At 40.8% G+C, this 115,343-nt stretch carries 113 protein-coding genes and 4 pseudogenes (2 of these 117 running past the window's edge); 59 read left to right on the top strand and 58 right to left on the bottom strand.

The window, feature by feature from the left end; translation table 11 throughout:
• From G7074_RS09665 to G7074_RS09680, 4 genes are all read left to right on the top strand, one after another.
• A protein-coding gene (locus G7074_RS09665; RefSeq protein ID WP_124558924.1) for a TolC family protein crosses the window boundary here: on the top strand, window positions 1–798 show its 3' portion. Its footprint begins 522 nt before the window's first position; only the last 798 of its 1,320 coding nucleotides appear in the window; its start codon lies off the left edge, out of view; the stop codon is at window positions 796–798.
• An 8-nt stretch (window positions 799–806) separates the two neighbouring features.
• Complete coding sequence (locus tag G7074_RS09670; RefSeq protein ID WP_124558923.1) at window positions 807–1,886, top strand: HlyD family secretion protein; 1,080 nt, start codon at window positions 807–809, stop codon at window positions 1,884–1,886.
• 8 nt (window positions 1,887–1,894) lie between these two features.
• Window positions 1,895–3,442 (top strand): DHA2 family efflux MFS transporter permease subunit, encoded by a 1,548-nt coding sequence (locus G7074_RS09675; RefSeq protein WP_124558922.1) that lies wholly within the window; start codon window positions 1,895–1,897, stop codon window positions 3,440–3,442.
• Window positions 3,443–3,704: 262 nt separating this feature from the next.
• On the top strand, window positions 3,705–6,290 hold the full coding sequence (locus G7074_RS09680) for a phosphoenolpyruvate carboxylase (protein WP_124558921.1): 2,586 nt from the start codon (window positions 3,705–3,707) through the stop codon (window positions 6,288–6,290).
• Window positions 6,291–7,034: 744 nt separating this feature from the next.
• On the opposite strand, the gene G7074_RS09685 is transcribed toward G7074_RS09680, so the two are convergent.
• The 5 genes from G7074_RS09685 to G7074_RS09705 all read right to left on the bottom strand — a co-directional run bounded on the left by G7074_RS09685 (window position 7,035) and on the right by G7074_RS09705 (window position 12,229).
• Window positions 7,035–7,283: a hypothetical protein gene (locus G7074_RS09685; RefSeq protein WP_010599336.1), complete on the bottom strand. Its 249-nt coding sequence runs from the start codon at window positions 7,281–7,283 to the stop codon at window positions 7,035–7,037.
• On the bottom strand, window positions 7,283–7,591 hold the full coding sequence (locus tag G7074_RS09690; protein WP_124558919.1) for a co-chaperone YbbN: 309 nt from the start codon (window positions 7,589–7,591) through the stop codon (window positions 7,283–7,285). The genes G7074_RS09685 and G7074_RS09690 overlap by 1 nt, the downstream gene beginning before the upstream one ends.
• A 14-nt stretch (window positions 7,592–7,605) precedes the next feature.
• A complete protein-coding gene (locus G7074_RS09695) occupies window positions 7,606–8,238 on the bottom strand; it encodes a peroxiredoxin (RefSeq protein WP_025141704.1) in 633 nt (210 codons plus the stop codon).
• A 257-nt stretch (window positions 8,239–8,495) separates the two neighbouring features.
• Window positions 8,496–10,880 carry a prolyl oligopeptidase family serine peptidase gene (locus G7074_RS09700; protein WP_166208157.1) on the bottom strand — a complete coding sequence of 795 codons (2,385 nt, stop codon included), beginning with the start codon at window positions 10,878–10,880 and terminating at the stop codon, window positions 8,496–8,498.
• Between the two features lie 173 nt (window positions 10,881–11,053).
• Complete coding sequence (locus G7074_RS09705; RefSeq protein WP_124558918.1) at window positions 11,054–12,229, bottom strand: hypothetical protein; 1,176 nt, start codon at window positions 12,227–12,229, stop codon at window positions 11,054–11,056.
• A gap of 115 nt (window positions 12,230–12,344) precedes the next feature.
• Here G7074_RS09705 and G7074_RS09710 point away from each other — a divergent pair, with 115 nt between their 5' ends.
• From G7074_RS09710 to G7074_RS09720, 3 genes are all read left to right on the top strand, one after another.
• On the top strand, window positions 12,345–13,742 hold the full coding sequence (locus G7074_RS09710) for an aldehyde dehydrogenase family protein (RefSeq protein WP_124558917.1): 1,398 nt from the start codon (window positions 12,345–12,347) through the stop codon (window positions 13,740–13,742).
• 123 nt (window positions 13,743–13,865) lie between these two features.
• Complete coding sequence (locus G7074_RS09715; protein ID WP_124558916.1) at window positions 13,866–14,390, top strand: YfiT family bacillithiol transferase; 525 nt, start codon at window positions 13,866–13,868, stop codon at window positions 14,388–14,390.
• Window positions 14,387–14,863 (top strand): DUF6265 family protein, encoded by a 477-nt coding sequence (locus G7074_RS09720; RefSeq protein ID WP_124558915.1) that lies wholly within the window; start codon window positions 14,387–14,389, stop codon window positions 14,861–14,863. The genes G7074_RS09715 and G7074_RS09720 overlap by 4 nt, the downstream gene beginning before the upstream one ends.
• Here the strand turns inward: G7074_RS09720 and G7074_RS09725 are convergent, their stop codons facing one another.
• From G7074_RS09725 to G7074_RS09760, 8 genes are all read right to left on the bottom strand, one after another.
• A complete protein-coding gene (locus G7074_RS09725; RefSeq protein ID WP_124558914.1) occupies window positions 14,864–15,583 on the bottom strand; it encodes a heavy-metal-associated domain-containing protein in 720 nt (239 codons plus the stop codon).
• A 176-nt stretch (window positions 15,584–15,759) separates the two neighbouring features.
• Entirely contained in the window at window positions 15,760–16,584 is an 825-nt protein-coding gene (gene ygiD, locus G7074_RS09730) for a 4,5-DOPA dioxygenase extradiol (protein WP_124558913.1), read from the bottom strand.
• Between the two features lie 105 nt (window positions 16,585–16,689).
• Window positions 16,690–17,262, bottom strand: coding sequence for a YceI family protein (locus G7074_RS09735; RefSeq protein WP_124558912.1), 573 nt, complete (start codon window positions 17,260–17,262; stop codon window positions 16,690–16,692).
• Window positions 17,263–17,336: 74 nt separating this feature from the next.
• Window positions 17,337–17,897, bottom strand: coding sequence for an AraC family transcriptional regulator (locus G7074_RS09740; protein ID WP_124558911.1), 561 nt, complete (start codon window positions 17,895–17,897; stop codon window positions 17,337–17,339).
• Entirely contained in the window at window positions 17,897–18,400 is a 504-nt protein-coding gene (locus tag G7074_RS09745; protein WP_124558910.1) for a DUF3347 domain-containing protein, read from the bottom strand. The genes G7074_RS09740 and G7074_RS09745 overlap by 1 nt, the downstream gene beginning before the upstream one ends.
• An 8-nt stretch (window positions 18,401–18,408) precedes the next feature.
• A complete protein-coding gene (locus G7074_RS09750) occupies window positions 18,409–19,221 on the bottom strand; it encodes a transporter (RefSeq protein ID WP_166208160.1) in 813 nt (270 codons plus the stop codon).
• 3 nt (window positions 19,222–19,224) lie between these two features.
• Window positions 19,225–19,761: a heavy-metal-associated domain-containing protein gene (locus tag G7074_RS09755; protein WP_124558908.1), complete on the bottom strand. Its 537-nt coding sequence runs from the start codon at window positions 19,759–19,761 to the stop codon at window positions 19,225–19,227.
• A 119-nt stretch (window positions 19,762–19,880) separates the two neighbouring features.
• The gene (locus tag G7074_RS09760) at window positions 19,881–20,282 is read right to left on the bottom strand and encodes a hypothetical protein (RefSeq protein WP_124558907.1); all 402 of its coding nucleotides are present in this window, start codon (window positions 20,280–20,282) and stop codon (window positions 19,881–19,883) included.
• A 94-nt stretch (window positions 20,283–20,376) separates the two neighbouring features.
• Here G7074_RS09760 and G7074_RS09765 point away from each other — a divergent pair, with 94 nt between their 5' ends.
• From G7074_RS09765 to G7074_RS09780, 4 genes are all read left to right on the top strand, one after another.
• Entirely contained in the window at window positions 20,377–21,099 is a 723-nt protein-coding gene (locus tag G7074_RS09765; protein WP_166208163.1) for a peptidylprolyl isomerase, read from the top strand.
• 168 nt (window positions 21,100–21,267) lie between these two features.
• A complete protein-coding gene (locus G7074_RS09770; protein WP_124558905.1) occupies window positions 21,268–22,035 on the top strand; it encodes an exodeoxyribonuclease III in 768 nt (255 codons plus the stop codon).
• Window positions 22,036–22,129: 94 nt separating this feature from the next.
• Window positions 22,130–23,377, top strand: coding sequence for an imidazolonepropionase (hutI, locus tag G7074_RS09775; protein WP_166208166.1), 1,248 nt, complete (start codon window positions 22,130–22,132; stop codon window positions 23,375–23,377).
• Window positions 23,364–24,341: a formimidoylglutamase gene (locus G7074_RS09780; RefSeq protein WP_166208169.1), complete on the top strand. Its 978-nt coding sequence runs from the start codon at window positions 23,364–23,366 to the stop codon at window positions 24,339–24,341. Before hutI ends, G7074_RS09780 begins: the two co-directional genes overlap by 14 nt.
• Before the next feature lie 45 nt (window positions 24,342–24,386).
• Here G7074_RS09780 and G7074_RS09785 read toward each other — a convergent pair whose 3' ends face one another.
• The 10 genes and pseudogenes from G7074_RS09785 to G7074_RS09830 form a co-directional block, all read right to left on the bottom strand.
• Window positions 24,387–24,545 carry a hypothetical protein gene (locus G7074_RS09785; protein WP_156131537.1) on the bottom strand — a complete coding sequence of 53 codons (159 nt, stop codon included), beginning with the start codon at window positions 24,543–24,545 and terminating at the stop codon, window positions 24,387–24,389.
• 6 nt (window positions 24,546–24,551) lie between these two features.
• On the bottom strand, window positions 24,552–25,112 hold the full coding sequence (locus tag G7074_RS09790) for a 5-formyltetrahydrofolate cyclo-ligase (RefSeq protein ID WP_166208172.1): 561 nt from the start codon (window positions 25,110–25,112) through the stop codon (window positions 24,552–24,554).
• A 118-nt stretch (window positions 25,113–25,230) separates the two neighbouring features.
• Window positions 25,231–25,791, bottom strand: coding sequence for an elongation factor P (gene efp, locus G7074_RS09795; RefSeq protein WP_124558901.1), 561 nt, complete (start codon window positions 25,789–25,791; stop codon window positions 25,231–25,233).
• Window positions 25,792–25,923: 132 nt separating this feature from the next.
• Entirely contained in the window at window positions 25,924–26,484 is a 561-nt protein-coding gene (gene efp / locus G7074_RS09800; RefSeq protein ID WP_124558900.1) for an elongation factor P, read from the bottom strand.
• A 434-nt stretch (window positions 26,485–26,918) separates the two neighbouring features.
• The gene (locus G7074_RS09805) at window positions 26,919–27,533 is read right to left on the bottom strand and encodes an ABC transporter ATP-binding protein (RefSeq protein ID WP_124558899.1); all 615 of its coding nucleotides are present in this window, start codon (window positions 27,531–27,533) and stop codon (window positions 26,919–26,921) included.
• Entirely contained in the window at window positions 27,530–28,030 is a 501-nt protein-coding gene (locus G7074_RS09810) for a GNAT family N-acetyltransferase (protein WP_166208175.1), read from the bottom strand. Before G7074_RS09810 ends, G7074_RS09805 begins: the two co-directional genes overlap by 4 nt.
• Window positions 28,031–28,098: 68 nt before the next feature.
• On the bottom strand, window positions 28,099–28,884 hold the full coding sequence (gene lpxA, locus G7074_RS09815) for an acyl-ACP--UDP-N-acetylglucosamine O-acyltransferase (RefSeq protein ID WP_124558897.1): 786 nt from the start codon (window positions 28,882–28,884) through the stop codon (window positions 28,099–28,101).
• Window positions 28,884–30,295: pseudogene (locus G7074_RS09820) on the bottom strand (bifunctional UDP-3-O-[3-hydroxymyristoyl] N-acetylglucosamine deacetylase/3-hydroxyacyl-ACP dehydratase). The gene lpxA and the pseudogene G7074_RS09820 overlap by 1 nt, the downstream one beginning before the upstream one ends.
• Window positions 30,285–31,361, bottom strand: coding sequence for a UDP-3-O-(3-hydroxymyristoyl)glucosamine N-acyltransferase (gene lpxD / locus G7074_RS09825; RefSeq protein ID WP_124558895.1), 1,077 nt, complete (start codon window positions 31,359–31,361; stop codon window positions 30,285–30,287). The pseudogene G7074_RS09820 and the gene lpxD overlap by 11 nt, the downstream one beginning before the upstream one ends.
• A 122-nt stretch (window positions 31,362–31,483) precedes the next feature.
• Window positions 31,484–32,707: an HD domain-containing protein gene (locus G7074_RS09830; RefSeq protein WP_166208178.1), complete on the bottom strand. Its 1,224-nt coding sequence runs from the start codon at window positions 32,705–32,707 to the stop codon at window positions 31,484–31,486.
• A 111-nt stretch (window positions 32,708–32,818) separates the two neighbouring features.
• Here G7074_RS09830 and G7074_RS09835 point away from each other — a divergent pair.
• The 4 genes and pseudogenes from G7074_RS09835 to G7074_RS09850 all read left to right on the top strand — a co-directional run bounded on the left by G7074_RS09835 (window position 32,819) and on the right by G7074_RS09850 (window position 37,294).
• Window positions 32,819–34,371: pseudogene (locus G7074_RS09835) on the top strand (PglZ domain-containing protein).
• 348 nt (window positions 34,372–34,719) lie between these two features.
• Window positions 34,720–35,136 carry a tRNA (adenosine(37)-N6)-threonylcarbamoyltransferase complex ATPase subunit type 1 TsaE gene (gene tsaE / locus G7074_RS09840; RefSeq protein WP_166208181.1) on the top strand — a complete coding sequence of 139 codons (417 nt, stop codon included), beginning with the start codon at window positions 34,720–34,722 and terminating at the stop codon, window positions 35,134–35,136.
• Between the two features lie 74 nt (window positions 35,137–35,210).
• Entirely contained in the window at window positions 35,211–36,437 is a 1,227-nt protein-coding gene (locus G7074_RS09845; protein WP_124558892.1) for an alanine dehydrogenase, read from the top strand.
• 173 nt (window positions 36,438–36,610) lie between these two features.
• Window positions 36,611–37,294 carry a M15 family metallopeptidase gene (locus tag G7074_RS09850; protein WP_166208184.1) on the top strand — a complete coding sequence of 228 codons (684 nt, stop codon included), beginning with the start codon at window positions 36,611–36,613 and terminating at the stop codon, window positions 37,292–37,294.
• Window positions 37,295–37,399: 105 nt separating this feature from the next.
• Here G7074_RS09850 and G7074_RS09855 read toward each other — a convergent pair whose 3' ends face one another.
• The 4 genes from G7074_RS09855 to G7074_RS09865 are packed head-to-tail and all read right to left on the bottom strand — an operon-like array spanning window position 37,400 to window position 40,311.
• Window positions 37,400–37,900: a histidine phosphatase family protein gene (locus G7074_RS09855; protein WP_124558890.1), complete on the bottom strand. Its 501-nt coding sequence runs from the start codon at window positions 37,898–37,900 to the stop codon at window positions 37,400–37,402.
• A gap of 30 nt (window positions 37,901–37,930) precedes the next feature.
• The gene (locus G7074_RS09860; RefSeq protein WP_166208187.1) at window positions 37,931–38,974 is read right to left on the bottom strand and encodes an aminotransferase class I/II-fold pyridoxal phosphate-dependent enzyme; all 1,044 of its coding nucleotides are present in this window, start codon (window positions 38,972–38,974) and stop codon (window positions 37,931–37,933) included.
• A 9-nt stretch (window positions 38,975–38,983) separates the two neighbouring features.
• Entirely contained in the window at window positions 38,984–39,223 is a 240-nt protein-coding gene (locus G7074_RS27570; RefSeq protein WP_255456794.1) for a D-alanyl-D-alanine carboxypeptidase, read from the bottom strand.
• A gap of 23 nt (window positions 39,224–39,246) precedes the next feature.
• Window positions 39,247–40,311, bottom strand: a complete 1,065-nt coding sequence (locus G7074_RS09865) for a D-alanyl-D-alanine carboxypeptidase (RefSeq protein WP_255456795.1) — start codon at window positions 40,309–40,311, stop codon at window positions 39,247–39,249.
• Between the two features lie 52 nt (window positions 40,312–40,363).
• On the opposite strand from G7074_RS09865, the gene G7074_RS09870 reads away from it, so the two are divergent.
• From G7074_RS09870 to G7074_RS09895, 6 genes and pseudogenes are all read left to right on the top strand, one after another.
• Complete coding sequence (locus G7074_RS09870; RefSeq protein ID WP_166208190.1) at window positions 40,364–41,611, top strand: aspartyl protease family protein; 1,248 nt, start codon at window positions 40,364–40,366, stop codon at window positions 41,609–41,611.
• Between the two features lie 94 nt (window positions 41,612–41,705).
• Complete coding sequence (locus G7074_RS09875; RefSeq protein WP_124558886.1) at window positions 41,706–44,222, top strand: zinc-dependent metalloprotease; 2,517 nt, start codon at window positions 41,706–41,708, stop codon at window positions 44,220–44,222.
• 187 nt (window positions 44,223–44,409) lie between these two features.
• The gene (locus G7074_RS09880) at window positions 44,410–45,282 is read left to right on the top strand and encodes a phosphodiester glycosidase family protein (RefSeq protein WP_166208193.1); all 873 of its coding nucleotides are present in this window, start codon (window positions 44,410–44,412) and stop codon (window positions 45,280–45,282) included.
• A gap of 48 nt (window positions 45,283–45,330) precedes the next feature.
• Entirely contained in the window at window positions 45,331–46,257 is a 927-nt protein-coding gene (locus tag G7074_RS09885; protein WP_124558885.1) for a hypothetical protein, read from the top strand.
• A gap of 105 nt (window positions 46,258–46,362) precedes the next feature.
• Window positions 46,363–46,554, top strand: a complete 192-nt coding sequence (locus G7074_RS09890) for a cold-shock protein (protein ID WP_010599196.1) — start codon at window positions 46,363–46,365, stop codon at window positions 46,552–46,554.
• A gap of 87 nt (window positions 46,555–46,641) precedes the next feature.
• A pseudogene (locus G7074_RS09895) lies at window positions 46,642–47,165 on the top strand (RBBP9/YdeN family alpha/beta hydrolase).
• A 141-nt stretch (window positions 47,166–47,306) separates the two neighbouring features.
• Here the strand turns inward: G7074_RS09895 and G7074_RS09905 are convergent.
• The 5 genes from G7074_RS09905 to G7074_RS09925 form a co-directional block, all read right to left on the bottom strand.
• Window positions 47,307–47,786: an anti-sigma factor gene (locus tag G7074_RS09905; protein ID WP_166208199.1), complete on the bottom strand. Its 480-nt coding sequence runs from the start codon at window positions 47,784–47,786 to the stop codon at window positions 47,307–47,309.
• Window positions 47,783–48,364: an RNA polymerase sigma factor gene (locus G7074_RS09910; protein WP_124558882.1), complete on the bottom strand. Its 582-nt coding sequence runs from the start codon at window positions 48,362–48,364 to the stop codon at window positions 47,783–47,785. Before G7074_RS09910 ends, G7074_RS09905 begins: the two co-directional genes overlap by 4 nt.
• A 131-nt stretch (window positions 48,365–48,495) precedes the next feature.
• A complete protein-coding gene (locus G7074_RS09915; protein ID WP_124558881.1) occupies window positions 48,496–48,816 on the bottom strand; it encodes a multidrug efflux SMR transporter in 321 nt (106 codons plus the stop codon).
• Window positions 48,817–48,885: 69 nt separating this feature from the next.
• Window positions 48,886–49,122, bottom strand: coding sequence for a hypothetical protein (locus G7074_RS09920; protein ID WP_166208201.1), 237 nt, complete (start codon window positions 49,120–49,122; stop codon window positions 48,886–48,888).
• A gap of 41 nt (window positions 49,123–49,163) precedes the next feature.
• Window positions 49,164–49,451 carry a cyclic nucleotide-binding domain-containing protein gene (locus G7074_RS09925; RefSeq protein WP_166208204.1) on the bottom strand — a complete coding sequence of 96 codons (288 nt, stop codon included), beginning with the start codon at window positions 49,449–49,451 and terminating at the stop codon, window positions 49,164–49,166.
• Between the two features lie 171 nt (window positions 49,452–49,622).
• Here G7074_RS09925 and G7074_RS09930 point away from each other — a divergent pair, with 171 nt between their 5' ends.
• Both G7074_RS09930 and G7074_RS09935 read left to right on the top strand, forming a co-directional pair.
• Window positions 49,623–49,985 carry a DUF6249 domain-containing protein gene (locus G7074_RS09930; RefSeq protein WP_124558879.1) on the top strand — a complete coding sequence of 121 codons (363 nt, stop codon included), beginning with the start codon at window positions 49,623–49,625 and terminating at the stop codon, window positions 49,983–49,985.
• A 12-nt stretch (window positions 49,986–49,997) separates the two neighbouring features.
• A complete protein-coding gene (locus G7074_RS09935; protein ID WP_233603815.1) occupies window positions 49,998–51,098 on the top strand; it encodes a beta-lactamase family protein in 1,101 nt (366 codons plus the stop codon).
• A gap of 11 nt (window positions 51,099–51,109) precedes the next feature.
• Here G7074_RS09935 and G7074_RS09940 read toward each other — a convergent pair.
• The 3 genes and pseudogenes from G7074_RS09940 to G7074_RS09950 all read right to left on the bottom strand — a co-directional run bounded on the left by G7074_RS09940 (window position 51,110) and on the right by G7074_RS09950 (window position 53,219).
• A pseudogene (locus G7074_RS09940) lies at window positions 51,110–51,531 on the bottom strand (hotdog fold thioesterase).
• Window positions 51,521–52,030: a DinB family protein gene (locus G7074_RS09945; protein WP_124558877.1), complete on the bottom strand. Its 510-nt coding sequence runs from the start codon at window positions 52,028–52,030 to the stop codon at window positions 51,521–51,523. The pseudogene G7074_RS09940 and the gene G7074_RS09945 overlap by 11 nt, the downstream one beginning before the upstream one ends.
• Window positions 52,011–53,219: a HAMP domain-containing sensor histidine kinase gene (locus tag G7074_RS09950; protein ID WP_124558876.1), complete on the bottom strand. Its 1,209-nt coding sequence runs from the start codon at window positions 53,217–53,219 to the stop codon at window positions 52,011–52,013. Before G7074_RS09950 ends, G7074_RS09945 begins: the two co-directional genes overlap by 20 nt.
• 225 nt (window positions 53,220–53,444) lie before the next feature.
• Between G7074_RS09950 and gltX the strand changes: the two genes are divergently transcribed.
• From gltX to G7074_RS09990, 8 genes are all read left to right on the top strand, one after another.
• On the top strand, window positions 53,445–54,953 hold the full coding sequence (gltX, locus tag G7074_RS09955) for a glutamate--tRNA ligase (RefSeq protein ID WP_124558875.1): 1,509 nt from the start codon (window positions 53,445–53,447) through the stop codon (window positions 54,951–54,953).
• A 173-nt stretch (window positions 54,954–55,126) separates the two neighbouring features.
• On the top strand, window positions 55,127–55,969 hold the full coding sequence (locus tag G7074_RS09960; protein ID WP_124558874.1) for a neutral zinc metallopeptidase: 843 nt from the start codon (window positions 55,127–55,129) through the stop codon (window positions 55,967–55,969).
• Window positions 55,970–56,074: 105 nt separating this feature from the next.
• Window positions 56,075–57,208 carry a hybrid sensor histidine kinase/response regulator gene (locus G7074_RS09965; RefSeq protein ID WP_124558873.1) on the top strand — a complete coding sequence of 378 codons (1,134 nt, stop codon included), beginning with the start codon at window positions 56,075–56,077 and terminating at the stop codon, window positions 57,206–57,208.
• Window positions 57,209–57,226: 18 nt separating this feature from the next.
• On the top strand, window positions 57,227–60,814 hold the full coding sequence (locus G7074_RS09970; RefSeq protein ID WP_166208207.1) for a response regulator: 3,588 nt from the start codon (window positions 57,227–57,229) through the stop codon (window positions 60,812–60,814).
• Window positions 60,815–60,830: 16 nt separating this feature from the next.
• On the top strand, window positions 60,831–61,202 hold the full coding sequence (locus G7074_RS09975; protein ID WP_124558871.1) for a two-component system response regulator: 372 nt from the start codon (window positions 60,831–60,833) through the stop codon (window positions 61,200–61,202).
• A 2-nt stretch (window positions 61,203–61,204) separates the two neighbouring features.
• Window positions 61,205–62,023 (top strand): protein-glutamate O-methyltransferase CheR, encoded by an 819-nt coding sequence (locus G7074_RS09980; RefSeq protein WP_124558870.1) that lies wholly within the window; start codon window positions 61,205–61,207, stop codon window positions 62,021–62,023.
• Window positions 62,008–62,592 (top strand): chemotaxis protein CheB, encoded by a 585-nt coding sequence (locus G7074_RS09985; RefSeq protein WP_124558869.1) that lies wholly within the window; start codon window positions 62,008–62,010, stop codon window positions 62,590–62,592. Before G7074_RS09980 ends, G7074_RS09985 begins: the two co-directional genes overlap by 16 nt.
• Before the next feature lie 24 nt (window positions 62,593–62,616).
• Window positions 62,617–62,982: a response regulator gene (locus G7074_RS09990; protein WP_124558868.1), complete on the top strand. Its 366-nt coding sequence runs from the start codon at window positions 62,617–62,619 to the stop codon at window positions 62,980–62,982.
• Between the two features lie 295 nt (window positions 62,983–63,277).
• Here G7074_RS09990 and G7074_RS09995 read toward each other — a convergent pair whose 3' ends face one another.
• From G7074_RS09995 to G7074_RS10010, 4 genes are all read right to left on the bottom strand, one after another.
• Window positions 63,278–64,234 carry a DUF3137 domain-containing protein gene (locus G7074_RS09995; RefSeq protein WP_124558867.1) on the bottom strand — a complete coding sequence of 319 codons (957 nt, stop codon included), beginning with the start codon at window positions 64,232–64,234 and terminating at the stop codon, window positions 63,278–63,280.
• The gene (locus G7074_RS10000) at window positions 64,234–64,791 is read right to left on the bottom strand and encodes a LemA family protein (RefSeq protein ID WP_124558866.1); all 558 of its coding nucleotides are present in this window, start codon (window positions 64,789–64,791) and stop codon (window positions 64,234–64,236) included. The genes G7074_RS09995 and G7074_RS10000 overlap by 1 nt, the downstream gene beginning before the upstream one ends.
• A gap of 47 nt (window positions 64,792–64,838) precedes the next feature.
• Window positions 64,839–66,656 (bottom strand): DUF748 domain-containing protein, encoded by a 1,818-nt coding sequence (locus G7074_RS10005; RefSeq protein WP_166208210.1) that lies wholly within the window; start codon window positions 66,654–66,656, stop codon window positions 64,839–64,841.
• A 65-nt stretch (window positions 66,657–66,721) separates the two neighbouring features.
• On the bottom strand, window positions 66,722–68,509 hold the full coding sequence (locus G7074_RS10010) for a DUF748 domain-containing protein (RefSeq protein WP_166208212.1): 1,788 nt from the start codon (window positions 68,507–68,509) through the stop codon (window positions 66,722–66,724).
• A gap of 246 nt (window positions 68,510–68,755) precedes the next feature.
• On the opposite strand from G7074_RS10010, the gene miaB reads away from it, so the two are divergent.
• From miaB to G7074_RS10050, 8 genes are all read left to right on the top strand, one after another.
• Entirely contained in the window at window positions 68,756–70,174 is a 1,419-nt protein-coding gene (gene miaB, locus G7074_RS10015; protein ID WP_166208215.1) for a tRNA (N6-isopentenyl adenosine(37)-C2)-methylthiotransferase MiaB, read from the top strand.
• A 90-nt stretch (window positions 70,175–70,264) separates the two neighbouring features.
• Window positions 70,265–71,512 (top strand): sigma 54-interacting transcriptional regulator, encoded by a 1,248-nt coding sequence (locus G7074_RS10020; protein WP_124558862.1) that lies wholly within the window; start codon window positions 70,265–70,267, stop codon window positions 71,510–71,512.
• Window positions 71,513–71,567: 55 nt separating this feature from the next.
• The gene (locus G7074_RS10025; RefSeq protein WP_317125518.1) at window positions 71,568–72,080 is read left to right on the top strand and encodes an LptE family protein; all 513 of its coding nucleotides are present in this window, start codon (window positions 71,568–71,570) and stop codon (window positions 72,078–72,080) included.
• 74 nt (window positions 72,081–72,154) lie between these two features.
• Window positions 72,155–73,177 (top strand): hypothetical protein, encoded by a 1,023-nt coding sequence (locus tag G7074_RS10030; protein ID WP_124558861.1) that lies wholly within the window; start codon window positions 72,155–72,157, stop codon window positions 73,175–73,177.
• A gap of 13 nt (window positions 73,178–73,190) precedes the next feature.
• Complete coding sequence (secG, locus tag G7074_RS10035; RefSeq protein WP_166208218.1) at window positions 73,191–73,556, top strand: preprotein translocase subunit SecG; 366 nt, start codon at window positions 73,191–73,193, stop codon at window positions 73,554–73,556.
• A 141-nt stretch (window positions 73,557–73,697) separates the two neighbouring features.
• Complete coding sequence (locus tag G7074_RS10040; RefSeq protein ID WP_124558860.1) at window positions 73,698–74,723, top strand: cell wall metabolism sensor histidine kinase WalK; 1,026 nt, start codon at window positions 73,698–73,700, stop codon at window positions 74,721–74,723.
• Between the two features lie 191 nt (window positions 74,724–74,914).
• Entirely contained in the window at window positions 74,915–75,556 is a 642-nt protein-coding gene (locus G7074_RS10045; RefSeq protein WP_199748290.1) for a DUF47 domain-containing protein, read from the top strand.
• 12 nt (window positions 75,557–75,568) lie between these two features.
• Window positions 75,569–76,579 (top strand): inorganic phosphate transporter, encoded by a 1,011-nt coding sequence (locus G7074_RS10050; protein ID WP_124558858.1) that lies wholly within the window; start codon window positions 75,569–75,571, stop codon window positions 76,577–76,579.
• 392 nt (window positions 76,580–76,971) lie between these two features.
• On the opposite strand, the gene G7074_RS10055 is transcribed toward G7074_RS10050, so the two are convergent.
• Both G7074_RS10055 and G7074_RS10060 read right to left on the bottom strand, forming a co-directional pair.
• A complete protein-coding gene (locus tag G7074_RS10055) occupies window positions 76,972–78,270 on the bottom strand; it encodes a carboxypeptidase-like regulatory domain-containing protein (protein ID WP_166208221.1) in 1,299 nt (432 codons plus the stop codon).
• Window positions 78,263–78,841, bottom strand: coding sequence for an RNA polymerase sigma factor (locus G7074_RS10060; RefSeq protein ID WP_124558856.1), 579 nt, complete (start codon window positions 78,839–78,841; stop codon window positions 78,263–78,265). Before G7074_RS10060 ends, G7074_RS10055 begins: the two co-directional genes overlap by 8 nt.
• A gap of 234 nt (window positions 78,842–79,075) precedes the next feature.
• Here G7074_RS10060 and G7074_RS10065 point away from each other — a divergent pair, with 234 nt between their 5' ends.
• The 12 genes from G7074_RS10065 (at window position 79,076) to G7074_RS10120 (ending at window position 88,013) form a co-directional block, all read left to right on the top strand.
• Entirely contained in the window at window positions 79,076–79,837 is a 762-nt protein-coding gene (locus tag G7074_RS10065; protein WP_124558855.1) for a DUF4197 domain-containing protein, read from the top strand.
• Window positions 79,838–79,923: 86 nt separating this feature from the next.
• Window positions 79,924–80,856, top strand: coding sequence for a PD40 domain-containing protein (locus G7074_RS10070; protein WP_166208224.1), 933 nt, complete (start codon window positions 79,924–79,926; stop codon window positions 80,854–80,856).
• A gap of 4 nt (window positions 80,857–80,860) precedes the next feature.
• Complete coding sequence (locus G7074_RS10075; RefSeq protein WP_166208227.1) at window positions 80,861–81,787, top strand: ketopantoate reductase family protein; 927 nt, start codon at window positions 80,861–80,863, stop codon at window positions 81,785–81,787.
• A 164-nt stretch (window positions 81,788–81,951) separates the two neighbouring features.
• Window positions 81,952–82,503: an RNA polymerase sigma factor gene (locus G7074_RS10080; RefSeq protein WP_124558852.1), complete on the top strand. Its 552-nt coding sequence runs from the start codon at window positions 81,952–81,954 to the stop codon at window positions 82,501–82,503.
• 11 nt (window positions 82,504–82,514) lie between these two features.
• Complete coding sequence (locus G7074_RS10085; RefSeq protein WP_199748289.1) at window positions 82,515–82,856, top strand: hypothetical protein; 342 nt, start codon at window positions 82,515–82,517, stop codon at window positions 82,854–82,856.
• 437 nt (window positions 82,857–83,293) lie between these two features.
• On the top strand, window positions 83,294–83,560 hold the full coding sequence (locus G7074_RS10090; protein ID WP_124558851.1) for a hypothetical protein: 267 nt from the start codon (window positions 83,294–83,296) through the stop codon (window positions 83,558–83,560).
• A 7-nt stretch (window positions 83,561–83,567) separates the two neighbouring features.
• Window positions 83,568–83,807, top strand: coding sequence for a hypothetical protein (locus tag G7074_RS10095; RefSeq protein WP_124558850.1), 240 nt, complete (start codon window positions 83,568–83,570; stop codon window positions 83,805–83,807).
• Window positions 83,808–83,813: 6 nt separating this feature from the next.
• Complete coding sequence (locus tag G7074_RS10100; RefSeq protein ID WP_124558849.1) at window positions 83,814–84,194, top strand: hypothetical protein; 381 nt, start codon at window positions 83,814–83,816, stop codon at window positions 84,192–84,194.
• Between the two features lie 56 nt (window positions 84,195–84,250).
• On the top strand, window positions 84,251–84,697 hold the full coding sequence (locus G7074_RS10105) for an Hsp20/alpha crystallin family protein (RefSeq protein WP_124558848.1): 447 nt from the start codon (window positions 84,251–84,253) through the stop codon (window positions 84,695–84,697).
• 349 nt (window positions 84,698–85,046) lie between these two features.
• Window positions 85,047–86,276, top strand: coding sequence for a DEAD/DEAH box helicase (locus G7074_RS10110; RefSeq protein WP_124558847.1), 1,230 nt, complete (start codon window positions 85,047–85,049; stop codon window positions 86,274–86,276).
• Between the two features lie 271 nt (window positions 86,277–86,547).
• Complete coding sequence (locus tag G7074_RS10115) at window positions 86,548–87,021, top strand: Dps family protein (RefSeq protein WP_124558846.1); 474 nt, start codon at window positions 86,548–86,550, stop codon at window positions 87,019–87,021.
• Window positions 87,022–87,101: 80 nt separating this feature from the next.
• Complete coding sequence (locus G7074_RS10120; RefSeq protein ID WP_124558845.1) at window positions 87,102–88,013, top strand: AEC family transporter; 912 nt, start codon at window positions 87,102–87,104, stop codon at window positions 88,011–88,013.
• A gap of 264 nt (window positions 88,014–88,277) precedes the next feature.
• On the opposite strand, the gene G7074_RS10125 is transcribed toward G7074_RS10120, so the two are convergent.
• Complete coding sequence (locus tag G7074_RS10125) at window positions 88,278–89,471, bottom strand: aminopeptidase C (RefSeq protein ID WP_166208230.1); 1,194 nt, start codon at window positions 89,469–89,471, stop codon at window positions 88,278–88,280.
• Between the two features lie 113 nt (window positions 89,472–89,584).
• A complete protein-coding gene (locus tag G7074_RS10130) occupies window positions 89,585–91,012 on the bottom strand; it encodes an L-serine ammonia-lyase (protein ID WP_166208233.1) in 1,428 nt (475 codons plus the stop codon).
• Window positions 91,013–91,123: 111 nt separating this feature from the next.
• On the opposite strand from G7074_RS10130, the gene G7074_RS10135 reads away from it, so the two are divergent.
• Window positions 91,124–91,618, top strand: coding sequence for an RDD family protein (locus tag G7074_RS10135; protein WP_166208236.1), 495 nt, complete (start codon window positions 91,124–91,126; stop codon window positions 91,616–91,618).
• Here G7074_RS10135 and G7074_RS10140 read toward each other — a convergent pair.
• The 13 genes from G7074_RS10140 to G7074_RS10200 all read right to left on the bottom strand — a co-directional run bounded on the left by G7074_RS10140 (window position 91,599) and on the right by G7074_RS10200 (window position 107,715).
• Window positions 91,599–92,258 carry an MgtC/SapB family protein gene (locus G7074_RS10140; protein ID WP_124558841.1) on the bottom strand — a complete coding sequence of 220 codons (660 nt, stop codon included), beginning with the start codon at window positions 92,256–92,258 and terminating at the stop codon, window positions 91,599–91,601. The genes G7074_RS10135 and G7074_RS10140 overlap by 20 nt on opposite strands.
• A gap of 23 nt (window positions 92,259–92,281) precedes the next feature.
• Window positions 92,282–93,301, bottom strand: coding sequence for a PorP/SprF family type IX secretion system membrane protein (locus tag G7074_RS10145; RefSeq protein WP_240916517.1), 1,020 nt, complete (start codon window positions 93,299–93,301; stop codon window positions 92,282–92,284).
• A 3-nt stretch (window positions 93,302–93,304) separates the two neighbouring features.
• Window positions 93,305–94,486, bottom strand: coding sequence for a PKD domain-containing protein (locus G7074_RS10150; RefSeq protein WP_166208242.1), 1,182 nt, complete (start codon window positions 94,484–94,486; stop codon window positions 93,305–93,307).
• A 20-nt stretch (window positions 94,487–94,506) separates the two neighbouring features.
• A complete protein-coding gene (locus tag G7074_RS10155) occupies window positions 94,507–99,264 on the bottom strand; it encodes a PKD-like domain-containing protein (RefSeq protein WP_166208245.1) in 4,758 nt (1,585 codons plus the stop codon).
• 293 nt (window positions 99,265–99,557) lie between these two features.
• Window positions 99,558–101,192 (bottom strand): chaperonin GroEL, encoded by a 1,635-nt coding sequence (groL, locus tag G7074_RS10160; protein WP_124558838.1) that lies wholly within the window; start codon window positions 101,190–101,192, stop codon window positions 99,558–99,560.
• Between the two features lie 102 nt (window positions 101,193–101,294).
• A complete protein-coding gene (gene groES, locus G7074_RS10165) occupies window positions 101,295–101,585 on the bottom strand; it encodes a co-chaperone GroES (protein WP_010599229.1) in 291 nt (96 codons plus the stop codon).
• 208 nt (window positions 101,586–101,793) lie between these two features.
• The gene (locus G7074_RS10170; protein ID WP_166208248.1) at window positions 101,794–102,558 is read right to left on the bottom strand and encodes a TIGR03915 family putative DNA repair protein; all 765 of its coding nucleotides are present in this window, start codon (window positions 102,556–102,558) and stop codon (window positions 101,794–101,796) included.
• A gap of 161 nt (window positions 102,559–102,719) precedes the next feature.
• Window positions 102,720–103,976: a putative DNA modification/repair radical SAM protein gene (locus G7074_RS10175; RefSeq protein ID WP_166208251.1), complete on the bottom strand. Its 1,257-nt coding sequence runs from the start codon at window positions 103,974–103,976 to the stop codon at window positions 102,720–102,722.
• Window positions 103,977–104,067: 91 nt separating this feature from the next.
• A complete protein-coding gene (locus G7074_RS10180) occupies window positions 104,068–104,595 on the bottom strand; it encodes a hypothetical protein (RefSeq protein WP_166208254.1) in 528 nt (175 codons plus the stop codon).
• A gap of 74 nt (window positions 104,596–104,669) precedes the next feature.
• Window positions 104,670–105,317 carry an HD domain-containing protein gene (locus G7074_RS10185; RefSeq protein ID WP_124558834.1) on the bottom strand — a complete coding sequence of 216 codons (648 nt, stop codon included), beginning with the start codon at window positions 105,315–105,317 and terminating at the stop codon, window positions 104,670–104,672.
• Window positions 105,318–105,389: 72 nt separating this feature from the next.
• Window positions 105,390–105,671, bottom strand: a complete 282-nt coding sequence (locus G7074_RS10190; RefSeq protein WP_124558833.1) for a helix-turn-helix domain-containing protein — start codon at window positions 105,669–105,671, stop codon at window positions 105,390–105,392.
• A 303-nt stretch (window positions 105,672–105,974) separates the two neighbouring features.
• Complete coding sequence (locus G7074_RS10195) at window positions 105,975–106,469, bottom strand: hypothetical protein (RefSeq protein ID WP_124558832.1); 495 nt, start codon at window positions 106,467–106,469, stop codon at window positions 105,975–105,977.
• A 67-nt stretch (window positions 106,470–106,536) separates the two neighbouring features.
• Window positions 106,537–107,715 carry a class I SAM-dependent RNA methyltransferase gene (locus tag G7074_RS10200; RefSeq protein WP_124559015.1) on the bottom strand — a complete coding sequence of 393 codons (1,179 nt, stop codon included), beginning with the start codon at window positions 107,713–107,715 and terminating at the stop codon, window positions 106,537–106,539.
• Window positions 107,716–107,786: 71 nt separating this feature from the next.
• Between G7074_RS10200 and G7074_RS10205 the strand changes: the two genes are divergently transcribed.
• The 3 genes from G7074_RS10205 to G7074_RS10215 all read left to right on the top strand — a co-directional run bounded on the left by G7074_RS10205 (window position 107,787) and on the right by G7074_RS10215 (window position 111,098).
• A complete protein-coding gene (locus G7074_RS10205; protein WP_124558831.1) occupies window positions 107,787–108,155 on the top strand; it encodes a DUF3127 domain-containing protein in 369 nt (122 codons plus the stop codon).
• Between the two features lie 249 nt (window positions 108,156–108,404).
• The gene (locus tag G7074_RS10210; protein WP_124558830.1) at window positions 108,405–110,225 is read left to right on the top strand and encodes a sensor histidine kinase KdpD; all 1,821 of its coding nucleotides are present in this window, start codon (window positions 108,405–108,407) and stop codon (window positions 110,223–110,225) included.
• A 177-nt stretch (window positions 110,226–110,402) separates the two neighbouring features.
• Window positions 110,403–111,098, top strand: coding sequence for a response regulator transcription factor (locus G7074_RS10215; protein ID WP_199748288.1), 696 nt, complete (start codon window positions 110,403–110,405; stop codon window positions 111,096–111,098).
• A 46-nt stretch (window positions 111,099–111,144) separates the two neighbouring features.
• Here the strand turns inward: G7074_RS10215 and G7074_RS10220 are convergent, their stop codons facing one another.
• Complete coding sequence (locus tag G7074_RS10220; protein WP_166208257.1) at window positions 111,145–111,993, bottom strand: menaquinone biosynthesis family protein; 849 nt, start codon at window positions 111,991–111,993, stop codon at window positions 111,145–111,147.
• A 40-nt stretch (window positions 111,994–112,033) separates the two neighbouring features.
• Window positions 112,034–112,657, bottom strand: coding sequence for a futalosine hydrolase (gene mqnB / locus G7074_RS10225; protein WP_124558828.1), 624 nt, complete (start codon window positions 112,655–112,657; stop codon window positions 112,034–112,036).
• Between the two features lie 101 nt (window positions 112,658–112,758).
• Between mqnB and G7074_RS10230 the strand changes: the two genes are divergently transcribed.
• The 4 genes from G7074_RS10230 to G7074_RS10245 form a co-directional block, all read left to right on the top strand.
• Window positions 112,759–113,169 carry a 6-carboxytetrahydropterin synthase gene (locus tag G7074_RS10230; protein WP_039477758.1) on the top strand — a complete coding sequence of 137 codons (411 nt, stop codon included), beginning with the start codon at window positions 112,759–112,761 and terminating at the stop codon, window positions 113,167–113,169.
• Window positions 113,170–113,181: 12 nt separating this feature from the next.
• On the top strand, window positions 113,182–113,817 hold the full coding sequence (gene folE / locus G7074_RS10235) for a GTP cyclohydrolase I FolE (protein WP_124558827.1): 636 nt from the start codon (window positions 113,182–113,184) through the stop codon (window positions 113,815–113,817).
• 80 nt (window positions 113,818–113,897) lie between these two features.
• Complete coding sequence (gene fabD, locus G7074_RS10240) at window positions 113,898–114,779, top strand: ACP S-malonyltransferase (RefSeq protein ID WP_124558826.1); 882 nt, start codon at window positions 113,898–113,900, stop codon at window positions 114,777–114,779.
• A gap of 88 nt (window positions 114,780–114,867) precedes the next feature.
• Window positions 114,868–115,343: the start of a HAMP domain-containing sensor histidine kinase gene (locus G7074_RS10245; RefSeq protein ID WP_166208260.1), read on the top strand. The gene runs 3,256 nt beyond the window's last position; only the first 476 of its 3,732 coding nucleotides appear in the window; the start codon lies at window positions 114,868–114,870; its stop codon lies beyond the right edge, outside the window.

Below are 115,343 nucleotides of genomic sequence, written 5' to 3' on the forward strand. Positions count from 1 at the left end.
ATTAAGCAGGCACAACGTTTCTTCGAGCAAGGCATTGTAACCAAAAATGATGTATTGCGTTTTCAGTTGCAGCAGGCCAATGTTACGCTTACGCAAATGGATATCGAAAGCAACCGCAAGGTAATTAATTACAACTTAGATATTCTTTTGGGTTTACCGGAAGATACGGAAGTTAAGATTACCGATCCGAGTGCTGGTTTAAAAGCAGCAGGTTCGCTTAACGAGTATATCGGTTTAGCCATGGCCAACCGCCAGGAGTTAAAACAACTCGATGTACAAAACAAAGTTGCCGGTTTTAATATCAAAACCATTAGGGCCAATACTTTACCTACCGTAGGTGTAGGCGCAAACCTTTACTATATTAACCCTAGTGGTAATTTTATTCCACCAACAAACCAGTATTTAATGCCAATTACTTTAGGTGCTACCGTTTCGTGGAACATTGGTAACCTATGGACGAACAAAAACAAAGTAAGTGAGGCTAAAATCCAGCAAAATGCCATTAGCATTCAGAAAGATATTTTATCAGATCAGGTAAAAACCGATATCAATAAAAATTTCCAAAGCTATCAGGTTGCTGTAAATAAAATTCAGGTCTTAGAAACCTCAATTTCACAGGCAACAGAAAACGACAAATTACTGGCCTCGAAGTATAAAAACAATGTCGCATCAGTTACCGATCGTATCGATGCTGAAACCTTATTATATCAGGCAAAAATAAACTTGGAGATAGCAAAAGCGGACGCAGGTTTGGCTTACTATACCTTATTAAAATCAACAGGAAAAATAACGCAATAAATACAGCAATGACAACTGAAAAGAAAAAAAAGAGCTTAGTAGTACCTATAATTTTAGGCGTTTTACTAGTAATAGGTATAATTTTCGGTATTACCGAATGGAATTATTATAGCAAGCACGTAGATACCGACGATGCACAGATTGATGGCGACATCAGTCCGGTTGTTGCCCGTGTTGGTGGTTATGTTAAGGACATTAATTTCGAAGAAAATACACACGTAACCGAAGGTCAGGTTTTGGTTAAACTTGATGATAACGATTATAAAGTTAAATTGGAACAAGCGCAATCGGGCCAGAAAGGCGCAAGTGCAGGTGTTGGTGTAGCACAATCTCAAATTGTCGCTACACAAGCCAATACAAGCACTGCTAAAGCAAATGTAGAAACAGCTAAAGCAAATGTTCAGGCGGCAATTGTTAAATTAAATTTAGCTCAGAAAGATTTTGCACGTTACGCAAACCTGGTAAAAGATGGTTCGATCACTCAACAGGCTTTCGATCAGTCAAAAGCATCTAAGGAAGCAGCTGAAGCTGCAAAACAAGCGGCACAAGCAGCATATCAAGGCGCACAAGACCAATACAACGCAGCGGTTAAACAAGTTGGCACAACACAATCGCAATTAGCTGTAAGCAGCAATGTTATCAGTCAGCGCCAAAGCGATATCGATTTTGCTACCTTACAACTTTCATATACCGATATCAAAGCACCGGCTTCGGGTATTGTTTCTAAAAAGAATGTACAAAAAGGACAGTTGGTACAAGCTGGTCAGTCGTTATTCTCGGTAGTAAACGACGGAAGCATTTACGTTACCGCCAATTTTAAAGAAACCCAGTTAGAGAAAATCAAATCGGGCTCGAAAGTAGAAATAGAGGTTGATGCTTATCCTGACGAAAAAATTGAAGGTGAAGTTTACAATTTCTCTCCAATTACAGGTGCTAAAGGCTCTTTATTGCCTCCTGACAATGCTACTGGTAACTTCGTTAAAGTTGTACAACGTGTTCCGGTAAAAATCAAAATCCATCCATCAAAAGAATTACTGGCTAAACTACGTCCGGGTATGAGCGTTAAAGCTTCAGTTTCTGTTAATTAATATTTAAAATGGCCGAAGTAGGTTTAAAAAAGTGGATTATTACCTTTACGGTGATCACAGCTTCGTTATTGGAGCTGATTGATACGACCATCGTAAACGTAGCTATTCCACAAATACAGGGAAACCTGGGCGCCACCCTGGAGGATGTGGCCTGGCTTTCCACTGGCTATGCGGTAGCAAACGTTATCGTATTGCCAATGTCGGGCTGGTTGGGTAACCGGTTTGGCAGGAAAAATTATTTTCTAACCTCCATTATTGTTTTTACACTGGTTTCGTTTCTCTGCGGAAACGCAACATCACTAAATGAACTTATTTTATTCAGGATTATACAAGGTTTGGCCGGTGGTGGTTTAATATCAACTGCACAAGCCATCTTAATCGAAACCTGGCCACGTGAAGATGTGGGTATTGCAACCGCCCTTTTTGGTTTGGGAGCAGTAGTTGGACCAACTGTTGGGCCAACCATTGGTGGTTATATTCTGGATATCAGTTCGTGGCCGTGGATTTTTTATGTAAACATTCCCGTCGGGATACTGGCTGCCTACTGTACCTATACCTTTGTACGCGCCACCCCTAAAGAAGGGCAGGGTCAACCTGTCGATTGGTGGGGTATTGCTTTATTGGCTATTGCAGTAGGTAGTTTACAAACCGTTTTAGAAAAAGGAGAGAGCGAAGACTGGTTTGCCACACCATATATTACGGCTTTGGCAGCAGCATCGGTATTTGGTTTGTTGCTTTTTATCTGGCGCGAAATGAGTACAGACCACCCCATTGTGAACTTTAAAATTATGCGTCACCGTAGTTTTGCGGTGGGTATGTTTACCTCATTCATTCTGGGCTTTGGATTATACGGATCGGTGTTTATTTTTCCGGTATTCTGTCAGAATCTGTTAGGTTTCTCGGCTTTACAAACAGGCGAATTGCTGTTTCCGGGTGGTTTATGTACCATAGTAATGATGCCATTTATAGGTATTATGCTTAAAAAAGGCATACCAGCCCAGTTTATGGCTACTTTTGGTATGTTGGCTTTCTTTATTTTCTGTTGGATGTTGAGTAAATCGACATTGCAATCGGGTACAGGCGATTTCTTCCTGCCATTGGTAATCCGTGGTGTAGGTATGGCACTTTTATTCGTACCGTTGACTACATTGGCTATTCAGGATTTAAAAGGCCCTGAAATTGGTCAGGGATCAGGTTTAAATAACATGATGCGCCAGTTAGGTGGTTCGTTTGGTATCGCCGCTTTGACTACGTTGATCCACATTCGCTCAGGTTTTCACAGAAGTAATTTGTTAACCAATCTGAACGATTATAACCCTGCATTTGTAGAGCGTTTTAATGGTTTAATCAGAGGGTTTATGGCAAAAGGACAAAGTTTGTTCGATGCTAAAATTATGGCTGCAAAAGCGATGGAAGGAATCGTTACCAGACAAACAATGTTACTTACTTATGATGATGCATATTGGGTTGCCGGATTAATTATGTTGTTCTCAATTCCTTTACTTTATCTTCAAAAGTTTAAGAAAAATGCAAATATTCCGACGGATGTGCACTAAAATTCGCAAAGAAATAGCCTAAATATTGGCAAAAAACAAAAACAGCCGGTGTATTTTATTACATCGGCTGTTTTAACCCAAAAAATTAACAATCAATGCAATGCCCTTAAACATTGCAAATGTTCTTACTCAACCACATGGTGGCCAAATAAGATTCTAAAATTAAAATTTATTCTACAATTTTCCAAATTGTAAGCCTTAGAATTTTAATACCTTACGCATTTTTTGTAGTATTACGGGATACAAAACTATTGCATAAGCTATGCCTAAACTTCGTTTAACTACGCAACGAGAATCTATTTTTAATAATGAGGTAATCTCAAAATTCGAACTCTTTAACAGTTTATTTCTCACCTTGCCTTTTTACAAAATTAAAGATACCGGAACCTTGCTTCCGCTGTTTTTTAAGAGCTGTGAAGAAGGCATTGCAAACGGAGAAAAACCTGCACAGATTATTGAAGAGTTTTTTGCCAAATACACCAGCTATACCGACCGAAAGGATATCGTTGATTTGCTTTTCAGGTTCATTCAATACATCGAGCGTCAGGTAGTACTTTTTGATGCCGTAGAAGACGCTTCTTTTACCAAACTAAATACTACTGATGAGCAGAGTACTCTTGCATTTATTTTAAAGAAGAATGCTGATAACAAGCCTGTATTGGCTAAAATAGAGAAACTGATAGACGAACTTTCGCTACGTTTGGTTTTAACCGCACACCCGACACAATTTTATCCGGGCACCGTACTGGCTATTATTACCGATTTAACACAAGCCATCCGCGATAACGACCTTACCTCAATGAACTCGCTATTGCAGCAGTTGGGTAAAACGCCGTTTTTCAATAAAAAATCGCCTACACCTGTTGATGAGGCATTAAACCTGGCCTGGTTCTTAGAAAACACCTTTTATTTCGCTGCGGCGAACATTCAGGAAGAAATAGACCAGAACCTGGATGAATATAACCTCGAAACCAAAAAGATTTTAGAACTCGGTTTCTGGCCGGGAGGAGATAGGGACGGAAACCCGAATATCCATGCCGATACCACTTTAGAGGTTTCGAAGATGCTTCGTCAGATTTTGTTCCGCTGCTATTACCGCGATTTCAGGGTAATTAAACGCCGCATTACTTTCAGAGGCGTTGAAGAGAACATTGTTAAACTGCACGATGTATTGTATAAAAATGCTTTCGATCAAACTTGCGAGCTTCAGGATATTTCAAGTGAACTGAAAGAGAACCTGAATAAAATTAAGGACACGCTTTTAGAAGAGCATGATGGACTGTTTGTTGATCTGGTTAATGATCTGATCCGCAAAGTCGATTTGTATGGTAATTATTTTGCTTCGTTAGATATTCGTCAGGATAGCCGCGTATTGCGCAATGTACATGCATACTGCCGCGCAAATAAGCCGATTTCATCATTATATCCTGCCGATTACGATAAACTTTCGGAAACAGAGAAACTGGATCTGATTTCGTTTAAAGAAGCAACCATTGCTTATGCAAGTGAGCCTGATGCTTTAACCAAAGATACGATTGAGGTAATTAAAGAAATTAAAGGCATTCAACAACGCAACGGCGAAAAGGCTTGTCACCGCTTTATCATCAGTAACTGCCAGCAGGCGAGCGACATTCTTCAGTTGATAGAACTTTTCCTTTGGAATGGCTGGAGCAAAGATTCCTTAACAATCGATTTTGTGCCACTTTTCGAAACGGTAAACGATTTAAAAGGTGCTGCGGCAATTATGGATACTTTGTACAGCAACCCGTTCTACAAAGCACACCTGGCTAAGCGCGGCTATAAACAGCACATTATGCTGGGGTATTCCGATAGTACTAAAGATGGGGGGTATTTAATGGCCAATTGGTCTATTTTTAACGGAAAAACATCATTATCGGCCGTTTCGGCAAAACACAATATCCAATTGGCCTTTTTTGATGGTCGTGGCGGTCCGCCGGCACGTGGCGGAGGTAAAACACACCGTTTCTATGCTTCAATGGGTAAAGAAATTGCCAACAAAAACATGCAGTTAACCGTGCAGGGCCAAACCATCAGTTCGCAATACGGATCGGTAGAAAGCGCTGAGTTTAATATCGAGCAATTAATCAATGCAGGCTTAACCTCTGGCTTAAAAGAAAAACACAATGTTCTTCTCGATCCGGAAAACAAGGCCTTACTTGATGAAATGGCTGAGGATGCTTATACCACATTTGTCGATTTGCGTGAACACAAGCTGTTTGTGAGTTACCTGGAGAAACTTTCACCATTAAAACTATTATCGCAGGCCAATATCAGCAGTCGTCCGGTAAAAAGAAATGGTGGTGGTGAAATGAAACTGGAAGATTTAAGGGCAATCAGTTTTGTTACTGCCTGGAGTATGTTAAAGCAAAACGTTCCGGGTTTTTACGGAATGGGAACCGCACTTAAAAATCAGGAAAAAGCTGGTAACTGGGATAAAGTAGTTAAGGTTTATGAAGAGTCTGATTATTTGAAAACAATTGTAGATAACTGTATGATGAGCATGAGTAAATCAGACTTCACCATTACAGCGCATATGGCTGCAGATAAAGAGTTCGGTGCTTTTTGGACTCAATTACACAACGAATTTGAATTAGCGAAGGAGATGCTTTTAAAACTATCAGGACAGGCAACTTTGATGGCTAATTATCCTATCGATAAAAAATCAATCGCTACGCGCGAGAAAATTATTTTGCCTTTGGTATTGATTCAGCATTTTGCTTTAGAGAAATTGCAGCATGACCAAAATGAGAAAGATCAGCAGGCTTTAGAAAAGCTGGCGGTTAGAACTGTATTTGGTATTGTAAATGCCGGAAGGAATTTGGCTTAAAACTATTCCAAACCTCACTTTTAAAACCTGTGAGGTTTAAAAGTATAACTAAAGGCCTGTGTAATCACAGGCCTTTTTTGATTTTCTTATTTAAGCTCACGCGCGTTTCCAAATGCGCGTGGAATTAACACAAGAACGATGAAATCGTTAAGCTTTGCGTACTCGTTAAAAACGAGCGCGAGCTTAAAACAGATGTACTTTTTTAGTGCCCCGCGTTTGTTTAACATTGCCTTTACCCGGTTTCGATTTTACAACAGTGTTTTACCCTGCTTGCTAAACGATAAATTTCGAATAGAACCACGGAGGTTCTTTCTGTCTAAAATGGCCATACTTATAAGTAATATTAATGAACTGTTCTTAATGGCTACCTGCTGCGTATCTCCTTCAATACTACTATACTACAAATCCGTATCAAATCCACAGTAAGTCCGCATTAATGCTATAAAACGCGGATTATATGCGGATTTACCCTTAAGTTGGTATAAATCAGATATGCAGATGAGTCGACTTTAGCTCCCTTATCCGTTAGTCGGGATTTGCAACCCGTCTTTAATTTATTCATTTTTTAGACAGATGACACCAGTAAGATTTCAAATACTCCTTATTGCAAATCCCGACCAACATTTAGTTCGCAATGGAAGCTTAGTTTTATAATGACGAATTACGCTTAAACAAAAATCCCTTGCAAATTTTCATCTGCAAGGGGTTTATATTTCGAAAAAGCCCGATTAAAGTTTAAGACGATTATCTGTCAATCGAACCCATTACTTTTTGGCCGAAAGCATTTAATGCATCTTTTTCGGCAGCGCCTTCACTTACCATCTGGTGCACTTCAAGCGCGCCGCAAATATTGGTAATCATTTCGCCTGCTACATCCACTTCATGCTCACTAACGCCTCTAAATTCGCAAAAAGCCTCTAACACCTCTAAAGTAGTCTCCAGCTGTGCTGGAGTGGTGTTTTGAAATAATTGTCTTATAACTGGAATCTTCATTACTTTATCTTGTTAAATAGTTCAATCAAGCCTTCTGCTTTGTTGGTTTGTACCTGATCTACCAAATTGCCGCCTTCAAAAGCTGCAAAAGTTGGTAAATTATCAACGTTTGCAAATTTGCGTGAGTTTGGAAGTTTTTCGGCATCAACAATCAAGAAAGCTACATCTTCATTTTCTGAAGCCAGTTTTTTAAACTTGGGTTTCATGATCCGGCAGTTACCGCACCACGATGCAGCATACTGAACCATCACCTTTGAGTTCTCGGCCAGATATTGTTGAAGATTATCTTCTGTTAATTCTAAAAACATAACCTTTTGTTTAATTAGTTAGCAGCTAAGTATTCAGCAACGCCAGTTCTGTTTGCGTTCATTGCTTCTTTACCTTCTTCCCAGTTTGCAGGACAAACTTCGCCATGTTTCTGAACGTGTGCGTAAGCATCGATTAAACGTAAATATTCTTTAACGTTTCTACCAAGTGGCATATCGTTTACACTTTCGTGGAAAACTTTACCAGTCTCATCGATTAAATAAGTAGCTCTGAAAGAAACATTTGAACCAGAGAAAGATTCGTTTCCTTCCTCATCGTAATTAACTTCCTGATCTAAAATATCTAAGATACCAGATAATTGTCTGTGTGTATCAGCTAAGATTGGGTAAGTAACACCTTCAATACCGCCGTTATCTTTTGGTGTGTTTAACCATGCGAAGTGAACTTCGTTGGTATCGCATGATGCACCGATTACGATTGTATTTCTTTTTTCAAACTCAGGTAAAGCAGCCTGGAAAGCGTGTAATTCTGTAGGACAAACAAAAGTAAAATCTTTTGGATACCAGAATAATAACACTTTACTATTTTTGTTTACAGCCTCTTCAAATACATTGATTTTCAAGTCATCACCCATGTCTGACATTGCATCAATACTAACACTCGGGAATTTTTTGCCTACTATTGCCATAATTTTTTATCTTTTATTTTTGTGCCACAAAGGTACGGCTAAAAGCGTAGTCAATCAACCCCGATCTACTAATTGTTAATTGTATTTATTGATGGCGGTATAGATGAAAACTATAATGTTTTGTTAAAGTATAGCGGAATCCTATTTTTTGTAAACTGGCCGTCATCTCGACTGAAACGCAGTGGAATGGAGAGATCCATTTTGATAGATTTCTCGACTGCGCTGCACTTCGCTCGAAATGACGACCGTAGGGGCAGTTATTTCTTTAACGTATTCTCATACAGTTTAAAAATCCGTTTGTATTCATCTGTCCAGCTGCTGGGTTCAACAAAGCCGTGGTCTTCTACCGGGTAAACGGCAAGCTCCCAGTTGTTTTTGCCCAGCTCGATAAATCGTTGTGTAATGCGTACAATATCCTGGAAATGAACATTCACATCAACCATACCGTGGGCCATTAGTAGATTGCCTTTTAATTTATCGGCAAAGTAAATTGGCGAACTTCTTTTGTAGGCAATCGGATCGTTAAAAGGCTCGTTAAGGATATTTGAAGTATAACCATGGTTGTAATGTGCCCAGTCGGTAACCGAACGTAAAGCGGCACCACTGGTAAAAACATCCGATTCGTTAAACATAGCCATTAACGTAATAAAGCCTCCATAAGAGCCTCCGTATAAACCAACATGTTTTGGGTTTACGCCATATTTCTCAACCAAAAATTTAACGCCATCTACCTGGTCAGTCAGGTCTTTTCCACCCATGTGGCGGTAAATGCCGGTGCGGTAATCGCGGCCATAACCCGAACTTGCGGTATAATCGATGTCGATAACCGTATAGCCATTATCGGCCAGTAAATTATTGAACATAAACTCGCGGAAATAGGTACTCCAGCCGAAATGCACGTTTTGTAAATAGCCTGCTCCGTGCACAAAAACTACTGCCGGATGGTTCGGGTGTGGGTTGTCTGATTTGTAAACCCTGGCATAAACATCTGCACCGTATCGGTTTTTAAAGCTAACCATATCTGGCTCGCGCCATTTATACGAATCGAATTCAACCGAAGTAGACTGGGTGATTTTTACGGCTTTAGCGCCAGCTTTATTGGTTTGCAGGTATAATTCGCCGGGTTTATTGAGGTAAGAGTAATTTATAGCCAGGTATTTCTCATCTGGCGAAAGTGTGATATCGCTCAAACCTTTCATGTTGGTAAGCTGCACAAGCTCGCCACCATTTGCTGCAATTTTAAAGAAATTGGTAATGCCGGGGTGCTCTTTATTGGCCTTAATGTAAAAGGTACTTCTATCTTTCGATAATTGTAGCGTTTGTACTTCCCATTTACCTGAGGTTAATTGTTTTTTATCTCCCGTGGCCACATTTACCATGTACAAATGTGAGTAACCTGTTGCCTCGCTTTGGTAGTAAAAGTGGTTATTATCAATCCATCCGGTATTACCCTGGTAATAGCTGCTAATCCCCGGACCACCTATCCAGGCTTCATCACGCTGGCGATCGAGCAAAGTAAGTTTGCCTGTTGCGGCGTCCAGTTTTAAAATCCAGCGGTCTTTGTTGTCGGTAGAAGTTGCAACCACGATGCCCATACTTCCGTTATCATTCCAAAGCGGGCCAAAAAGATTAACAGGCCGGTCGGCGTTTTTCTTTTTTAGCGTATCCAGTTCTTTCGGATAATCTTTTAGGTAATCAGGAAGGTCTTTTATCCCGGGTATGGTTGAAGTAAGTATGCTGTATATCGTATCGCGCTGAGTATCGTAAATAAAAGCCTGCGAGACATTCTCATTTTCGCCCACTTTTGCCCTGCCTGGAATATCTTCGGTATAACCAGAAGCGGTAACATAATTTGGAACCACAGTATTGTGGTTATTCTGTGCTGGAGTAGTGAGTTTGTAGGTAACAAAACGCCCGTCAGGACTAATTACTACATTATTTAAAAAACGGTCGTCGGTATAAAGTTCTTTTAATGGTTTGTTCTCGGTACCGGTAGCCCCAGAGCGACCTCTTCCGCCACGGTTGGCATTGCGCGATTCGGCGTTACGTTTCTTAATAATATCGAATAACTCCGTTTGCTGTGCTTTTAACCATTTGTCTTGCTCTGTTGCCTGTTTCGCTTCCGATCTTCCTGGTTTTTTACCTTTAATAAAATTGGTGATCTGGCTGGTTTCGGCCGATTTTAAATTTACTTCAAACAAATTATCACCCGCTTGGTAAACGATGTTCCCGTTGTTTAAAAAAACAGGGCTGTTTTCTCTTTCAAGGGTATTTGTGAGACGGATTTCTTTACCTGTTTTAAAGTTCTGGAGATAAATATCGCCACTCTTTTCTACAAGTCCCTGCGAACGATCGGCATTGTAAGTATAATTTAAGCTTAGTAATTTTTCATCTTCCTTTTCAGTCGCTTTAACAGGTTTGCTTCCTGTGGCCGAAATTTTAAAAAGCTCTTCTTTTGGTTTATTTTCAGGGTTCCAGTTAAAGTAGAGTGTTTTGCTATCGGCCGTCCAACGGAAATTGCCTGGTGCAACGCCCATCCATTTAGGGTCGCGCATTATTTTTTCTACGGTTAAGGGGGCAATTTGTTGCGCAAAAGTGTATTCTCCGGTGCAGAGCAAAAGAAAGAGTAAATATTTCTTCATGAATTTTAGGTTTGGTGCAATTTAGATAATGACAAGATTAAATCAAGAAGGAAATGGAAATGTTACACCACCTCATTTTGTAAATAAACCACAGATAAAAAGGATGAACACAGATAATCTTTTGTAATTATGTCAAAAATCTGTGTTTATCTGTGCAAATCTGTGGTGCATAACTAACGGATCACCCTTCCGGTTTTATCTACATTCACCTCATCAAAGGGTTTCAGGTAGTCGTTAATGATAACTGCAAATTCCCTTCGCGTTAAAACTTTTTTAAGATCGTATGTTGACGAAAATTTATAACTCTTGTTCCATTTTTTCTGTAACTCTGTTTTAGTTGCATCGGCCGATTTATTACCTACATAACTTACCATGGCTACGGTGTTTTCTAAATTGACAGGCGCATTTTGATGATCGTCGAACCAGATTTGAGCTTTGTAATAATAGTCTTTAATGGGTTGTTTAATTTCATCGTAGCTAACCTCTTTTTCGGGGTTAAAAAAGGCTTTCCCTTGTTTTAGCTCTGCTTTTATAATACCAGTTATCCCAACTTTTTGGATAGCAAGCCAATTTGAATCAACTGTTTTTACATCCTCAAAAGGCATAAGTGCATGTTTGTAGCTTAATAACTCACCCTGAATCCTTTTTAAATTAGCTAAACTGGTTTTGGTATCGAAAAATGCAGCATAAGCTGCCGTTGCTCCGGCTGAAGGCCCGGTTTCGAATGAATCAGCAGCAATATATATCAGGTTTTCCTGGTCAGGGATGAGCAGGCTGTACAGGGATAAAAAGTTTGCTCCCTTTGCCACAATACTTGCTACGCTGGTTCTGTATAGATTTTCATCATAATTTAACGGGCTTAATGAGGCTGGATTTAATGTACTAACCTTTAATGCAGCGATTAATTTTTCAGGGGTATCGGCCATGATCAGCACTTTTGCTCTGATGCTGAGGTCTTTGTTAAGTTTCAATTCCCAGCCGCTTGCTGATCTTTTAATTTCATTGTAAGGACTGTTGTTAATTACACTTAAAAGCAAGGTGCTATCAACAGCTATCTTCGCCGGATTTTTTTTATCTCTTTTAGGCTTCGGGAGATTCTGGTTTTGTGTGTTTTCAGTTTCTCTTTTAAAAAAACTCTGATAAAAAGAAAGTAGTCTTTGTGGTTTGTTAGCTACCGTTAATTGCTCCTTTTGTGTAAGCAGGATAGTTTTAACACCCGATTTGAAGGATTGGAATGCAGCAGAATAGGCGGCGTCGCCATTTCCAATTACCAGTACATCTGTTTTTAGGGTTTGGGCGCGCATAACCATGGGAATTAAGCATGCGAAAACAAAAAACAATCTTTTCATCTTTAGAATTAAAATTTGCTGCAATATGCTTTAAATGAATGAATTTTTAATGAAATGAGTTGATTTTAACTAAATTTAACCAGCATACCGGCCAAACCGCCATCGAACTTTAATTATGAAAGAAGAGATAAAATCAGTTTTCGACTTACAGCAGCAGCACAAATTGGAATTGCGGAAAAGCGACGCAAAAATGCGGATTGTAAAGCTGAAAAGGCTTAAACAGGCACTAACAGATTCGGAAGCGGAGATTTTTGCTGCACTTAAAGAAGATCTGCGCAAAAACCCTTTCGAAAGTGCTGTTACCGAACTGTATTTTACTTATGCCGAAATAGACCACGCCATAAAAAAACTTAGGAGCTGGATGAGGCCTAAAGCGGCCGGCAAAACTTTGAGCAATTTTTTTGCCCGCAATAAAATTTATTACGAACCCAAAGGTGTTTGCCTTATTATAGCCCCCTGGAATTATCCTTTGCAACTGATGATGAGTCCGCTGGTTTCGGCAATAGCGGCCGGTAACTGCGCCATCCTTAAGCCTTCTGAAATAAGCGCAGCAACGGCCGGGCTTATCAGTAAACTTATTGCTGATACTTTTGACCCACAAGAAATAGCTTGTTTTGAAGGTGATGCAGCTGTTTCTACAATATTGCTGGAATTGCCCTTTGATCATATTTTCTTTACCGGAAGTACTGCTATTGGCAAAGTAGTGATGGAGGCTGCGGCGAAGAACCTGACTTCTGTTACCCTTGAGCTAGGCGGAAAATCGCCTGCTGTTGTAGATGGCACCTGCGATTTAAAGAAAGCGGCAGAAAAAATTGCCTGGGGTAAGCTGGTAAATGCCGGGCAAACTTGTATTGCGCCTGATTATGTATTGATTGACGAAAGTCTGGAAGCTGATTTTGTAAAGCATTACCAGACTGCGGTAGACAAAATGTTTTTTGAGCATTCGGAAATTAATAAAAACGATTACGCTAAAATTGTGAATCCAAAACAGTTTAATCGTTTAAATAAACTTGTTTACGCTGCTGTGGCAGAAGGCGCAATTGTAGCTTTTGGGGGTAAGTTTGATGAAAAGGATTTAACCATAACACCAACGCTTTTAACCGCTGTAACCGAAAATAGTGAGATTATGCAAGATGAAATTTTTGGCCCGGTGTTGCCGGTTGTTGGATATAAACATTTGCAGGAAGCAATCGATTTAATAAACAGGAAGCAAAAGCCCTTAGCCCTTTATGTTTTTTCCGGTAGAACAGCTAACCAAAATAAAATCATTACCGAAACCAGTGCAGGCGGAACCTGTGTAAACGATGTGCTGGTGCACATTGGTAATCCTAATTTACCTTTTGGAGGCCTTAACAATAGTGGTATAGGAAGTTGCCATGGTATATTTGGTTTCAAAACCTTCTCGCACGAAAGGGCCGTGGTTTTTCAATCGAAATTGGGGGTAACTAAAATGATTTACCCTCCGTATGCACCAAAAATGGGATTGTTAAAGTGGTTGAAGAAGTTGATGTAATTTTGTGTTTTAATGTTGGAAGGTTTAAAGGTTAAGTTCGCGCTTTTCAACGTTCCAACTTTTTAACATTTAACCTTCCAGCTTATTTCGATAATTCTCCCTTAAAAAGCTTATTTTAGGTTCATGGATCTAGAGCAACTTAAATATCCCATCGGTCAATTTTCTATGCCGGCTATTTTCGATCAAAAGCAAATCGATGAATGGATTGCTGAAATTAAGGCCTTGCCCGGACAACTTAGAAAAGCTACTGAAAGCTTAACCAATGAAGATTTAAGCCAAGCCTATCGGCCTGGGGGCTGGACTTTACGTCAGGTTGTTCACCACATTCCCGATAGTCACATTAATGCCTATATCCGTTTTAAGCAAGCCATTACCGAAGATGTGCCCGTAATAAGGCCGTATTACGAAGAGCGCTGGGCCGAAACAGGAGAGGCGAAGAACGGTGATATCGAACTTTCTCTTGCTTTAATCGCAGCGCTGCATCAACGCTGGGTTACCTTTTTAAAAACACTGCAGCCTGCCGATTACCAGCGTAAATATATCCATCCCGAGCATGGTAAAGAACTTACTTTAGCTAATATGCTGGGCATGTATGCCTGGCACGGCAAACACCATTTGGCACACATTACCAATACCATAATAAAATGAAAAATGCCCGTTTAAATTTACTGATCTTATTGCTTATTGGTTTTTCGACCTTAGCGAATGCCCAAAAAGCTCCATCCAAAACCTTTGCTTTTGTTTTAGGCTCCTGGGAAATGCAAACGCCGAAAGGGAAACTTGTAGAGCAATGGGTGCAAAATCCGGATAAGACACTGAGCGGTAAAAGTTACCGCATTAATGCGAAAGGGGATAGTACACTTACAGAAACCCTTCAAATTAAAAACATTGGAAAGGATACTTTTTATTGCTCAACCGTAAATGGACAAAATGAAGGTAAAGAAGTATCTTTTAAACTGATTTCTACCACAGATCAGACTTACGTTTTCGAAAATAAAACGCACGATTTCCCGCAAAGAATTGTTTACCAGAATAAGGGCAAAAAAGAAATGCTCGCCTGGATTGAAGGCGAGCTTAATGGTAAAAGCCGAAAATCGGAGTTTAAGTACATAAGGAAATAACTACATCAGTACCAGCATCGCTGCACTCATGGCAATCATAATGGCGTCCTCAACAATGGTAACGGTGCTCATGGGTAGGTTGAAAACGGCACCCAAACAGGCGCACTGAATTTTTTTCTTGTTCAGCACACTTTCTAAAACACCCAAAATACTAACTGTCATTACAATTAACGTAGCCCAGTTTACCACAATAGGAGATAGGTTTAAAGCGAACGACAAGCCTAATCCCAATTCGATAAATGCGTAGATATAACCCCAGGCACTAAATTTTTTTGCAACGATATCGTACATGGCATAGCTTTCGGCAAATGCTTTTAAATTGAGCATTTTGAAGAAAGAGAAGGTAAGGAAAAAACCGGCCATGAAAATGCGCATGAAAACCATAAAATCTACAGTGCCGTTTTGCAAAGAAACAATTAATGAAACCGCAGTAACATAGCCAAAAATGAGTAAGATCGGTTTATAGGTTGCGGCCCACGATTTGGTTTCTTCTACCATTTCGTTGTGTGCAATTGGTGAGATCTGGTATTTACTGTCTTTACCGCCCAAAGCATCTTGCAGGGTGGCTAAGCCAATGTGCTTATCCATGCTAATGGTGGCCGAGTTGGTGTCTTTCGAAACATCAACCGAGGTGATGTCAGGTAAAACCAAAAGGTTACTTTTTACTTTATTTTCGCAACCGCCACAAGTCATGCCGGTAAGTTGATAGGTGTGTGTCATGTTATAAATTTTAAACAAATTTACCTCATCCGGTAACCTGATCTGTTACAGAATAACCATAAAGTTTTATAGAATTTTGGATTCTGTCATTCTGAACGTAGTGAAGAATCTTTTACTGTTTAGAGAGGAGGTATTCTTCATTTGCAGATGCTTCGTGCCTCAGCATGACAACCGTATTACCCCACTAAAACCGATGTCATGGTTAGCGAACCGCCAACGGCTTTATCGTTAAAGAAAGTAATATCTTCCTGCTCGTTTTTCAGGCCAAGGGTATAAATTAAGGGTAAATAATGTTCTGGCGTTGGGATGGCAAGCATGGCGTCAGGGCCTAAATTCCGGTAATTCATTAAAGGCTTATGGTCGCCGTTTGCAATCAGGTTTTTGAATTTATCATTCATTTCGTTAGCCCAATCGTAACCGCCACCATTAATCATTTCCCAGCTTAACATGCGCAGGTTATGCACCATATTGCCACTGCCAATTACCAGAATACCTTTTTTACGCAAGGCATAAATTTCTTTGGCAATTTCGTAGTGCTCCTCGGGTGCTTTGGTGTAATCGATGCTCAATTGAAGCACGGGGATATTGGCCTTGGGATACATGTGCCTTACAATGGTCCAGGTACCGTGGTCTAAACCCCAATCGTGATCTAAGCCAACTGGTGTGCTATGAATTAGCGATGGGATTTCTGCAGCAAGTTTAGCATCACCCGGGACAGGATATTGCACGTCGAATAAGGCCTGTGGAAAGCCACCAAAATCGTGGATGGTAGATGGAAAGTCCATTGCAGTAACAAAGGTGCCACGGGTGTACCAATGCGCCGAAACCACGAGGACTGCTTTAGGAACCGGAATATGCTTCGCCAAATCGGCCCAGCTCTGGCTAAACTCATTGTGCTCAATACCGTTCATGGGCGAGCCATGGCCAATAAATAAAGTTGGCATTAAATCCGTTTGAGGCAAACGCTGAGTAAAGTTTTTGAATTGAGATAATGATGACATAATATCGTGTTTGTCTAATCGAAATTTAAAGACCGTTCTCCTGAACTTGTTTCAGGATCTGATGAAAGAGATTCCGGGGCAAGCCCGGAATGATGATAAGGTATATTATTTTGCCTGAACAAACTCCAGGTTTAATTTAATGGCAACATCTTTAGCTACACCTGCACCAGTTGGGTCGTATTTAATGTTATAATCTAAACGGTTAATGGTTGTGGTGGCGCCAAAGCCCGCCTTTGTATTGCCTTGCTGGTCTTTAGCGGTTCCACCGTAAACTACCGCAAATTTTACATCTTTGGTTACATCGCGGATCGTTAATTTACCACTTAGTTCGTAATTGTTGCCACTTAATTTTTTAAAACCAGTGCTTTCGAATTTCATGGCTGGAAATTTCTCTGCATTGAAAAAATCATCCGTTTTCAAGTGATTGTCTCTCATGTCAACGCCTGTTGTAATGCTGTTCACATCAACCGTGAAGTTGATTTTTGCATCCGTTAAATCAGGCTTAGCTGCAGTAACTGTCCCGTCAAATTTTTTAAACGAACCATCAACAAAAGAAATGCCCATGTGCTTAACCGAAAAGTTAACAAATGAGTGCATTGGATCGATTTTCCAGGTTGTTTGTGCGAAAGAAGCCACGCTTATTGAGGTAGCTATCAGGAATAAAAATAATTTTTTCATGTCTTGTTCTTTTTTAACAAAAGTACGTTGACATTCAGAAAGATAGTCTTGATGTATGTTAAGAAAACAAGGGGTTAAATTTCATCGAGCGTTTTGCGCTTATTCGCCGTTTTGGCTTTATAGGCTGATGGGGTAAGATCCGTAACTTTCTTAAACTGCGCAGAAAGATGGGCAACGCTGCTGTAGTTGAGTTGATAAGCAATTTCGCTCAGTGTGAGCTCGCCATAGGTTAACATTTCTTTTGCCTTCTCTATTTTCTGCGCAATGAAGTACTTTTCGATGGTTTGCTTTTCTACCTCCGAGAAAACAAGGCTTAGCTGTGGATACTCGAGCTTAAGTTGCTCGCTTAAATAGGCAGAGAGATTAATTTTTAAAGGTTCTTTTGAATAATGTACCAGGTTGATGATGGAAGTTTTGATCTGCTCGGCAATTTGAGTCTTCCGATCCTCCAAAAGTTCGAACCCAAAAGAATGTAAAGCCTCACTGATTTTGAGTTTATCATCAGCTGTTAAACTTCCGGGGAGGATAACTTCGCCCAGTTCAACCGAAACAGGATTAAAGCCGAGCTTCTCCAGCTCGGCTTTAACCACCATTTTACAGCGGTTGCATACCATATTTTTGATATGCAGGTGCATTATTTCGATTTAATAGTTTCTGAAACGTCACCACAATCAAACATCATGCTGCCGTAGTACGGGTTTTCGATGTTTTCTTTTTCGTTTAACCAGCTGGCCTTAGCCATAGGGCAGTGTTGCACATATACGGTGGCATTATTGAATTTAACGCTTTTAACGGTTTTAATCATCGCATAAGAAATACCCTCGAACGACTTACGTTGCGCCTTGATATCTTTTGCAGCGGCGAGCTCGGCAGCTTTGGCTTTGATTATTTTAGCCTGTTCCATCCAGGGCATGTGCTGCGTTGCAGGTAAGTCTTTGTGCGGAATAGCATCAACTTTAGCCGATAAAGCCTTTGCCTTTTCAGCTGCAAGATCTTTTTTGTCGGTAGCCAAAGCATTTTTAACATCGTAATAAGCAGTTAGGAGCTGATTAAAAGCTGCATCTGTTTTACTTTGTGCGAAAGTTAGTTTTGTAGTTGCGATGGCAATTATTGCCACCATGATCATTATTTTTTTCATGAGATCTTTTATTTTAATACGTTAAAAAAATTAAATTCTGCCCTTAAAAGGTACATGTTTTTGGTATATCGGTTGGTCATGTTTCCAGCTGCCTGAAAACGGTAACCCAAATCAATCCGTGTGGTGCTGTTCAAAATAACCTGGAGTGCAGGCGCTAAATCCAGGTAAGATTGGCCTGTACCAGGATCTGTTTTACCCAGCATTTCAAAATAAACATTAAAGTTCGGCTCCTTATAGTTTTTATATACAATTGGTAAAACCAGATAACCTGATGATAAACTGTAAGAAAACATGTTGTTTGGCCTCGGCATCCCGGCAATTTGCCTGTCATTATTCTCGAAGGCATGCGCATAGCCCAATGTTGCCGATAAGGCCAATTTATGCAAAAGCTGCGTAAATATTAAACCACCCTGAACACCACTATTGTCGCCTTCTAAATTGATATCGCGGGTAAATGTTGGCCGCCTACTCGTACTTATCCGGCCAAAAGCTGCTGCCCTGAGGTGACTATGCGTCTCGTCTATCGATAGGAAGCGGTATTTTGCATATAAGCTTCCGCCTTCCAAACGGTATTTACCGTCCATGTCTGAAAGAAAAGCCTGTGCATGGGCCATCAGGTTTTTATTGAATCCGATCATCACCTCTGGGATGGTACGGCTCACAAAACCGGGATTGTTGAATATGCCCTCGTTGGTAATGCGTACCCCAATTGATTTTGTAGGCATATTGCTTGCCGGTTCGGTAAAAACGTATAGTTCCTGACCAAAAGTATGATTAAAAGCACCAGCCAGAACCAGTGCTAAAACTAATATCCTTTTCATGGCTTAAGAAAGCACTAAATGGTAAACCCGGGTTTTTTTACCGTTAACAACACCCGTGCCGCTTGCATAGGCATCAGAATTAACCGAAGTAGCCTGCTTTTTAAATGCTGCGCCCGAAATGAAATTTTTATCGATAACCGATGCTTTTACAGTACCGTTAAGGGTTTTGTTTTTGGCGTTTATAAAACGGTAAACATTTCCATTCACAATTGCCTGACCTTTATCGTCAACCTTAACCTGATCGAAAGTGAAGTCGGCGGTTAAACCACCTACCGAGAAACCGGCATCCTGAACTTTTTTACGTACCAGATCGAGGTTAATGTCGGCACCTTTTTTAAAGGTAAGCACAAAGATGTTTTTGTTTAGATCTGGTTTTACCGAGTTAATGAAACCTAATGTTTCCAAAGATTTCTGCGTAGCATTAGAGCACATCGAGCAGGTTAATCCGGTAACCTGTAAATCGGCAGTTGATATTTGTTGCGCCGAAGCATTAACGGCGAAGAAAAGCATAATAATGCTGAATAATTTTATCGTTTTCATGATTTTATTGAATTGGAATTAAACAATCCGCCTATCCGACGGAGTTTTTTAATCAGATTTCTAATTCCCGTCACTTCATCCGATAGCTATCAGATCGAAATGATGGGCGCGATAAAATCCTAATTCCTAAAAATACAATTGAAAAGATGCAGGGCAACCCGCGCAGAAAGCGGAGGGGCCTTGTTTGAGATTTTACTGAAAAAATCGGGACTGATGTTCGAGATAAACTCCAGCACCGGTGGGTGGATAAACAGCTGAATAGAAAAAAGCTTTGGCATTTGTATTTGTGCCTCTGCCTGATGACTATCCTTAACTTTTACCGTTACCTGTGTATTTTTGCAGCAGCCGTCATCTTTCTTTTCAGCAGGAATTTCTTTGCAGAATTTGCAGGAAACTTCATTGCTGAAGATTTTTACGTTTGCCAGCTTCCCACCGCAAAAGTGTAAACTTAAAGCCAAACCCATCACACTAACTGCATAGAATACAGCCAAAGAAAGTGCTATTTTTTGTTTGAGCTTCATGATTACAAAGGTAAAGCAAAAAATATCGATTTATAAGGGCATTTATTTATTGAATTTCATTTTTTAGCTTAATTTAGCCTCAAACACCTTTTTGATGAAGAAAATTTTACTATTCCTCTGCACTTTTTCGATGCTTACCGCTTTTGCTGCGAAACCTAAAAATCAATATGTGCGCATTAAAACCGAATATGGCGAATGCATTTTAAAGCTATATAATCAAACACCTTTGCATCGCGATAATTTTCTTAAACTGGTAAAAGAGGGCTACTACAATGGTGTGCTCTTCCACAGGGTGATTAAAGATTTTATGATCCAGGGCGGAGACCCCGATTCGAGAAATGCCAAACCAGATTCTTTATTGGGAGAAGGTGGACCAAAATATACCATCCCGGCCGAGTTTAACGATAGTTTGTTCCATAAAAAGGGTGTTTTGGCTGCGGCCAGAGAAGGGGATGACGTTAATCCACAAAAAGCATCGAGCGGCAGTCAGTTTTACCTGGTACAAGGAAAGGTTTTTACCGATGAGCAATTGAATAATGTAGAGCAAAAGCGCTTGAAGTTTAAATTACCGGAGTGGCAAAGGCAGGTGTATAAAACCATTGGCGGTACACCTCATCTTGACCGCAATTATACGGTTTATGGTGAAATTATTTCCGGATTAGAAATGGTTGATAAAATTGCAGTACTACCCACAGATAAAAATAACCGCCCAAAACAGGATGTGAAAATGGAAATTACCGTTTTGAAGAAAAGGGAAGCGAAAAAAATCGAGAAACAATTGTTACAAGCCTCTTTAAAAGATAAGGTTATCATGTAGGGCAGAACAGAACCACGAATCGGATTATATGTTTCGCAGCGGTATGGCCAGGATTGGCGACCCGTTCAAACTAAATTTCTACTTAGATATCATTAATTGAATCCAATTACCCGGCATTTATTCAATTAATTTCTAAATTTACCGCCCACAACAATTGAAACTTAACTGATGAAAATCATCTCCTATAACGTAAATGGGATTAGGGCTGCCAGTACCAAAAACTTTTTTGGCTGGTTACAGGCTACCAATGCCGATATGGTCTGTTTGCAGGAAGTAAAAGCTTTACCGGCACAGATCCCCGAAATTATTGCACTTGTTGAGCAGCTGGGCTACCATCATTACTGGTTCCCTGCCGAAAAAAAGGGATATAGTGGCGTGGCGATTTTGTCGAAAATTAAGCCTAACCATGTAGAGTATGGTTGTGGTGAAGAATGGATAGATCGTGAAGGCCGTATTTTACGGGCCGATTTTGACGGTTTCTCTTTAATGAGCCTTTACATGCCTTCCGGATCAAGCGGTGATGAACGGCAGGTTAAAAAGTATGAATTTATGCGCTTTTTTGATGTCTATATCGGAAAGCTTCGCAATCAGATCCCGAATTTAATTGTAAGTGGCGATTATAACATCTGCCATACCGCGATTGATATCCACAATCCAAAATCGAATGCCAATTCATCGGGATTTTTGCCTGAGGAACGCGAGTGGATGCAGTTATTTTTAGATAATGGCTTTATCGATACTTTCCGTCATTTTAACAAAGATCCGCATCATTACACTTGGTGGAGTTACAGGGCCGGTTCGAGGGGCAAGAACCTGGGCTGGCGTATTGATTACCATTTAGCTACCCGGCCAATGGAAAACCGGTTAAAGAACGTAAGGATTTTACCAGATGCCGTACACTCTGACCATTGCCCTGTGCTGTTGGAGCTAGATTAAGTATTTGGTTAACTGGTTAATTGTTTGAACCGGTTAACTGTAACTAACATTCGATTAACCAATTATATAGTTTCAACAATTAACGATCTGGCAAATGCTAATCACCAATATAAAAGGCCTTGTTGGCTTACATCCAAAAAGCAAACTGATGCTCCGCGGCAGCGAACTGAACGATTTACATGTTTTGGAGAACGCGTGGCTCTTAATTGAAAACGATTTGATTAAAGATTTTGGCGAAATGGATTCAATCCCCGACCATATCTCTAATGACCCATCTCAAATCTCTGCCAATGGCAGGTATGTTTTTCCTTCCTGGTGCGATAGTCACACCCATATTGTTTTTGCGGCTACACGCGAAGAAGAGTTTGCTATGAAAATACAAGGCAAAACCTACGAAGAAATTGCTGCTGCCGGTGGCGGAATTTTAAACTCTGCCAATAAGCTGCAAAAGGCCACTGAAGATGAGCTGTTCGAAAGCGCCTCGGTAAGGCTTAAGCAAATGATTCTGCAGGGCACAGGAGCTGTAGAGATTAAAAGTGGCTATGGCTTAACGGTTGAAAGCGAAATTAAAATGCTTCGTGTTATTAAACGCCTGAAAGCGAGTTTTCCGGTTCCGATAAAGGCTACCTTTCTGGCTGCTCACGCTTTTCCGGCATTGTATAAAGATGATCATGAAGGTTATATTAATCTCATCATCAACGAAATGCTGCCGCAAATTGCAGCAGAACAATTGGCTGATTACATTGATGTTTTTTGCGAGAAGGGATTTTTCTCGGTAGCCGAAACCGATCGAATTTTAAAAGCAGGTGGTGTGTATGGCTTAAAACCAAAAGTTCACGCCAATCAACTTTCTGTATCAGGTGCTGTTGAGGTTGCGGTATTAAACCAGGCCATTTCAGTCGACCATTTGGAGGAAAGCGACGAAGCAACCATTACGGCCTTACAAAATTCCAGTACCATAGCAACATTACTACCTTCCTGCTCGTTTTATTTAGGTATTCCGTTTGCGGATGCTAAAAGCTTTATCAAGGCCAATTTACCTGTGACTTTAGCAACCGACTATAACCCGGGGTCTACGCCATCCGGAAATATGAATTTTGTAGTTGCTTTAGCTTGTATTAAGCTCAAGATGTTTCCGGAGCAGGCCATTAATGCAGCCACGCTAAATGGTGCGGCCGCAATGGAAATTGGCGAAAATTACGGAAGTATCGCCATTGGTAAAAAGGCCAATTTGTTTATCACCAAACCTATGCCATCAATCGCCTATTTACCTTATAGTTTTGGCGAATCACAGGTAGATCGAGTTATTTTAAACGGAGAAATTTATAATGGACAGCTTTAAAATATACAGTCAGCAAGATATCGACCAACTGGTTATTAACCGGGATGGTGAAACCAAACTTGGCGAAAGGGTAGTGTCATATCCTTTCAATGATGGTGCTGTTTTGACGGCTGTTTTAGCCAATAGCGAAGCTAAGTTTGTGCTATTAGGCATTCCTGAGGATATTGGTGTACGGGCCAATTTTGGCATCGCAGGTGCGGCATCCGCCTGGCGTACAAGTTTGGTTACCTTTTTGAATATTCAAAGCAACCGGTTTTTAAAGGGGGATGAAATTTTGGTCCTTGGTCATTTTGAAATTAAGGAACCGGCAGATTCGTCGGTTGCCGGACTGAGGAAAAAGGTTGAAGAAATCGATAACCTGGTTTATCCGGTAATTGAAAAAATTGTTGCGGCAGGGAAAATCCCAATTGTAATTGGTGGAGGGCATAACAATGCTTTTCCTTTGATTAAGGGGGTTGCTTCGGCCAAAAAGGCACCAATTAATGTGCTGAATATCGATGCCCATGCAGATTTAAGATCGCTTGAAGGAAGGCATAGCGGAAACGGATTTTCTTACGCTTTAAAAGAAAATTACCTGAACCATTATTTGATGTATGGTTTGCATCAGAATTACAATAATGAGGCTATTTTGGATCAGATTGAAACCAATCTGAAGCTTGATGCGGTATTTTTCGAAGATATTTTAACCGGAGGAGTTGATTTTAACGGATTTTTAAGCAAAGTTGAAGGTGCGCCAGGCTTGGAAATTGATGTAGATTGTATTCAGCATGTGCTATCAAGCGCTGAAACACCATCTGGTTTTGCTGCAAACGAGATTCGGAAACTGATTTTGAGCAGTAACAGGCAGTTTGCTTATTTGCATATCTGCGAAGGGGCTACCCGTATGCTAGATGGGCGGGTGAGCAGGTTAACGGCGAAGCTGATTGCGTATTTGGTGAGCGACTTTGTGAAAGCGCAAAAGTAAGTTTAATGTAACTTCATTTTCTGGTGGGGAGATGCTGAAATATCGTTATAGATGTTCAGCTTCGTATTTCTCGCCAGCTTTTAACATGAGTTCAATCTGCTTTAAATCATCGGCAGTCAGCTCTTCCTTCTCTTGCAATTCGAACACGGCAATCATATTGTCTTCGTACTGCTTTTCGGTTTTAATAACGATCTCCTGTGCCATTTTAATTTAAAATTTTATTATTGCTGTTGGTGTTATGCAAAAATCCAAACGGATATCGTGTTCGTTCACATCATCTATTTTTTCAATTGCAGGGTACAAAGATAAGCCTATTTTCTGAGCATTTATATTTTGCAGAAAGCGATCGTAAAAACCCTTGCCATAACCCGCGCGGTAGCCTTGTAAATCGAATGCCAGAAGCGGAACAATAACCAGGTCAATCTCATCCTGATGCAGTTTCCCATTTTGCGGTTCGAGAATCTGATAGGTGTTTTTCTTTAAATCCTCTAAGCCAATATACTCATGATGGGTCATCAGTGCCGTTTCGAAATCGGCTTTGGGTACAATAATCTTAATTTCAGGATGGTTTGTCGTCAGCCAGTCGATCAGCAGGAAGGTATCGGGCTCTTTCTTTTCAGTAATTGACAAGAAGATGTGAATGCTTTTAATTTTGCTAAAATCGAGCGTTTTAAACTGATTTAAGAGCGCTTTGTTAAGCTCTTGATAAGTGGCGTCATCTAATCGCAATCTATCTTTTAACGCTTGTTTTCTGATGTCGGCTTTTAGCATAATCGTAAAGGTAAATATTTTACAGGCCTGTAAGGTTTTTAATTGCAGGTCTAAAAAACGGAAATAAAAAAGCCTCTAAAGATTAAACTTCAGAGGCTTTGGAATACTATTGGTTAAATTACTTTACACGCTCAACGTAGTCGCCGGTGCGGGTATCGATTTTAATTTTATCTCCCTGATTTACGAACATCGGAACTTTAACTTCAACACCGTTTTCAAGCGTAGCTGCTTTTAAGGCGTTTGTCGAAGTGTCGCCTTTAACTGCAGGCTCCGAATAAGTAATTTCAAATTCAGCAAAGTTTGGTAATTGTGCCATAATTGCTTCGTCGCTTTCCATCGAAACAATGATGTTCATACCTTCTTTTAAAAATTTAATTGCCGAACCGAATAAAGTTTTCTCAACGTTAAATTGCTCGTAAGAGTTGTTGTCCATAACTACCAGGTAGTTACCATCTTCATAAAGGTATTGGTAGTCGTTGGTTTCTACACGACAGATTTCTACAGCCTCGTCGGTATTCATACGGGCTTCTACAATTCTACCTGTTTTAATGTTGCGGAATTTACCAGTGTAAAATGCACCACCTTTACCAGGTGTGCGGTGATTCCATTCGTCAACAGTAACCAGTTCGTTGTTTACACGAAGAATGTTACCTGTTTTAATTTCTGATGCTTTAGCCATATGTTGTTATCCTGAATTGGATTTAATATTTCTGTTTTTTGCGTTGGCAAAGGTAAAATTATTTTAATAAAAACCTATAAAGGTTTAAGGCATAAGGCTTAGGGTTTAGTCCGTTGTAAGCCTTTGCTTTTACTATTTTACCCTTTCCATATAATCGCCGGTTTTGGTATCAACTTTAACCTTATCCCCCTGATTAATAAATAAAGGCACCCTTATTTCTGCACCAGTTTCAACAGTTGCATATTTTTGGGCACTGGTAGAAGTATCGCCTTTAACTGCAGGTTCGGTGTAAGTAATTTCAAGCTCAACACTGTTGGGTAACTGGGCTACAATCGGTTCGTCGCTTTCAAATGCGATGGTCACATTCATGCCTTCTTTTAAAAATTTGATTGCATTGCCGAAAAGAAGCTTCGGGATATTGTGCTGATCGAAAGTGTTGTTGTCCATCACCACAAGATAATCGCCATCCTCATACAGATATTGGTAATCGTTGGTTTCTACACGGCAAATAGTAACCTCTTCATCGGTACGGAAACGGTACTCTACAATTTTACCTGTTTTTACGTTCCGCATACGTGACTGATAGAAAGCCCTTAAATTTCCCGGGGTGCGGTGGATGTATTCTTCAACACTTACCAACTCTCCGTTAAAACGAAGTACGTTTCCGCTTTTTACTTCTGATGCCTTTGCCATTTGATAATAAAATATTGTTTTGTCAATTTTTGAATGCCAAAGTTAAAAAAAAGGAATGTAATCCTTAAAGCCGATCGCTCAAAACCTCACAAGTTAGAGCATGTGTAAAAAATATAAGCTGTGAGGTTTGGTGTTTGAAGAAAAATACCTGTATAAAAGAAATGCCTTTGGGAACCACTCCAAAGGCATAATCAACCTAAACCTCAAACTAAACTATGAAAAACTCTTTGCCTTTGCAGGCGTATATTTTGGATTCTGCCAAAGCAGAAATTTAATCTTTTCCTTGAAGAGATAAATTTAATATTTGTTTCTCTTTTTGGTGGTGCAAAGGTAAGAACTATTTTTCAATTACAAAATATTTTTTGAAAAAATTATTTATAATACAAATGTATGACAAAACAGGCATTTTGTATGCTGGGTTTTAGGTATTTAATTTACTTGTAATCAGCAATTTGAATTTGATGATTGCAGAATTCGTATTCCTGAATTTGGTTCGATCCAATTATGGTTAAACGGTCTTTCGCAAAATTTTCAATCAGTTCACGGTACCAATTCATTCCCTGGACGTCTAAATTGCTGGTTGGTTCGTCTAAAAATAAAATTGGTGTATCGGTACAACAGGCCAAAGCTAGTTTGGTTCTTTGTTTCATTCCAGAAGAAAAGTACTTAATTTCTTTGTTTGCTGCTTTTTCAAGTCCAAGGATACTAATCAGGCTTTTGGCATCAACGCCTGACGCAAAGTTTTTAAACTTGAAATGAAAATCAATGATCTCCTTTAAGCTGAAAGTTTCTACCAGTTCTAGGTAGGGGGCAGCTAAACTGATGTGCCTGTAAATGTTTTCTATTGGTATATCGGTACCTTGAGAAAATGAAATCTCTCCTTCAGAAGGGGATAAGCTACCAGTTAATATGCTCAGCAAAGTAGATTTACCAGATCCGTTTGGGCCAAGTATAGCATAACTGTTACCTGCACTAAATTCGGTATTCAGGTTCCTGAAAATCCATTCTTTGTTAAACCTCCGGCCAACGTTGTTTAAGCTTATTTTCATTTATTTGGTATCAAGTGTCGAGTATCAAGTATTGTAGGAGTATTGAGTTGCTTTAACATACAAACACTATTATCAACACCAATATATTGCCCGTAGTTTGAGATAATCTGGTAGCCAGCCTTTTGATACAGGGCTATGGCTTCGGGTTGTTTTTTACCGGTTTCTAAAACGCAGGCGCTAAAACCAATTTCGGTAGCCCAGGTTTCAAGTTCGTTTAAAACGCTGGCTGCAATACCCTGCTTTCTGCTGTCGGGATGAACAAACATCCGTTTTACTTCGGCCTGGCTGGTGGAAAATGGCTTGATTGCGCCACAGCCTATGGGATTATTGTTCTGGTAAGCTACAATCACTTCTTTAATGGCGTCAACTTTGTTGAACTGGGCATAGAAAGCATGTTCATCGCCATCTCTAACGGCTAAATCGCGATCCAACAGGCTAACCAATTTTCTGAAATCGGCATTATCTGAACTGGTTCTGATTAGCGTTAAATCACTCATGAATGTTTATTTTGAGTTTAAGGCAAGGTTTTGCCCTCTGCCTTAAACCTTTCAGCCTTTTACCTTTATTAGCTTCCCATGCCGAAACCCTTCATCACCCCACGGTTAGAGTTGCGGATAAAATCTACAATCTCGTCGCGGATTTCAGTAGGCTTAAATTCGGCTTCGATCATATCCAAAGCTTTGGTTACGTTATTGTGTTTAACGAAAAGTACACGGTAAATTTCCTGTATTTCGTCAATCTGCTCGTTAGTAAAACCTCTTCTTCTTAAGCCAACAGAGTTAATACCTGCGTAAGAAAGCGGCTCGCGTGCAGCTTTAACATAAGGCGGAACATCTTTACGTACTAAGGAACCACCGGTTACGAAAGCGTAAGAACCTACTTTAACAAACTGGTGAATAGCCACCAGGCCTGCAAGTACCACATTATTACCAATGGTAATGTGGCCTGCTAAAGTGGTGCTGTTAGAGAAAATACAGTTGTTTCCTACTTCGCAATCGTGCGCAATGTGCGAATAAGCCTGAATTAGGCAGTTGCTGCCGATCACGGTTTTCCATTTATCTTTAGTGCCGCGGTTAATGGTAACACACTCACGAATGGTAGTGTTGTCGCCAATTTCTGCAGTGGTAATTTCTCCTGCAAATTTTAAGTCCTGTGGTTCGCCGGAAATAACGGCACCTGGAAAAATGCGGCAGTTTTTACCAATACGTGCACCATCCATAATGGTCACGTTCGATCCAATCCAGGTTCCTTCTCCAATTACAACGTCTTTATGTATCACTACAAAAGGTTCGATTACCACGTTTTCGGCAATTTTTGCCTGAGGATGTATATATGCTAAAGGTTGTATCATTATTGAGCGGGTTCTGCTTGTTTAACTTTTGAAATTTGGGCCATCATTTCGGCTTCGACAACGATTTTTTCGCCAACCATACCCACACCTTTCATCTGGGCAATACCCCTTCTGATTGGTTCGAGCAAATCGCAACGGAAAACAATAGTATCGCCTGGAAGCACCTGTGCCCTGAAACGTACGTTATCTATTTTTAAGAAATAGGTTAAATAGTTTCTTGGGTCTGGAACGGTACTTAAAACCAAAATACCGCCAACCTGAGCCATAGCTTCAATCTGGATTACTCCAGGAAAAACCGGCGCACCAGGGAAATGCCCTTTAAAAAACTCTTCGTTCATGGTTACGTTTTTAACGCCCACTACGTGGTTTTTTGATAATTCTAATATCTTATCTACAAATAAAAATGGTTGACGGTGTGGCAAAATGTCCATAATCTGAACCACATCATATAATGGTTTTGCACTTGGATCGTAAACCTTTTGTACTTTTTTGTTTTTCTCTTTTTTAATGGCTGCCTTAATTTTTTTTGCAAAGGCAACATTGGCTGCGTGGCCGGGGCGTGCTGCCATAATATGGCCTTTTAAGTGCATGCCAACCAAAGCTAAATCGCCAATCATATCCAGTAGTTTATGACGGGCAGGCTCGTTCTGGTAGCGTAGCTCCATATTGTTTAATATTCCCTGCGGGGCAACATCTATATCTTTGCGGTTGAAAAGCTTAGCCAAATGACTCAATTCGTCTTTGGTAACTTCTTTATCAACAATTACAATCGCGTTATTTAAATCGCCTCCTTTAATCAGGTTGTGCGATAACTGGTATTCTAATTCGTGCAAGAAACAGAAAGTACGGCACGAAGCGATTTCTTTTTTGAACTCGGCAATGGTGTTAATGCCGGCATGCTGACTGCCTAAAACAGGCGAGTTATAATCAATCATACAGGTAAAACGGTAGTCGTCAAGCGGCATAGCCACAATCTCTACTTTCCTGTCTTCTTCTGTATAGGTAATGTTATGAGGGATGGTGAAGTATTCGCGATCGGCATTTTGCTCTACAGTACCTACTTCTTCCAATAAATCGACAAACTGGATTGAGCTGCCATCCATAATCGGGGTTTCAGGCCCGTCTAATTTGATTAGCACATTATCGAGGTCCATTCCGATCAATGAAGCCATTACGTGCTCAACAGTGCTTACGCTGGCGCCGTTTTGGGTAATGGTAGTTCCGCGCGAAGTATCGGTTACATTATCAGCATCCGCTTCGATAATCGGGTGCCCATCTAAATCGATGCGTTGAAATTTAAAACCATGATTTTCGGGGCAGGGCAAAATGTTAAAGTAACATTAGCGCCTGTGTGTAAACCAACACCAGATGCTGATATTTCTTGCTTAATCGTTTTTTGTCTAACGTTCATTGTGTAATGTATTCTTTTCCAGTTCAGCTGTAAGCTTTTTCAATTCCTCTTCGAGTGCGTTAATTCTTTTTTCTACATCGGGGAGGTGTTTGAAAATTACCGATGCGCGCATCCAGTTGCGCAATGGTTGGGCAGGACTGCCGTGCCATTGTTTATTTTCTTCTGTAATGTTAAAGTTAATGCCTGCCTGCGCCCCAATTTGGGTGCCTTTGGCTAAGGTTAAATGGCCTGCAATGCCAACCTGGCCACCCACAACACTGTTAGGGCCAATTTTTGTGCTTCCCGAAATGCCTGATTGTGCCGCTAGAACGGTGTTTTCGCCAATTTCTACATTATGGGCAATCTGAATCAGGTTATCGATTTTTGCGCCTTTTTTTACAATGGTCGATCCCATGGTTGCACGGTCTACAGTAGTATTGGCGCCAATTTCTACATCATCTTCAATTACCACATTCCCAATTTGAGGGATTTTATTGTATGTGCCGTCTTTTTGAGGGGCAAAACCAAAACCATCGCTTCCAATAACCGTATTGGCGTGAATTATTACGCGGCTACCAATTACCGAATTGTGGTAAACTTTTACACCCGGGTAAAAAGTAGTGTTTTCGCCAATTTTAGAATGTGCACCAATAAAAACCTGCGTATTTATTTTACAGCCATCGGCAATTACAGCGTGCTCAGCCACATAGGCGAAAGCATCAATAAACACATTCTCCCCAATTTTTGCAGTTGGGTGCACGAAAGCCATTTTATCAATACCCGTTTGTGTGTTTTGTGCATTTACTGCTTCGTTGTATTTATCCAGCAGGATAGTAAAAGCGCTATATGGATTTTCTACACGCACCAAAGTGCTGGTGTAGGGCTGGGTTGGGGCAAAATCTTTAGATACGATTACAACTGATGCCTGAGTAGAATACAAAAAGTTTTCGTACTTAGGATTGGAAAGAAAAGACAAAGAGCCTTCCTTTCCGTCTTCTATTTTAGAGAGTTCGGTAACGGCTACGTCGGGGTTACCATCTATGGAACCGTTCAGAAACTGACTTATCTGCTTGGCAGTAAATTGCATCGTACAAAGGTAAATGTTAAATTGATATGAACAAAAAAACCTGCAACGGTTAAGCTGTGTATATTTTACACAATAATAAGACTTAAAACGGCAGTAAAAGTTAAATATTTTGTTAAATAAGCTTAAATGCCCCTGGGGTAACAGAGTATATATTTTTCTACTGTTTTTTGCAATGATTCGAGATTTGATAAATCCGAAGCTTTTGCGATATCAACAATGGTGTTATTTTTCATTAAAATCTTAATATTGCCAACGCCGGCATTGTATGCGCGGTTTTGTATCGTATCGGTAAAAACAAAATAACGGGCTTCTTCGGGCTTAATTCCGAGCAGGTTAACCGCTGCATCCTGTAAAAATGCCAACCGATCGGCCTTTTCCATTTCATTGCCCATTTCTACTTTGTACAGGTTACGCGAGGTAAGCATATTACAAAGGGTTGATAAAATTTTATCGGGATGCTTTACCCAAACTTTAACAGCCGCATAAATGTCCTGATCATCAAGGTTGGTAAAATGTTCGAGGTTTTCATGCTGTTCAAAAAAGTTGCCCTCGTTAATGTTATGCTTTAAAAAATGATTTAACGATGGTGAAGCAAATAAATCTTCGCCTCTGCCCGATAGCTCTTTGGCCCGTTCAAGCAATTTCACTAAAATCATCTCGCCTGCAATAACGGTTTTATGAAGGTAAACCTGCCAGTACATCAGCCGGCGCGCAATCAGAAATTTCTCGATAGAGTAAATCCCTTTTTCTTCGATAACGAGATCATCATCATGAACGTTAAACATTTTAATGATGCGGTCGAAACTGATTACCCCCTCACTTACACCCGTAAAAAAGCTATCGCGGTTTAAATAATCCATCCGGTCTAAATCGAGCTGGCCCGAAATTAACTGGTGTAGAAACCGTTTGGGGTAGGTACCGTTAAAAATTTCAATGGCATGTGTTAAACGGCCCTCAAAATGGATGTTGAGGTCGTTCATCAGCTTTACCGAAATATCTTCGTGCTTAATACCGGTAACCAGCGAATGCTCGAGTGCATGCGAAAAAGGACCATGACCAATGTCATGCAGTAAAATGGCCAAAATGGCCGCTTCTTCTTCTCTTTCGGTAATGACATGTCCTTTGCTTCTTAGCAAACCAATAGCCAAACACATTAAATGCATGGCACCCAGGGCATGATGAAAACGGGTGTGCAATGCGCCCGGATAAACCAAATGGGTCATGCCCAGTTGTTTAATGTAGCGCAGCCGCTGGAAATAGGGGTGCGATATTACATCGTAAACTAAGGCCGATGGTATGCTTATGAAACCGTAAACCGGATCATTTATGATTTTCTTCTTGTTCAATCGTTAAAAATAGTTAAATAGACAGATACGGTACAAAAATTGCTATTTTTATTTAGAGTTTGATTTACCTGCCAAAATAAAAAGGCAATACATACCTATTTTTACATAAACATGCAAGAAACTAAGATATTATGGGCCGACGATGAAATCGACCTGTTAAAACCACATATATTATTGTTAAATGATAAAGGTTATAATGTAACCACATTTACCAATGGGAACGATGCGCTTGAAGCATTCGGAAAATCACATTTCGACCTTGTGTTTTTAGACGAAAACATGCCGGGGATGAGTGGGATTGAAACGCTTGGGGCCATTAAAAACCTGAATCCGGACGTGCCGGTGGTACTCATTACCAAAAGTGAGGAAGAAAACCTGATGGAAGATGCCATTGGGAGTAAAATTGATGATTATCTGATTAAGCCGGTTAACCCGAAACAGGTGCTGCTTACCATTAAAAAGCTGATTGATAACAAGCGTTTGGTAAGCGAGAAAACATCAATGGCCTACCAGCAGGATTTCCGCCGTTTGGGCATGACCCTTGGCGATAAGCTGAGCTACGATGAGTGGGTAGACGTTTACAAAAAGATTGTTTTCTGGGAACTGGAGCTGGAAAAGCTGGATGACCCGCAAATGCATGAAATTTTAACCATGCAGAAACAGGAAGCCAATACCCAGTTTTCGAAATTTGTTGAAGAGCATTATTTAGGCTGGATTAAGGAAAAAGATAAAGCCCCGTTGTTTTCGAACGAGCTGTTAAAGAAGAAGGCTTTCCCGCACATTAACGAAACTACCCTGTGTTTTTTATCTTGATCGATAATTTACGTTACGACCAGTGGAAAATCATTAACCCCTTAATTTCGGAGTACTTCCGTATTGATGAGGAGGATATGTACAGCAGTATTTTGCCAACGGCAACACAGTATGCCAGAAATGCTATCTTTTCTGGCTTAATGCCTTTGGATATGGAAAAACGTTTTCCTCAGCTTTGGCAAAATGATGATGATGAAGGCGGAAAGAACATGCATGAAGAAGCCTTTCTGGCCGATAACATTAAACGCACTTTACGCAGGGACTGCAAATTCAGCTACAATAAAATTTTAACTTTTGAACAGGGTAAGGATTTGGTAGACCAAACCAACAACCTGTTGCAAAATGATTTTAATGCCATTGTTTTCAACTTTGTTGATATGCTGAGCCATGCGCGTACCGATATGCAGATGATACGCGAGCTGGCCAACGATGACGCTGCCTATCGCTCGTTAACCTTATCGTGGTTTGAGCATTCGCCGCTTTGGGATTTATTGAAAAAGATATCGCAGAAAAAGGTTAAAGTAATCATCACCACCGATCATGGTACCATTCGTGTTAAAAAGCCCGTTAAAGTTATTGGCGATAGAAGCACCAATACCAATTTGAGGTATAAACAGGGCAGAAACCTGAACTTTAATGCTAAAGATGTTTTCCTGATTAAAAATCCGCATGATGCTATGCTACCAAAAATCAACATCAGCAGCAGTTATATTTTTGCCCGCGAAGACAGTTATTTCGTATATCCCAACAATTACAACCAATTTGTAAATTACTATAACGAAACCTTTCAGCACGGGGGGATTTCACTCGAAGAGATGATCATTCCGGTGGTAACTTATTCGCCGAGATAAAACGCCTGTTACCAGAAAAAGCCCAATCTACAAGTTGGGCTTTTTTTTTGCCCTGCCCTGCAATTATTCATATGGCTCAGATACCGCCCCGTTGTTGCTACCAAATGGGTATCAGCAAGACCTTAACAAGGCTTGCTCCCGACCTAAATGTTGGCTTAAATTCGCTTTTTAGGTAAACAGGAGGTAACGCCAGGGTAACCATGGGGTTAACATGGTACCAATAAAGGGTAAACAACAGGTAAAGGAAGGGTAAACAGATATTAACTTTTTTTTGGCTTTTAGCGCTGATATTAAGAAATCAGTAAAAGCAATTTATTTATGTATTACTTTTGCCTTTATTTTTTTAGCATGGAAATTACAGTAAATGGTTTATCAGATTTACCTCAGGTAGCCGAACAGCTTTTAGCCTTCGCCGGTAAAGAAAAGATTTTCATTTTTGAAGGTGAGATGGGCGCAGGAAAAACGACCTTTATTAAGCACTTTTGTGCCCACTTAGGCATCGAAGACGTAGTTTCCAGTCCAACCTATTCTATCGTAAATGAATACGTAAGTCCTAACGGATCGGTTTACCATTTCGATTTCTACCGGATTAAAGATATTCGCGAAGCTTACGATCTTGGCTACGAAGAATATTTTTACGGAGGGGGCATTTGCCTGATTGAATGGCCGGAGCGGGTAGCCGAGTTATTGCCCGAAAATTATATCAAAGTTGAAATTAGTGTGGTAGACGAAAATGAACGATTGTTTAGTCTTTGTAAGGTATAACAATTAGTTATCAATTAATTAACAGATTTTCCTTACCTTGAACAACCTAAAAACTACCAAAATATTAATTCAACATGGCTACAGGATTACGCGAAGGAATGGCCGATATAGCTCGTCAGGGTTTATTGCAAACACAAGAGGCAAAACTCGAAACCAGAAATAAAAAGAACAATCTATATATCGGAATACCCAAAGAAATTTCTTTCCAGGAAAATAGAATTGCTTTAACCCCGCTTTCTGTTGCCTTGCTGGTAAATAATGGCCACCGTGTAGTCCTTGAAAGTGGTGCCGGTATCGGAGCCAATTTTACCGACTCTGAATATGCAGAACAAGGTGCTAAAATAACCTACAACAAAAAAGAGGTTTTCGAAGCCGATATTCTGGTAAAAATTGCGCCGCCAACATTGGAAGAAATTGACATGATGCACAAGGGGCAAACACTGCTTTCTTCTTTACAGACCGGTACCTTAAAGCAGGATTACCTGAAAGCATTGATGCATAAAAAAATTAATGCCCTGTGTTTCGAAAACCTGCGCGATGAAGGTAATGTGTTGAGTGTAGTGCGGGCCATGAGCGAAATTGTAGGTTCGACATCGATTTTAATTGCTGCAGAGTACCTGAGTAATGTTACCGGAGGCAAAGGTTTAATGTTAGGAGGCTTTACCGGAGTTCCACCAACCGAAATTGTAATTTTAGGTGCTGGTACGGTGGGCGAGTATGCTGCAAGAACCGCTTTAGCCCTGGGGGCAGAAGTAAAGGTTTTTGATAGCTCTATTTACCGTTTACGCCGTTTACAAAATAACCTGGGCAGCCGGGTTTTTACCTCGGTAATGCAGCCTATTGTGCTTAATAAAGCCATTGTAACCTGCGATGTGGTAATTGGTGCCATCAGGGCAACCCACGGCCGCAGTCCCTGCATTGTAATGGAAGAAACCGTTGCCCGCATGAAACCCCATTCGGTGGTTATTGATGTAAGTATTGATCAGGGAGGCTGTTTCGAAACTTCCGAAGTAACCAACCATACCAATCCGGTTTTCCGCAAATATGATGTAATTCATTATTGTGTACCTAATATTGCTTCCAGGGTGCCTAGAACAGCATCTTATGCGCTAACCAATATTTTTGCGCCAATTTTATTGGATATAGGTGAATTGGGTGGATTGGTGAACATGGCCTGGAACAATCCGGGTATCCGCGAAGCGCTATACATTTATCAGGGCAATTGTACCAATAAAGACCTTTCGGATATGTTTAACCTGCCTTTTAAAGATCTGGAATTACTGGTTGTTTCGAATCAGTAGGTCATAATCCGTCATTTCGAGCGGAGTGTAACGCAGCCGAGAAATCTACCTTCATAGATCTCTCCCCGCCTGTACGGGCAGGCATTCGCTTCGCTTCAGTCGAGATGACGATCCTTTTATTGGAGTTTGTTCGATGTTAGAAAAACGATGAAGCAATCTAAATATAACCGTTTATGAAGTTCAATGTATTGATATTTTTTCTCCTTATCGCTGTTTCGGCCTCCTCCCAAAACAAACCTATCGCAACGAAGAAACTAGTCGTGGTTAGCGCCTATACCCAATATCAGGCCTCAGTAAAATCGAATCCGAACAACGAACTGGTAGAGATTAAAAAAGTGATCCCCAATATTGCGCTCGATATCCGTTATGCTACTAAAAATAACTTTATGCAGCAAGTAATGTATAAACAGGCAAGGGCCTTTGCAAGGAAGCCTGTGGTAGAGGCATTAAAGAAAATTCAGCAGGAGTTGAACAAAAAAGGCCTTGGTTTAAAAATATTTGATGGTTACCGCCCTTATGCCATTACGGTTGAGTTTTATAAAAAAGCGAGCGATAAGAACTTTGTGGCTAATCCGTCCAAAGGCTCCAAACATAACAGGGGCTGCGCTGTAGATTTAACCCTTATTAACTTAAAAACAGGCAAAGAGATACCTATGCCTACTCCGTATGATAGCTTTTCGGCGGCTGCGGCTGCTAACTATGAAAAGGTATCGCCTCAACAAAAAAAGAACCGCGATTTACTAATCGGCACTATGGCCAAACACGGGCTTAAGGTTTTAGAAAATGAATGGTGGCACTACGATTTCGTGGGTTGGAAAAACTACAACCTGATGGATATTCCCTTTGAAAAGCTTTAAAGGTTCAGTAGTTCATTGGTCATTTGTTGATTGGGCTAGATGCCAAATGTAGATCTGAGTCAGCTGGGAACATCCGACTCGACTCTAAAAACTGTTAACTCCCAACTACAAGTGGTGTGGCCTACCGTACTGGTCTTTCTTTACACGCGCTTTGTCGTCTTTTACCGTTAAGTGAAAAATGTAGTCGTAATCATCGTCGGTGAGCATTTCCATTGGCCTTTTACCGCCAAAAGCCTCAATAATTTCTAATACCGTATTAGAGTGGGCTGCCACAATAACCGTTTTTCCACTGTAATTTTTCTTAACCGAATCCACCAGTGATTTAGCGTCCTTATAATCTACAACTTTTTGAACGATTAAAGAATCTAAGGTTTGGTGGGTTCTTTTAAAAGGAGTACTGAAAGCTACATCGAACTTTACTTTCTTTAGATAGGTGGCGAGGTCGCCGGCCCTGATTCTGCCTTCATCTGACAGGCTCGGGTTCGTATCTTGTGGGTTCGATTTATCTTTTTCTGCATGCCTCACAATCCAAACATCGGTAGTTTGCGCCAAAACAGAAGTGGAGAGGATAAATAGCAGGGGCAGGAAAAGGAATAGTCGTTTCATTTTATAAAGATTAAAAAATATTGCGAGACCCTATGCATTAATACTGCTAATTAATTTTTCGATATCGGCTTTTTCGTGCCAGCTGCTTAATACAATCCGGTTAATGGGAGCACTGGTTGGGTTAGGGTACGGAAAGGATGAAATCAGAATCTGCTGCTTGAAAAAGTGCTGCTCAATTTGTTGGTCGTAAGTTAAGAAAGCAGGGAACCCGGGCTCGTATTTCCACGTGGAACTTAAGCTACCAGCCAGTAAATCAATATTCTGCTGGAGCTTTTGCCAGGCAGCCTGATAAATTTCTCCGGCCTTGGTGAAGGCGTAGAGACCTGCGGCAGCCGGGGGAGAAGCCCCAACAAAAACAGGGCTTTTTTTAAGCTGGCCGATTATTTTCTGCGAGCCTAAAACAATACCGGCATCTATACCCAGTGCTTTAGCCATCGAGGCCACCACAACATATTCAGTATTGGGCCGTTCGGGTAGACCAGAGTACGCACTTAACCCGCCATTGTTTACACCTATGCCGTGCGAATCATCTACAATTACCACCAGTTTTTTACTGGCATCGATATCGTTCAGGAAAGTAAAATCGTAAATCTCGGGTACAAGGTTGTTCATCGAATTGCTGATGAGCACCCAGTTTTGTTCGGTCGAAGCATTAATCCTTTCAACAGTTTCTGCTTTCCAGGCTGTAAAAGAATCAGAAGAGGAGGGTTGCGCATTTAGCCAAAGCGAAGGGTGGGCTGCCGGGGCATAACTTACCTGGCCCAGGTTGGCTAAGGCCCTAACTGTAAGCTGTGCGGCTAAATATCCGCTCGAGGTAATCAGCGCTGCTGCTGCACCATAACGCGCTGCTGCTACTTTTTCGGCCTCATCATAAATGCCAAGCTGAATATTATTGGTGCGGCTTGTACCATTATTTAAGCCAAATTTGTTAATCCCTTCAATATATAACTTAATAAAATCGGTGTTTTTTGGAATGCCCAGATATGCGGTGCCGCCAAAATACAGGTAACTTTTTCCATCAACAGCTATTTTGTTGCTTAGGGGCTGATTTATCGCTTTAAATGCCGTGTTCATGCGCTAAACCTAAAAATTGTCGTGTATATAAGTAATTATCCTAACCATTTCTGCCCGTACCTCGGCTGTTGGCTTAACAAAGCCATTGTTCATAAAAGCATAAATGTAGGTTTTACCTTTTTTGGTTAAAACATAACCACTTTGGTTATGTACACCACCCAGCGAACCTGTTTTGCCAAATACAAAGGGCTTATCGGTTTTAGGGTAGGCATTTTTCAAAGTGCCACTCTTTCCACCTGCAGGTAACATATTAAAAAGTTTTTCGGGGTTATTTACCAAACTGTAAATCGAATCGAGCAGGTACACGTTATCCCTCGGGTAAATAAATTTTGGCGCGACAGGCCTGAACCATCCACCCATTTTACCTTATCGGGTAAAAATGAAAGGTAGTTTTTGGTTATGTGCTGAATGGCTTTAACTGTGCTTAAAGTATCGCCAATCTGGTTGGCACATACCAGCAATAAATGTTCGGCTATAAAATTATCGCTCGGTAACATCATGTGTTTTAAAACCGAATCGCGTTTTGCACCAGGTAAAGTTTTAGCATTAGCTGGTATTTTAAGGTTAACCAGACCAACTGATTTGTGCAAGGTATCTGATAGTATTTCTACAGTAAGCTGCGGACTGGTTTTATACGGGTTTTGCTGGTTGTAGCCCGGCTTTGCTGCTACCGCAGGATAATGAAAAGTGTTGGTCAGGAAATCGCGGCTTACCTGGAAATTGCCAGAGGTTTTAGTAGAGTCGATTTCGAAGCAGGAGCTAAAAACCCGGGGTTCGATGTTGATTTTATTTGGGCCAGCATAGGTGGAGGTAACCATATTGTCCATAATGGGCAGCTCGGTAATTTCGGGCTGGTAGTAAAAATCGTAATCATCCCACGACCACCCGTCGCCAAAAAAACTACCCGAATAACGACCGGGGGCAAAGAACAGCTTTTTGTTTGATGCCAGGAGGAAATTATAGGCCGATTTATCTTTTATGGCAAACTGCAAAAATGAAGGATCTCCGGTTCCCCAAAAAATCAGTGAGTCATTCCGCTCTACATATTTTAAGGCAGGCATCACATCGGGCAACATTTTTAAACTCGCAAAAAAGGTATAGAGTTTGGTATTCGAGGCAGGGGTAAAATATTTATCTGCATCCCGCTGAAAAACCATCTTTTTATTGGTCGGATTGTAAAGTGCAAAACCAACCTGGTACTGTTTAATTGCTTCCGACTTTTTAAAGGTTCTGGCTACTTTTTTAGCTATCATTTTATCGGTAGAACAGCCGCTAAACAGGCTTATACATATTGCAATGGCAAGAAAAAAAGTATATGTTTTTTTTAAAGGGAACATGTTCTAAATTTAGGGAAGCACAATTATCAACTAATTTATTAAATTTAGTTAAATGTTAGCCAAGTATAGCCCTGTTGTAATAATCTGTTTACGCAAGTTGATTATTTGCCTGGGCCTGGTTTTGACTATTTTTCAGGCAACTGCCCAGGAGTTTGCTTTCAGGCGGAACCAGCAGAAGCAATCTATTACCTTTAAATGCATTAAAAATCTGATTGTTGTTCCGCTCTATGTAAATGGAAAAGGACCTTACGATTTTGTTTTAGATACTGGCGTGGGGCCTATGATTGTTACCGACCCTTCAATTATCGATTCGCTGAATTTTAACATGCTCCGCAAAATTAAAGTCTCGGGTTTGGGTATCGAAACGGTCGAAGCTTTTGTTTCGCAAAATATTACCGCCCGCTTGGGGAATGCGGTGATGGATCATGTGCCTACGGCCATTTTAAAAGAAGATCTTTTTAATTTATCCGGGCATTTGGGGATTAAGATTTATGGCTTAATCGGCTATAATTTTTTTAACAGCTTTGTGGTTGAGATCAGGTATAACGAAAACAGGATTATTGTGCACAATTATGGCACAAAGATCAAATATCGTGGAGAAAAAATACCCATTGTAGTCGAAAACCAAAAACCTTACCTGATGGCTACTATCGAAATTCCGGATGGCGGAACCATTAACGCCAGGTTTCTGATTGATACAGGAGCCAGTCATGCCTTATCGCTCGAAACCCTCGGTGGAGAAGCATTTCCACTGCCGGCCAAAACCATTAGTGCCAATTTAGGGATGAGCCTTAGCGGTCAAATTAAAGGCTATGTGGGTAGAGTGCGCAAGTTTAAATTAGGCGATTATACTTTTAAAGATGTTGTGGCCGGTTTTCCCGATTTTAAAACCATTTCAGATAAAATTGATCTCTCCAAACGGAATGGAAATCTGGGTGCCGACCTGCTCCGTAAATTTAACCTTCAAATTAATTACGAACAGGGCTTTATCTACATTAAACCAAACAGTTTTAGCAAGCAACCCTTCGAGCACGATATGGTTGGTATGGTGATTTATTTAGACCAGAAAGAATACAAAAGATTACTGATTGGCGAAATAGACCCCAATAGCCCGGCAGAACGGGCAGGCCTTTGCCAGGACGACGAAATTATAGGTGTAAACTTTAAAAGCGTTGAGGCTTATTCTTTGAACGATCTTACCGAGCTGTTTAAATCGAAGGCCGAGCGGAATATCATTTTTGAAGTATATCGTGATAAACAAGTGTTCTTTAAAGTGGTAAAATTGGAGAAACGAATTTAATTGAACGTAATTTTCCGGTTACATAGTGCTTGGCTTGTAACAAGCCTTTAACTTTAACCTCTTAATTGCCAAGCAAACTAACTTTTAATTGCACATGAAGAAAAACTTTAAAATACTTGCTTTAGCAGGTATTGTAGCACTTGGTGTAGCCGCAACGGACTCGGTATACGCCCAGAAGACTCCTAAAAAAGGTAAAGGCGCAACGCCTGCCACACCACCAGCCGCTGCTGCTGCAGCCCCTAAAAAAGAGGGCATAAAACCATTCTCAGAAATCATTACTGCAAAAGCAAGAACCACCAATGGCTTGTTTAAAACCCATAAAGTTGATGATAAATGGTATTTCGAAATTCCTGATTCGATGATCAACCGAGAAATGCTTGTAGTTACCCGTTTGGCTAAAGTACCGGCAGGCGTTAAAGTTGGCAACCAGCAATATGGTGGCGAGCAGCTTAACGAGCAGGTTTGGAAATGGGAGCGCAGAGGTAAACAGGTTTTCATCCGTGTACCAAGCTACTCAACCAAAGCTGATCCAAATAGCGACATGTACGAATCAGTTCAAAACTCTAATCTTGCGCAGATTTTGGCCAGTTTTGAAATTAAAGCTTATAATAAAGACACTACAGGTGTAGTAATCGATGTAACTGATTTTTACAATGGCGATGTAATGGCCATCGGTGCTACCGATCAGATCCGTAAAGCCTATAAAGTTACCATGTACGATGCTGGTCGCTCGTATATCGATACTGTTAAAACCTTCCCGATCAATGTGGAGGTAAAAACAGCTAAAACTTACCGTGCAGCCGAATCGCCAACTGATAGCAGCAACGGAGCGGTTACTTTCGAGTTTAATACCTCGATGCTGTTATTGCCAAAAATACCTGTTAAAGCCAGAATTATGGATAACAGGGTAGGTTTCTTTGGCCAGTCGCAGATTGATTACGGTAGCAATGCACAAAAGGCAGAGCGTACCGCTTATATTCACCGCTGGAACCTGGTACCTAAAGACACCAACGCGTACAAACGTGGCGAATTGGTAGAGCCGGTTAAACCTATCGTAATTTATATCGATCCGGCAACGCCTAAAAAATGGGTGCCATTCTTAATTCAGGGTATTAACGATTGGCAGGTAGCTTTCGAAGCCGCTGGTTTTAAAAATGCCATTATGGGTAAAGAAGCTCCAACTGCACAGCAAGATCCTCAGTTTAGCGTAGAAGATTCGAGATATTCAGTAGTACGTTATTTCGCTTCAGATATTGCAAATGCTTACGGTCCGCACATTAGCGACCCACGTACCGGACAGATTTTGGAAACACACATTGGCTGGTACCACAACGTAATGAACTTATTGCGCAACTGGTATTTTGTACAAACTGCTGCCATTAACCCTGAAGTACGTAAAGCTAAATTTACAGATGAGCAAATGGGTGAGTTAATCCGTTTTGTTTCTTCGCACGAGATTGGCCACACTTTAGGTTTGCCGCACAACTTTGGTTCGAGCTATGCTTACCCTGTTGATTCGTTACGTTCAAAAGCATTTACTGATAAACATGGTACAGCCCCATCTATTATGGACTATGCTCGTTTTAACTACATTGCCCAGCCAGGTGATGGTGTAACCAAACTGCACCCGCAAATTGGCGAGTACGATAAATGGGTTGTGAAATGGGGATATTCATGGATTCCGGGGAATAAAACTGCTGAGCAGGAAAAGGAGATCCTGGATCAATGGACTTTAAAAAATGCAGGTAATCCATTGTACTTCTACGGCCGTCAAGGTACTTCATTAGATCCACGTTTACAAAGCGAAGATTTAGGAGACAATGCCATGAAAGCCAGTACTTATGGTATTGCTAACTTAAAACGCATTTTACCAAATGTAGAAAAATGGACTTACCAGAAAGGTAAAGACTATAGCGATTTAAAAGAGATTTACACAGAGATTGTTGGTCAGTTTAACCGTTATATGGGCCATGTATCTACTAATGTGGGTGGTTTAAGCGAAAACTTTAAAACTTACGAACAAAAAGGAGCAGTTTATGCTTACTTACCAAAAGCAAAACAAAAAGAAGCTGTTACTTTCTTTAATCAGCAGTTATTTACTACACCACTTTGGTTAATCAGCAACGACCAGTTGAGCAAGTTCGATAATGGTGTGTTGTTAAACCGTATTAAAAGTGTTCAAACCAATACCCTTGCTAACCTGTTATCACCTTCGCGTATTGCACGTTTGTTAGACAACGAAACTAAAAACGGTGCGGCTAAAGCTTATACTTTACCAGAACTGTTTACTGATTTAAGATCATCGGTTTTTGTTGCAGGCAGAGCAGATGCGTTTAAACGTAACTTGCAACGCGCATACGTAGATCGTTTACAGGATTTAATGACTAAAGAAAACGAGCTTCCTATGGGCTTCCCGGCTGATTACGCAGCAAGTTATGGTTTAACACCAATCAACGTTGGCTTATCAGATATCAGACCATTGGTTAGGGTAGAGCTTAAAACATTATTGGCTACTACAAAAGCAAGAGCTGCAGCGGGTGATGCCATTACCAAAGCACACTACGAAGATTTAAGCATCAGGATTAAAGATATTTTAGATCCGAAAAAATAATAATAGTAGGAGTGAATTAAAAAATGATTGAATTGCAATTTGCCATTCAATCATTCAAAAATCTCTCAATCAGAAATAAAAAAAGGAGCGATCATTAAGTTGATCGCTCCTTTTTTGGTTTTGTATAATTCTTGATGCTTTAAGTTAAACACACATCTGTTTTTTATTTTTAGCGCAAAACGGAGTTATGCTTAAAAAACTATTGTTTGCATTTACTTTATTTACAACCAGCTTATCAGCTTTCGGCCAAAACGCGGATTCGTTAACTGTTGTAAAAACCAAATGGCAAAGAACCAGAGTGGCCAGGCAAGTTAAATTATTTCAGCATCATTTTAACGGGCAAAACCTCTTTGGAGCCAATCAGCACATTTCTTTTTTAGAAATTAAAAATACCGGACGGAAAGCTATTTTTGCAATTGGAGCAGAAGAAAAGCAACTGATTACCACCAGCGACTTCGGATTACGCGATACCGCGCTGGCAGCCATAAACGGAAATTTCTTTGATGTTAAAAATGGTGGATCGGTTGATTTCGTTCGCGTGAAGGGAAAAACCATTAATACCAACCATTTAGCCGTAAATGGCAATAGGGCAAGGCACCAGCAGGCCGGAGTGGTAATCGAGAAAGGTAAATTAAGCATGGTAAAATGGGATGGGAGCACAGACTGGGAAAGCCAGCTTACAGCTGCTGATGTTTTATTGAACGGTCCGCTCTTAACGTTCAATGACATTGATGAAGGATTGGATACCGCTGCTTTTAACCGTTTGCGCCATCCGCGTACCTGTTTGGGCATAAAACCTAATGGCCATGTTATTCTGCTAACCATTGATGGTCGCAATGCCGAATCGGCAGGCGTTAGCCTGTTCGAGCTTACCCGGCTCATGCGCTGGCTGGGTTGTACCAGTGCTATTAATTTTGACGGAGGAGGCTCCACTACGTTATGGGTAAATGGCATGGGCACTAATGGTGTAATTAATTACCCTACCGACAATAAAAAGTGGGATCACGAGGGACAGCGTAAGGTAGCCAATGTAATATTAGTGAAGAAAAATAAAACTTAAAGGGCTTCTTGGATAATTACTTATTTTAGGGGCATATTTTTTATTGCAATGTTTAAAAACACTTTATACTTTTTCTTTTTTGTGCTGTGGCTTTCGTCGTGTAAGTTTGGCTCTAAAACCAGCGACCCAACCTTACGCGATTTTACTTTCGAGCCCGTTAAAGGAATCCGTTATGAAGAAGTAAAGCGGAGGTTTAAAGATGGACTTTCTTTTAATACTGAAGGGTTTATGCAGAAACCTTCGTGGATAATCGAGGTGGTTAAAGAAGACACCATGTCGGCATGGAGCCCGCAGAAGCAGAGAATGCAAAATTTTTACCTGCAATACGATCACGGGAATGTGTACAATTTCGCTGCCGAGTTCTTCAAGGTGAAACACATCAGTAAGGATAGTTTGGTTTTTCAACGCGTTCAGGTTGATGGAAAAGTGATTGCTGCTGATGTACGTTCGGATGTAAACATGACCTTTTATGCCCAGGATTACATCAAAAACAAACTGAAAACAACGGCTAAAGAATTACAAAAGCCTACTAAAGCCGATACTACTTTTATCGAAAAACGCGCAGCCCAGGTAAATGCGAATAGCGACACTGCATTTGCGGCTACCGATCCGGTTCAGTTTATATCCAAAAGCAAAATTGCACGGGTTGAGAAAATCAGCACCGTAGATCGGGCGAACAACAGAACCGAGGCTTACGATTACATGTTTCCGCAATATATTATCAGAATAGACCGTGCATATAAAGATTTCGCCTATCAAGTTGCTGCCGTTGTAGATTTTCAAGGCGGTATACATGTTAAGACAATTTATAACGTACTTCCTGAAAATGCCGTGGCCAAGAAGAAGGTGGCTCAGGGGATTGCGGATATCTATGTTCGAAACCTTTTTGATGTGGCTCCCGGAACAACTTTAGGCGTGCCGCATAACAGCGAAATTACTTTAACAATAATTGGTAAGGCAATTAAAAAGCCTTAATAATCTGGTATTTACAAAATTTTAACGTTAAAAAAATGTTAAAATTTTATTTTGATTTTAAAAATTAAAACTTACCTTGCATTCTTAATTTTAATACTTAATACAATGCAAGAAGGCACAGTAAAATTCTTCAATGTAACTAAAGGTTTTGGCTTTATCATCCCTGCGAATGGCGATAGCGAAATTTTTGTTCATTCAACAGGTCTTATCGACGAAATCCGTGAAAACGACAAAGTACAGTACGAAGTTGCTAACGGTAAAAAAGGCTTAAATGCCGTTAATGTGAAAGTAATTTAATTTATTTATCATATTTTCAGATGGGCTGCTCTCTTGTGATGGCAGCCTTTTTTATTTTTGCTCGTATTTAGCTTCCGTTTTATTTTTATGGTCCACTACTTTATTATTCCCGGTTTGGGTAATTCAGGCCCCAACCATTGGCAAACGCATTTCGAAAAACTTGGCGATCATTTTACGCGCATTAACCAGCAGGAGTGGGATGCTCCCAGCAGCCTGGATTGGATCGAAACTATTGACAAGGCCCTTGAAGATTATGATTTATCGACCGTAGTTTTAATCGGGCATAGTTTGGGCTGTACGGCCATCGCTAACTGGGCAAAGCGTTACCAAAAACACGTTAAAGGTGCTTTACTGGTTGCCCCAGCGATCTTGATGCACCGAAATATACTTTCCCAACAGTTGGTTTTGACCATGTTCCACTCGATAAAATTAACTTTAAAACGATAGTAGTAACCAGTGCCAACGATGAGTGGGTAACTTTAGAAAGAGCCACGTTTTTTGCACAGCATTGGGGCAGCGAACTGATTAATATCGGCAATGCAGGCCACATTAATGCCGACTCTGGCTTTGGCGTATGGCCGGAGGGGCTGGAGATTTTGAAAGCTTTGTAAAGTACAACCGTTATTTACGCGCAGGGGAGCGTCATCTCGACTGAAGCAAAGCGAAACGGAGAGATCTATGCTAGATTTAGCTCCGCTAAGCACCAACGTGGTTCGCTATTGGGGCCGCTCGAAAAGGCGATTGCAGCCTGGTTATTTATGCACCTTCTTCCTCAAAAACTGATCAAGAAGGATTAAGCCAATAACCAAATCAACAAATAAGAAAGTATATAGTGTGGTTGGTGTAATGTATCGGTTCAGATTAATGTTGAACTTATCGGGTAGGGTAAAGCTAGCAAAACTAGCTTTGGCCTCATAAAATACATAGCCTAAAATGCCCAAAAGCGAAAGCACAAAGAAACCGCTTATCGCATAAATAATTCCAGAGTTTACCTTTGTTTTTAAGGCAACGGGTGCAGGTTCGGCCGCAATGATTTCCATTACATTCCGCGTGAAAGACATAGAGGGTTCATCCAGATCAAGCGAGCCTAAAACTGAGTTAAGTTTTAAGAGATCTTCGTATTGTGCGTTAATTTCCGGATCAGATGCAATTTTTTCTTCAATAGCCTTATTGGCCGATTCGTCTAAAGTGCCATCAATATACTCCCAAAGCTGCTGTTCTATTGTATTCATAGTAACTCCTTTACTTCATCTTTTAACAAATATTGTAATTTTTCTTTAAGCCTTTGCCTTGCACGGTGCAGTTTTACCTTTATGGTGTTGGACTCCATGTGCAGCGTTTCGCCAATTTCTTCCAAGCTTTGCTCGCCTTTATAAAACAGGGTGATAATGGTAGCATCGTCGGGCATTAACTGGCTAATGGCCTGGTTTAAAAAAGTGTGACTATCTTGTTTTTCATAGTCGTTGGCGTTAAAGTTCGATATATGGTTTTCGAGCTGTAAAAATGTTTCTTCGTTGTGAATGGAGTCGGTATCTAACCGCTTTTTTCTTAAAAAAGTCATGGCTGTGGTATAGGTAATGGTGTACAGCCAGGTACTAAATTTCGAAGTCTGTTTAAAAGCTCCCAGTGCTTTATAAGCTTTAACAAAGCAATCCTGAGCTATTTCTTCGGCATCTTCCCGGTTTTTCGAAAATCTTAAAGCAAGCGTAAATACAAAGCGCTGATAGCGTTTCACCAACAAAGCATACTGCGCGGTTTCTCCAGCCAATATATTTTGGATCAGCTCTAAATCTGTAAGTTTTTGCTCCATCTTTAGCTGTAAGACTACATTAAAGATACGCAGGTTACACGTGAAACATTAATCTTTTTGTTTTCACCGATGGCTAACAACTATTCAATAAACCTGTGAGGTTTTTAAAACCTCACAGGTTTGCCAGAGCACTAGTGAGAAGCAAAAAACTTTAATCCCGCAATAGAACCAATCAGTGTACAGATAAAGAATATCCGCCAGAAAGTAGCTGGTTCCTGAAAATATACAATGCCGATAATTACGGTGCCAACAGCGCCAATACCCGTCCACACTGCGTAAGCAGTACCCATAGGCAATGTTTGTGTGGCTTTATTTAATAAGGTGAAGCTGAGTGTAATGCAGATGAAGAATGCTGCACTCCATTTCAGGTTCGAGAAATTGTTCGATAATTTTAAGCAAGTAGTAAAGCCAACTTCAAAAAGGCCTGCTACTATTAGGATAATCCAGTTCATAATAAATGTGTTTCGGCAAAGGTAACACACCTAATTGGGGCAACATTTTACAAATGTTAAAAAATGAACCTATTTATGAGCTGCCCTGATTCGGCTTAAGGTGACCTGGGTTACGCCAAGATAGGAGGCAATATGTTTTAAGGCTACCTTTTTAATCAGCTCGGCCGATTGCTCAGCAAATTCGCGATAACGTTCTGCTGCTCCTTTAAAGGCACGATCTATCAATCTTCTTTCAGTAGCAATTAATTCCTGTTCGGCTATCTTTCTACCCCAGTTGGCAATTTCGAGGTTTTGTTGGTACAGCAAAAACAAATCGGTCAGTTTAATTCTGATTAAAGCGCTGTTTGCTAAAAGCTCAATGTTTTCGTAACCGGGGCGGTTGTTAATGTAACTGTTAAAAGAAAAAAGCACATCGCCACTTTGGCCAAACCAAAAGGTGATTTGCTGGTTCTCGCCATCGCAATAGGCGCGGCTATACCGCTTTGAAGTACATAAAAATAGGGCTCTACCTTGTCCGCATGAATAATTGTGGCACCTTTTGGATGTTTAACATATTGGATATAGTTGGCAAGCTCAAGCAATGAATCATCACTTAATGCGCTAAAAACGGCTATATTTCTGAGTTGTTCAATCAAAATTTAAGGCTATACAACAAAAATAGGAATGTTTTCCGGCTATAACCCGGTGATTGATTATTGCTTATTGAATATTTTTTAAATACGGGTGTAACCTGTTTAAAAAGCATGTTGTCATAATGCACAGAACACGGTTCAATAAACAAAATATTTACATTAAAAATTATAATCATGGAAGGTATATTAGTTCCCATTTCACTTTTTTTAGGCGCATTTGCCATGGTATTTGGTATCCGTTATTTATCAAACAAAGAAAAAATGGCAATGATTGAGCGTGGCATCAATCCAGGTGTGGGCAGATCGGCTCCAAAACCCTATTTAAGTTTAAAATTTGGTTTACTGTTGGTGGGTCTGGGTATTGGCCTGCTTGTGGCGCTTGCAACGGTAAGAAACATGTTTGGCGGCGAAATGACGCATGAAGAAACATCGCAGGCCGTTGCAGTATATTTTGGTTGCCTGGGTATTTTTGGCGGTTTAGGTTTAATCGTTTCTTTCCTCATCGAAAAGAAAGCGATTGAGAAAGATAAAATCTAGTCTATTTTAACAGTGCAAACCAAACAAACCAACATCATCCGGGGCTTTCTTGTAATACTGATCTGCAACCTGTTTATGGTTGAAACGGTACAGGCTCAAAAGTTAAATAATCAGATTGATAGTTTGATTTCAGCTGCAATATCCGATCAGCAAGGTCCTGGAGGTGTATTTATGGTTGCCCGAAAAGGGCAGGTGCTTTATCAGAAGGCTTTTGGCAAAGCCAACCTCGAACTGGATGTTAACCTTACAACCGAAAGTGTTTTCCAACTGGGTTCTATGACCAAGCAGTTTACGGCTGTAGCAGTAATGCTTTTAGTGCAGCAGGGTAAATTAAAGGTAACCGATCCTGTTCGCAGATATATACCAGATTACCCCGGTGGGGATAAAATAACCATACACCATTTGCTTACCCATACTTCGGGCATTAAAGATTTTACCAAAATGAAGGCATTGGCAGGTATAGCCCTAAAAGAGATGACGCCTAAAATGGTGGTCGATTTTTTTAAGGATGAACCAGTTGATTTTGCTCCGGGCGAGCGTTTTGAGTACAATAACTCAGGTTATGTGCTGCTGGGTTACCTGATCGAATTGGTTTCGGGCGAGCCTTATGCCACTTTTATACAGCAACACATTTTTAATCAGCTTGGCATGGCCCATTCTTATTATGCAAGCGACAGGCAGGTGATCTATAACCGGGCTTATGGCTACCAGAAAAAAGAAAGTGGCTACGTAAATAAAACGGCTGTTAATTTTAGTGTTCCTTTTGCTTCGGGTGCGTTAATGTCTACCCTGGCCGATTTGCTGAAATGGCAAAATGCTTTAAACCAAAATAAACTGCTAAATGCTGTAGTAACCCAACAGGCATTTTCCAGCTATAAATTAAATAATGGCGAAGTGTTTAATTACGGTTATGGCTGGCACATTAAAGAGATTGGCGGTTTGCCTGCCAGGGCACATGGCGGTAGCATATTCGGGTTTAAAAGCATGGGTGTTTACGTACCCGGCGAAGATATTTATGTAGTGGGGCTCACCAACTGTGATTGTAACTCGCCAACAGTACTTACCGAAAATATTGCGAAGCTGGTTATAGCCCAAACGATAAAGAGCAAATAAACCAGCCTTTATTACTGCGGTTTAACAATGATGGCTACCGTTAGCCTGCTAATGCAGTTCATTTTGCCGCGCTCATTGTAAATTTTAATTTCCCAAACCTGCGTTTTGGCACCAATATGCAGTGGTTTGCAAATTCCTTTCACCAAACCGCTTTTTACCGGCCTGAGGTGGTTGGCATTTACTTCTAAACCTACAGCCAGATATTTCTCGGGATCGATACACATGTAAGAAGCAATACTGCCAGCGTTTCGGCCAATACAACCGATGCTCCACCGTGCAATATACCTGCCGGCTGGTGTGTACGCTCATCAACAGGCATGGTACCGCTAATAAAGTCGGCTCCGATTTCGGTAAATTGAATATCAAGCAGCGCCCCAATATGGTTTTTGGGGCGGTTGTTTAGTTCATCAACAGTAAAATCTTTAAACCACATGGTAACGTTCTTTTAAAACCCCAACATGGTGGATTACATGGCCACCAACAATAAACAAAATAGATTTTACATTAATTTCCCGTCCAGAGGCAATCCCCTTTCTATTCAGTTCTTCTTCGTTTAGCGATTTAAAAAGATACAAATTGGCTTTACGCAGGGCTGCAAACTCTTCAATCAAATCTTCCAGCTCACGTTCGGCAAAGCGGGCATTCAATACATAATCGTCTTCTTCAAAGCCCGGCAAGGGTTGTTGCTCTTTGCGGGCAAAGCAGGTAATGCGGAAAGCAAAAACACGCTCAGTGTCGATCATGTGGCCCAGCATTTCTTTAAGTGTCCATTTTCCTTCAGCATAGGCATAATCGGCCTTATCGGCATTGGCCCTGAACAAAACAGGAATACTTTCTACCTGATCGTTTAAAATTTCGAAAATATCGCGGTCAACCTTGCTGATGTAGGTTTCGCCCCAAATCGGATATTCGTTAGGCTGTGGTCGGTTCATATCTTAAACTGCTCTTTAATATAATTCTGAAAGTGGTGCCTTTGCCCAGTTCTGAGTCTTTTACAAAGATTTCGCCACTATGGTAATTTTCAACAATCCGTTTGGTAAGCGATAAACCGAGCCCCCAGCCGCGCTTACGGGTGGTATAGCCCGGCTGAAAAACAGCATCGAACTTCGATCTTGGAATACCTTTACCGGTATCGCTAACATCAATAAAAACCTGTTCTTTGGCCAGGTTCTCAATAATATTAATCGATATAGAGCCTTCGTTTTCAATCGCGTTGGCGGCATTCTTTAGCAGGTTTTCAATTACCCAGTCAAACAAGGGCACGTTAAGCATGGCCCTAACCTGTTCATCGCCCGTAATGCTAAATTTAACCTTATCGGAGGTACGTACTTTAAAATATCGGATAAAATCGCTGATGACAATGTATACCGTATGGTCTTCGAGCATGGGTTTAGACCCGATTTTAGAAAAACGGTCGGTAATAATCTCCAGGCGCTTAATGTCGTTTTCCATTTCAGCAATCAAGGGATCGTCTTCCGCATCAAATTTAGATTTCATCAGCTCTGTCCAAGCCATTAAAGAGGAAATGGGCGTGCCCAGCTGGTGTGCGGTTTCCTTGGCCAAACCTACCCATACATGATCCTGCTCATCGCGCCTTGCCGAACTAAATGCGGTATAAGCCGTTAAAAGAAAAAGGAAAATTACACCCATCTGGATGTAGGGGAAATACCTCAGCTGTGTTAAAATAAACGAATCGCGGTAGTAAGCCCTAAACTTCTTACCAAAAATGTTCATCTCATCGGGGCGGTGCTGTGCTTTCATTTGTTTCAGCTGGCGGACAAAATATAAACTATCGTAAGTAAGCTTCGGATCGCTGATCGGATAATTTGTTTTAGTGCTATCTAAGCCATTAAAAGAAGTAATTACTCCAGCCGAATCGGTCATGATTACAGGCGTTTTGGTGTTTTTTCTTACGGTTTCCACCACATCGCGGTAATCATCATTGTCGTACAGAAACATGGCGCGCTCCTGAATCCTAACCCAAAGGTGAAATTGGTCTGCCTCTTCGCGTTCCATCTTCTTTACAAAAGAATCGGTGTAAAATACTGAAGCAATGCCGATTAAGATGGCAAAAATTAGGAGGAAAAACTTCCAGCGGCGTTTCTTTTGATAAGGGTTCATGCTTGAGCTAGCCAAATTACAATAACAAAACGAAAAAAACATAAAACGATTATGCTTTTTCAAAAAGCTTAATTAATGGTTTTGAAAGCATAATCGCTTCATCACACATGAAAACAGTATAAAACGGATGAAAAACATATCTTTGTAACGAGCATAGTGCGTGGCGCAAAGAGCATGGATTGCACCATGGCTCTAAGCTTCTAACTCCCTGCTCTTTGCTTAATCATGGATAAAAAAGTTAGAGTAAGATTTGCCCCAAGCCCAACCGGAGGTTTGCATTTAGGCGGTGTGCGTACTGCCTTGTTCAATTATTTGTTCGCTAAAAAGAATAACGGAACTTTTGTACTTCGCGTAGAAGATACCGATCAGAACCGCTTTGTAGAAGGTGCCGAAGAATATATCGTAAATTGTTTAAACTGGTGTGGCATTACACCTGATGAAAGTCCGGAACAGCCGGGTAGCTATGGCCCATACCGCCAAAGTGAGCGTAAACCGAGCTACAGGAAATTTGCTGAACAGTTAATTAGCGATGGCTATGCCTATTATGCTTTCGATACTCCTGAGGAACTGGATGCTAAACGTAAAGATATTCCTAACTTTCAGTACGGCCAGGCTACGCGGATGCAAATGCGTAACTCCTTAACACTTACCGTTAGCGAAGTAGAAGATTTACTAGCGGCCAAAGTACCCCACGTAATCCGTATTAAGGTGCCTGCCGATGAGGTAGTGTATTTTAATGATTTAATCCGTGGCGATGTAAGCTTCGAAACCTCGTTGGTTGATGATAAAGTTTTATTAAAAGCAGATGGTATGCCTACTTATCATTTGGCTGTTGTGGTTGATGATAAAGCGATGGAAATTAGTCACGCTTTTAGAGGCGAAGAGTGGTTGCCATCGGCGCCGGTTCATATTTTGCTTTGGAAATATTTAGGCTGGGAGGCTGAAATGCCTGCCTGGGCGCATTTGCCTTTAATTTTAAAGCCCGACGGACATGGAAAGCTGAGCAAACGCGATGGCGATCGGTTGGGTTTTCCGGTGTATGCCATGAACTGGAGCGATCCTAAAACAGGCGATGTAACCAAAGGCTTTAAAGAAATGGGTTTTATGCCCGAAGCTTTTATCAATATGCTGGCTCTTTTAGGCTGGAACGATGGTACCGACCAGGAAATATTTACGTTGAAAGAACTGGAAGAAAAATTCTCGGTAGAAAGAATTAGTAAAGCAGGTGCTAAATTCGATTTCGAGAAAGCAAAATGGTATAACCACGAGTGGATTAAAGCGCAAAGTGCTGAGCGTTTAGCGGCTGGCGTTAAAGAAGAACTTGAAAAAGCAGGTATTGCCGTTAACGACGATGCTTTCTTAAACACCGTTATCGATTTGATTAAAGACCGTTGTACTTTATTGCCTGATTTCGTGGCGCAAAGCAGTTACTTCTTTGCTTCGCCGGCTGAGTACGATGTAAATTCGGTAAAACCAAAATGGACAGCTGAAAAGGCTGAATTTTTTAATGCCTTTGCCGAAGGATTAACTTTGACTGATGCTGCAACTGCAGAAACAGCTTTTAAGGCTTTAGCAGAGGAAAAAGGATTTAAACCCGGCGAACTGATGTTGCCTTTCCGCATTATGCTGGTAGGCGGTAAATTTGGCCCTGGGGTTTTCGATATTGCACTATTGTTGGGCGTAGCCGAAACCAAAGCAAGAATAGCAAAAGCCATAGCTGTATTTAATAGCTAGTAGCTAAATCATTGAATTTTGGATGAAAGCATGTTTCGATGCAAATCGCATCTAATCATCCAAAATTCAATAACCCATTCATCTTTTGCTGCTTACTTCACCAAAAAATATTTCTACATTAGTATAACAATTTTCGATAGATAAGGTTATTCATTAAAATAAAAATATAAACTATGCAGTGGTTTGGTAAAGGCAGTAATAATGTTGAAGATGGCAGAAGCGGCGGCGGTGGCAAAACCGCACTGGGTGGCGGAATAGGGATTATCATTGTGGTGCTCGGCTTAATATTCGGGAAAGATTTGACTGGTGTAGTTAGCCAGTTACCGGCCACTACGGGTACAGAAGAAGTGAAGCAGGGCGTACCGGCAAACGATGCACAGGCACAATTTGTTTCCGGCGTACTGGAATCGACCGAGCAGGTTTGGGATGCAGAATTTAAAGCCATGGGTAAACAGTACGAATACCCGAAACTGAGGCTTTTTAGAGATGGCGTACAAACGGCCTGTGGTTATGCTCAATCGAACGTGGGGCCATTTTATTGCCCCGGTGATCATAAAGTATATATCGATTTATCTTTTTACGATGAACTGAAAAACCGTTTCGGCGCAGCTGGCGATTTTGCACAGGCTTATGTAATTGCCCACGAAGTTGGTCACCATGTGCAGAATTTGCTGGGCATTTCGGCTAAATTAGACGAGGCCCGCGGACAGGTGAGTAAAACAGAATATAACCGCCTATCGGTTAAATTAGAATTGCAGGCCGATTTCTTTGCCGGCCTGTGGGCGCACAATGCCCAAAACCTGAAAGATTTTAAACTAGATGCAGGCGACATTGAGGAAGCCCTGACTGCAGCCAACGCCATAGGCGACGATAAGTTGCAGAAACAGGCAACCGGCGAGGTACAGCCCGATTCTTTTACTCATGGTACATCTGCCCAACGCATGTACTGGTTTAAAAAAGGTTTCGAAACCGGCGATATCAAACAGGGCGATACCTTTAATTCCAATAATTTTTAAATAATTAAAACTTTTTAAAAACGCTGTTGTTTGTTTACAGTTAAGGAGACTCGTTTCTCCTAACCAAACATAATTATCCCGGCTTCTTATTTGTTTTAATAAAGAATGATCCTTATAGTTGATGACAGGCCTGAAAACCTGATCTCGTTACAGAAAGTACTGCAGGCACACAATTTTGAGGTTGATACCGCATCATCAGGTGAAGAAGCACTAAAAAAAGTTTTAAAGCATAATTACGTCCTGATTATTCTCGATGTACAAATGCCCGACATGGACGGCTTTGAAGTGGCAGAGGCCATTTCGGGCTTTAGTAAGGCAAAAGATACCGCCATTATTTTTCTCTCGGCCGTTAATACCGAACTCAAGTTTATTACAAAAGGATACCTTAGCGGAGGATTGGATTACATTACCAAACCTGTTGATATTAATGTACTCCTGTTAAAAATCAAAACCTTTTACCGCATTTACGAGCAAAACAGAAAGCTAAACGAGGTGCAGGAAAAGCTTTTGGAAGAAATAGAATTCCGCAAGCAGGCCGAACATAAAAAAGATGAGTTTATCAGTATTGCCAGTCACGAGTTAAAAACACCTTTAACCAGTGTAAAAGGCTATATTCAGTTGTTGCAGAGAAGCTTAAACCGCGATGATAAAACCATGGCGCAAAATCATCTCGAAAAAGCAAGCATACAGCTCGAAAAACTGAATGACCTCATTGTAGATCTGCTTGATATATCTAAAATCGAAAGCGGTAAGATGAAGTTTAACCTGAAAAGCTTTTGCGCCGATAACATGGTAAACAATGCCATCGAGATGCTGCAGCAATCTAACCCCGATTTTAAAATTACCAAGTTGGGCCAAACCCACGAAATGATTTTTGGCGACGAAATCAGGTTGGAGCAGGTGGTAATCAATTTCATTACCAATGCCATCAAATATGCACCTGGCACCAATCAGGTTAATGTTACCATCAATATAAAAGACGGCAAACTGTATCTGGCCGTTAAAGATTTTGGCATTGGCATTTCAAAAGAACAGCAGGAGAAAATATTCGATAAGTTTTACCGTGTTGAAGAAAACAGCAATCGTTTTAATGGCCTGGGCATTGGTTTGTATATCTGTTCAGAAATTATAAACCGGCATGGCGGTAAAATAGGGGTAAATAGTGTTCCTGATGAGGGCTCTGAATTTTATTTTATTATCCCAATTACCGAAGAAGAAATCATAAAGAACCAGATCTAATTAGCTTTAATTCCTATAATGAAAACAACCCTTAAAAATAACCTGCGTTTGGGCCTTGGCCTTTCGTTGATTATTCTGTTTATCAGTTCGCTGGCATCGTACACCAGTATTAGTAACCTGATTAAAAGTACCGATCTGGTAAAACACAGCGATGAGGTGATTTTAAGCGCCGAAGGTGTAATCTCGACCTTAAAAGATGCCGAAACCGGTCAGCGGGGTTATCTTTTAACAGGGAACAAGATCTTTTTGCAGCCCTATTACGGTTCTACCGATACGGCCATGAACGCCCTGAACAAAATGCAGGTACTAACCAAAGATAACCCTCTGCAACAGAAAAATATTAAAGCACTAAGGGATATTATGGGCCGCAGGCTAAATATTATTACCTCTACCATCGAAATTAAATCGCTGGGCGGACAAATTGACCCTACCGTGCTTTTACAGGGCAAAACCTATATGGACCAGGCAAGGGCAGTTGTAGCCGGGATGGTTAGCGAGGAAAGAAGATTATTAGAGAGCCGTACCATCGAACTCAATAAACTGACTGCTTATACGCCAGTTTTAATATTGGTGGCTGCTTTACTGGCGGTGCTCATTACCCTGTTTTTTTATAGAAAAGTTTCTATCGATTTTGATGAACGCGTTAAGCTTCAGAATGAAATTGAGGATAAAAAGTACGAAATGGAAAAGCGTATTCTGGCAATTAAAGAAATTGCACATCAGATTTCTATTGGTAACTATGGCGTAAAGCTCGATAGCCAGACCCGCGATGATATTGGAGAACTTTCCGATTCGTTAAATACCATGTCAGCCTCATTAAAAAAATCGTTCGATACACTTGAAGAAAATGAATGGCTGCAAACAGGCGTGGCCAATCTGAACGTTAAAATGGTTGGCGAAAAAGATGTTTTTCATCTGGCCGAAGATATTATTGCCTTTCTTGCCACTTACACCAAAAGCCAGATTGGTGCTTTATATCTTTTTAAAGACGACGGATACTTGCATTTGAAAGGGCAATATGCCTTGCAGGGACAAAATTTAACACAAACTTTAGAAATCGGACAGGGATTAATTGGCCAGGCCGTAAAATCGGGCAAATCAATCTTGCTGGATGATGTGCCTCAAAATGAGCTTACCATTAGCCATGCCACAGGCAACATAAGGCCTGCACAGTTAATTGTACTGCCTATTATTAGAAATGAAATTTCTATTGGTGGTTTGGAACTGGGTACCATTGGCAAATACACCGATTTACAGCTGCACTTTTTAAACCTGGTATCAACCGATGTAGGTACCGCGTTGCTGGGGGCGCAGAATCGTCAGAAATTGCAGCAGCTGCTGGAAGAAACCCAGGCACAATCTGAAGAGCTGCAGGTGCAACACAATGAACTGGAGGGTTTAAATGCCGAGCTTGAGGCGCAGGCGCAGAAACTTCAGGCAAGCGAAGAAGAGCTCCGGGTACAACAGGAAGAATTGTTGCAAAGCAACCAGGAGCTGGAAGAAAGAAGCAGCTTACTGGAAGAGAAAAACGAACTGATTGAAGAGCGCAATGTCGAAATTCAGCAAAAAGCCGAGGCTTTAGAATTAAGTACCAGATACAAATCTGAGTTTCTAGCCAACATGTCGCACGAGCTAAGAACGCCACTCAATTCGATTCTGCTTTTATCGAGGTTGATGGCCGAAAATGAAGCAATGGACCGCGAACACCAGGAGTATGCCGAAGTGATTCAAAGCTCGGGACAAGGCTTGTTGAGCTTAATTGATGAGATTTTGGATTTATCCAAAATAGAAGCGGGTAAAATGGAACTCGATCGTACCAACATTAAAGTGGACGATATTGTGCTTAATATGCGTGCACTCTTTAACCCGATGGCCAGGGATAAAAACTTAACATTCGAAATTGAAAAATCGGCAGCGGTGCCCGAGTTTTTTCATACTGATAAAATGCGCTTAGAGCAGATTATTAAAAATCTACTGTCGAATGCCATTAAGTTTACCACTGTAGGTACTGTAACCTTAGCCATCGAAAAAAATGATAAACTGGCTGCCTTGGTATTTAAAGTTACTGATACCGGTGTGGGTATTGCACCCGAAAAGCAGGGCATGGTTTTCGAGGCCTTTCAGCAGGCCGATGGTTCTACCCGCCGTAAATTTGGTGGTACCGGCTTAGGCTTGTCCATCAGTCGTGAGCTGGCTAAACTGTTGGGTGGTTACATCGAATTAAAAAGTAAGGAAAACGAAGGCAGTGTTTTCACCTTGACCTTGCCTATCGATAAAAATAAGGGCTTTGATGGTGTAATTGCAAATTTAGACCAACCAACAACCACAATTACGGAGCATACAGCTAAAAAAATAAATCCCTTAACCGTAGCTAATATTCCTCAGGAAATAGAAGACGACAGGGAGAATATCCAGCCGGATGATAAAGTGATTTTGATTGTGGAGGATGATACCCCTTTTGCCAAAACATTGCTGGATTTTACCCGGAAAAGAAATTACAAAGGATTAGTGGCTGTGCGTGGCGATATGGGTATTGAAATGGCCAAAACCTATAAACCGCTGGCTATACTGCTCGATATTCAGCTGCCGGTTAAAGATGGCTGGCAGGTAATGGAAGAATTGAAATCAGATCCTTCAACCCGGCCGATTCCGGTGCACATTATGTCGTCGTTACAGGTAAAGAAAGAAAGTTTGTTAAAAGGAGCGGTTGATTTTATCAATAAGCCGTTTGCTTTTGAGCACATGCAGGAAATCTTTGCCAAACTGGAACATGCTTTAAGTCGCCACCCTAAAAAGGTACTTATTGTCGAAGAAAATGAACAGCATGCCAAGGCTTTAAGCTACTTTTTAAGCAATTTTAACATCCAGACAGAAATTGTAAATCAGGTAAACGAAAGTGTTTCGGCTTTGCACAAACCAGAGGTGAATTGTGTAATCCTGGATATGGGCATTCCCGATAAACATGCTTACGAAACGCTGGAGGTGGTGAAAAAAACTCCCGGCTTGGAAAACCTGCCCATTATCATTTTTACAGGCAAAAACCTCTCAAAAGGCGAAGAGAACCGGATAAAACAATATGCCGATTCTATAGTGGTAAAAACCGCACATTCGTATCAGCGCATTTTAGATGAAGCGGGGCTGTTTTTGCACCTGGTAGAGGAAAAAAGCAAAGAGAAAACCAAAACCACCAAAAAGTTCTCGGAGTTGCAGGATGTGTTAAAAGGGAAAACCGTTTTGGTGGCTGATGATGATGTGCGTAACATTTTTTCATTAACGAAGATGCTGGAGCAACACCAGATGAAAGTTTTGGCCGCTACAGATGGAAAAGAAGCACTAAAACTTTTGAACGAAAACGCCGATGTAGATGTGGTGCTGATGGATATGATGATGCCCGAGCTGGATGGTTACGAAACAACAACGGCCATCAGGCAGGATCTTAAATACCGTAACCTGCCAATATTGGCTGTAACGGCAAAGGCCATGATGGGCGACCGCGAAAAGTGCATCGCAGCAGGTGCTTCAGACTATATCAGCAAACCGGTAGATATGGATCAGTTAATCTCTTTATTGCGGGTTTGGCTGTACGAAAATCATCATAAATCATAAAACATTTTAATCTGTTATGCCTCAAAAGTTAATTCTCATTATTGATGATGACAATCGAAACATTTTTGCCCTGAAGGCTGTTTTAAAGGCCAAAGGATTCAATTGTTTGTCAGCTATAAGCGCTCATGATGGTTTTTCTATTATAGAAGAACACGATAATGTTGCCATTGTGTTAATGGATATGATGATGCCGGATATGGATGGTTATCAGGCCATTGCCGCGATGAAAAAATCGGCCAAAATGCGAAATATACCTGTTTTGGCAGTAACTGCCCAGGCCATGGTTGGCGATAAAGAACGTTGCCTCAGTGCAGGTGCATCGGGCTATGTTTCAAAGCCGATAAACGTTGATGAATTGTTAATGCAGATAGAAAAATTTACCAACTAGCAGTGATAAGTGAAGTGATAGATAATGAGCAGGTTGAACTGTTGCTGAACGATGTTTTAGAAACTCATGGCTATGATTTTCTCGAATATTCGCATGCTTCGATAAAAAGGAGGATTACGCGGCTCTATGCGCTCGATAGTTTTGTAAGCTTTGCTGAGTTTCGTTATACTGTAAGAACCGATAAGCAATATTTTAAACGTTTTCTGGAAGAAATTACGGTTAATGTTACCGAAATGTTCCGCGATCCGTCTTTTTATAAGGCCCTGCGTAATGATGTACTTCCGGTTTTGGGTACCTATCCTTTCATACGCATTTGGGTTGCAGGCTGCTCTACCGGCGAGGAGGCCTATTCGCTGGCTATTTTGTTAAAAGAATTAAACCTGTTAAACAAATCGCTTATTTATGCCACAGATATTAATCCATCTGTTTTAGAAAAGGCAAAAAAAGGCATGTTTCCTTTAAATTACCTCAAACAGTATTCTGAAAATTACCAGCAAGCGGGCGGTACCAAAGATTTTTCTACCTATTACACGGCAAACTATTCGCTGGCTAAATTTGATGAGTGTTTGAGTAGTAAAATGATTTTTTCTACCCACAACCTGGTTTCTGACCATTCTTTTAACGAGTTTCAGCTTATTCTGTGCCGGAATGTATTAATTTACTTTGATAAAGACCTGCAGCATAAGGTTTTTAACCTGTTCGATAATAGTATCGAAAATTTGGGTTATTTGGCCTTAGGTAGCAAAGAAAGTTTGGAGTTTTGGCCTAAAGCCAAAGCATATAGAAGGATTAAACTGGAGAAAATATGGAGAAAACTGTAAATACAGCCTCCTGTAGCGCATTAATTATAGGGGGCTCTGCCGGTAGTTTAGATGTATTGCTCGAAATTTTTCCTCAGCTAAGCCAGGACCTCAAGTTCCCCATTATACTGGTGGTACACCGCAAAGCCAGCAACGAATCGCTGCTTACCGATTTGATTAGAAACCGCACTTCGCTGTTGGTTAGCGAGGCTGAAGAAAAGGAATTGTTAACAGCAGGAAAGGTATTTATTGCACCAGCCGATTATCATTTGCTGATAGAAGAAGACCACAGTATTTCGCTCGATTATTCAGAAAAAATAAATTATTCGCGCCCTTCAATCGATGTTACCTTTCAGTCTGCTGCAGAGGTTTTTAAGGTAGGCCTGGTGTGCATTTTGCTCTCAGGATCTAATGCCGATGGGGTAGAGGGGTTAAAAAGTGTAAACAATTTTGGGGGTAAAGTGGTTATACAAAATCCAAATACGGCCATAATGCCGTATATGCCCCAGCAAGCGGTACTGCAGGTACAGCCGCATGTGGTTTTGGATGGTCATGATATGGCCGCGTATATAAATAAATTGAATAATTAATTTACTTTTTCGGAGGTTAAATATATGGCAGGTGTAAAGAAAGTATTTGTTTTTGATGATAACAGGGATATCCTTGATCTATGTACATTTATTTTAGAGGATGCAGGTTACGAAATCAAAACATCTGAAAATGCAAACGATATAGAAAAACAGGTGGCCGAGTACATGCCCGATTTAATTTTTATGGATAACTGGCTACCCGATTTGGGAGGCATACAGGCTACAAAAGCTTTAAAAAGTCACCCCGATTTAAAACACATACCCGTAATTTATTTTTCGGCTAATAACGATATTTCTTCGCTTGCCGATGAGGCTGGTGCCGATAGCTATTTATCAAAACCTTTTGATATTGCCGCCTTGGAGGATATTGTGAGAAAGCATTTAAGTTAGGACTGTAACGATATTATTTAACCGCAAAGCGCGCAAAGACCAAACGCAAAGAACGCTAAGCAATGGAGTATAGTATCAAAATTGTAAGCCCCTTTGCGTACTCTGCGAAACACTTCGCGACTTTTGCGGTTAAACGAAAGATAATTTCAGCCACGGATTCACGGAAAGCATGGATATTTGGTGCAATTTGAATGTCTCATTTCCTCTGTGCAATACTTCGTACCCTTTGTGGTAAAAAATACTAATGTTATTTATCTACGTAACAATTCGCGACTTTTGCGGTTAAACTTATTAGTTATGCCTTCCCCCAGATGCGCGTATTCAAATCCAGTTCCTGTACAATATCATACATAAATTTAACAGCTGTAATATCATCGTTCAGGGTTTCGGCATTAATTAAAGATTTAAACACCGGTGGTTCGAAATAATTCCGGTTTAGCGGGAAAGCGATATACATCCTTGATTCGATAAATGATAAGGTAATCTCGTACTTGGATTCGCGGTTAAGCGTTAAAATCCGATCCATCATAGCCGGAGTTAAAATATAACGCGCTTCCACCTGATCAGAGCCATAAGTTACAAAGGTTTTGTCAAAATCAGGGTTTTCGAGCTTTACTACATCACTATCACCAAAGGAGAAGATGTTTTTCGAAAACCAGGCGCCCAGTGCATTTGCAAAGCCCTTCGGACGCACAATGGTTATTCCGTTAAAGTTTTTGTTAAAATCAGCTGCAAAAATAATCCCTCTAAAAATGTCGTGCCATTCGGTGCGTGTACCATTTTTAGTTTGCGTTACTGTTTTGTATTCGGCATGTACCTCGGCAAAGTAAAACCTGGTTTTCCCGGCACTTCCGGTTACTAAGTCTTCCGTATTGTAACGATCAGGTTTTTGGGTGAAAAGCTGTGTATAAACAAATTCAGAAGCATCAATACCAGCGCCCGGCTGTAGCGCTAAGCTTTCGTCTAAAAATTTAAGTGCAGCACCAATTACATCGCGTTTATAAGCATTTTTATAAGCCCTTAAATCGTCGCCGATTTTATAATGCAGCACCGCACCATAAATAAAAGGGATTAACCCGCCAATAACTGCGGGGATGGGAAAGCCCAATATAAAGCAGATAACAGCTATGGCTATACCCAGCAAAATAAAAATATAGCCTTTGATTTGGGTTGAGGCAATTTTTTTGCGCTCAAGATCCATCGTAGCCAACACCTGCTGCAAGGCTACATTTCCTTCAATACCGAATTGCATTAGTTATTGAAAAGATCTTTTGCGCTAATGTTTTTGCGTTCTTCGGCTGCAGTTTCTAGAACCGGTGTAGGCTGAAAGTTAAGCATGCCGGCAAATAAACTTCCCGGAAACATCATAATGGCGTTGTTGTAATCGGTAACACTGGCATTATAGGTTCTTCTGGCTGCGGCAATCTGCTCTTCACTTTCGGTCCAGGTGGTTTGCAGGTTTATAAAATTGGTGTTGGCCTTTAAATCAGGGTAGTTTTCAATGTTTACCATTAAACCCTTCATGCTGCTGCTCAGCTCACTGTCTAGTTGCGCTTTTTCGGAAGGTGTAATGTTTCCCGAGGTTGCTTTGGCCCTGAGTTCAACAATTTTGGTTAAGGTTCCCTGTTCGTAAGTAGTATATTGTTTTACCACTTCAACAAGGTTTGGAATTAAATCGAAACGTTTTTTAAGCATTACATCAATGGCCGAAAAGGCATTGGTAACCTGGTTTTTCTTTCCGATAAGGGAGTTGTAAAAGAAAATTCCGAAAAGGAATATAACACCGATAATAATGAGGGCAATAATCATAATTGTAGTTTAAGGTTTAGAGTATAAATATATACAAACGTTACAAATTAACGCTTTTCGCGTTTTTCTAATCGTTCGCGGTTTTGGCGGCGCTCCAGTCTTTTCTGTTTTCGCTGCAGGTGACTTTCTCTCATGGCCTTAAATTTGGCAATATGCGCCTTCACTTCGTTCTGTTTTTCTTCGGTAATGCCAATGCTGTATTTTATGCCTGTAAAAAGGCTGCGCCATATCATGCTAAAAAATGAAGTATTGGCCGGGCGACTATAGTTTACGCTTAAAGGAATAAGTTTTCCGTCGGGACCCGGGTTTTCTGATTTGATGATTAGTGCATTGGCTAAGAATGATAGCAGGCCTCTTGTAACCAGGTGATCCTTTTCGGGGTCGTTCCTCATCAATGCAACCGAAAGGTCGTAGTACGAGAAGGCAACCGTGCCTTTAGCGCCCGAATCGTTAGCCTTGAAATTGAATTTAAGCTGATCTACATTGCCTCGGTTAATGCGTACAAGCCCCAACGGCTTGGTAATCTGGTTCAATACACGTGCATTAAAGCTATGGAGAGTTCCGTTATATGAAAAGGCACCATCATTAGCGGTAAGGTCGAATACAAAATTTACATCCAGTTTGCCCTGGCCGCAGAGGTAGGTAGTAAGATTGGCTTCCATAACTGGATTTATGGCCTTAATTTTTTGAAGGTTGGTGGCGTTTTTAATAAAGCCCGAAGTATGCTGAAAAGTAATTTGTCCTTTCTGGTTACTTTCGTTATTGTAAACTGCATAGTTAATGCCTACATCTTTCACTTGTATTTTTTGCACCAAAATAGGCATGTTAACACGTTGCAGCAGCTGGTGTGGAAACCTGCCAATTTTATTCTCTACCGGTTTTTGTTTAAGCCCTTTTTGGCTAAATACCGAAACAAAGCCATTTGCTATAGCCATCTCTTTTGCCCAAAGCTCTTGTTTGCTAATGTAAAGGGGCATGTCGATCCCGTTAAACATGATGTCGTTCATGCTGATATTAAAACGCTCGCGGGCATATCCGGCAACTTTTCCAAAGGCCATTTCATCATGCAGGGGTACAAGGGCAAAATGGTTAACCCGCAACTTACCGGTGCTGGCCCTGAAATCGAGCTTTTCCAGCTTAATATCGTACATCTTATTGGGCGTGCGGTAAGCATAATCGTTCAGGTTGATGACAATATCTTTAAGCAGATAAAAACGGGTTGGGTCTTCTGCCGAGGTAGAATCAACCAGTAAATCGGTGAGGGTAATATTCAGATCATCAATAGCAAAAGGTACCTCTTTTTTAAGGTTGTTGTTTACGTATTTAAAGCTTACATCCCTAAACCGAATCGATTTGATGCTAAACTCCTTAAGGTTTTTGGAAATAAAAGCATAAGGCGATTTAATTGGGCGTGGTGCCCGGCCCTCGTTAAAGGCAAACTGCCGGTTTACCATGCTAACCTCGGGCTTATCAAATAAAACCTCTTCCAGCTGCAGTTTTCTTTCGCGGTAAAGTGTTAAGGGGTGGAAACGTTTAACCACCAGCTTTTTTAATGAAACGGTATACAGGTTATTGGGTGCACGTTTCAGGGCTATCAACTGCTTATACCGGTTCTGATCGGGAGTGATTTTTACATTTTGGAGCGTAGCATTACCCGTAAAAATATTGGTGCTTACCTTGGTAAAGCTGATGGTGTACAAGCTATCGGTAGAAGTATAAAGCAGGGTTTTGATCCTGCTGGTAAGCATAGGGCGCGATTTTACGTTTAAAAACCAGGCAATGCCAGCCAATACCAGAAAAATACCGAGCAAGCTGCCCGTAATCCATTTTAAAACTTTATAACGATATCTTTTAGTAGCTGGCATTAAAAACGGGGACAATTTTTTAACAGCAATATACAGTTATAAAGATAATTGTAAGGCATTTAGACTTAGTTATTTTCTCTTTTTGCCTTCCTGGCAGCTTTTCTATCTGCCCGTTTTTGCTCCCTGATCTTTTTGGCAATTACCTTCTGCTGTTTTACCGGATTTTTTTCAGGCACTACGCTCACACCTACAATATCTTTAATGCCCACAAAAACCGTTTTCCACATCAGGTTAAAGAACGATGCCGAATTGATCCGGTTATTGGTCATGGTAGCCCGACGCACTGCTTCTCCCTTTTGTGGGTTTTCATTTTTCACCAATACGGTATTGGCGAGGAAAGATAAGAAGCCTTTTTCTTTGGTTCCTTCTCCATCAATATTATCAGATAAGAGTTTTATTTTTAAATTGCTATACAACATGTTCATCGAGCCGCTCGCCGACCTTAAATTTCCATCTGCTCTAAAATCGATATGCTGTACATTGCCACTTTCTATTTCTACTAATCCAAGCGCTTTCGATAAAGGGTTTAAGTTTTTCAGGTCAAAATTGCCCAGGTTTCCGCTGTAACTAAAGGCCCCATTGGGATCGGTGAGGTTAAAATCGATTTTTACATTCAATTTCCCTGCACCCATTAAGCGCGAACCGAGATCGGCGAGGGCATGATTATGTTGCTTTAAACGTGTACTATCATTGGTAACATTTAAAATGGTTCCGGTTAGCCCTTTAAACTCTACGGAGCCTGTTTTTTTGCTGGCAGGGTTATATTCAGCGTATTTTACATCTACATTTCTAAGCTTTACGGTATCAATAATGGTAGGTAAGTTTAACCGTTTCAAGGTCATGTTGGGATAATTTTGGCCTTTATCAAAACCTGGTGGAGGTGGCGATTCACGGCTCATAAATACTTCTACATTAGCCGGGCCAATTTTTAACGAGCGAGCGTGCAGCGTTTGATCGGCGTTTAAGGCAACAAAATCAACTCCGTTAAGTTCTATTTTATCAAAAGCTAAATTGTAGCGGTCTTTCTGTACCTTGTATTTCCGGGTAAAAGTTAATTCGGAGTACAAAGGCAAAAGGGTAAAGCCTTTAGCGGTTATGCGTTTTGATTTGGCAGAGCCCGTAATGGTATCTACCTTCATCGAATACATTTTATTTTTGGTAACGGACTTATAGCCCGCAAGCTGAAAGGATATATCTTTGGTATAATAGAACCTGGTTGTATCATTACCTGAAAGCGAATCCAGTAAAAAATCGTTAACCGTAATATCGAGGTGTTTAATTGAGTTTTTTACTTTTTTAGTTCCCGTTTTATTAATATAATCGAAATCGGCATCTACAATCTTTATCGCCTTAACATGGATGGATTTAAAAATCTTCGATACCTGGTCGTAAAGTGTTTTTTCGTTTTTAATGGTATCGGCTTTTTTAGGCACCTTGTTGTAAATCATATTGATGGAAGGCTGCTGTAAAATAATTTCGCTTACTGCTACCTTTTTTTTAAAATAGGCCGTTAATATACCAACGCGGCTAATCTGTAGTTTTTTTAACTTCAGCTCAAAGGTATGCGTAGGTGCCAGCCTGGCTACTTTTAAACTATCGAAAACCAAAGGGTTGGGGGTTAGCGTTACATCGCGTAGGGCCAGACTACCTGTAATTACATTCAGGTTGATGCTTTTAAAATCGATTTGATAGAGGTGGTGCGAACCATTATACACCCCGGCCTTTATTTCTTCGGTAAGCAGGGGCTTCCATCTGGCACTCAAAAACATGGCGCCGAATAATAAAATCAGGATTAAGATCCCAAGGATACTGCCAATCCAGATCCAAACTTTGTTTTTATGTTGAGCTGTCATTTTTATGGCTTAATTGATACGTAACAGATGTAAGGGAGAAAGGTTTTTGATAGGCCGAAAGCTTAAAGTCTAAAGCGGAAGGACCAAAGTTGGATATGCTTTGGTAAAAACCAGATAAGGGTACGCTTTATTAACACGAAAAGTGCGGGATCATAATCATACTGTAAACATTTAAACAAAATATGTCAATTTGTCACTTTTAATTTTATTTGTGTATTTTTGCAATCCCCAAAATGTTTTTAAATAATGATTGATTTACAAGTACCAGATAAGACGCATGATGAGGCAAGGCAAGGCGAAGCGTTAATTTTAGATACGCCAGTAAAAGCCGATGCCCGCAAATTATATATCGAAAGTTATGGTTGCGCCATGAATTTTGCCGATAGCGAAATTGTTGCCTCTATTTTGTCGGAAACTGGATTTGAAACCACAGGGGATTACCATCAGGCCGATGTGATTTTTATCAATACCTGTTCAATCCGCGAAAATGCAGAAACCAGGGTTAGAAACCGCCTGTCGCAGTTTGGGGTAGAAAAACGCCGTAATCCGAAGTTAATTGTTGGCGTTTTGGGTTGTATGGCTGAGCGCTTAAAATCTAAATTTTTAGAAGAAGAGCGTTTAGTTGACGTAGTAGTAGGTCCTGATGCTTACCGCGATTTACCAAACTTAATTGAGCAGGTAGAAAGTGGTCACAAGGCTGTTAACGTACTGTTATCGCGCGAGGAAACCTATGCCGATATTAGCCCGGTACGTTTAAACAGCAACGGCATTACCGCGTTTATTTCAATTACGCGCGGTTGCAACAACATGTGCTCGTTCTGCGTGGTACCATTTACCCGTGGCCGTGAGCGTAGCCGCGATGCGCATTCGATTATTGAAGAAGCAAAAACTTTGTTTGATGGTGGTTACCGTGAGGTTACCCTTTTAGGCCAAAACGTAGATTCGTATACGTGGACATCGGAAGATGGCACCGAAACCGTAAATTTTGCGCAGCTTTTGGAGCAAACAGCTTTGGTTAGCCCCGATTTGAGAGTGCGTTTTTCTACTTCGCACCCTAAAGATATTACCGACGAAGTTTTACACACCATTGCCAAATACGATAACATTTGTAACTATATCCATTTACCAGTTCAATCGGGTAATACACGCGTGCTTGAATTGATGAACCGGACATATACCCGCGAATGGTATATCAACCGTATCGATGCCATCCGTAATATTATTCCCGGTTGTGCAATTTCGACCGATATTATTGCCGGTTTCTGTACCGAAACAGAAGAAGAGCACCAGGAAACGTTGAGTATGATGGATTATGTGGAGTACGATTTTGCCTATAATTTTACCTATTCTGAGCGTCCGGGTACTTTAGCTGCACGGAAACTCGAAGATGATATCCCTGAAGATGTTAAGAAACGCCGTTTGGCCGAAATTCTGGCGAAGCAACAGGCGCACTCGTTAATGCGTTTGCAGGAGTGGGTAGGAAAAACCGTTCGTGTTTTAATTGAAGGCACTTCAAAAAAATCAGATAAAGACTATTGCGGAAGAGGTGATAGCGGTGCGATGGCCATTTTTCCGGCTATTGAAGGTGTTAAACCCGGCCAGTACGCAAATGTATTTATCGAGAAATGTACATCTGCTACACTGATCGGTAAAATCGTGTCGTAAATCCGTTATGCTGTTCTGATTTATCTGGATCAGCATCTTAAACCAAAGAGACACTGAAACAAGTTCAGTGTGACGAAACATTAAAGAAGAATGGATACACAAAATATTAAACAACGTTTCGGTATTATTGGCAATTCGCCTTTGCTTAACCGTGCTATAGATATTGCCAGCCAGGTAGCGCCTACTGATATGTCGGTATTGATAACCGGCGAAAGCGGTAGCGGTAAAGAGGTGTTCTCGCAAATTATCCACCAAATGAGCGCCCGTAAACACGGTGCCTTTATTGCCGTAAACTGCGGTGCCATTCCCGAAGGAACGATAGATTCGGAACTTTTTGGTCACGAAAAGGGATCTTTTACCGGCGCACACGAGGCACGTAAAGGTTATTTTGAAGTAGCCAACGGCGGAACCATTTTTTTAGATGAAGTTGCCGAATTGCCTTTAGGTACCCAGGCACGTTTGCTGCGGATTTTAGAAAGCGGCGAATATTTGCGCGTAGGTTCATCTAAAGTGCAAAAAACCGATGTACGCATTATTGCCGCAACCAATGTGGATGTGTACAACCGCGTTAAGAACGGCAAATTCCGCGAGGATTTATATTACAGGTTAAATACTGTTCCATTGCGTATCCCGGCTTTGCAGGAGCGTAAAGAAGATATTTATTTGTTGTTCAGAAAATTTGCAGCCGATTTTAGCGATAAATACCGTAGTCCGGCTTTGCACCTCGAACCAGATGCCATACAAATTTTAACCAATTACAGTTGGCCCGGAAACGTGCGTCAGTTAAAAAATATTGCCGAGCAGATTTGCGTGCTGGAGAAAGATCGCAATGTTACCGGTCAGGCTATATTAAATTATATCCCTAACGAGGCAGGTAGTAATTTGCCAATGGCCATCAATTCTCAGTCAAAAGAAGATTTTACAGAAAGGGATATTTTGTACAAAGTTCTTTTCGATATGAAAAAGGACATGGTTGAGCTGAAGAAACTGGTTGCTGAGATTATTCAGCATGGAGGCAATACTGCAACTGTTTTGGCCGATAACCCGCAATACATTAACCAGCTGTACCGTGATGTAGAGTTGCCTGCCGGACAAGAACATGCGTTTACGATACAACAACCCGCGCCAAGCAATAATAACATCAATGGCAGCAATAATGCTGATTATTTTACGCACGATGCCGAAGAGGTAGAAGAATCGTTATCGCTGATTGATAAGGAATCGGACCTGATTAAAAAAGCGTTGAAAAAGCACAAAGGCAAGCGCAAGTTTGCTGCCCAGGAACTGGGTATATCAGAACGTACCCTGTACCGTAAGATTAAAGAATTAAATTTATAAGTTTAAGCCACTGTTGCCGTTATAAGCATGCTGTAAAAAAGCATAACAATATATCATGATGAAAATTAAAATACTTGCGCTGATATTGGTTGCTACTGTATTGAGTTCGTGCTCGTACAAATTTAGCGGAGCATCTACAACAGGCTTAAAAAATGTGGCTATTCGTTTATTCGAAAACAATGCGCCATTGGTAGTACCTACCTTAAGTAACCAGCTTACGGAGGCTTTAAAAAACCGGATCCGTACCCAAACCAAACTCATTCTGGTAACCGGTGAATCTGACGCCTCTTTCGAGGGCAGGATTACAGGCTATGATATTAAACCGGTGGCACTTCAAAACAGTGCTACACCAACCTCGGGCGCCAACAGGCTTACCATTACCGTTTCGGTAAAGTATAAAAATAACATCAAAGAGCACGAGAAAGAGAGCTTTGAAGAAAGCTTTACCCGTTATTTCGATTTTCCGGTAGGTGGTGCACCCATTCAATCTTTATTGCCAGGCGCTATCGAAAATATTAACAAGCAATTGGTAGAAGATATTTTTAACCGTGCTTTTGCACAGTGGTAGGCAAAACGGCCCGTTAAACACAAAATTTTTAAAAACCCGTCTACATTTTTTTAACTTAGCAGCAAACCTCAATAATGGATAACAAACAGCTACTGGCAGATTTAATTGCGCAACCTGGAAAGGTTGGTCCAGAGCATGCATCCATGTTGCAGGAAATGGCTGAACAGTTTCCTTATGCGCAGCCTATTCAATTGCTTTTGGCAAGGGCTAATGCGGCATTTGTTCCTAAGGCCGCATTATATGGCCAGGGGCACGTACTGTTCCATATTTTAAATATGGTACCGGTTAAAGCAACCGATACTGTTGAGTTAGATGAGCAGGAAGTTTTTGAAGAAATCGGAGAGCCTGCGGCAACCGTTCTCTTAAATCAGAACAAGGCTGTTGAAGTAGAAACCCCCGATCATTTACCAGGTTCAGACAACCATTTGGTAGATCTGCCTGCTGTAGATCACTCTTTTATCGAGGCCGCATCGGCAATCGATTTCTTCGCTTTTGAAGAAAAGACAAGTACTGAAGTAGTTGCTCCGGCACCTGAAATTGAAACGGTAGTACCTGATAGTCTGGAAAAGAATTTTGTTTCTAAGTACGATGACGATGAGCTTCCCTATACCTTTTTATGGTGGCTGGCTAAAACCAGGGCAGAGCACGAACAGATTTTTCAACCTTATGCGCAGGCAAAACCGGCTAAGCAAAAACCAAAGCCACAAACCACTCAGCCACAAGAAAAGGCAGAATTTCAGCAGCAGTACGTTGAGCATATTTTTCACATTCAAACCCCTTTCGAAGTAGCAGACCATTTGGCCGAATATCCTGCTGCCGAAGTTAAGGATGTGAAAGGTGCCGAAATTATTGAACGGTTTTTAAAAGAAGACCCTACCATTAAGCCACCAAAGCCCGAACTGATTGATAATGAAAATAAGGCCAAGAAAAGTGCAGAAGATCATTACGACCTGGTTTCGGAAACTTTAGCCAAAATTTATATTGAGCAAATGCTTTACCACAAAGCCATAGATACTTATAAAAAATTAAGTTTGAAATATCCAGAAAAAAGTGGTTACTTTGCCGACCTTATCCAATCTATAGAAAAGAAATTTTAAAAATTATATTACCATGGTAACCTTTTTAGTCATTTTATTAATTATTGTATGTATCGCTTTAGGCTTATTTGTACTTATACAAAACCCTAAAGGTGGTGGTTTAGCTACAGGCGGTGGCACCAGTAACATGTTTGGTGTTCAACGTACCGGCGATGTTTTAGAAAAAGGATCTTGGGTTTTATTAACGGCAATCGTTGTTTTAACCTTGTCAATTACTACAATCGCTAAAACCAGCGGTGGTAAAGCTGCTGTTGGAAGTTCGGCTATTCAAGAGCGTTTAGATAAAACACCTTCACCATCACCACTTGGTGGAAACTTAAACAGCACTAAACCTGCTGCAACAACTCCAGCTAAAGCAGATTCTACTAAAAAATTGTAACAACAATATTTAAAGTGAAAAGCTTTCCTCAACAGGGAAAGCTTTTTGCGTTTATACGCTCTACCAAACAGCTTGTCCCGGAGCAGGCAACTTATGCCCTGCTGTTAACACATATTTAACATAAAAGCTTTAAATTGCCACATGAAATTAAGTGTGCTGGTTTTGTTTACTGCCCTTGCCGTAGGTCTATCTATTGGTATGGTTAATTTTTACTTTCAGCATAGCTGGTATTACCTGGCTATCTCTTTCGGTGTATCGTTTCTAAGCAGTTTCCTCGTTTTTTATTATCTGCTCGAAAAATACATCTATACCAAAATTAAACTCATTTATAAGCTTATTCATAACCTTAAATTAGGTAAAGATTTAAAAGATGCCCTTGGTGAGTATGTAAGCTCCGATCCAATTAATGATGTAGAGCAGGAAGTGAAAGAATGGGCCGGTGCGAAGAAAAAGGAAATCGACTTGCTTAAAAAGCAGGAGCAATTTAGGAGAGAGTTCCTTTCCAATGTTTCGCACGAGTTTAAAACACCGCTTTTTGCTATTCAGGGTTATATCGAAACCTTGCAGGATTGTTTGGTAGACGATCCGGATCAGGCTGTGTTATTTTTAAAAAAGGCCGAAAACAACGTAGAGCGTTTGAGTTACCTGATTAACGATCTGGATGCCATTTCGAAGCTGGAAACAGGCGAATCGCCCATCAATTACCAGAAATTTGATTTTGTGCAACTGGCCAAAGAGGTGATGGAAAACCTGGAAGACAGGGCGGAGAGCAAAAACATTAAACTTTTCTTTAAAGATAAATATACTGCCATAACTCCCGTTTCTGCCGATCGGGAAAAGATACGTCAGGTGTTGATTAACCTGATGGTAAACAGTATTAAATATGGGATTGATGGAGGCGAAACAGCCATTAAGATTTTCGAATTGCACGATCAGGTTTTGATTGAAGTTACCGATAACGGAATTGGCATTGAAGAAAAGCATCTGGCGAGGTTATTTGAACGTTTTTACCGCATCGATACCCATCGTGCGCGCGAGGTAGGCGGAACCGGTTTAGGTTTAGCCATTGTAAAACACATTTTAGAGGCACACCAACAAACCATATCGGTAAGAAGTACACCTGGTATCGGAACAACCTTTGCATTTACTTTGCAAAAGGGAGGGTAAGAACACTATATTTTTAGCTGTTCAAAACCAAATCTAAAAAATTAGTTTAAGGCTTACGGGCCTCTCTGCGCGTAAAATCCTGACATTCTTATTGGTAATGCGATTTTTGATGTTGTTTTTGTTAATATAATTAAGAAATTAACATTAACTTAACATTGAGCTTGTAGCTTTGCAACATATTAAAAATTAACATGAACAATATTTTTAAGTTCTTTACGCCTCAAGACAGAAAGTTTCATCCACTGTTCGAGCAGGCAGGAAGCAATGCATTAAAAATTGCTGAAGCCCTTTTAGCAATGGTGAGCACAGCCGATGCGGAAAACAGAAAAGCCATTTTTAAAGAAATTGAGCGACTGGAGCATGTAGGTGATGATATTACCCATTCAATTTTTCTTGAGTTAAGCCGGAACTTTATTACGCCTTTTGACCGTGAAGATATTCACCAACTGGCTACTGCTGTTGATGATGTTGCCGATTACATTTATGGCACAGCTAACCGCATGCAGATGTATAACATGAATACCATTAATGAGCCGATTGTTAAAATTGCCGAGCTTTTGGTAGAAATGTGTACCGATATTGATAAAGCGATTAAAGAATTGCGCAATTTCAAAAATATCCGTGTTATTGCTGATGCTTGTATCCGCATTAACAGCGGCGAAAACCAGGCTGATTATGTATTTACCCTAGCGGTAGCCCGTTTGTTCGAATACGAAACCAATGCAATTGAATTAATTAAACAAAAAGAGGTTTTACAAACGATAGAGAAAGCAACAGATAAGTGCGAGGATGTAGCGAATGTGCTTGAAACTATCTTGGTTAAAAACGCTTAATAAAAAACAAACATGGTAACTACCTTACTGGTTGTTGTTGTAATTCTGGCTATTGCTTTCGATTATATTAACGGTTTCCACGATGCCGCTAACTCGATTGCAACAGTTGTTTCTACAAAAGTACTTACGCCTTTTCAGGCGGTTTTATGGGCTGCGTTATTTAATTTCGCTGCTTATTTTTATTTTACCGACCACAAAGTGGCCAATACAGTTGCTAAAACTGTAATTGAAAACTACATTACATTAGAGGTTATTCTGGCAGGCTTAGTTGCTGCAATTATCTGGAACCTTCTAACCTGGTGGTATGGTATTCCTTCCAGCTCATCGCACACCTTAATTGGTGGTTTTGCAGGTGCTGGTATGACACATGCTTTGCTTACAGGCGCTAGTCCGCTCGATGCCGTAAACATGGGTTATGTAATTAAAATTGTTTCCTTTATTGTGTTGGCTCCGATAATCGGTATGGTAATTTCGGTGGTTTTAACGCTTATCATTATCAATGTGTGCCGTTATGCCAAGCCGGCAACAGCCGAAAAATGGTTTAAACGTCTGCAGCTTTTATCATCTGCTGCCTTAAGTTTCTTCCACGGAGGTAACGATGCTCAAAAAGTAATGGGTATTATTGCAACAGCTTTAATCGCTTCAAAGGTGATTCCTAACTTCGAAGCCATGCCTGCATGGGTTCCAATTGCCTGTTACTCTGCCATAGCATTAGGTACTATGAGTGGTGGCTGGAAAATTGTAAAAACCATGGGATCGAAAATTACCAAGGTAACTGCACTTGAAGGTGTTGCTGCCGAAGGTGCTGGTGCGGTAACATTGGGTATTACCGAACACTTCGGTATTCCGGTTTCTACTACGCATACCATAACCGGTTCTATTGTAGGGGTAGGGGTTGTTAAAAGTGTATCGGCAGTACGTTGGGGTGTAACCATTAACCTGATTTGGGCATGGATTTTAACCATCCCGGTTTCAGCTACACTGGCAGCCATTATTTACGCGGTGATATACTACTTAAAATAAAAAACAAAATCCTTTAATAATACTCAGAAGACCAGGGCCAAAAGCGCTGGTCTTTTTTGTTGTAATTTACCGCAAAGAACGCTAAGTCTTCTCGCAAAGGACACAAAGTGATTTGCAATTTCCTAAGCCCTAACCCCATCATTTCCAGCTTGATCTGATAGTAATCTTAATGCAATAGAAAGGCTAATGATTCATGTTTTATGCTTTAAGATTCCCGTTTTCACGGAAATGACGTAAAGTGGAACGGTATTGTGTTCACTATAGTCGCTGGGATAAACAACAGGATGTTCAGCGAAGCTACCTTTAATGATATGGGTTTACCCTAAGTGGGGCTTCCAATGAAAAGCTCGGATGTAATAATTTGCTTTGCGTGCTTTGCGGTTAAATCTGCACTAAAACTTAACGCTCAGTTCAACTACATCGGTACCTTTTTTGGGAAGTACCCAATCCGGACCATCCTGAATCAGTCGTTTCGCTTCTGCATCGGCTTTTTTGTTAAGCGATTTAATAACTGTAATGTTTGAAGGCCTTCCGTTGGTTTTTACTTTAAAGCTTAAAATCACAAACTGTTCAGGGCCTTTCGGGTTATACAGTTTATTGTTGTTTTCGAGGTATTGCTGATAGTTAATTGTAGCAACCGGAATAGGCTTGGTAATTTCCTCAGCCGATTTTCCATTCAGGTTCTGCTCTGCACGAAGCGTAATTTTAGGTGCAGGTATATTTTCTTTCTTGCGTCCATTCGATCCGGTAATCAGCGCAATTTCGTTGAGTGTTTTTCCTCCACTCATGGCCGACCTGATCGCATTTGGATCTTGCATACCCACCACCGGAATCTCTTTAAAACCAATGGCATTAATTAATAAATCCTTGTCTTTAGCGCTGCTATCAGCTGGCAAGGTAAAATATCCCTTGGTATCGGTTGCGGTTATGTTTTTCGATCCAGCCAGTTTAACTACAGCGCCACTAATGGGTTTTCCGTCACGCTGATCCACTACATTGCCACTAAAAACAATTTTACTTGATCCAAACGATTGTGGTGCAGCAGCTACTGCAAGCGGTTCGTCAAACCTAGCTTGAATAGAATCGGCTTTACGGGCGGCGAAAGCGCTCACCTTAGCTTTACTTAGGCTTGCACGTTCTTCAATTGCTTTGCTTTCTGCAATTTCCCTTTGCACGCTATAATTGGTTGGTGTTGTTTTCTTGTTGATGGCCAGATCGCTGGTTTTAGCATCAGCAATCGCTTTATCAATTAAGGTTGATTTGGCAACTTTGGCCAAAGTATCTGTTTTAGGGCTAACAGCGGCTATAGCGGTAGTAGTATCGAGATTTACCATTACACCACCCGATTTTCGGGCGGCCATTTCGGCATTTCTGCGGTTCGTTTCGCGCATAAAGAACAAAATACTCACCGCAATAAAAGCTACTGTAGCTGTAGCAGCAATGCTGAGCCTTTGTGTGGTAATACCCCAGAGTTTACGCTTTATCGGCCTTTCCGAAACCCTGTCGTGCAGTTGCTTTTGTAAAATAGAAAGTGTTTGTTTGCGTTTAGGCGATTGTTTTAAGCCTTCCAAAGCTTCGGCAACGAAAGGATCTTCCAAGGCCTGCCTTTCTACAAAGTGCATAGCTTTGGCATCAAGCTTACCATCCAGGTAATCTTCCAGTACATCAATATCTAACCAATCGTTATTCACCACTGTTTTTCTCTATACAAATCTTTAAATTCCGCTTACCGTTTTGGATGTAACTTTTTACCTTAAGCATGTCGTAGCCCGTAATATCGGCCACTTCTTTATAGCATTTTTCCTGTAAATAAAATAAATCTACGCTTTTTCGCTGTTCTTCAGGCAAAGTTTGCATACACTTTTCCATAATGGTAAGCTGTGTTTCTTTTGTGTTGTCTATATCCAGATGCACAAACTCGCTGTTTTCCACAAAAGTATCGTCTATAGAAACATTATTTTGCCTGGCCGATTTACGCAGCGCCATTAAGCAATGGTTACGCGTAAGTACATGAAGCCAGCTTTTGAAATTCTGTACCTCGTGCACTTTGAGCTTGGTTACCAACTCTTCAAAAATCTGCATTACAGCATCCTTGCTTTGCTCTTCATCCTTAAAGTAGTTTAGGCAAACCCCGAAAACCAGGTGCATATATTTGTTGTAAAGCGTACCCAATGCATCTAAATTGCCCGCGTTTTTATACTCGGCAATTAGTTTAGCATCATCTTGCTGGCTATTTCCAGCTGTATTTTTTATAAATCTCAAAAAAACAGGTAGCTATATCGAATTATCTTTCAAGTATAAAAAATATTTCTGAGTGATAAGACATAAACTAATCTTTTAGGCTAATCTGTTTGAATTATGCCTCATGAAAGCTATTTTATTTGAGAGACGGGAAGGGATGAAAATTTAACATTTCAACTTTGCCGAAACACTTATCTTTGATCACCAATAAAAAACTGGCCGTTGTTTTGCTTGTCAGGATTAAACACACACCAAATGAAAAGAATTAAAACTTTTTCTACTGCACTGGCTTTACTGCTGTTTGCCAGCTTTACCGTTACTGCCCAGATTAAACTGAGCGATATTTTTAAAAAAGTAACCGAAAAACAAGGAACCACCGCCGGTGCTACAGGAACACCCTCAACTTTCGAAATAGGACAGGGCATTAAAGAAGCATTGCAAATCGGTATTTCGGCTGGTGCCGACAGGCTTTCGGTTAAAGATGGTTTTTTGGGCAACCTGGCGGTTAAAATTTTAATGCCACCCGAAGCACAAAAAGTAGAAAAAACATTGCGGGGCATTGGCTTGAACAAGCTTTGCGATAATGTAATTGTGAGCCTGAACCGCGCAGCAGAAGATGCCGCTACAGAAGCCAAGCCCATTTTTATTTCGGCCATTAAACAAATGACGCTTACCGATGCTACCAATATTCTTTTGGGCAATAAAGATGCCGCTACCGAATACTTTAAGCGGGTAACTACAGCTCAGCTAATGCAAAAGTTTAGCCCGATTGTAACCACCAGCTTAAGTAAGGTAAATGCCACCAAATATTACAGCGATTTAACCACGCAGTACAACAGGTTGCCATTGGTAAAACCCGTTAACACCAACTTAACCGAATACGTTACGCAAAAGGCGATTGATGGATTGTTTATCGAAGTAGCGAAAGAAGAACTGAAAATAAGGGATAATCTAGGCTCAAGAAGCTCTACCTTATTGCAAAAAGTGTTTGGCTATGCCGATAAGAAAAAAAGTTAAGTCTAATTAAAATCATAAAAAGAGGAGATTCAGGTTCTGCAAGGGGCCCGAATCTTTTTGTTTAAAAACAATTTGTAAAATTGTATATGACGAAATTTAACATTCAGCTGGCCTGTATTTTTATAGCCGGCACGGTACTTACAAGTTGTAGCAATCAACAATCAGCAGAGGGCGGTTCGAAAGCGATATTAGATACGGTTTCGTTAAGCAGTAAAAACTATGCCCTGGCCTATCAGGATGGCGAAAAGATTGTGGCTACCAGCATCGATACCATGAAGCAGATTTCGTTCGGTGGTGCTACCGATCCGGCCATTTCGCCCGACGGGAATAGACTTGCCTACACTTTAAGCGATTCTGCTGGGCACCGCTCCATATGGATTGCCGATATGGAGAATAAAAGTCAGGGCGAATTGGTGGTAAATAACAACAATTATTACCAGGCGGTATGGTCGGCTGATGGCAGTACCATTGCTTTTAACATTTTTAACAAACAAGGCCTATGGAAAATAGGCATTATTAAAGCAGATAATTCAGGCTATGTAATGCTTGATAGTGCATCTAAAATTAATGTGTATGCCCCAACGTGGAAAAATGAGAAGGAAATCGTTGGTCAGGATTTAACCAATTTGTACACTTTTGATCTTTCGGGTAAGGTGATTGATACCAAGTTAATTGCAGGTTTAATTGGTAAAGATTTAACCATTGCCAGTAGTAATCGTTTCTTTTATACCAAAGACGGCAACAAACTGATTTTCAATGCCGGCAATACTGATGTATTGGATGGATTAACCGGGCCTGCTGAGGCGGTTTATATTTTGGATTTGGCCAATAAGAAAATCGACAGGCTTTCGCCCAAGGGTATAAATGTATCTTACGTTTTTGTAACTGCCGACGACCGGATTTTTTATAGCGGTGCCGAAAAACCCTTTATTCAATCGAAAATTTATGTAGCCGATTTGAAGGGTAACAGTAAAATTGTGGTGGATAAGGGCACTAATCCAACCGGGGCTTTAAAATAACAATATGGCTAAAAAGGTAAAAATAGTAATCGTTGGGATTGGCGGTGTCGGCGGCTATTTCGGCGGTTTGCTGGCTAAAAAATATGCTGGAAAGGGAGCTGTTGAAATCGTTTTTGTAGCTCGTGGCGAACATTTAAGTGCAATTAAAGCAAATGGTTTAAAGGTGATAAGGGGCAATGAAGCTTTTATTGCAAGTCCAGATCTGGCAACCGATCATTTTGATGAAACAGGCATAGCTGATTACATTATCATTTGTACCAAAAGTTACGGTTTAAACCAAACACTCGACAGTTTAAAGCCTTGTATTGGCCCACAAACTGTGCTTCTGCCATTGTTAAACGGTGTTGATGCCTATGATATCATTAACCGGCGTTTCCCAGAAAATACGGTGTTAAAAGGTTGTGCCTTTATCATTTCGCGGTTAAAAAGTGCAGGTGTAATTGAAAACTCGGGTGCGATACAGAAAATATCTTTCGGATTAGATGGACCTTTAACATCAGAGGTATTATTGCTTAACGATATATGCCGTGATGCTGGAATTGAGGTAAACTGTACCGATAAAATTTCGACCGCAGTATGGGAGAAATTTATTTTTATATCGCCAACCGCCACAGTTACCTCTTTTTACAATAAAACCATTGGTGAGGTACTCTTGCACCATAGTCATGAAGTTAAGCTACTGATTGCCGAAATAAAAAGCCTGGCTTTAGTCAAAGGGATTTCCCTCGGTGACGATATTATGGAAAGGACCTTTAATACCATGAAATCGATGAAGTACGAAGCCACTTCTTCAATGCACAGGGACTATCTGGGGCAAAAACCTGAAACGGAAGTAGAATCGTTAACAGGTTACATTGTGCACGAAGCCGCTAAATATGGTTTGGAAACACCAATCTACACGCATTTTTACGCAGGCCTGGTTGTGAGGTAAAATTATTAGGAGAATTAAAAATCCTCAGTTCATAAGGACAGGAAAACATATCCTGACCAACATAGCGATTCATTTTCAGAGTATTAGCTTTTTTTTGAAAAAATTAAAGAAAATTTAAAGTAATATTGAGTTTCATCCGTTTACTGGTTTACAAAAGATAAATAGTGCCAAAAAACGAACCTCAAAATATCATTTCTACAGTTGCCAGTTACGGTAAGCGCCTCTTTAGTTTCATCCGTGGGCGGGTGAATACGGACGAGGATGCAGAAGATATTTTGCAGGATGTTTGGTTTCAATTAAGTAACCAGCCCGAGGCGGGTGCCATTGAGCAGATTAGCGGCTGGTTGTATCGTGTAGCACGGAATAAAATAACCGATAAGTACCGTAAACAGAAAGAAGAACGGCTGGAAGATTTTACTTTTGAAGGGGAAGATGGCGAAATCAGTTTTAGGGATATATTGCTGGCCGAATCTTATTCGCCCGAAGAAGAAAGTTTAAAAAAGCTCTTTTGGGATCAGCTTTTTTTAGCACTCGATGAGCTGCCAGAAAACCAGCGATACGTATTTGTTCAGAATGAGCTCGAGGAACGTACCTTTCAGGAGCTGGCCGATGAAACCGGCGAAAATATCAAAACTTTAATATCGAGAAAAGGTTATGCGGTAAAGCATTTACGCAGCCGCTTACAAAATTTATATCAGGAATTTATCAATTATTAAATTTGCAGGAGATGAGAAATAGAAAGTTTAGTAAAGGCAAGAAATTCATTTTCTTTTTACCTGTGGTAGTACTAATTGCCACCGCTTTGGGTTTTGTAGTAATGTACTTGTGGAACTGGATTTTACCTGAAGTAGCCCATGCCGGGCGACTTAATTTCTGGCAGGCAATTGGGCTGCTCGTGCTGTGCCGCATATTGTTCGGTAATTTTAATAAAGGCGGCGGCGGTGGTTTCCGCGAAAAAGCACATAATATGCGTGCGAAATGGCACAGTATGAACGAAGAAGAAAGAGCGAAGTTTAAAGAAGAATATAAACGGCGTTGTGGTGGCTGGGGCCGCCACGATCAGCGATAAAGAGTGATTTGAAGCCAGCTAAGCTGGCTTTTTTGTTGCTTGTCTATTTTATTTCCTAAAAAGTCTGTCATCCTGAGGGTTAATTTATTTCATAAAAATTAATATTTAGTAACAGCCCATTCAGGGACGTCATTTCGAGCGAAGTACAACGTAGCCGAGAAGTCTATTTAAAGATCTCTCACCGCCTGTACGGGCATGCATTTCGCCACCGGTGAAAAACCGGGCGGCTCTAGTCACAATGACGATTCTTCTACGGGGTCTGTCATCCTAAGTCTGTCGAAGGACTTTCGGCGCTCCATAGCTGAGTAGCTAAAAGTCAGCTGCTAAAAACTGAACCACCCATACTCCCTGGCTAAGACCCCTCAAAAAATATTTCAAAAAAAATTAAAGTAAAATCTTTTCTCTGCCGTCTACCTAATCAAACAAGGAAATTAACCATGAAAAAAATATTAAAAGCCATAGGATTCGGAATTGTACTGGGTGCAGCCGTATTCTTCGTTCCATTTATATTCAAATTTATTTTAATTGCCATGCTCATCGGAATGGTGTTCAGAATTTTTGCCTTTAACCGCCGCAGGCGCTTTGCCCAGCGTTTTAATGAATACTACCCCAATCACTTTGAACAGATTACCCCAATTGATGGTCAATGGTACCGTCCAAACGTTCAGGGTAACGGCGTAGCAAACAGTATTAACATAAATTAATTTAGCCATGAGAGCATTTAGAATATTTTTAGTCTTAGTAGCAGCCGGAGCAACTTTTTACAGCTTAAACGTATTGGCTGTTCAGAACGGATACCGCGACCGGTTAGACTTTAGAAACAGGTACTACCATGAGCATGATTGCAGGCCTGAACAGAAAAGCCATGCTTTTAACCACCACAGTAACAATACAACAAGCGCTTTTGAGTTTAAGCCAGAAGCCACTCAACACATCGTCCCCGTAAAATAAACTGATATGTCGCGCGTACTTTTTTTATCCAATCCATATGACAGTTCTGCGAGGCCGATTTTAGGTCTGGCCAACGAACTGATTAGCAAGGGGCAGGAAGTTACATTTTTCAGCTCGGATGAGTTTCAGGAGCCTGTTGAGGGCATAGGTGCTGACTTTAAGCCTTATAAGGGAGATCTGGATATTTTTCAGCAAAAGAAAAGCGACGAATCGAAGTCGGGCCTGATTAGCGCATTGCTCGAACCGATGAAATTTATCGATGATATTGTAGTACAGATCAGGGGGCTAAAATTCGATTATGCCGTATTTTCTCCAGCTTACCCATACGCTAATATCATTACCCAACTACTGGGAATACCTAAAACGCAGTTTGGTGTTTCCAGTTAAAACGCAGGCAACAGCGCTTGAGAATTAATAATTACAAACCATTAAATTTTAAAAACATGTACAACGAACATAGCTGCCATACAGGCAAAATGCATCACGGTTGCGGCCATAGGGGCGGCAGATTTGGTCATCACTTTGGTGGCCGTTTTAAACCGGGATACGAAATGTTTAACCGTGGTTTCAGGCGCGTGCCTGTAAACATCGAGGAAACAGAAAATAGTTTCATTATTCACCTCTTTGCACCCGCTTTGGTTAAAGAAAACCTGAAAGTAGTAACCAAGGATGATGTTTTAACCATTTCATACCAACCGGCTGAAGACGGGCCAACTGAAAAATTTAGTCGACGCGAGTACAGCAACGGTGCTTTTGAAAGAGCTTTTGCTTTAAACGGAAAAGTACTTAACGAGCAAATTTCTGCGGCTTATGCCGATGGAATTTTAAAGGTAACATTGCCTAAAAACCCCGAAACCAATACACCAGAGAAAGATATCCTGGTGGACTAAGTTTTGTCTATTATAATTTCACCAATGCTCCGGTTATGATCGGGGCATTTTTTGTTTAAAGGCTTTTGAGGCTGTACAACTTTTAGGGGTATTATTTTGAAAGCTTCCTGCTGTGGGTGGGAAGCTTTCAAAGTAACTATGATTTGTCGCTGCGCATGGTAGGAAGCTTTCAAAGTGGTTTTGATCTCCTGTTGCTGTGAGCAGCAAGTTTTCAAAGATTTGGAAGCCGGAAAAGGATTTCAGGGCTGAGGGATTATAGTTAAAATGGCCAATCCTGTATTGATATTGAAATGCGTTTGCTATTCGCCTTAATTTGAGGTACTTTTGCTAAAAGACAAAAACAAACAGATTGAATTTTAACGACTTTAATTTTAACCCCGATTTATATGAAGGCCTAATGGCCATGGGGTATAAAAGCGCTACTCCCATACAAGAACAAGCCATTCCGGTAATTTTAGATAATCACGATCTGATTGCCTGCGCCCAAACGGGTACAGGAAAAACGGCCAGCTACCTTTTGCCGGTAATGGACAAAATTAGCCGGGCTGCCGACAGGCATAACAATACTTTGATTTTGGCGCCAACCCGCGAGCTTGCCCAGCAAATTGATTTGCAGGTAGAAGCATTGGCTTATTTTACCAATATCAGTTCATTAGCCGTTTATGGCGGAGGTGATGGTATTGCTTACGAACAGCAAAAACGTTCGATGCGCGAAGGTGTGGATATTATTATTGCTACACCAGGCCGCTTAATGGCACACTTATCATCAGGGGTATTGAAGCTGGAGCATTTGCAGCATTTAATTCTGGATGAAGCCGACAGGATGCTGGATATGGGATTTTACGATGATATCATCCGGATTATCAGTTACCTGCCTAAAAAAAGACAAACACTTTTGTTTTCGGCTACCATGGCACCGAAAATCAGGAATATGGCCGGCAAAATTTTGCACGAGCCTAAACAGATTACCATCTCCATTGCTAAACCTGCCGAAGGGATCGATCAGCAGGCCTATAATATCCACGATCAGCAAAAACAAGCCTTACTAACCGAGATTTTTAAGGACGAAAAATATAAAAGCAGTATCATTTTTGCCTCAACTAAAGAGAAAGTAAAAGCCTTGTATAAAGCTTTTAAAGGACTTGGTATTAAAGCAGAGGCCTTTCACTCAGATTTAGGCCAGAAAGAGCGTGAGGACATCTTGTTGGCCTTTAAAAACAGAAGATTGCCCATATTGATCGGTACAGACGTATTGTCGCGCGGTATTGATGTAGAAGGAATCGATCTGGTAATAAATTACGATGTTCCGGGCGACCCGGCAGATTATGTACACCGGATAGGTCGTACGGCGAGGGCAGCTACAAAAGGAACAGCCATTACCCTGGTTAACGGTAGGGATAAACGCAAATTCGACAACATAGAGAAACTGATTGAAAAACAGGTGCCTCGAATGCCTTTACCTGAGGATATTGCCACGATGGAAATTACCCATGTGGAAGAAAAAAGACCACAGCATAAGGGCAATGGTAAGAAACGGGTTTGGCATAAAAAGAAACCAAAACCTAAACCAACAAGTTAGTTCTGGTCTACGTTGTCATCCTAAGCCTGTCGAAGGACTTTCTGAATTCACAGCAGACATTTCAATAAAATTTAGCCACAGATTCACAGATTTTTATTTAATCTGGAAATCTGTGGCTTTTTAGTTACACATGCGCTACGGCACCAATTTTTATGGATTGATTCCTCCGAAAATCATATGATTTTTGTTGTTTATTTAACAATATGGTGATATTCATTTGCGGTTTTGACAACGATAAAGAGTAAATTAGCTTTATAAAAACAGAATCAAAATGGACGCAAAAATTGGAATAACCCCAGAAAATAGACAAGCAGTTTCAGAACAATTGGCTAAATTATTGGCCGATGAATATGTTCTGTACACAAAAACCCGTAATGCACACTGGAATGTGGAAGGTATCGACTTCTTGGCTAAGCATAAATTTTTCGAAGAACAGTATAACCAACTGGATGAATTTATTGATAGCGTTGCAGAACGTATCCGTAAAATTGGTCATTATGCACCTGCAACCCTGAAAAACTTTTTGGCTTTAACGCACCTAACTGAATACAGTGAGCGCCACAACGATAGTTTGGGTTACATTAAAGATTTATTGGCCGACCATGAAACCGTAATTGAATTTATCAGGGGTAACATTAACCCGATTGCCAATGATTATGGTGATGCCGGAACCAGCGATTTTATTACCGGACTTATGGAAACCCACGAAGAAATGGCTTGGTTTTTAAGAGCGCATTTAAAATAGTTTATCAAATCATTTTTTAAACGCCAATAGGATAAAATCTTATTGGCGTTTTTGTTTTATGGCTATATTTACAGCACCCCATGGCAAATTTTATTATTATCGGTCTGTGCATACTGGCAGGCATCCTTTTTAGAAAAAGCAAAACCCTGCCCAAGGATGCACACAAAGGCATTAATGCTTGGATTATTTACATTGCCTTGCCTGCGGCTTCATTTAAATATTTGCCGCATATTGTTTGGACAAAAGACCTGCTCTTTCCGGTGCTGGCGCCAATTTGTGTGTGGTTGTTTGGCTGGTTGTTCGTTACCGTATATAGCAGGAGCCAAAAACTAAGCAGGGCAACAACAGGCGGGTTAAAGTTAACCAGTTCTTTAAGTAACACTTCATTTTTGGGTTTCCCTCTAATTGCAGCCTACTTTAGCGAAAAAGATCAGGCTATTGCCATTATCTGCGATCAGGCTACCTTTATGCTCTTATCAACCATTGGTATTGTTGTGGCAATCCGCTCGTCGCAGAATCAAAAACTGAGCGCGCAGCTGGTGCTTAAAAAGGTGCTCACATTCCCGCCGCTTATTGGTTGCATTTTAGCTTTAACGGTTCCACATTTTATCACTATTAGCCCACTCGAACCGCTTTTCGAAAAACTAGCCGGAACGGTTGGTCCGTTGGCTTTATTTTCGATTGGTTTGCAACTTAAGTTTGGTGGATGGTTTAGCGAATTGAAACACATCAGCTTTACTTTATTATACAAACTAATACTGGCCCCTGTGGTTGTTCTGGCCATAGCTGTGCTATTGGGTTTAAGCGGTACAATTACCAGGATAACCATTTTTGAAATGGCAATGCCAACCCTGGTAACGGCTGGGGTAGTGGCCGATCAGTATAACCTGAACCCTAAACTGGCTAACCTGGTAGTAGGTGTGGGGATTGTACTGTGTTTTGTTACTACAGGCTTGTGGTGGTTGGTGCTGACTTATTCGGGGTTGGTTTAATCGCAAATGATTTAGCCACGGAGGCATTTCGAGCGGTGCAATGTATTCGAAAACTATTGGGAGCTCAGCGAAGCTAAAGCTGTTTAAAGACTTCTCCATTGCGCTGCGCTCCAGTCGAAATGACGATTACTATGGTAAGATCGGCGTCATTCGTCAAAAGCCCTACGCTTAGCGCACTTCGCGAAAAACTCAACGCGCTTAGCGATTAAATCCAATAAAAAAGCCGCAAAATTTCTTCTGCGGCTCCCCATCATTTAAGCTTTTTTACAAACCTAATTTTTTAGCAATAGCAGATGGAATACCTGCTTTGTTTAATAAAAAGGCAGTAGTTTTATATTTTACGTAGTTTTTGGTTACGTATAAATAACCTTTGTAATCATTGGTTACACCCCAAGAGTTTTTAACGATATAGTATTCTTTTCCATTCTGATCTTTCGATACACCAACAATGTGCATACCGTGGTCATCGGTAGTTTGGTAGTTATCAAAAGCAGCCTGACGGTTTTCCTGTGTAATTTCCATCTCTGCCTGCGGACCATTAAACATATCGGTTTTCTCTTTTACCGTCATGTCGTTATAAGGCGTTTGCGGAACGAAAGCCACACCGTTTTTGTAGCTGAAAGATTTCTCGCTTACATCAGTAGCCCAGGCCACAGTATAACCGTTTTTCAAAGCGTTGTCGATAATGTCGGTAATATCGTTTACTTTAACATTGTAAACCTGATCAAACGACCAGTTATCAGGAACCAATAACGTAAACTTGCTATAGAAAGGGTGATCGTTGAAAGAAGATAACTCTACATAATTATCAGGGTTGATGCCTACTACTTCGTTTGCGAAAGTTTTAGGAGTATATTTTTTGCCATTGTAAGTAAAGTTCTCTGGAACAGCGCCTAAATAAGCATCGATAACACCAGTATAAGCTTTTAACCAGTTTGGTGTTAATTCACCGTTCGAATTTTTAACCACAGCTTCTAAAACACCTTTTTCGATGTCGCCAAGCTCGGCCGTTTTATTGGTTTTTGTACCGTAGTTTAAGCCGGTATAGGCTTCCTGTGGCACTGCACCATATTTTCTGTACATATTAATTACATCGTGCAAAGCACCACCATCGCCTAAAGAAACCGCGCCATGCATACGTACATAGTTGATTCCTTTTTCTACATAAGCATTACGGGCCGTGAAAATCTGCGATAACTGAACAGGTTGTTTACCCGCTTTAATCATTTCCGATTCAAGGAAAGAGTTGGTAGAATAGCTCCAGCAAGTACCCGATGAACCCTGGTTTTGAACAGGCGTGTTGGCCAGATTAATAACATCAGTAAATTTAAAAGAGGCTTTACTGTTTTCGCTTTGGTTGTTTTTTAAAGAATTAACAAGATTGTCCTGACCATAGGTTACTAAAGTAGATAACGACAAAGCCAGACCAATCACACTGATTTTGGTGTAGTTGATCATTTTTTTATGAATAATTAATAAAATTGAGCGAATGTAGAAATACTTGTTGATTTAGGGTCAGAATGTTTGTAATAAATCCATAATATCTGTCATTTAAATGCAACAATGTTGAGTTAGCACTCCGGCAAACTGATCGGGATATTGGTTGCAAGGCCTCCGTCTGAGGTTTCTTTGTACTTTGCATTCATATCCAGTGCAGTTTCCCACATTGTGTTTACTACGGCATCTAAACTTACCTTAGCCTTATCAGGGTTGCTTTGTAAAGCCAGCTGACTTGCGGTAATGGCTTTTATGGCCCCCATGGTATTTCTTTCAATACAAGGGATTTGCACCAGACCGCCAATAGGATCGCAGGTTAAGCCCAGGTGATGTTCCATAGCAATTTCGGCTGCCATTAGTACCTGTCTTTGCGAGCCTCCAAGGCATTCGGTTAGTGCAGCTGCAGCCATGGCTGATGAAACGCCAATTTCGGCCTGGCAACCGCCCATAGCGGCTGAAATGGTGGCGCCTTTTTTGAAAATACTGCCTATTTCTGAAGCGCAGGCAATAAACTGAATAATTTTGTCTTCAGTATAGCCATTGCAGAAGGTAATGAAATATTGGAGTACTGCCGGTATTACTCCTGCAGCACCATTAGTTGGTGCGGTAACCACACGGCCAAACGAAGCATTTTCTTCATTAACAGCCAGTGCAAAGCAGCTTACCCAGTCTAAAATATAGTTGAAACCATTTCCACCGTTTCTAATCGCTTCCACCCAGGTATCGTAATTGGTATATTCGTTTTGACCGATCAGTCTTTTGTTGAGCGGGAAAGCACGTCGGGCAACATCTAAACCACCGGGTAGAAAACCGGTAGTATGGCAACCGCGGTAAATGCAATCGCGCATAACAGCGAAATGTTGTAAAATGCCTTTTTTCGTTTCTGCTTCGGGGCGCCAGGCCAGTTCGTTTTCCAGTACAATCTCGCTTACTTTTAAGCCGGTTGATAAACACCAATGTAAAAGATCTTTGGCTTTCTCGACCGGAAAGGGTAGGTCTACCTGCGGTTTATTGCTGTTGTCTTCACCCTCTTTTACCACGAAACCACCACCAATAGAATAGTAGGTTTCTGAGAAAGCTTTTCCATTGCTTAAAAAAGCCTGAAAAGTAACGGCGTTGGGGTGGAAGGGCAGGCTTTCGGAAAACAGGAAAAGCAAATCTTCTGTATAATCGAAATCAATAACGAGTTGATTGGCCAGGTTCAGTTTTTTGTTCTTTTGTATGGCTTCGAAAGTTGGCGTTACTGCATCTACATCAAAAGTTACCGGATCGGCACCTGTTAAGCCTAATAAAATGGCAACGTCAGTTCCATGGCCCTTACCTGTTTTAGCAAGCGAGCCATACAACAATATTTTTATGCCTTCTACGGTATCAATCGGGTGGTTTTGCGCTAGAGAAGCGGTAAACTGCTGTGCTGCCCTCCACGGACCTAAAGTATGCGAGCTGGATGGGCCGATGCCTATTTTAAAAATATCGAAAACTGAAATCTGTTCCTTAATCATCACGAAAGTTAGTTATGCAAAGCTATGATTGTTTTGTGATTTTTAGCTAAATAATTTTTTGCTGCTGCCTGAAAAAGTTTTACATTGTTAGGCACTAAAATAATGCCTCAAATGCAATTCGACCCGTTTAATAGAGATTTAAATTTAGCTTACTGCCGAGCTTCTACGCAGAAAAGGTTTGCTAACCACGTTATTGATGTACTCGTGTTCTACGTTGCGTTATTTGTTGGCGGAATTGTGATAGAAATAATCTATCCAGGTTTGTTGGATGGTATCAACGGTTTGTTGCTGATCCGCTTAATCGGAATGGTTTGTTACAGCTTGTTTATGTGTTTTATTGAAGCTGTTTCACGTGGAAAATCAATCGGTAAATTAATTACAGGAACAAAAGCAGTAAATTCAGACGGGACAGAAATCGATTTTCCGAAAGCCTTTCTGCGTAACATCATACGCGCGGTTCCTTTTAATGAACTTAGTGCATTGGGAAATCCCTGCGAACCCTGGCACGACAGGTGGTCGAATACAATTGTGATAGAAGAGAAAAAACTGGCATTGCAGAAGCAACGCACGGATTTGTTTGAATCTGTTAAAAATCAAACTCTATAATATCATCATCTTTTAGCATCCGCTCTACAAACTTCTGGTGGTTTTGTGGCGTGCCGGTAGCCGTCCAGTTTCCGGTAATGATATTATTTACCAGTTGGTGTTTGCCGCGCTGAGGCTTCAGTTTGCTTTCCCTGAAAACTTCCTCATAGCTTTCTAAATCGCCATGGGTATGCTGTTTTTTAACAATGCGGTACACCCGTTTGGTAAAGCGACGGTCGCCAATTTCTTCTAAAAAAGGAAAAATAATCAAGGCCAGCATCACTACAATGGTAACACCTATAGCCTGATGATAATAACCAGAACCAACAGCCATACCAATGGCTGCAACAATCCAGATGATACAGGCGGTGGTTAAGCCTTTAACGCGGTTTTCTTCTTTGAAAATTACGCCTGCGCCTAAGAAACCTATACCTGTTACAATGTTCGATGCAATTCGGTCTTGGCTCGTTGCCCCGATATTAATAGATAGGATAGTGAATAGCGTAGCTCCCAAACCAATCATCATCATGGTTTTTAAACCTGCTGATTTACTTCTGTACTCGCGTTCGGCACCTATGATACCACATAACAGGGTGGCGAGTAAAAATTTATTCACCTCGCTTTGCGTAATGAAATGGTTATTTTCCAGAATCTCGTTCATTGCCTTAAATTAACTAAGGCAAATTAATAAAAATCGTAACATCTTAAGCCATTTGCACGGCCTCCGTTCGAACTATTTGGAAAGTATTTTTCGTAGCCCACCCCAATTTCGGATGTACCGCCGGTATTCGTGTAGTTAATTTTAGAGGTGGTTGCATCATGGCTAATGCCCAGTCTGAATTTTTCGCCGTTGGTTCTTCTATTAAAAATATCGAAGATGACCGAAAAAACAATCGCGTCGTTTCCGTTTCTATTGCCATCGTTACGGTACCAGATGCCGGCGTTAATACCTGCGTATTTGTATTGCATACCCGCACTGAAAGAAGTAACGTTGGTTTGTTTGTAAGCAACGATAGAAGGGATGAGGTAGCTACCGTCGCGGTCGTACTGATCGGGGATCAGGGTTAATTTGTAGCTCAAATTGCCTGAAACACGAAGGGGTAATTTGCTTTGAAAACCCGAAAGTGATTCGTCGGGCCGGTTAAGGTGGTGGGTAGCTAGCCCCATCATAAATTTGCCTACCACCAGGTTTGCTCCTGCGTTGGCATCTAAATAAAAGCGGCTATCTACGCTGGGGCGCTCGGCACCTGAAATACTGCCGGGAATATAGCCTGTATTAATGTCGATCTGATCGCCAAACACCAGTTTATCCCAATTTAATTTCTGGTTGGTAACGCCAGCCTGCAAGCCAAACGAAAGGGTAAAATCGTCGCCGCCGATAATGTAGGCATAACTTACAGCAATATTATTTTTAACCAGATAAGCTGTGCCTTCGCTGCTGCGGTTAAAAACCAGGCCAATACCACTGTTCAGTCTGCGCAGGTTAATATCGCCCGAAGCAGTCATGTACGAAAAATCGCTGGCCAGGCCGGTCCACTGGTTGCGGTATAGTGCATTAAACCGGATATCGCCTTCAAACTGTCCGGTTAGCGCCGGATTTAAATATATAGGCGCATTGTAAAACTGAGAGTAAATATGGTCTTGCGCCAGTGAAATTAACGGTAGCACCAATGCAAGCAAAAATATGATTATCCTTCTCCCCATCATCTATCTGATTAAATATATTACGCCCGTTTTTTTCGGAGGAGATGAATCGTAGGTCATCCCTTTCCAATCGCTGCCATTGATAAACCTGATATCTACTTTCCAATAATAAACGCCCTGTGGCTGATCCTGGCCTTTGTAAGTACCATCCCAACCCTCTAAAGGTGCACCATCGTCTAATTTGGTTGTTTCCCATAACAACTGTCCCCATTTATTGAAGATAGACATGGTCCATTCTTTTATGCCACGGCCTTTTGCCTTAAAAATCTTGATTTCGTTTTTCGCACTTGCCGGCATAAAGGAGTTCGGAATATTTAAATAACCCGGCACGCCGATAATCCTAACCGATTGGAACGTGCTGGCAGTACAACCTTCCTTGTTCAATACTTTTAAGGTTACGGTGTAAGTACCTTCGTTAGCATAAGTATGGTTGGGGTTTTGCAGGGTCGATTTAGCACCATCGCCAAAAGACCATTCCCAGCTTACGGCATCGGTGCTGGTATCTTTAAAGCCAAAGCTGTAATTCGGAATGGAAAGTTCGTTGCCCGGACTCACGGTGAAAGTTGCCACAGGAGGAGCGGCGATTTGGATGAAATTGGGTAGGGCCAAAGTATTGGTACAGCCCAGGCTGTTGGTAGTGGTTAGGCTAACGGTATAATTTACGCCCGAACCGTTGTAGGTATGTTGTGGCTCAAAGTCTGTAGAAGTTGGAGAACCATCGCCAAAATCCCATACATATCCAACTGCGCCAACGCTGGTGTTTTTAAACTTTACCACAAGATTGGTACAGCCAACGGTTTTGTCGGCCATAAAACCGACAGTTGGTTGTGGTAATATAGTTACGGTTTCGCTTGTCGAATTTGTAGAACAGTCGTTTTTTGCATCAAGCTTAATCGTATATCTACCTGGTTTGGTGAAAAGGTGTGGGAAAACACCGGTAGTAGTAGAAAAGGCTGTGCTGATTTCACCGGTATCTTCGTTGGTAAAGGTGTAGATGAAGCTGCTTGCGCCACTCGTATTATTGATGAAGTTTACGGTAAAGGGTGCACAACCGCTCTTCTCGTTTCCGTTTACCACCAGTTCGGGAATGATGTTGTTTGGCGAAACCCTGATGACCACCGGAGTGGCATTTACTTCACCACAGCCATTTTTGGCAGTCATGGTTACCGTAAAATCTTTTACCACCAATGTTGTAAAAGTGTGACTTACAGTTTGTCTGTCGGTGTAAGTTTCGGGGCACTACCATCACCAAAATTGTAGGTGTAGGTGGTTCCGGTGCTTTCTGGCCCGGTATTGGTAAAGTTTACTAGTAAATCAGCACAACCTGTTGTTTTATCAGGAGAAAACAGGGCAACAGGTTTGGCATGTACAATAACCGTAGCGGTTGTTATCACCGGCGGACCACATGGTGAGGTTGTTGTTAGTGTAATGTTATAGGTTTTGTCTTTCCCTGTTGGATCGGCCAGGAAAGTTATTGCTGCTGGCTGGGCAAGGGTAGAAGATTGCCCGTTGCCGAAATTCCATGAGTATGTTGCGCCGTTAAGCGGAGTAGTGGTATTGGTAAAGGTAACACCACTGAGCGGATCACAACCTTCGGTTACGCTTTGTGTAAAGGACGATGTAACGATGGGTAAGGTGGTAAATACTTCGCTTTTTTCGTCAGGGTTACAGCTCAGGCTGCTGGTTACCACGAGCTTTATGGTTACACTTTCATTGCCATTGGAAATGGTATAACCAGGAAATGCAGTGCCGGTTCCAATTTGTACGTTGTTGGCAAACCAGGTGTAGGTTGCATTGCGGTCGGGATATAATGTAGCCGCTACATTGGTTGCATCGAGCCTAAAAGGAGCACAGCCAGTGTTGGTTGTGTAAGTTATTTCGGCTTTTGCATGTGGGTTTACCGTTATTTTAGTCTCGTTACTCAAATTACCCGAGCAGGCTCCGCTGGCCACTGCACGTCGGTAATAGATGGTTGCAGCTGGCGTTGGTGGGTTAAAGCTAATGCCTGTAGCACCCAGTATATCGCTCCAGGCAGTTCCGTTTATACTCGATTGCCATTGGTAAGTATAGGTACCACTGCCACCTGCAGGCGCAGAACCAGTAAGCGGCGCTGCCGGCGAGCCCACACAAATGTTCTGGTCGGCGCTGATGGTATTATTGGTTAAGCCCGGTAACACATTAACCTGTATCGTGTTGCTAAACGAAGTACAGATGGTACTGTTTACTAGTCGCCTGAAATAGGTAGAAGTGGTAGCCGTTGTGGTTAAATCTTTATTAATGGCCGAAGGGATATTGGTCCAGGTACTGCCATCGGGGCTGCTTTGCCACTGATATGTATAGGTGCCTGTACCTCCGGTAGGTGTATCGCCGGTTACGGTAGTGTTCTGGCCTGCGCAAACAGGTGCGGCCGATGCATTAATGGTATTGCTAACTGGCGGATAATAGGTAATGGTTACATCATCGGTAGAAGGAGGGCAGCCGCCAAAACCGGTAATGGTCCACCTGAAAGTATAAGTTTGGCCAGGTACAACACCGGTAACAGCGGTATTAAATAAGGATGCGTCGGTAAATACCACACCGGTTTGTCCGGAGGTTAGTGTCCAGATACCCGTGTTGGGTGCCGGATTATTTCCATTTAAGGTAATACTGTTACCACTGCATAAGCTTTGATCGGAGCCCGCATTGGCCGCCACTGTACCTGGGTTTACGGTAATGGTGGTTATGGTAGAAAGGGCTTCGGCACAGCTTCCGCTTTGTACTACCGCGCGGTATTGGGTTGTAACGGTAAGGTTGGTAAATACATAAGGGTTGGTTGTAGCGGTAACTGTCGACCAGTTTGTTCCGTTATCAACCGAGCGTTCCCAGCGGATAATGTTGCCTACCTGTCCGCTTAGCGTAATGTTTCCTCCATTGGTACCTGAGCAAACACTTGCATCGCCTGCAGTAGTGCCGCCTACACTCAGCGGGTTAACGGTTATTTGTACTTCATCAAAAGAACTTGAACAGCCAGCGTCGCTGATGGTCCACCGCAATACATAGGAATTGCCTGCCGACAGGCCCGAAATCTGGGTGTTGTTTTGGGTGTCATCGGCAAAGGTTATAGTGGTAGGGGCAGATGTGATTGTCCATTTACCCGTTCCCACAACCGGGTTGTTTCCTTTTAGGGTGTAAGTAGTTTGGTTACAGATGGCCTCATCCAGACCTGCGTTAGCCGGTGTTACGCTGGGTAATATGGTTATGGTTACTGTAGCAGTAGTACCGGGACAGCCATTGGCAGATACAGGTATAACCGTATACATTACTGTTCCGGGGCTAGTGCCCGAATTGGTTAAAATATCGTTAATCTGGTTCCCTGCTGCGGCAACAGGCCTGTTGGTATTGCCGGTTATGGCACCGGTTATAGTACTGGTATAAGTATAATTTACCCCTGCCAGGTTTGCGGAAAGGGTTATGCCGGCTGCAGTTGCATTACAAATGCTGGTGCTTAGAGGAGTGGCTGTGGCTATTGGGTTTGGCGTTATGGTTACGGTAAGGTTGAAAGCTGTACCATCGCAGCCATCTTTGTGCGGTACAATCACGTAAGTTACTACCGCATCGTTGCTGGCATCTGTATTGGTTATGATATCGTTAATATCGCCGGTTCCACTGGCGCTATAGCCTGTTGCATTTGGGGTTCCGGTGGCTGTCCAGGTGTAGGTAACACCGGTTACAGCCGAGGTTGGCGTATAAGCCACGCTTTTTCCGGTACAGATGGTTTTGGTTGCTGCACTGGTAAGGCTGATGTTTTGTTTGATAGTTAAAATAATATCATCATCAATCTGGTTACAGGGAGCAGGCAAAGTGGTTGTAGCCCGCAATTTTAAAGTCACTGTTCCTGCTGCTTTTTCGGCTGCGGATGGGGTGTAAACGGCGTTTAAATCGTTTCTGTTTGTGCTAAATGTACCTGTTCCACCTACCCAGCTTTGGCTTGAAGTCGTACCTGTTACCGCACCTGCCAGCGTAAAGCCCGGATCGTTAAAGCAAATGCTTTGATCGGGGCCTGCATTAACCACAGGAGCCGTGCTGAATGTGAGGATCTGGGTATCGGTTACCGTTCCACAGTTATTTTTATGTGTAACCGTAACCGTGTAAGTATCGTAGCTATCGAATTTAATGGATGGATATTTAGAATTGGCAGTTGTACCGCCTGCAAAGCTGTAGGTGCCTCCGCTGGCTGCACTAACCGTCCAGGTATAGGTATCGGCCAGATCTTTTGCAGTACCTGAAAGCGTGGTTTTGGTAGGGCCGGTGGTGGTATTGTTAAAATCGTAAGTAGATAAGTTACAAACGGTAATATCAGGCGAAAGAATGGCGACCGGCGTTGCATTTACCACTACAGTTTGCGCTGGGGTGGTAACCACGCCGCATGATGGGGTCGAAATGCTTAGTATGATGGTATAGATACCCGGATTGGTAAAATTAAATTCAGGTTCTTTACTTGTTGCGTTAGTGCCGTTGGCGTAAGTTACTGCAGGTGTTACCGACCACGAATAGGTATTGGCCGCATTGCAAATGTTATCTAACACCGAATTATCAGTAGGTTTTAATGTGCCGGGAGCACAAATGGTTGTTGCTGGTAGGGTGAAATCTGGTTTAGGTGGATCCTGGATACAGATTTCATGGGAAACAGGGGCAGCATCACAATTACTAGTCTTATTTATAGATGTCAAGGTGATGGTGTAACTGCCATGGCTTGGGAACTTATAGACAAAGTTAAATGACTTAGGTTTATCAATCTCTTGAATTACACCATTAACAGACCAGTTATAGCGGATATCGTTAGGTGTACAAGCCGGGCTATTAGTAGTTGGATTTTCGCCTAGCGTGGAAGTGTTAACAAAAACAACATCACTATTGGTACATGCAGGTGTATTATATACGAACGAATTCTCAGGTTTTACAACCACCTTTGCCGAAGAAGAAACCGGCGTACCTAAAGAAGAACAAAAATCGTTTGACACTTTAATTGATACGTCGAAGGCGTTATAAATGGTTCCGGCGCTAGAAGTAGATACACTTCCGCAGGAAGATTTGGTATAGATATGTGATACTTTGCCACTATTAGCAATAATTTCGCAAAGGGTATAGGTTGAGGTGGTTTGGTCGCCCCAAATAATGGTATAAATATCGCCCGGAAAATTGTATTGAATACCCGAACTCGAAGTAATGTCTACGTTAAATGTAAATGCATCTAATGGTAAGCATTTTATATCGTTACCAGTGTTGGCAAAAGCTGTTACGGTCTTATTATTAATCAATAAGTAAGCTTTAGTGGCCACCGTACCATCTGGCATTACCGCTTTAGTATAAATTGTATAATGCGCTTGTTGTGCAGTGAAACTCTGTATGGCAGTTGGGAAAGAAATAAGGGTTGGGCTTCCTCCATTTACCTCATCAGTTACAGTGGCTGTGAAAGTACTATTAGTGGTCGATTCATTCTTTAAGAAAAAGGGATTGCTCGCTCTACTGGTACAGGTACCAAAAGTTTCATCATTGGCTGCATTTAGCAAGGTAGAGGTTAATTTCGCTTCCACGGGAGCACCGGCTTTAACTTCAAATGTTGTTGAGGCAGTACTTGTGAATGCTGGAGTTGTAGATTTAATTCTAACTTGGTAGCCTGTACCTGGCGTAAGAACAGCTGGAAGTTTTCCGTTAATGTAAGTACTGTAAAAACCGTTATAGGTACCAATCAGGGTTTCGGCGGCAAAACTTCCGTTCTGATCAGAAAGATAAAGCTGAAACTGGTTTCCCTGTGTGGCACAACCAGAGGTAATGTTAAATGGAACACCGATGGTGCTGCCCGGAGTAAAAGGGCCGGCATCTACTACACCGATATTAACCTGCGAAAAACATACTGACGTATAAAACAATGCCCCAAAAAAGAGGACAAAAAAATGCCATTTCCTTTTACAACGAATCTTCATAAATCTCTAACACTAGGGAATGATTTTATTGCGTTCTGGAAGTTATAGCTGTGTAACTTGCTTAATCTGTTTCCAAGGCTGGGTTCAGACGTAAGACGCGTCAATAAATATTCGGTGCAAAGAACGTAATTTTTGCATTACATCTGCAAAATTTTACACCAACATTAACTAAATGAGCAGGTTATATCGCTTGTTAAATCTGGTTTTACGGGGCAAAAGGGCATAAAAAACCCCAAGGCTTTATCTCCTTGAGGGCATATTTTTACACGAAATTGTTTCGTTATGGATTGGTATTACATCATACCGCCCATACCGCCGCCGCCCATTGGAGGCATTGGAGCACCACCTTCTTCAGGCTCGTCTGCTAAAACAACTTCAGTAGTTAATAACATTGCTGCAATAGATGCTGCGTTTTCTAATGCTACACGGCTTACTTTAGTTGGATCGATAACACCGGCACCAATTAAGTTTTCGTAAACACCAGTACGGGCATTGTAACCGTAATCAGCAGTACCTTCTTTAACTTTTTGTACCACGATAGAACCTTCGATACCTGCGTTTTCGCAAATCTGACGTAATGGCTCTTCAATAGCACGGCGGATGATCTGGATACCAGTGTTTTCGTCTTCGTTAGCACCTTTTAAATCAGCGATAGAAGCTACAGCGCGGATGAAAGCAACACCACCACCAGCAACAATACCTTCTTCTACAGCCGCACGGGTTGCATGTAAAGCATCATCAACACGGTCTTTTTTCTCTTTCATTTCAACCTCACTTGCTGCACCAACGTAAAGAACTGCAACACCGCCAGCTAATTTAGCCAAACGCTCTTGTAATTTTTCTTTATCGTAATCAGAAGTAGTAGTTTCGATTTGCGCTTTAATCTGGTTAACACGGGCTTTAATATCTTCAGTGTTACCTGCACCGTTAATTACAGTTGTATTGTCTTTATCAACAACAACTTTCTCGGCAGAACCTAAGTAAGTTAAATCAGCATTTTCTAATTTGTAACCTCTTTCTTCCGAAATAACAGTACCACCAGTTAAAATAGCGATGTCTTCTAACATTGCTTTTCTTCTGTCGCCGAAACCTGGAGCTTTAACAGCCACAACTTTCAGTGAACCACGGATTTTGTTTACTACCAAAGTAGCTAAAGCTTCACCATCTAAATCTTCAGAAATGATTACTAATGGTTTACCAGTTTGAACAGTTTTTTCTAAAACCGGCAACAATTCTTTCATGTTGCTGATTTTTTTATCGTAGATTAAAATGTAAGGGCTGTCTAGTTCAGCTTCCATTTTATCTGCATTGGTAACGAAGTAAGGAGATAGATAACCTCTATCAAACTGCATACCTTCTACTGTTTTTACTTCAGTTTCAGTACCTTTTGCTTCTTCAACAGTAATTACACCATCTTTACCTACTTTGCTCATTGCCTCAGCAATTAACGAACCGATTACCTCGTCGTTATTAGCCGAAATAGAAGCAACCTGTTTAATTTTGTTGTTGTCTTCGCCAACGGTTTGCGATTGAGTTTTTAAGTTTTCTACAACAGCAGCAACAGCTTTGTCGATACCGCGTTTTAAATCCATTGGATTTGCACCAGCAGCAACGTTTTTAATACCAGTAGTAATAATAGCCTGCGCTAAAACGGTAGCAGTAGTAGTACCATCACCAGCAATATCAGCTGTTTTAGAAGCTACTTCTTTAACCATTTGAGCACCCATGTTCTCAACTGCATCTTTCAATTCGATTTCTTTAGCAACAGTAACACCATCTTTGGTGATTGCCGGTGAACCGAATTTTTTATCGATAATTACGTTACGTCCTTTTGGACCTAAGGTTACTTTTACTGCATTTGCAAGAATATCAACACCTCTTTTCAGGGCGTCGCGTGCTTCTACGTTATATTTTACTTGTTTAGACATTTTAAGATTTATTTTAAAGTTTTAATGCTTGAAGGTTGAAATGTTTCAGTCCCTCGATTTATATCACATTGCAACATTTAAACGTTACAACATTTCAATTCCTTATCCTACAACAGCGTAGATGTCAGTTTCGCGCATAATCAGGTAATCTTTACCTTCGTAAGGGAACTCAGTACCGCCGTATTTACCATAAATTACAACATCGCCAACTTTTACGCTAGCTTTTTTACCTTCAGCATCTTCTTCAGAAACAGAAACTACAGTTCCTTTAGATGGTTTTTCTTTAGCAGTATCAGGAATATACAAACCTGATGCAGTTTTTTCTTCTGCTGCAGCCGGTTCAACTATTACTCTGTTCGAACTGCCAGCAATTGGTTTAAGGTTTAACGCCATAACTTTTATTATTTTTTATTTTGATTTTGTTTTTTAACTAGGCATACAATTAACACTTTTTATGCCAATAGGTTTTCAGGGACAAATTTTCACCAAACTGTCAAACTTTTCATGCTAATTGCTTGTGGGCGTGTCAGCATGGCAGTAAGTTTTGATTCCTTAAGCCCGGAAATTAAGGTTTGCCCCATTCTTCCGGAGTTTGGCGAATTTATTCATAAGTTTTCTCTGTTAAGTATTTCCAATATCTTTTAGGTACATGTTGCACGTGTAATTTTGTGTTTTTTCTGGCTACAATGTTAGCGCTTTTAAAATAATCTTTCCAAAGGGCCGCATAAAGCGCTTCATTTTCGTCCATCAGTGCAGGGGCGGGCTTTTGCTTGTTAATCCCTTCGGCAAAACCAATTGTGATTTCTGTTACCGTATCTAAATTGTAGTGTAAACCATATTTGCGCTTTAAATCATAAATTATCCATTGCTGATCGGCATAACGGTTTTTAAAATGATTGGAAATTAAAGGCAGCACATTAAAGTCGGGATCAATACCGGCATAAAATAAACCATCACCTGTTTTTTGAAACCGGATAAAGGCCTCCATCCGGTGTTTCTCGCGCTCTACACTTTTGGCATATTTAGCAAGCGCCATTACGTGTTCGTTGCCATAATTGCCCTCCGCACCGGCGGCCTGCTTAAAAATATAAACCGAAAAATGAAAGAGGTGGTTATAGGCCTCCAGGATTTCGGATAAATAAGTGCAGTAAAATTTGCGCAAGCCTGCTTTCGTCAGTTTCTTTTGAAGCCCCAGCCAAACACGGTCGGCTTTTGAAGCATCGGTGATCACCGTAAAACTTTCGGCAAAGGCTTCGGGCTGAAACATTTCGAATGATTTGAGCACAACCTTGCCGGGTTTGCGTTCAAACCATTCGAAAACAGCTGTTAAGAGTCCAGGTAGGGAACCGTCGAAGATGTAGATCATAGGTACTTTTTTCGTTAAATTGTCATGCTGAACGCAGTGAAGAATCTCTTTTCTATAAGTCAGATTACCTGGTATTTATAAACGTTAAGTCCTGTGGTAATAGGAGTCAATAACCGTCCCGAGCATTGCAGATTCTTCACTGCGTTCAGCATGACAGCAGATTAAAACAAAAGCATCTGGTTGTTATCTGTTTTTAAATATTTGCTTTTACTTTCGGCCAGGATAAAGGCTTTAATCTGGGTGCCCTGATAATCTCTTAACTGATAGGGGCTATCGGCACAAACTATAAAATGCCGTGCTTTATTGTAGGCAATGCCTATTTTCTTAAGTTGGTCAATCCTCAGTTTTCCAAATTTGCGGGCCTGAACAATTTTTTGGGCCGACATTACCCCAATCCCCGGAACGCGCAAAATCATTTTGTAATCGGCCTGATTAATATCGACCGGAAAATGTTGCATGTTGCGGATGGCCCAGCTCAATTTGGGGTCGATATCTACATCGAGGTTTGGGTTGGCATCGTTTAAAATTTCCTGAACCTTAAAGCCGTAGAAACGCATCAGCCAATCGGTTTGGTACAGGCGGTTTTCTCTTAATAATGGCGGTTGTGTGCCTAAAACCGGCATTCGGCTGTCGTTGCTAATGGGCACATAACCCGAATAGTACACTCTTTTTAGCGAGAAGTTTTTGTAAAAGGCATTTGCGGTATACATAATGTCCTTATCACTTTCTGGTGTTGCGCCGATAACCATTTGGGTACTTTGCCCGGCAGGTACGAATTTCGGAATATGCTTAATCAGTTTTTTATCGGCCGAAAACTGGGTAATCTGCTTTTGTACAAATTCGAGGGGCTTAATTACATCGGCATGGTTTTTTTCGGGGGCGAGCAGTTTAAGACCGGCTTCGGTAGGCATTTCTAAATTGATGCTCATTCTGTCGGCATATAAGCCCGCCTCTTTAATTAGCTCATCGCTGGCACCTGGAATGGTTTTTAGGTGGATATAACCATTGTAGTTTTGTTCTAAACGCAGTTTCTTAACAACAAGCAGTAAGCGTTCCATCGTAAAATCGGCGTTTTTAAAAATCCCTGAGCTTAAAAACAGGCCTTCAATATAATTACGCCGGTAAAAGTTCATGGTCAGGTCTACCACCTCATCAACGGTAAAGGCAGCGCGCTTGATGTCGTTGCTTTTCCGCGAAACACAGAACAAACAATCGTATATGCAGTGATTGGTAAGCAGGATTTTTAGCAGGGATACGCACCTGCCATCTTCAGTATAGGTATGGCAAATGCCCGATACATGGCTGTTGCCAAGACCTTTATTGTCATTTTTTCTTGTGCCGCCGCTTGATGAACAAGAAACATCATATTTAGCGGCGTCAGCAAGAATATTCAGCTTTTCACGAATCCTGTCAGACATAGGTAGATGTTTTAATACTAACAAAGATAGTTAAAAACTAAAAATATTAGTATTTTAATGGTCGTAATCCTATTCTGTTCGGGAATATTAATTAAAAGCTGTTTGAAGGTTGTAATTTACCGTTTAGCGGTAATTGACTGCCGATGTGGTAATTTTCCTGGTAATGTTCCAGTTCTGAAAAAAAGCGATCGGCTTCGGCTTCAAGATCGTTTACGGGATTAAAGTTTGCCACAAAGTTTGGGTGCTTAAATTCGATCTGGTAATAATAACCACCGTTATTGTTATCGAACAATTCGGTTACCCGGCTAACATTTTCCCAGCCCGAAAAAAAATCGGTCCGGCGGTATAGTAAAGAAGTACTTTTTAATTTAAAGCCAATGCCATCATCACCGATTAATACTTCGCTGCGCACAAAAACAAGTGTTTTAGTTACCCAGAAGAGCATCAGCGCCATCGAAACTATAGAAAGGAAAACCAGCATTAACACCATTCCTTCCGAAAGCGAAGTAAACAAACCAAAAATGCAGTACATCACTAACGATATGAACAGCAGTGGAAAGCCAATCATAGCAATCAGCATCACATTGTTTTTGTGATATTTTAGTTTGTAGACGTGCATGGCTTTAATTTTTGTAAAGTTAAGCCGGTATGCATGCCTTTGAAATACTTAGTTTTAGGTATTTTTCCTTTAGATTATTGCTTGCCCGACCACTCTTTGTAAAAATGATCTAAATAAAGCAACATAAAATTATGCCTTTCAGTTGCCATAGTCTTACCAGTTTCGGTGTTCATAAGGTCTTTTAACAGCAATAGTTTTTCGTAAAAGTGATTGATGGTTGGTGCAGTTGTATTTTTATAACTTTCTTTGGTTAGGTGCTCTTCTGGCGCAATAGCCGGATCGTAAAGCACCCTGTTTTTAAAACCGCCATAAGTAAAAGCCCTGGCAATACCAATGGCGCCAATAGCATCCAAGCGGTCGGCGTCTTGTACAATCTGCATTTCCTTTGAGGTGAAACCGGCAGCATCAAAGCTGTTTTTGAACGACATGTTCTGGATAATCAGTTTAACGTGCTTAATCGTTTCTGCATCAATAGCAATTGATTCCAGAAATGATGCTGCCATATTGGGGCCTAATTCTTCATCGCCATGGTTAAACTTTGGGTCGGCAATATCATGAAGCAAAGCTGCAAAAGCCACAACAAGCTCGTTGCCATTTTCTTGTTGGTTAATGGTTTTTGCGGTTTCAAAAACCCTTTCAATGTGGAACCAGTCATGCCCTGCTTCAGCATTTGCTAAAGTTCTTTTTACAAAATCGATGGTTTTCTGAATAGGTTCCTGCATTGTGCTAAATTTTTCCAAAGGTATTGGAATTATTTGGCGCGGGAAATAAATGATATCAACACGGCCACTAAGTTAGCTCGCTGCTGCAGCCCTGCGCTCATCGTCAGCAATAATTTTGATCAGGTCATTGTGATTAAGCGTTAACAGGTGCGATACCTCTACTTCTAAAATTGCAGCAATTTGAAATAGGCGATCTATAGTGAGTTTGCTGTATCCAAGCTCAATTTTACTGTAAGCGTTTTGAGATATTTTTAATTTTGCAGCCAGGTAATCTTGAGTATAGTCCCTGTACTCTCTAATTTTTCTAATATTCCCGGCCACATTCTTTGTCTTTAATGCCAATGTATTTTCCATAAAAAGGTGTTAAAATTTTAACGTTTCTCTTCTCATTTACGAAAGTTATAAGCCAATAGTTTTTAAAAAGTGATTTTTTAGCACTATTAGGAATTACGTGAAGTGGAGAGCCAACTTATTACTAGCAACAATTAGATCTTGAAAAAGTTTGAGTTGCTGTATTTGTTATTGATAATTAGCGGGTTGTGTTTTTTGCTGAAGTGTTTGAGGCGTTATAAGCGTTAGATACTGATAGGTGTTCTGAAATTTATGAGAGGCTGGTAGTATAGCGTAAACTTAGATTGGGGCAATCGGTTTTAGGTTTTAATACAAACCCCAATCGTCTTCAAATTCGTCTTTTTCGAAATATTTTACCCACTCGATGAACAATAAGCGAAATTTTTCGATTTCAGCCAAAACAATGTCTTTATACTCGGGCGTACAGATCCCGAACATATCTGCAGCTCTTACCTGGGTTTCGAGCTCGCGGCAGTTGGTTCTGATAATGGAAGCATTTTCCATCCGTAAAATGTACATGTCCGCACCCTCTGCACCCACAATTTTAGGGCAGAGCATAAGCGCATTCTGCATAATTAAATTGGCGGTCATTTCGGCCATTTCGCCTTCAAGTGTTTCGCAAAACAGGGCTGCATATTTGTATACTGCCCTGGCTTGGTTATATAAGTTCTTAGCCCTGGATACTTTTAATCTCACTTTTTCGGCATCATCAGACGATAGATTTTCTTCATCCTCATCATCCCGGCCAAAGCGGCTAAAATGCTCCCATTCGGGCATATGATCCATGTCATCGAATTCCATATTCTTAAAAATTGGTTACGTTATGGAACGTAAGAGCGTGTAATATATTAATTTTCAAGGAAAAAGACTACTCTTCTGTTTTTGGAGCCCTTTTCGAGCCATCGTACAATTCGTATTCCAACAACCTACAGTCTAATTTACCGTTATAAAATTCAACTTTTTTAGCAGCTTTTAAGCCTATTTTTTTAGCAAGATCGGGATTTCCTGTGAAAATATATCCAGAATAGCCCTTGCATTTTGTTTTCATAAAATCGCCCATGCGCTTATAAGTAAGTTCTAATTTACTGTGCACGCCTAAACGCTCGCCATATTCGGGGTTAAAAACCACTGCACCTTTGCCATCTTCGGGTACAGGCGTAAGCTCGAAATCGCAAACCTCGAACTCGATTAAAGTATCTACGCCAGCTGTTTTTGCATTTCTGCGTGTTACTTCAACAGCATCCTCAGAAAGATCGGAAGCTACGATTTTAAGATCAATATTTTTAATCACCTGATCTTTTAATAACCTGCGCTCTGCAAAAAATACTTCTTCGTTATAACCCAGAATGTGCATAAAGGCATAATTCATGCGGTAAAGTCCGGGGGCACGGTTAGTAGCAATCAGTGCCGCTTCGATAGCTAAGGTACCCGAACCGCACATAGGGTTAATAAACGGCGATTTTTTATCCCAGTTGGTGGCATAAATTACACCCGAAGCAAGCGCTTCGAGCATAGGTGCTTTGCCTGGTATTTTGCGGTAGCCGTGTTTGGCCAGGGTCTCGCCCGAAGTATCTATAAAAACATTGGCTTCGGCATCTTTCCAGTATAAATGTACCACTGCTTTGTTTACGTCCGATCCGGAATTGGGGCGAATACCTTTTTTCTCTTTCAGGCGGTCTACAATAGCATCCTTTACTTTCAGGTTGGCAAAAAGCGGTGTGGTAATATTGGGGTTATCAACATTTGAAGTAACGGAGAAATAACCCGAAAAATCGATTAATTCTTCCCACTCAATGGCTTTAATTTCGTTGTATAAATCATCGGGCGTAACAGCCTTAAAATTTTTGATCGAGTATAAGATCTGACTGGCGCAACGCAAGTTCAAATTCAGCTTTATACACTCCGTAACGGTAATATTGAGCTCAACACCAGTTGGGAAAGCTCTTTCGATAGTGTAGCCTAAAGCCTTAACTTCTTCTTGTAAATAGGGCGAAAGGCGCTTGTTGCAGGTAATAATTACCTTGCTTTTATTGTGGAAAACTTGCATCATAATATATGCGAAGTTATCAATAAAATTATAGAGATTTGATGTTTATAAGTACATTATTAGTATTAGGTATGGAAATTAAAGGAAAAGTACACGAAATAGGTGCCACACAACAAGTAAGTGAAACGTTTAAAAAACGTGATTTAATAGTAGAATACGCAGAAAATCCAACATATCCAGAATATATCCGTTTTGAGGCTTTACAAGATAAAACTGCATTATTAGATACATTTAAAACTGGCGATGAGGTTGAGGTTTTCTTTAATTTACGCGGCCGTCCATGGACAGATAAAACAGGTAAAACATCATATTTTAACAGCCTTGTGATTTGGCGCATCAATGCTGTTGCAGCAGGTGCTCCTGCAGCAAGCACACCAGCTTATGCAGCTCCGGTTGATGTAAGCAATACATCAGGCGAGGATGATGATTTGCCTTTCTAAATAAAGAATCTTTTTTAAGCAAACAATTTTGAACCAATGCCGGGGCTTTTGCCGCGGCATTTTTTTTTGGTAATACTTCCGAAGTTTTTAAAGCTAAGGGATTAGAAAACTTCGAATGTATTCCTTTACCCCGCTGTTAAAATATGTTAAAAACAAGTACTTAGCGCTGTTAATCAGTATTTTTGATAAACTAATGGGTTTTTAACAACCTGTTTCTGGTTTTTTTAGTCCCGGTTACGAAACTTATTCATGAAGAAAAGAAGTTTTTGGTTAATTACAGTTTTAATGACAGTGGCGCTGCTCGGTGTGTTTGTAATGCAATTGTATTACATCCGGGAGTCCTATAAACTAAAATCCCAGCTTTTTGACGAACAGGTAAACCAAACACTTTCTACTGTTGTGAATAAAATTCAGCGTAGAAATGTTGCCGATCACTTAAACCGGAAAGATGCCGAAAATAAGCTTAAGCAAATTCAGGATTCGAGACAGCGTACGCTGGATATTAAAGACCTGCGGCAGCAATATGTGCAGGAAGCAGAATTGCGGCAGGTTGAAAGGGAAAACCAGATTGAAGCTTACCTGAACCAACAGGATAGTATTATCAGGGTATCGTACCGTGCGCCCAATGTAATTTCGGAAAGAGAATATACCTCACTAACATCGAAGAACGGCGATAAGCTCGATTTGCAGATGGATGCATTTATTGATATCAAAAGTTTGATATTAAAAGGCTATAGCATGCGCAGCAAGCCTTTTTCTACTCCACCAAAGGCATTTGAATTTAAAAGCTTGCAAAACTTGCCCGATACTTTACGGTATCTGGTTTTCGATCCGAGAGATGGTAGCCCGGGTTTTGCAAATGTGCCAAAAATCCCGACTGATTTAGACAAGAAATTTAAGCGTGATGATGAAATCGCAAAGAAAAAACTCGAACTGAAAATTGCTGCCTTAGGAAAGGATACTTTTTCTTACAATCGCTTAAGCATGGTTGAAGATGTGTCGAAAGAATTGCAGGAAACCAATGTTCCCATTTATAAGCGTATTAATTTCGATTCGCTGGGTAGCATACTGCGGGCAGAGCTTTTAGCCAATAACATTACGCTTGATCCATCTTACCGGGTTTCTTTGGCCAAAAAAGATTCAACCATCTTTATGACCGCTTCGAATGTAAAGGGAGAGTTTTTACCAGAAAACACGTACAAAATACCACTTTTTGGAAACGATATTTTTCGCGATCCGGGAATGCTTTTTGTGAGTTTCCCAGATAAAACCTCGGCAATTGTTTCTAATTTGAGCGCAACCTTAGCATCGTCGGTTGGCTTGTTGCTGGTGCTGGTTTTTATCTTTTCTTATACACTTTATGCTATTTTAAAGCAAAAGAAAATATCAGAGATGAAAACTGATTTCATCAACAACATGACCCACGAGTTTAAAACCCCCGTAGCCACCATCATGATTGCGAGCGAGGCTTTAAAAGACCCTGAGGTAACCGAAGATAAAACGCGGTTAAAACGCCTGGCAGGAATAATCTACGATGAAAACGTTCGCCTTGGTAGCCATATAGAGCGGGTTTTAAGCATAGCCAGGTTAGAAAAAGGCGAACTTAAAATGGAAAATACCGAGGTAGATATGAACGATCTGATTATGATTGTTCTGGATAGTATGGAGTTGCAGCTGCAAAAAAGAAATGCAGTAATTACAGTAAATACCAATGCCGAAAATGCCATTGTTTTTGGCGATGAACTGCATTTATCAAATGTAATTTACAACCTGATTGATAATGCCAATAAATACAGTGCCGATACGCCAGATATAACCATTACCACACGAAATACCAGCAAGCATTTAATTATCGAAATTGCCGATAAAGGTATAGGCATGACCAAAGAGCAGGCCAAGCGAATTTTCGATCAGTTTTACAGGGTGCCCACTGGGAACCTGCACGATGTTAAAGGTTTTGGTCTGGGGTTAAATTACGTTCAGGATATCATTAAAAAATTAAACGGAACCGTTAAAGTAAGTAGCGAAAAAGATAAAGGAACTACGTTCGAAATATCGTTACCTTTATAAAGCTGTTAACCATCGGGACAAAAGCTTGCTTTATCGATACATTAAAAAAGAACAGGTTTAATTTACTTAATATAGTAGCGTATTAATTTAAAGTTACGTATAAATTAAACCGTTATGCAGATTTCGAATCAAACTTTCAGTGTAGGTAATGCTACATATGCGAATAAAATTAAGAAAATGAAGAAAATACTTCTGGTAGAAGACGATCCAAACTTAGGTTTATTATTACAGGACTATTTACAACTAAAGGGTAAATTTGATGTGGTGCTGTGTACTGACGGGGAAGAAGGGCTGCGGGCTTTTAGCAAGCAGAACTTCGATTTATGCATTTTGGATGTAATGATGCCCAAAAAGGATGGCTTTACCTTAGGTAAAGATATTAGAAAGGCTAATGCACACGTGCCAATTATTTTTGCAACTGCTAAAACTATGTTAGAAGATAAGGCTGCGGCATACGATTTGGGCGGTGATGATTACATTACCAAACCTTTCCGTATTGAAGAGCTTTTGTTGCGCATAAACGCCATGTTTAAACGTGTGGCCAATAAAACAGATAGTGCCGATGAATCAGCAGAAACACAGTTTTCCATTGGTCAGTATCATTTCGATTATACTACACAGATTATTACCAGTAACGATCTTCAGCAAAAACTGTCTACCAAAGAGGCAGAGTTGTTGCGTTTGTTGTGCCTGAAAAAGAATACCGTGTTAACCCGTGAAGAGGCTTTATTGAGTATCTGGCACGATGATAACTACTTTAATGGTCGCAGTATGGATGTATTTTTAAGCAAATTGCGCAAATACCTGCGCGCCGATCCGGCGGTTGAAATTATCAATGTACACGGAAAAGGGTATAAGTTATTGGTGAATTAGGAAACAGCTGTAATGTTGTAACGTTACAACATTTCAGCACCCAAACCTATAAGTATAAATTTTTCTCAATCGTCGGAATAATCCCTCTTTCCTGAGCCAGTTTAAACAAAGTATCAACCGCTTTACGGCCTTCTTCGCCCAGGTTAATGCTGTACTTGTTTACATAAAGCTCAATGTGTTTGTACATTACGCTTTCTTCCATGGCCTGTGCATGCTCGCGAATAAAATCGATACTCGATTTTGGATGGGTAAAGGCATATTCTACCGACTGTCTGATTAAGCGGTTTACTTTTAACTGCACATCGCGATCGAGGTTGCGGTTAACTACAATGCCACCTAAGGGAATTGCACAGCCGGTGAGTTTTTCCCAGTAATCGCCAAGATCAATAATTTTGTTCAAGCCCTTATCCTGGTAGGTAAACCTGTTTTCGTGGATAATCAAGCCTAAATCAATTTTTTCTTCCAATAAAGCCGATTCGATTTCAGAAAATACCAGTTCCTGTTTGTTTTGTAACTCAGGGTAGGCAATGCCCAGCAAGAAATTTGCGGTAGTATATTTGCCAGGTATGCCTACTTTAAGCCCAGCATCAGGGGTTAGTAATGCCGGATCATTTTCGCCTTTAAAATGGTTTTTACTAATCAACAACGGACCAACACCGAAGCCTAAGGCACTGCCTGCATCGAGCAAGGCATATTGATTGGCCACATAGGCAAAAGCATGAAAACTTAATTTGGTGATATTTAATTCGCCCCTTAGTGCTTTCTGGTTCAGGGTTTCCACATCATCGTAATAAACCTCAAATTCTAAACCTTCGGTATCAATTTTATGGTGAATTAAAGCGTCGAAAATAAAGGTATCGTTAGGGCAGGGCGAAAAGCCAAGGGTAAGTTTCATAAATCAAAATTAATTACTGTGGTAAACTAATTGGTCATACTCAGTTCATTTCTCCAATAAAAGCAATGGCCCAATCGTTCAGGTTTTTTATGGAAAGACCTATTTTCCAGTTATCTTTATTTCGGGGCTCCACATAATTGGAGATGCTCCTGATTTGCAGGCAATCTATATTTAATTGTTTACAGGCATAAAAAACAGCTGCACCTTCCATGCTTTCGGTTGTGGGGTTTAACCGTTTAACCAAATGTTTAATGCTTTTTTCACTGCCCGTTACACGGTTCATGGTAATGCCTTTAACGAGCGGTAAACCTACTTTGCGTTGGGTTCTGGAAGTGTAATGGCTTTCGCCAAAGCCCAGGTCGGTAATGGTTAAAAAGTCGTCACCGCTTTCTGCACCCAGTTCGGCAAAGGTATCTTCGCTAATGTTTAATACTGTTCCGAGCGCAATATTCCGGTCAAAACAACCTGCAATGCCAAAATTTACAACCAGTTCATATTTGTGCGATAAGTACTTGCCCAATGCAAAAGCTGTTGCCACCATTCCAACTCCGGTAATCAGCAGATCAAAATTTTTGCTTTCAACAAAATCGCCCTCCGGCAAATTAAAATGCTGGTAAAAGAAAGAAAGTTCGGCCTTTGTGGCTGCAACAACTAAAGTTTTCATAGTGTAAATTTAATGGTTTGTTTCGATAAACTTTGGTTTCTTTAAGCTTTGGTGTTTAGGCTTAATGCTTTATCAGTATATTTGCGGTTTATTTTATAGTAATGATTTACATAACGAGAAAAGCATCATTTAACGCAGCACATAAGCTAGCCCGAACCGATTGGGATGATGATAAAAATAGTGAGGTTTATGGCAAGTGTGCTAACCCAAACTGGCACGGCCATAACTATTGGTTATACGTTACCGTTAAAGGCGAAGTTAATCCGGAAACGGGTTTCCTTGTCGATCTGAAGTGGTTAAAAGATGTAATGAATAATTATGTTGTAGATAAGGTTGACCATAAAAACTTAAACCTTGATGTCGATTTTATGAAGGGCAAACTGGCCTCAACCGAAAATCTGGCTATCGAAATCTGGAAACAGTTGTGGGCACCGATTGCCGAAAGCGGTGCAATTTTACATTGCGTAAAAATCTACGAAACTGAAAACAATTATGTTGAATACTTTGGCTAAAAACCTACATTAATGAGCGATAAAGACGTATTAAAAGGCGAATCGATAGATGGTTATGTAAAAATAGACCGTTATAATGATGATAAAATAGATGCTGTAGCAACACACTATAAAGATATTCTGGGGCATTTGGGCGAAGACCCTGAGCGCGAAGGTTTATTGAAAACCCCTGAGCGTGTGGCAAAAGCCTTACAATATTTAACACACGGCTACGATTTAAAACCAGATGAAATTTTAAAATCGGCGATGTTCGAAGAAGATTATAGCCAAATGGTTGTAGTTAAAGATATTGAAGTATATTCGATGTGCGAACACCATATGCTGCCGTTTTTTGGAAAAGCGCATATTGCCTATATCCCTAACGGACATATTGTTGGTCTAAGCAAGATTCCGCGTGTGGTTGATGCTTTCGCGCGCCGCTTACAGGTACAGGAACGTTTAACAAACGAAATCAGAGATTGTATCCAAAATACTTTAAGTCCAATGGGGGTTGCGGTAGTGATGGAGTGCAGGCACTTGTGTATGGCTATGCGCGGTGTACAGAAACAAAATTCGGTAACCACAACCTCAGCCTTTACGGGTACCTTTTTAAGTAACGATAAAACAAGAGCTGAGTTTTTAAGGTTAATTACAGCAAGTTTAGATTAATTTAGTAACAAGTAGAAAGTATCAAGAAGCATTTAGCGTAGAAACGCTAAGCGCCAAACGTGATACGCTAAACTAACAATATGAAAGCATATATTTTTCCCGGACAGGGAGCACAGTTTGTAGGTATGGGTAAAGACCTTTACGAGAACCCTGAAGCTGCAACATTATTTGAGAAAGCTAACGAAATTATTGGTTTCCGCATTAGCGATATTATGTTTGGCGGAACCGACGAGGAACTTAAACAAACCAAGGTAACGCAGCCTGCAATTTTTTTGCATTCAGTTATTTTAGCCAAAGTTTTAGGTGCCGATTTTAAACCTGATATGGTTGCTGGTCACTCTTTAGGCGAGTTTTCTGCTTTAGTGGCTGCAAATGCACTAAGTTTCGAAGATGGCTTAAAACTGGTTATTGCACGTGCAAATGCTATGCAAAAAGCTTGCGAAGCGCAACCATCAACTATGGCCGCTATTTTGGGCTTAGCTGACGAGGTTGTAGAGCAAATTTGTGCTGATATTGATGCCGTTGTTGTACCGGCAAATTACAATTGCCCTGGGCAATTGGTAATTTCGGGCAGTATTGAAGGTATTGATTTGGCTTGTGCCAAATTAACTGAGGCCGGAGCAAAAAGAGCTTTAAAATTAAATGTAGGTGGTGCTTTCCACTCGCCATTAATGGAGCCGGCAAAAATTGAACTACAGGCTGCTATTGAAGCTACTAATATTGCTGCACCTGTGTGCCCGGTATATCAAAATGTTGATGCTAAGCCTTATACTGATCCGGAAGAAATTAAAGCAAATTTAATTAAACAATTAACCGGCGCCGTACGTTGGACACAAACGGTAGGTAATATGCTTGCCGATGGAGCAACCGAATTTGTGGAGGTTGGTCCAGGCAATGTGTTACAGGGTTTGGTTAAAAAAGTAAGCCGTGAAGTGCAAACCAGCAGTGCTTCGATCGCATAACTTTTATTTCCTTAAAATATAATACCAGCGCCATAAACCAAAGTTTATGGCGTTGTTTTTTACCAATATTTAATATCTTTATCCGTAGATGAGAATAAGCTTTGGTGTAAAAATAAGATTTCTATTGCTTGTTTTGGGCTGTTGTCTCATTGCAACTTCCATTTCTTTAAGCTTTTTCACTACCAAAAGCGAATTGCTTGATCATGATGCCAATGAGATACAGCAAAACCTTTTAGCCAAAGAAAGAGCGGTTGAAAATTTTTTAGCCAACAAGCAGGAGGTAGCCAAGGCAAAGCAATTTCATTTAAACCCTCAGGATGCCACTAATTTTATCGAATTATATCGAAGGCAGAATGGCATTAACTTATTTACGTATCAAAATAACCGGCTTAAATTCTGGAGTACCTATAAAGTTTCTGAAATAGATCCAGCCGACATAAAAGAAGGAAGCTCAGTGCTTTTTTTTTCAAACGGATGGTATGAAGTAATTAAAAGTGTACAGGGTAATTTTAGTTTTATCTTTCTCATCTCCATTCAGTCTCAATATCCTTTTAAAGAAACACA

Source organism: Pedobacter sp. HDW13, assembly GCF_011303555.1.
GTDB lineage: Bacteria > Bacteroidota > Bacteroidia > Sphingobacteriales > Sphingobacteriaceae > Pedobacter.

Coding starts and splice junctions, on each gene's coding strand:
- G7074_RS09735 (WP_124558912.1), bottom strand. CDS start 17,262: ATGAAAAAATTATTTTTATTCCTGATAGCTACCTCAATAAGCGTGGCT.
- G7074_RS09685 (WP_010599336.1), bottom strand. CDS start 7,283: ATGAAGATTCCAGTTATAAGACAATTATTTCAAAACACCACTCCAGCA.
- G7074_RS10230 (WP_039477758.1), top strand. CDS start 112,759: ATGATTTACATAACGAGAAAAGCATCATTTAACGCAGCACATAAGCTA.
- G7074_RS10020 (WP_124558862.1), top strand. CDS start 70,265: ATGGATACACAAAATATTAAACAACGTTTCGGTATTATTGGCAATTCG.
- G7074_RS09870 (WP_166208190.1), top strand. CDS start 40,364: ATGTTAGCCAAGTATAGCCCTGTTGTAATAATCTGTTTACGCAAGTTG.
- G7074_RS10135 (WP_166208236.1), top strand. CDS start 91,124: ATGCAATTCGACCCGTTTAATAGAGATTTAAATTTAGCTTACTGCCGA.
- G7074_RS10185 (WP_124558834.1), bottom strand. CDS start 105,317: ATGCAGGAACCTATTCAGAAAACCATCGATTTTGTAAAAAGAACTTTA.
- lpxD (WP_124558895.1), bottom strand. CDS start 31,361: ATGCAATTTACTGCCAAGCAGATAAGTCAGTTTCTGAACGGTTCCATA.
- G7074_RS09880 (WP_166208193.1), top strand. CDS start 44,410: ATGCTTAAAAAACTATTGTTTGCATTTACTTTATTTACAACCAGCTTA.
- G7074_RS09995 (WP_124558867.1), bottom strand. CDS start 64,234: ATGCAATTCGGTATTGAAGGAAATGTAGCCTTGCAGCAGGTGTTGGCT.
- G7074_RS09700 (WP_166208157.1), bottom strand. CDS start 10,880: ATGAAGAAATATTTACTCTTTCTTTTGCTCTGCACCGGAGAATACACT.
- G7074_RS10115 (WP_124558846.1), top strand. CDS start 86,548: ATGGACGCAAAAATTGGAATAACCCCAGAAAATAGACAAGCAGTTTCA.
- G7074_RS09930 (WP_124558879.1), top strand. CDS start 49,623: ATGGAAGGTATATTAGTTCCCATTTCACTTTTTTTAGGCGCATTTGCC.
- G7074_RS10175 (WP_166208251.1), bottom strand. CDS start 103,976: ATGTCTGACAGGATTCGTGAAAAGCTGAATATTCTTGCTGACGCCGCT.
- G7074_RS09705 (WP_124558918.1), bottom strand. CDS start 12,229: ATGAAAAGATTGTTTTTTGTTTTCGCATGCTTAATTCCCATGGTTATG.
- G7074_RS09975 (WP_124558871.1), top strand. CDS start 60,831: ATGCCTCAAAAGTTAATTCTCATTATTGATGATGACAATCGAAACATT.
- folE (WP_124558827.1), top strand. CDS start 113,182: ATGAGCGATAAAGACGTATTAAAAGGCGAATCGATAGATGGTTATGTA.
- G7074_RS09780 (WP_166208169.1), top strand. CDS start 23,364: ATGGACAGCTTTAAAATATACAGTCAGCAAGATATCGACCAACTGGTT.
- mqnB (WP_124558828.1), bottom strand. CDS start 112,657: ATGAAAACTTTAGTTGTTGCAGCCACAAAGGCCGAACTTTCTTTCTTT.
- G7074_RS10155 (WP_166208245.1), bottom strand. CDS start 99,264: ATGAAGATTCGTTGTAAAAGGAAATGGCATTTTTTTGTCCTCTTTTTT.
- G7074_RS10195 (WP_124558832.1), bottom strand. CDS start 106,469: ATGGAATTCGATGACATGGATCATATGCCCGAATGGGAGCATTTTAGC.
- miaB (WP_166208215.1), top strand. CDS start 68,756: ATGATTGATTTACAAGTACCAGATAAGACGCATGATGAGGCAAGGCAA.
- G7074_RS10125 (WP_166208230.1), bottom strand. CDS start 89,471: ATGATCAACTACACCAAAATCAGTGTGATTGGTCTGGCTTTGTCGTTA.
- G7074_RS10065 (WP_124558855.1), top strand. CDS start 79,076: ATGAAAAGAATTAAAACTTTTTCTACTGCACTGGCTTTACTGCTGTTT.
- G7074_RS09740 (WP_124558911.1), bottom strand. CDS start 17,897: ATGCACCTGCATATCAAAAATATGGTATGCAACCGCTGTAAAATGGTG.
- G7074_RS10220 (WP_166208257.1), bottom strand. CDS start 111,993: ATGAAACTTACCCTTGGCTTTTCGCCCTGCCCTAACGATACCTTTATT.
- G7074_RS10205 (WP_124558831.1), top strand. CDS start 107,787: ATGGAAATTAAAGGAAAAGTACACGAAATAGGTGCCACACAACAAGTA.
- G7074_RS09965 (WP_124558873.1), top strand. CDS start 56,075: ATGATCCTTATAGTTGATGACAGGCCTGAAAACCTGATCTCGTTACAG.
- groL (WP_124558838.1), bottom strand. CDS start 101,192: ATGTCTAAACAAGTAAAATATAACGTAGAAGCACGCGACGCCCTGAAA.
- lpxA (WP_124558897.1), bottom strand. CDS start 28,884: ATGATACAACCTTTAGCATATATACATCCTCAGGCAAAAATTGCCGAA.
- secG (WP_166208218.1), top strand. CDS start 73,191: ATGGTAACCTTTTTAGTCATTTTATTAATTATTGTATGTATCGCTTTA.
- G7074_RS09915 (WP_124558881.1), bottom strand. CDS start 48,816: ATGAACTGGATTATCCTAATAGTAGCAGGCCTTTTTGAAGTTGGCTTT.
- G7074_RS10210 (WP_124558830.1), top strand. CDS start 108,405: ATGAAGAAAAGAAGTTTTTGGTTAATTACAGTTTTAATGACAGTGGCG.
- G7074_RS09905 (WP_166208199.1), bottom strand. CDS start 47,786: ATGAATACAATAGAACAGCAGCTTTGGGAGTATATTGATGGCACTTTA.
- G7074_RS27570 (WP_255456794.1), bottom strand. CDS start 39,223: ATGTTACCTGCAGGTGGAAAGAGTGGCACTTTGAAAAATGCCTACCCT.
- G7074_RS10070 (WP_166208224.1), top strand. CDS start 79,924: ATGACGAAATTTAACATTCAGCTGGCCTGTATTTTTATAGCCGGCACG.
- G7074_RS10040 (WP_124558860.1), top strand. CDS start 73,698: ATGAAATTAAGTGTGCTGGTTTTGTTTACTGCCCTTGCCGTAGGTCTA.
- G7074_RS10180 (WP_166208254.1), bottom strand. CDS start 104,595: ATGCACGTCTACAAACTAAAATATCACAAAAACAATGTGATGCTGATT.
- G7074_RS09860 (WP_166208187.1), bottom strand. CDS start 38,974: ATGAACACGGCATTTAAAGCGATAAATCAGCCCCTAAGCAACAAAATA.
- G7074_RS10030 (WP_124558861.1), top strand. CDS start 72,155: ATGGATAACAAACAGCTACTGGCAGATTTAATTGCGCAACCTGGAAAG.
- G7074_RS09750 (WP_166208160.1), bottom strand. CDS start 19,221: ATGAAAAGGATATTAGTTTTAGCACTGGTTCTGGCTGGTGCTTTTAAT.
- G7074_RS09680 (WP_124558921.1), top strand. CDS start 3,705: ATGCCTAAACTTCGTTTAACTACGCAACGAGAATCTATTTTTAATAAT.
- G7074_RS09850 (WP_166208184.1), top strand. CDS start 36,611: ATGAAGTTCAATGTATTGATATTTTTTCTCCTTATCGCTGTTTCGGCC.
- G7074_RS10190 (WP_124558833.1), bottom strand. CDS start 105,671: ATGGAAAATACATTGGCATTAAAGACAAAGAATGTGGCCGGGAATATT.
- G7074_RS09810 (WP_166208175.1), bottom strand. CDS start 28,030: ATGAGTGATTTAACGCTAATCAGAACCAGTTCAGATAATGCCGATTTC.
- G7074_RS09695 (WP_025141704.1), bottom strand. CDS start 8,238: ATGGCAATAGTAGGCAAAAAATTCCCGAGTGTTAGTATTGATGCAATG.
- G7074_RS09760 (WP_124558907.1), bottom strand. CDS start 20,282: ATGAAGCTCAAACAAAAAATAGCACTTTCTTTGGCTGTATTCTATGCA.
- G7074_RS09745 (WP_124558910.1), bottom strand. CDS start 18,400: ATGAAAAAAATAATGATCATGGTGGCAATAATTGCCATCGCAACTACA.
- G7074_RS09770 (WP_124558905.1), top strand. CDS start 21,268: ATGAAAATCATCTCCTATAACGTAAATGGGATTAGGGCTGCCAGTACC.
- G7074_RS09785 (WP_156131537.1), bottom strand. CDS start 24,545: ATGGCACAGGAGATCGTTATTAAAACCGAAAAGCAGTACGAAGACAAT.
- efp (WP_124558900.1), bottom strand. CDS start 26,484: ATGGCAAAGGCATCAGAAGTAAAAAGCGGAAACGTACTTCGTTTTAAC.
- G7074_RS09890 (WP_010599196.1), top strand. CDS start 46,363: ATGCAAGAAGGCACAGTAAAATTCTTCAATGTAACTAAAGGTTTTGGC.
- G7074_RS09790 (WP_166208172.1), bottom strand. CDS start 25,112: ATGCTAAAAGCCGACATCAGAAAACAAGCGTTAAAAGATAGATTGCGA.
- G7074_RS10045 (WP_199748290.1), top strand. CDS start 74,915: ATGAACAATATTTTTAAGTTCTTTACGCCTCAAGACAGAAAGTTTCAT.
- gltX (WP_124558875.1), top strand. CDS start 53,445: ATGGATAAAAAAGTTAGAGTAAGATTTGCCCCAAGCCCAACCGGAGGT.
- G7074_RS10075 (WP_166208227.1), top strand. CDS start 80,861: ATGGCTAAAAAGGTAAAAATAGTAATCGTTGGGATTGGCGGTGTCGGC.
- G7074_RS10090 (WP_124558851.1), top strand. CDS start 83,294: ATGAAAAAAATATTAAAAGCCATAGGATTCGGAATTGTACTGGGTGCA.
- G7074_RS10140 (WP_124558841.1), bottom strand. CDS start 92,258: ATGAACGAGATTCTGGAAAATAACCATTTCATTACGCAAAGCGAGGTG.
- G7074_RS10145 (WP_240916517.1), bottom strand. CDS start 93,301: ATGGGGAGAAGGATAATCATATTTTTGCTTGCATTGGTGCTACCGTTA.
- G7074_RS09885 (WP_124558885.1), top strand. CDS start 45,331: ATGTTTAAAAACACTTTATACTTTTTCTTTTTTGTGCTGTGGCTTTCG.
- G7074_RS10100 (WP_124558849.1), top strand. CDS start 83,814: ATGTCGCGCGTACTTTTTTTATCCAATCCATATGACAGTTCTGCGAGG.
- G7074_RS09865 (WP_255456795.1), bottom strand. CDS start 40,311: ATGTTCCCTTTAAAAAAAACATATACTTTTTTTCTTGCCATTGCAATA.
- G7074_RS10120 (WP_124558845.1), top strand. CDS start 87,102: ATGGCAAATTTTATTATTATCGGTCTGTGCATACTGGCAGGCATCCTT.
- G7074_RS09755 (WP_124558908.1), bottom strand. CDS start 19,761: ATGAAAACGATAAAATTATTCAGCATTATTATGCTTTTCTTCGCCGTT.
- G7074_RS09690 (WP_124558919.1), bottom strand. CDS start 7,591: ATGTTTTTAGAATTAACAGAAGATAATCTTCAACAATATCTGGCCGAG.
- G7074_RS10130 (WP_166208233.1), bottom strand. CDS start 91,012: ATGATTAAGGAACAGATTTCAGTTTTCGATATTTTTAAAATAGGCATC.
- G7074_RS09805 (WP_124558899.1), bottom strand. CDS start 27,533: ATGAAAATAAGCTTAAACAACGTTGGCCGGAGGTTTAACAAAGAATGG.
- G7074_RS09670 (WP_124558923.1), top strand. CDS start 807: ATGACAACTGAAAAGAAAAAAAAGAGCTTAGTAGTACCTATAATTTTA.
- ygiD (WP_124558913.1), bottom strand. CDS start 16,584: ATGTCATCATTATCTCAATTCAAAAACTTTACTCAGCGTTTGCCTCAA.
- G7074_RS09950 (WP_124558876.1), bottom strand. CDS start 53,219: ATGAACCCTTATCAAAAGAAACGCCGCTGGAAGTTTTTCCTCCTAATT.
- G7074_RS10005 (WP_166208210.1), bottom strand. CDS start 66,656: ATGCCAGCTACTAAAAGATATCGTTATAAAGTTTTAAAATGGATTACG.
- G7074_RS09855 (WP_124558890.1), bottom strand. CDS start 37,900: ATGAAACGACTATTCCTTTTCCTGCCCCTGCTATTTATCCTCTCCACT.
- G7074_RS09985 (WP_124558869.1), top strand. CDS start 62,008: ATGGAGAAAACTGTAAATACAGCCTCCTGTAGCGCATTAATTATAGGG.
- G7074_RS10025 (WP_317125518.1), top strand. CDS start 71,568: ATGATGAAAATTAAAATACTTGCGCTGATATTGGTTGCTACTGTATTG.
- G7074_RS10215 (WP_199748288.1), top strand. CDS start 110,403: ATGAAGAAAATACTTCTGGTAGAAGACGATCCAAACTTAGGTTTATTA.
- efp (WP_124558901.1), bottom strand. CDS start 25,791: ATGGCTAAAGCATCAGAAATTAAAACAGGTAACATTCTTCGTGTAAAC.
- G7074_RS09845 (WP_124558892.1), top strand. CDS start 35,211: ATGGCTACAGGATTACGCGAAGGAATGGCCGATATAGCTCGTCAGGGT.
- hutI (WP_166208166.1), top strand. CDS start 22,130: ATGCTAATCACCAATATAAAAGGCCTTGTTGGCTTACATCCAAAAAGC.
- G7074_RS09960 (WP_124558874.1), top strand. CDS start 55,127: ATGCAGTGGTTTGGTAAAGGCAGTAATAATGTTGAAGATGGCAGAAGC.
- G7074_RS09675 (WP_124558922.1), top strand. CDS start 1,895: ATGGCCGAAGTAGGTTTAAAAAAGTGGATTATTACCTTTACGGTGATC.
- tsaE (WP_166208181.1), top strand. CDS start 34,720: ATGGAAATTACAGTAAATGGTTTATCAGATTTACCTCAGGTAGCCGAA.
- G7074_RS09725 (WP_124558914.1), bottom strand. CDS start 15,583: ATGACACACACCTATCAACTTACCGGCATGACTTGTGGCGGTTGCGAA.
- G7074_RS10095 (WP_124558850.1), top strand. CDS start 83,568: ATGAGAGCATTTAGAATATTTTTAGTCTTAGTAGCAGCCGGAGCAACT.
- G7074_RS09970 (WP_166208207.1), top strand. CDS start 57,227: ATGAAAACAACCCTTAAAAATAACCTGCGTTTGGGCCTTGGCCTTTCG.
- groES (WP_010599229.1), bottom strand. CDS start 101,585: ATGGCGTTAAACCTTAAACCAATTGCTGGCAGTTCGAACAGAGTAATA.
- G7074_RS10000 (WP_124558866.1), bottom strand. CDS start 64,791: ATGATTATTGCCCTCATTATTATCGGTGTTATATTCCTTTTCGGAATT.
- G7074_RS09720 (WP_124558915.1), top strand. CDS start 14,387: ATGAAAAATGCCCGTTTAAATTTACTGATCTTATTGCTTATTGGTTTT.
- G7074_RS10085 (WP_199748289.1), top strand. CDS start 82,515: ATGAGAAATAGAAAGTTTAGTAAAGGCAAGAAATTCATTTTCTTTTTA.
- G7074_RS09945 (WP_124558877.1), bottom strand. CDS start 52,030: ATGAACCGACCACAGCCTAACGAATATCCGATTTGGGGCGAAACCTAC.
- G7074_RS10200 (WP_124559015.1), bottom strand. CDS start 107,715: ATGCAAGTTTTCCACAATAAAAGCAAGGTAATTATTACCTGCAACAAG.
- G7074_RS09990 (WP_124558868.1), top strand. CDS start 62,617: ATGGCAGGTGTAAAGAAAGTATTTGTTTTTGATGATAACAGGGATATC.
- G7074_RS09710 (WP_124558917.1), top strand. CDS start 12,345: ATGAAAGAAGAGATAAAATCAGTTTTCGACTTACAGCAGCAGCACAAA.
- G7074_RS10050 (WP_124558858.1), top strand. CDS start 75,569: ATGGTAACTACCTTACTGGTTGTTGTTGTAATTCTGGCTATTGCTTTC.
- G7074_RS09875 (WP_124558886.1), top strand. CDS start 41,706: ATGAAGAAAAACTTTAAAATACTTGCTTTAGCAGGTATTGTAGCACTT.
- G7074_RS09765 (WP_166208163.1), top strand. CDS start 20,377: ATGAAGAAAATTTTACTATTCCTCTGCACTTTTTCGATGCTTACCGCT.
- G7074_RS10105 (WP_124558848.1), top strand. CDS start 84,251: ATGTACAACGAACATAGCTGCCATACAGGCAAAATGCATCACGGTTGC.
- G7074_RS09910 (WP_124558882.1), bottom strand. CDS start 48,364: ATGGAGCAAAAACTTACAGATTTAGAGCTGATCCAAAATATATTGGCT.
- G7074_RS10010 (WP_166208212.1), bottom strand. CDS start 68,509: ATGACAGCTCAACATAAAAACAAAGTTTGGATCTGGATTGGCAGTATC.
- G7074_RS10170 (WP_166208248.1), bottom strand. CDS start 102,558: ATGATCTACATCTTCGACGGTTCCCTACCTGGACTCTTAACAGCTGTT.
- G7074_RS09715 (WP_124558916.1), top strand. CDS start 13,866: ATGGATCTAGAGCAACTTAAATATCCCATCGGTCAATTTTCTATGCCG.
- fabD (WP_124558826.1), top strand. CDS start 113,898: ATGAAAGCATATATTTTTCCCGGACAGGGAGCACAGTTTGTAGGTATG.